Source organism: Dethiosulfovibrio russensis, assembly GCF_021568855.1.
GTDB lineage: Bacteria > Synergistota > Synergistia > Synergistales > Dethiosulfovibrionaceae > Dethiosulfovibrio > Dethiosulfovibrio russensis.
The window spans coordinates 1-114,058 of the sequence record NZ_JAKGUG010000001.1 but is presented as its reverse complement, the minus strand read 5'-3'; the positions used below and the strand labels follow the sequence as shown (position 1 = coordinate 114,058).

The window sequence follows — 114,058 nt, the reverse complement described above, 5'->3', positions numbered from 1 at the left end:
CTCAAGGCCCTGAACGACTCGATAACGGAACACGAAGAGAGAAAAGCCACGTACCGCAGAGAAAACGGCATGGCGGCCCCTCAGGAAAGGCTGAAGGCTCGGGTATACACGGTTGGAGAGATAATGAGCTTGGCGGAAAAGGAAACCGGACGATCGGGAGAGGACATAGTCTCTGATATAATTGCCGGCTGTCCGAAGAAAGACGACGAGAGAGCTAAAGGGCTGAAGGTAATATCCCAAGTGGTGGACGATCTGGGACTCAGAGGCCCTCTGGCGGTAGTGGGATTTCTTCCTCCCTGGTATCCTCACAGGGTGAACGAGGAAAGGCTGCCACAGGACGAACTTCCGAGAAAAGCGGCTAAGGAACTGGTACTGGAAAGCCTTCGACAGGGCGTTAAACTGGAGGTCCGTACGATGTTCGAGGGGGTCTCGGACCTGAGCTACTGCGGCTTCACAGGAGACCGTTCCGACGCCATAGCCTTCGATGAAAATATGCCGGGAGGGAAGACTCTTTACGACTTCCCCACGGAGGAGCTGCTGAAGCTATCCATACCGGTACTAAATTTCGGACCGGTAGGCAAGGACGCACACAAGGAGACAGAGAGGCTTCATCTGCCTTTCTACCTGGATTCCTACCCGAAGCTTTTACGCCATCTGATAGAGACTCTAGGAAAGTAAGATAAAAGGCACAGACGCATAAAATCAGGGCCCCGAGGAGATCTCGGGGCCCTGATTTTACGTCAATACTGCTCGTATACCCAAGAACGCCTCCTGGGGAAAAGCTCGTCTATAAACGTTCCGGTAAAATCTCCTAAACGGCCCGTCCTTGGACCGACGTTGGACAGAGATGGAAAGACGTCGGGTCTGTTGGCTCGAAGCTCCCGCCAGGTCCGATGCCCCAGACAGAGGGCCGGGAACAGCTCTTTATGGATGAAAAAATGGGCGTCGCATTCTCCGTCACCTCCGGCGCGAATATCCTCCAGCTTACCGTTGATCCAGACCAGATCCAAACTGTCATCGAAAAAATCGAGACGGACCCTTCCGGTATAGCCCTCGAAAACCCCGCAGGAAATCCTGTCTTCAAGGATTGGCACCATAGCGGTCAACAGCCTCTTTACGTCGGGAATGGAAACCTGCCAGGCATAGGTATCCTCCGAGGAGGCACCGGAAGCGATCGCCAGCCTAGATATGGGAGCTTCCGGATGGAGGTCCAGACGAACGTAGGGTTTTTCTCTTTTTCCGGCCAATCGAAGACAGTAGTTCATAAAACCTACCGCCATTTGGTGGGACATACGTTCTCCCACCTCGCTAACGATGAGCCCCTCGCCGAACCCCTGTCTGGAGATTCTGGCATAGGATCGCCTTCCGGTCGGAGCCTCTATTACGAGAAAATCCGAACCGTACTCGGTCGACTGCCCTTCGTTCAAGAGATACCGCCATACCTCGGGCCCTCTGAGGGCGGATACAAAATTAGAGGATCCGAAGAGCTCGTCCTCCTCCATCAGAAAGGGAATATCGTCCACCGTAGCGGAACGCACGGATACTCCCAAAGGGGGTTCCCCTGGAATCCCGTGTAACGGCAGATCGATGTGAGAACACAGAGGCAGGGCGAACCGGAACCCCAGACGGTCGTAAAATCCTGGGATACCCTGGATCACCACCAGATGGTAGGACTCTCTCCGTACCGTATCCATCAGCTCGGAGTGAAGACGACGCATCAATCCCCTATGTCGATGCGCCTCGCCGGTGCCGACGATACCCATCTCGGCTACCTTGAGCCGGATCTTCCCCATACGCCATCGCCATGGCAACAGAGCACAGGCCGCGGCTATATCGCCACTATCCCGTTCCTCCGCCACGAACCACAGGTCGCCGTTCATTCCGGGAAAATGGCGCATGAGATTTGACGCAAACTCGCCGACTTTTTCGGGCTCGAAAACACGGTTGAAAAAAACACGAAGATCGTCGATATCTTTACTAAAATCGGCTCTTCTTACAAAATATCGGTCCAATTTGACGTACTCCTTTTTCGATCGCTCATCCCCGACAAAGAGGATGTTCCAGAGAAAACACTTTGCCTCCGGCGATCGAAACGGCTACACAGAAAAAACTTAGAACAGACTGATCGGAGGCCGCTTCGATCGCGACCGCGACACAGTCCTCAGGTCCCCCAAGGGATTGAACAAACAGACACTTCCTTCTATCCAGAGATATGCCTCTTCAAAGAGAGACGTCTAATGGTAACACAAGGACTTATCCGATTCAATATTGACCCATGAGGCCACCCGCTGAAGGGGCTCACGAAGAAAAGGTATCAGAGCCGGGTTGTCAGGATCGAACCGGACACCCTGCGGGCTCTGTTGGAAATTCCCGATCATGTGGTTCCTGTACTTGTTCATCAGCGCCCGATGTCTCGGGGCGTCCTTGATCCTCTCTTCCAAGGTCATGACCGCGGATTCTTCCTCCATCCCAAATCCCCCTTCTTGCCTCAGTGATAGAAAAGTCAAGCCGCAATATACCGCACACCCAAATTACTCCTAGTGTTAAAATACACCCATTGAAGATGTGTTACAAAACGACACATGACATAAGGTACCCTCAAAGTGAATTCCTCGTATAATGAGCACGGAGAATTGAAATTCCAAACCACACGGGGCATAGTCCCCTTTCTGCGAGGTGCGTCTTGGCTAAACTGACATTGAACGAACTGGAATCGAAGCTCTGGGATGCGGCGGACATACTGCGCGGCGAACTCAACGCCGCCGAGTACAAGGACTACATCTTCGGTCTGCTCTTTTTGAAGCGGATGAACGACGAGTTCTCCGTGGAGCGGGCGGCCCTCGCGCAGGAGTACCGCGACCAGGGGCTTCCCAAGGAAGAGATAGGAGAGCTTCTGGAGGACCCCGACACGTACCGCTCTTTCTTCGTGCCCGGGCGGGCGCGCTGGGAATCGCTCCGGGGCCTGACTCTGGACATCGGCCCGGCGCTGGACAAGGCCTTCCGCGCCATCGAGGACACGCCCAGGAACAGCGAGCTTTCGGGCGTGCTGACCACGGCCAACTACAACGACAAGGAACGCGTCTCGGACAGAAAGCTCTCTCAGCTCCTGGTCCTATTCGACGGACTGAGCCTGGACCGGGCCCACCTGGAGAGCAAGGACATGCTCGGCGACGCCTACCAGTACCTGATCAAGGAGTTCGCCGACCAGGGAGGCTCCAAGGGCGGAGAGTTCTACACCCCCACCGAAGTGGTCAAGACCATGGTCCGCATCCTCAAGCCTCAGGAGGGCGACCGCATCTACGACCCCACCTGCGGCTCCGGCGGTATGCTGATCCAGAGCATCGAGTACATCCGCGAAGAGCACGGCAACGAGAAGAACGTCTCCCTCTTCGGGCAGGAGATCAACCTCTCCACCTGGGCCATCTGCAAGATGAACATGATCTTCCACAACGCCCTGGGTGCCGACATCCGCAAGGGTGACACGATCCGCGACCCACGCCACATCGAAGGCGGCACGATCATGACCTTCGACAAGGTGCTGGCCAATCCGCCCTTTTCCCTCAAGAACTGGGGACGGGAGGAAGCGGCCCACGACCCCTACGGACGCTTCGTCTACGGCATTCCTCCCAAGAGCTACGGCGACCTGGCCTTCGTCTCCCACATGGTGGCCTCGCTCAACGCCCGGGGACGGATGGTGACGGTCATCCCCCACGGCGTTCTCTTCCGGGGCGGCGCCGAGGGCAAAGTCCGGGAAGGCTTCATCAGGGACGACCTGGTCGAGGCCGTCATCGGCCTGGCCTCCAATATCTTCTACGGCGCCGCCATCCCTGCCGCCCTGCTGGTCATCAACAAGGCCAAGCCCGCCGAGCGCAAAGGCAAGATCCTCTTCATCGACGCCAGCGAAGACTACGTGAAAAACGGCAACAAGAACAAGCTCCGCGACGAGGACATCGCCCGCATCGTCGAGACCTTCGATGCCTTCGAGGACGTGGAGCGCTACGCCTCCGTCGTGGACCTGGAGACGGTCCGAAAAAACGACTGCAACCTCAATATCTCCCGCTACGTGGACACCTCCGAGCCCGAGGAGAAAATCGACATCCCCGCCGTCATCGCCGACATCTGGGAGATCAAGGGGAAGGCGGCAGTGACCGAGGCCAAACTGAACCGCTACCTGAGGGAGCTGGGTTTCGATGAGCTCTGAGCCCGGGACCATGACCGTCGAAAAGGGCTACAAGGTCACCGAGGTCGGTGTGATCCCCGAGGAGTGGGAAGCCTGCCAATTGAAAGACATCTCTGATTTCATAACCAAGGGGGCTACTCCCACCACCTACGGTTTTGACTGGCAGGATGAAGGGATCCTGTTCCTGAAGAGTGACTGCATTACACCAAGCGGCTTTTCCTACGGGCAGTGCAAGTTCATTTCTGCCGAGGCCCATAGGAGCATGAAACGTTCCGTCGTCAAAGCCGGAGACATCCTGATGTCCATCACCGGTTACATCGGAAAAGTCGCCGTTGTCCCAGAATACGTTGAAGAAGCGAACATCAATCAGCATATTGCGAGGATAAGAGTGACGAGCTCAAAGCATGATTCACGATTTACCTATTACTCCTTGCTGGCACCAGGCCAGACGAAGCTATTGGTCAAAGACTGTACGGGACAGGCCTATCCTCAGTTGAGTTTAGAGCAGGTGAGGAACGTCACGATATATGCCCCTCCCCTCCCCGAGCAGGAGAAGATCTCCGAGGTCCTGTCCACGGTGGACGAGCACATCGGCGAGACGGAGGACCTGATCGAGCAGACGGAAACGCTGAAGAAGGGCATGATGCAGCGGCTCCTGACCCAGGGCATCGGCCACACCAAGTTCAAGGACACCGAGATCGGCCGCATCCCGGCGGAGTGGGAAGTCTGCACGCTCACAAATATAGCCTCAGTTATCATGGGACAATCTCCAGCGTCTGAATCGTATAACGACAAGCAAAAAGGTTTGCCTTTTTACCAAGGAAACGCTGATTTTGGTGAGAAGTATCCAACAACTCGAGTATGGTGTTCTTCTCCATCAAAAATTGTTCCTGAAGGCAGTATCCTCATTTCGGTTCGGGCACCAGTTGGGGCAATCAATATATCAGACACTATTTCATGCATTGGACGAGGACTCGCAGGGATCAAAATTGAAAGCGACATAACCCAATCGTATATTTACTTTTACCTTCAGCAACATAGATCCCGGCTTGCAAAGGTGAGCCAGGGCAGTACGTTTTTGGCAATTGGAAGTACTGAACTCAAGGAATTCCTTTTGGCATTACCAACTTATTCCGAGCAGAGGGATATCGCCGATATCCTCACGGCCATCGACGACCGTATCGGGGAATATCGCGCCAAGCTCGAAGCGCTGACGCGGCTCAAGTCGGGCCTGATGCAGCAGCTTCTGACCGGCAAGACCCGCGTGAGGGTCTGATCTTTCCAGAAAGTGAGGTAACCCGGATGACCGTTTCCCTTGGCAACGAAGAGACGCTGGTGGAGATTCCTGCCGTCCAATTCCTGCGGGAGCTGCCCGATGGATATTCTTATATCCACGGATCGGAACTGGTCCCCGAGAGGGACGAGCGTGATTCCCTTTCTTCCGTGATCCTGGGGCGCCGCCTTCGGGAAAGCCTGAAGCGGCTTAACCCCTGGATGTCGGAGACGACCGTCAACAAGGCCGCCCTCCACCTGGAAAAGGCCGAACTGCTCGGCACGGACCTGCTTTCCATCAACGAGGCAGTCTACGATGCCATCGTCAGCCTCTCCACCTCATTGGAGGAGACGACCGAGGGCCGGAAGATCTTCCGCACCGTCCGTTACATCGACTTCAACGACCCGGCGAACAACGAATTCCTCGTCACCCGCCAGTTCAAGGTCCAGGGGCCCAACGAGACGATCATTCCCGACATCGTAATCTTCATCAACGGCATCCCCGTCGTCGTCCTGGAGTGCAAGTCGCCCTTCCTGGAGACCTCCGGCACGGAGAACGTGGGCAAGCAGCAGGCCTTCCAGCAGCTCCAGCGCTACATGGACAACCGGGGCGCCATGCCTCCCGAGGGCGCACAGAGGCTCTTCTACACCAACTTCTTCACGGGCATCCTCAACAAGTACCACGCCTACGTGGGGACGGTGAGCAGCAGCTACCAGAACTACCTGGAGTGGAAGGACCCTTATCCTTTCCCGGCCGACTCCGTCGACGGCGACTGTGCCCAGAACCTGATGCTTCTGGGCACTCTGACGAAGACGAATCTGCTGGACCTGATGGAGAACTTCATCCTCTTCGAGGGCGATCCCGCGACGGGCAGGAAGGTCAAAAAGATCGCACGGTACCAGCAGTACCGGGCCGTCAACAAGGCTCTGGAACGTCTCAGGACTGGCAAGACGAGGGAGACACGGGGCGGCGTCATATGGCACACCCAGGGCTCGGGCAAGTCGCTCACCATGGTGTTGCTGTCGCGAAAGATCCGTCGCACGCCCGAGTTGTCCGACGCCACCATCGTGGTCGTGACGGACCGCGTCGATCTGGACAGGCAGATCACGGGCACCTTCAACCGGACGCTGGAGAAGATCACCGCGCCGGTCCAGGCCGGTTCCGTGAAGGAACTTATGGCCCTGCTCACCCAGGCGTCGCTGCAGATCATCCTCACCACCATCCACAAGTTCGCTGGCGAGGAGGAGGCCGAGACGGCCATCACGGCCCGCTTCGGCGACGGGGAGACGTCGCTCCGCTACGTCAAAGAGTTCCCGGTACTGACGACGAAGAGCAACGTCATCGTCCTGGCCGACGAGGCGCACCGGAGCCAGTACAAGGATCTGGCCATGAACATGCGCAACGCCCTTCCCAACGCGGCCTTCATCGGCTTCACGGGCACGCCCATCGACCGGGAGGACAAGAGCACGCGGCGCACCTTCGGCGACTACATCGACCGCTACAGCATCCAGCAGTCCGTCGAGGACGGCGCCACCGTCATGATCGTCTACGAGGGACGCAAGCCCGAACTCCACATCACCGACGACACGCTGTCGGACCTCTTCGACCGGGAGTTTTCCGACCGCTCCGACGACGAGAGAGAGGCCATCAAGGCCAGATACGCCACTCGGCTCTCCATCGTCGAGGCTGACGGGCGGATCGATGACATCATGACCGACATCCTGCACCACTACAGCGAGGCCATCTATCCCAACGGTTTCAAGGCCCAGATCGTCTGCGTCTCCCGCGAGGCATGCGTGAAGTACAAGAACGCCTTCGACCGGCTGAAAACGAAGGTCCTAGGCGACGAGATCGGGAATCACGTCGAGGCGCGGATCATCTTCTCGGGCACGAACAACGACCCGCCGCGTCTGCGGGCCCACCACACGACCAAGTCCGAGAAGGACGTCCTCATCGACGGGTTCCGCAAGCCTCTGGACGAAAGCCCGCTCTGCTTCCTCATCGTCAAGGACATGCTCCTCACCGGCTTCGACGCCCCCGTGGAGCAGGTCATGTACCTAGACCGACCTCTGAAAGACCACAATCTTCTCCAGGCTATCGCCCGCGTCAACCGGACCTGCGGCGCGAAGAAGAAGTGTGGTTACATCGTGGACTACTTCGGCGTCTCGGACCGTCTCCAGGAGGCGCTGGCCATCTTCGACACGGCCGACATCGGCACGCCCATGACCTCCGTCTCCGAACTCTACCCGCAGATGGAGTCCTATCACCGGGCCGGAATGAGCCTTTTCAAGGGAGTCGATCCCACCGATCTGGATGCCCTGGTGGGGCGCCTGGAGCCGGAGAACCGCCGCGCCGAGTTCGAGACGGCCTACAAGCGCTTCGCCACGTCGGTGGAACGCATCCTGCCGCAGAAGATCGACGTCAAATACCTCAACGACCTCCGATGGCTCGCCTACGTCCGCATCGCCGCCAAAGCCCGCTACGAGGCGGACAAGCGCCTGGACATCTCGGACTGCGGCGAGAAGGTGAAGAAGCTCATCTCCGATCACATCGAGTCCGAGGGCATTCGGCAGTGGATCAATCCGGTGACCCTCTTCGACACCGACTTCAAGGACAAGCTCGACGCGCTGGGTTCGAAGAAAGCCGTGGCGTCGGCCATGGAGCACGCGGCGCGCAGGGCCATCACGGCCCGGTTCGACGAAAACCCCACTCACTACACGAACCTGCTGGAAAAGCTGAAGGAGATCCTGAAACAGACCGAAGGGGAATGGGAACGCCGAAGGGAACAGCTCGAAAAGCTGCACGAGGAAATCCGTTCCGGAGAACAGTCCGAGGCGGAAAAGCTCGGCTTCGACGTTCGCGAATACGCCCTCTACGCAGCCATCCGGGATCGGCTGGAAAAGGCAGCGGTCAGGGCTCAGGACCGGGGGCAGCGCGTCGCATCGCCATCGGGGTCCCGTGCCGAAGACATGGAGACGGTGGACTGTGACGGTCTAGCTCGTGAAATGACGCTGGAGGCTCAGCGGACTATCGAAAAAAATGCCGTCATCGACTGGACGGGCAACACAACCAAGGTCGGACTGGTGGAGCGAGCGCTCCTTCATCTGATGAATATACGTTACCACCGGATTCTCCCCTTGGGACAGCGCAAATCCCTGGCGGCCGAGCTACTGGACCTGGCCCGGAAGCATTTCCGGAAGTAGGGGAAGCGGTCGTGGCCCGCACTCTCTCCTTCCCCTATGGAGACACGGTGATCCGGTTCCACCCCGTCTATTCGGGACGTCGAAAAACCGTCGAGATCGCCGTCGAAGCTCCCGGCAGGGTCATCGTAACCGCACCGGAAGGCCGCTCCGACGGGGAACTGATCGCCCTGGTGTCCAAAAAGGCGGAGTGGATCACCCGCCAGCTCTACGACATGAAGGCCGTCCGCTTCCAGCCCGTCGCTCGGGAACTGGTCAGCGGCGAATCCCTGCTCTACCTGGGACGGAACTATCGCCTCGACATCGGGATCGACGAAACGTTCGCGAAACCCACCGTCAAGCTGGACCACGGCGTCTTTCGCATCCGCAGCCGTTCGGCCGATCCATCCCTCCTACGTGACTGCCTGATCGCCTGGTACCGGGAAAAGGCCGCGACGCAGACCACCGCGCGGGTACGCTACTTCTCGCCCAGGTTGAACGTTACACCGGCAGGGGTGCGCATCCGGGACCAGAAGAAACGTTGGGGCTCCTGCACTCCTGACGGGACCCTCCTGTTCAACTGGAGAAGCGTCATGGCCCCTTCGCCGGTCCTGGACTATATCGTGGCCCACGAGCTGTGTCATCTCCTCGAAACGCCCCACTCTACCCGCTTCTGGAATCTCCTCCGTGCCGTCATGCCTCAGTATGAATCGCGCAAGCAGTGGCTCAAGGAAAACGGTGTGAAACTGGATGTGTGAGACGGGGATGGGCGGTACTGTCCAGTATGTTTCGCACATTAATATTTGAGTCAGCAGACCCATATAGGGCCATGTTCGGTTTTTAAGGCTTTCTGTGTCAGCTTACGACAGCGTTATCTTGCTGCTCCAGTATCTGTTCTCTGAGATGCTCCATGTTCATGTAGGCTCTATTACCCCACTTGGTGGAAGCTACATGCCTGACTCTGGCTGATACCAGCATCAGGGCCGATTCCCCGTCGGGGAAGTTGCCTACGACCTTTGTCCTTCGACGGATCTCTCGGTTCAGTCGTTCCAGCGAATTGTTGGTTCTGAGCCGCTTCCAATGTTCCGAGGGAAAATGGAAGTAGCTCAGGGTCTCCTCGTAGCCTTCCTGGACAATCTTAAAATATCAGGCTTACTTCTCGTGCCTTCCCCTTCGGGACGGCACGAGAAGTGAACTATGCAACGTCTGTGCCCCGTAAGTGCTCGTTTTCTTTAGCAAGGTCAATAGGTAAACTTCCCCACTCGTCTCTTGCTTTTGGATCAGAACCTGCTTTAAGCAGTGCCGTTATCACTGCCCCAGGGCTGACGTCGACGTCTTGAGTAATGCCCTTACCTCCTCCATAATCACGATCCTTGCGGGGCCTTGGCTATCCAGCGTTATCAGGCACGAAAAGCCGAAAAAAGCCTTCTTGACCTTTCTTGACTCTGTGCTACGATAACTACATAGACTACAAGAAAAGGGGGTTGCTTTCATGCCTACACCGTTATCCATCCGTCTCGATGAAGAGACAGGGAAAAGACTTGACCGTCTCTCCAAGGCGACAGGGAGAACCAAAGCCTTCTATGTCCGAAAGTTGATAGAGGAGAACCTCGACGACATGGAGGACTATTACCTTGCGGTCGAAGCTATGGCCCTAAGCAGGAAAAAAGGGGCTAAGCCGCTAAGTTCAGAAGAAATGAGGCGTGAGCTTGGCCTGGACAATTGAGTACGACCTTGCCGCAGTAAAGGACCTGAAGCGTATCGACAAGAAGGAAGCTAAGAGAATTGTAGATTATATGGAGGAACGTATAGCCGTACAAGACAACCCCGGAACCTCAGGCAAGCCTCTTAAGGGACCTCTTGGAGCCTTTTGGCGTTACAGGGTCGGTGATTACCGTCTGATATGCTCGAACGAAGACAATAAAGTCACTATCCTGGTGGTCCGCATAGGCCACAGGGGAGACGTGTACAAAAAGTGATAGAGAGGCCTGGTGCGCAGGACTCCGGGCCTCCGCTATTTCAATAGGGCTCAGCCTACCTCTTCACACCCATCGCCAGGCCAGGAGACGCCCGGGAGAGGTAGGCCGCAAGGGAGGAACCATCTATATCCTTCCCTCGTGTAGGCATATCGATAACGTCCACCTGGTCGCCAAGGACGGCCACTGCTCCTTTTAGACCGGGATCTATGCCGACTACAGCCATGACGGCCTCTGCGCCCCTTCACACAGCCGCCGCCATACGCCAACAGCTCCGGGAGGTATAGTCCTTCATCCGCCACGTTCACCGCCACCAGTACCTTGGTCTCTCCGGATCTCACCGCATCGAGTATCCGAGGCCTATCGGCCTTTTTCGTCCTGCCGGATATGCCCAGGGCCCTTATCCCTGGTCCGTCCCACGGCGGGGGATTCTCTCCAAGGCGTTCTGCCAGTTCCGAAAGAGTGCCTTTATCACCGGTGGCGAAGTCATTGAAACAACGGCCTTCAAGACTCACGGAAAACGAAGGGTTCTTATCCTCTCGAAAAGGGGATCTCGTGATTCCGTCGTCGCCCTTCCATGTGATGCGGTGAGGAGGGAAAAAATAGTTACAATGAGGGTACGACAAAAGCCCCACCTTAACCCTGTGGCGACAGGGTTAAGATGGGGCTTATGTTGGACTTTTTGTCGATAAAAACCGACGGTATGTCACGCCCTATTTCGATGTTTCATTCTGTGACCATACACAAATAACTTTCAATCCGTTGTGTATAGTTTTTACAGATAACTCCCACATAGCTGTGAAGCCTTGGTATGGCTGTAATTGGTGCCGGAGGGGAGACTCGAACTCCCACAGGGTTGCCCCCGGCGGATTTTGAGTCCGCTGCGTCTACCATTCCGCCACTCCGGCACGCAGGCTTATTTTTTACCACAGAACTGCTAATCTGTCCAGCCCCAAGAGGGCTTACCCTCAAAAGTTAAGATAGAAAGATGGCAAAACCCTGGATCACGAAGGCATTTACTATATCGATAAAAAACGCTCCGACTATCGGTATCACGAAGAAAGCCCTCGGGGCGGGACCGTAGTTTGAGCAAAGCGCTTCCATGTTGGCTACGGCATTGGGAGTGGCCCCCATCCCAAAACCACAGTGTCCACCGGCCATGATGGCCGCTTCAAAATCCTTGCCCATGAGGCGAAATGTAATGAAGTACGAGAAAGAGGCCATAAGGAGCATCTCTCCCAGCAGAATAGCCACCATAGGACCGGCCAAGTCCATAAGCTGCCACAGCTTTAGGGACATCAAGGCCATGGCCAAAAACAGCGACAGGGCGACTGCCCCTATGTAATCGACGCACTTAAGGTGAACCTTGAACGTTCCCGAGAAATCGGATACATTTCGAATTATTATACCCACAAAAAGAGCACATAAATAGGTCGGAAGGGTTACCCCCATCCCCATCAACCTGGCATAAGCCAGAGAACCAAGGTACATAGCCACCGATATCTGAAGGATGGTAAGCAATACGTCGTTAACCGTAACCCCACTATGATCCCCGCTGGAATCAAGAGGTCCGCTCTCCCCATGAACACCGTCGCTTTCGTCGTCCATATGAGGCTTAAGGTCGTATTTTCTTATCAATCTTCTGGCTACCGGACCACCGATTATCGATCCCACGACCAAGCCGAAGGTCGCAGCTGCCATGGCGAGCTCCATAGCACCGACCAAACCATATTGGGTGGTAAAGGTCTTAGCGAAAGTAGCACCGGTTCCATGACCACCCGACATGGTGACAGAACCTGCCAATAACCCCAGCAACGGATGAAGTCCGGTAAACTTCGAGATTACGACCGCCACCAGATTTTGACAGAAGACGAGAACCGAGGCCAATCCTAAAAAGAGAAGTACCTGTGGGCCCCCCTTCTTGAGGAGCTTAAGACTGGCTCCTAGCCCCACCGTAGTAAAGAAAGCTATCATGAGAGGAGACTGAAGTGTCATATCGAAGGAAAAATCTATCTTCCCCATCAGGCCCCAACGAAGCAAAGCAAATATTATGCCTCCTATAACAGGAGCTGGAATATTGTATTCTCTAAGAACGTCTATTTTTCTACGCAGAAACAGGCCGCACCACAGCACGATGGAAGCCACCGCAACTGTCCCGATAAGATCCAACTCTAAAGTCATATTACAGAGCGCCCTTCCCGTCGAAGAATTTTTTCGCTCCATCGTGGAGAGGTATTAGGACCTCGTCGACGTTATCGGGGCTAAGTTTGACCGAGCCAGGAATATACGAAGAGATATCCTCGGCATTGTCGTACACTGTCTCGGCTACCCTGCTTATTAGATCATCGTCTAGATCCTCCCTGCAACAGAGGACAGTCCAGGCACCTACCGTCTTGATATCCTCGGCTTGACCATCAAAAGTCCCGGCAGGGACGACGAATTCCTTCCAGTAAGGGGCGGCATCCATGAGTTTTTTTCTCGTCTTATCGTCGAGACCTATTATTCTGGCGTCTTTCAAGGTTTCCTGCTCCATGGCAGATCCTCCACCGAGAGGACCGACGAAAATCACCGCATCCACCGAACCTTCCTGCAATGCCAAAAGCCCTTCTCCCATCCCCAGGTAGGCTGGCTCCAACTGATCTTGACGCAAGCCGGAGGCCATCAAAATCTGCTGAGCTGTAATGAGGACCCCTGAGCCCTTCTTGCCCAAGACCACCTTTTTACCCGCCAGATCGGACAGGGTCACGACGTCGGAATCCTCCGGGACCAAGATCCTGGCAACCTCCGGATAAAGCGGCACGACGCCTCTGAGGTAGGTCTGCGGAGCCTCGTAGTAGAGATCACGCCCCTGATAGGCCATAACGGCAAAGCTATCGATCAAGGCGAATTGGGCCAATCCCTTTTCCATAAGATCGACGTTTTCCGCAGATCCGCCGGAGGGTAGTACCGCCAACCTGACACCAGGAAGCTTCTCGTTCACGGTCTCGGCGAGAATCCCTCCTAAACTGTAATAGGTTCCACCCATGTTACCGCTGGCCATTACATAGACCGGCTGAAAAGCGAATGCAACCGCCGCCGTTCCTAAAGCAACAGAGACGAGAAACAAACACAACAGACCTCTTCTTCTACCCATAAAAAGTCCCCCTTAAATATAAAATGTGACGATAGATGAAATAAAGTACTATTCGATATTTTATCATCGATCTTATGCTGACAGAGATATTATGGCATATTCTACTATTTTGATTCTTCGGCATAACGAATAAGAATAGAAAACCCAGCCATTTCGAAACCTCCTAGGTTTCGTTCTATCTATTTTTCTGCTATAACAGTTGGTATCATAAAAGAAAGGTGGGCTTGTCTTATGTACAAGATGACCATAACCACTAAAGGTGGCGACAAGGGCAATACCAGCCTCTGCAACGGAGAGAGGGTCCCTAAGGACGACCCCAGGGTTGAGGCCTACGGAACCATCGATGAATGTCAGGCATCCATAGGCCTAGCCAGGTCTATGTGCTCCTTTGAACCCATAAACGAGAACTTAAAACGATTGGAGGACGAGCTTTACACCCTTATGGGATGTATGGCCCTATGCGAGGGGATGGAACCTCCCAGGACCGACTGGATGGAGGATATGATCAAAGAAGTCTCCTCGATGTTTACCGAAGGGGAATTTCAGTTTATAAGACCGGGAGAATGCTCTGTATGTGCGACACTCCATATGGCTCGAACCATAGCGAGAAGGGCTGAACGTCAAGCGGTAAAGATGATCCGTTCCGGCACGCTGCCTTTGGATATATTCGCCTACATAAACAGGCTTTCCGACGCCATATATGCCCTCATACTGTGGTATCAAAAAGAGTTCTTCCCCGTAGAAGGAAAATAAGACTTTCCCTTTTTTTCTGTTTTTTGTATAATGAACACCGCATCTGATATCTGGGGAGGAGTGTTCATGACCAGGGAGAATCCGTTGTTCCCGGCCAAAAACGTTGATCTAAGACAGATCGTGTATGAAAAGATAAAAGAAGCCATAGTGGAAGGCATCATAAAACCGGGAGAAAAACTCTCAGAGGTAGAACTTGCAAACAAGATGGCGGTATCAAGAACCCCGGTCAGAGAGGCTATTCGTCAGTTGGCAAAAACCGGACTGGTCTCACTGACTCCCAGAAAAGGGGCTTTCGTAACCGTTCCCACCCTGGAAGACGCATCGGCACTATACGAACTGAGGGCAAATCTAGAGATGTTTGCCGTCACTTTGATAGCCCAGTCGCCTCCCAAAAAGGACCTGGAAAAATTTAGGGATATATTTTTCAACATGGACAACGACACGGACCCAAAAGAATACCTCATACAGGACAGAAAATTTCATAATTTTCTCTATGAGGCCTCTGGAAATCGCTTCCTCAAGGGAGTCCTGTTGGATATTCTGGACATGATAAATCTCTATCGTCCCTACTCTCTGGCGGAAAGAAACTATCTGAAAGCCCTATCGGAGGGTCATATCGCCATCATCGATGCGATATTAGCAAAAGACGGAGTAAAAGCAAGAGAAGAGATGAAAGAGCATATAAACCTAACCAGAAGCGGAGTCGAAGAGTACCTCCAGAACCATCCAGGAGCTATACGTTCTTAAAATCATGTTCTTCGTCTATAAACTGCTGGGGGCCACAACTACCCCTTTGGTATTTTTATCCCTTGCGATACTCGTAGGGACCTTCTTTACGATTCACCACCGTAGAAGAAGGCCCCTTTTGTTCTTTGGCCCGTCCATTATAATCTTAAGCGTCGTGGTTTTGTTGTCCCTGTCCTTACCTGTAACCAGTCACCTGTTGTTGAGACAGGTAGAGATCGAGAGAAAAGAGCTTCCACAGAAGGGATCTACACCGGTGGTCATGATACTCAGTGGAGGCTTCACCAGAAAAAATTCCGGAGAATCCGAACCGGGACCTTTTACGACCCAGCGCCTGATAGAGGGAGCTTCGCTCGCAAGACAAAAAGGATATCCTATACTTCTCTCCGGAGGATTAAGCTACGACAGAGGCGAATCCATAGCACGTTCCATGGAACGTTCTATCAGAAGATGGGGCTATAAGGGCGAGATAATGCTGGAGGAAAACTCAAGAACCACATGGGAAAACATGACATATTCCGCCTCGATATTGAGACACAAAGGAGTCGATCGGATCGTACTGGTTACAAACTCCTTCCACATGAAAAGATCTCTATGGATGGCAAAAAAGGCAATGCCAGATATTGAAGTCTACCCGTATGCGATAGGGTCCTTGGCAGACGACATGAATTCAGATCCACTAAAATGGATACCCACGGCCGGAGCATTAAGAGACTCCACTCTGGCATGGAGAGAGATAGTCGGGCTCACGGTCTACCGAATACTGGAGTCTAGACTTCCTCGTCCCGACCATCCCTAAACCTACGCCAGTACCTTTTGAGTCTTTGAGCTATTCTCGCTTCGGACCCCATTTCCGAAGGTCGGTAAAATCTGCGAGGCTCCCTCAGATAGGACTGGGGAACCCAGTGTCTGGGGTCGTCGTGAGGATATCGATAATCGGGATTACCGTTTATGAGGTGATCGGGGACCCTTTGTATATCCCCCTTTCTGATGGAGGAGATAGCCTGATTTACGGCATCGTAAGCTCGATTGCTTTTAGGTGCCGCGGCCAGATAAATCGCGGCCTCCGATAGAATTATCCTAGCCTCGGGCATGCCGGTCATGTCCGAGGCCTTGGCAGCGGAAGTGGCCAATATCAGCGCCATAGGATCGGCCAAACCGATATCCTCCGCCGCGGATATCACCATCCTTCTAGCGATGAAACGGATATCCTCCCCTGCCTCTAGTAGCCTGGCAAGCCAGTATACCGCCGCATCGGGGTCGGACCCCCTTATGCTCTTTATGAAAGCCGATATTACCTCATAGTGATCGTCGCCGTCTTTATCGTGACGAACGAACGCCGCTGGCAGCTCTTTACGGACTCTCTCCTGTGAGAGGAGGGATCCACCGGATGCGGAAATAACCCTTACAAGATATTCCAACCTGGTCAAGGCCTGCCTGGCATCTCCGGATGCACTCGAGGCAAGCTCCTCCAAAACGCCGTCTTCCCATTTCATGCCGAGTTTTCCCAACCCTTTTTCCTTATCGGAAAGAGCATTATCCATTATCCTGACCAAATCGTCCCTCTCTAGAGGTTCCAAGGAAAAGACCAACAATCTGGACAGAAGGGTTTTATTGATCTCGAACCAGGGATTCTCCGTTGTAGTCCCGACCAAAACGACATCGCCCTTCTCCACCGAAGGCAAAAGAGCGTTCTGTTGTCCTTTATTGAAATGGTATATCTCATCGACGAAGGCCACGGCGGAACGACCGGAAAGAGCCTTAAAACGGGCGGCCTTCTCTATAAGATCCCTCAACTGAGACACCTTTGCGGAGACAGCGTTTATCTCGAAAAGCTCTCTATCGGTAACCGAGGCCATCAGACGCACCAACGCGGTTTTACCGACTCCAGGAGGCCCGTATAATATACAGGAAGGGACCACGCCTTTATCGAGCAAGACTCTGAGGGAGCCGGAGGGTCCCATTACGTCGAGATGTCCGATATATTGATCTAAGGATGACGGTCGCATCCTCTCCGCCAGAGGGGTCTCCCATTGAGTCAACTGAGATGTCTCTCCAAACCGTTAACAAGATCGCCTCCCAGGGAGGCTAATGGGAGACCTTCTTCGCATTCCTCCACGACAACCTTCGGGTATCGTTTTTTAAGGGCTCTTGCAAGCACGAAGGCTTTCGGACGCTCCAGATCTTTCGGCGAAAGCCATGACAGCCCCCTCCACTCATCGAAAGTCAAGGTCCCGGCTTTTACCGTAAAACGTCCTACTCCCAACTCGGCCAGGCTCATCAGACTATTTAGGATCGCCTCGTCCCATAATTCAGGTAGGGCAATCGAGACATTCCAGGCCGACGTCAACCACGACAGCCCCCTTTCTGAGACTAGACCATGGTATTCCCAGGGAACTATCGGATCTTCGTTTATCAATGCCGATAGAAAATCGGTCATACGGGGATAGAAGACGTCGGCCCAATGCCCCCAGTCCACAGAGGACCTTTCTACCAGGACCGCCCTCATCCCGGCCCTCCTCGCTCCCAAAAGATCGTACACAAAATCCCCCACGACGGTACATCCCGAGGAGGCGGATCCGATAGCCTCGGCAGCCATCCAAAGGGCTTCTGGCGAAGGCTTTATCGGGCCACTCTCTCTATGAAAGGTATGCACAGGAAGTTTAAAACCTATGGTACGGGCCGCAAGTTCTATCGATTCCGGGCAATTCCGAGAGACTACCGCCCAAGGTATTCCTGCCTTCGATACAAGATCGACCACTTCCCTAGATCCCGGAACCGGAACTGCCTTTTCCGCTCCGGCGAGCTCTATAGCCCTGATCTCTTCGGAAAGAGCCCTCCTTTTTTCCTCGTCCATGAGACTCATTTCCTCGAGTATGGCAGCTCTTTTACCGCCAAAATATCTTTCTCTGATACCGGAGAAATCCAATCGGGTCTCCGCCAAAACACCGTCCCAATCGAAGATCACCCCCGATCCTTTCAGAGGATTCCATAAAGGCGAACTGAACATGAACAGGCCTCCCCAGCAGATACGAAAAGGGCGCCGAGCACAGCTCAGCGCCGTATAAAGTTGGTAGCCCGCAGTGCCGTGTCATGATTGTCTTGACCCGATCCTACCTAGAAAGGGGCTTACCGAGCCTGGGCGTCTGAAGCGGAAAACCGCCTCATAGACCGGTTCGGACTCAGCCCTACATGGCTCGAGTGTTGGCTCAAGACGTAGGACATGATCACGCACACCGCAGGTTTCCTCGATTTCGGCAACATTATATCACAGCAGACCGAAGGAATGGTCCATGGTAGAGCTCGCACATTGTATAATAGCCTCAGGACATAAGACAACCCAATCCAAGGGAGGGAATACCAGTGATTAAAGCAGGGAAAAACATCTTAGCCATAGCGGTGACGTTTCTGATACTATCATCGTCCTGTCCCCTGTGGGCAGGGAAAACACCGGAACATCGCATAAACGAAGCTATAAAGACGATAGAGAACATGTCGGGACAGGACGACGCTCAAACGATGGGCGAGGTCATAGACAAGGGAGTGGCGGTCGCCATATTCCCCTCGGTGGTAAAGGCCGGTTTCGTCCTAGGGGGTCAGTACGGTGAGGGGCTTCTGCTTAAGCACGACAGAAAAACCGGAAAATGGTACGGACCGTCCTTTTTCAACATAGCGGGGGGCTCTTTCGGTCTTCAGATAGGAGTACAGTCTACGGCACTGGTGCTTGCAGTCGTAAACGAAGACGGTCTGAAGGCCTTCAGAGGAGATACCTTCACATTAGGAGGCGACGTAGCCGTAGCGGCGGGACCGGTAGGAAGGAGGACCTCTGCGGCAACGGACATAAACATGAACACCCCCATATACAGCTACTCCATGAGCAAAGGACTCTTCGCCGGGCTATCGCTGGAAGGAGCCACCATAAATCACGACCCTAGCGCAAACGAGCTCTACTGGGGCAAGAAAATATCCCCTGCGGATATACTCAACAAGCAGGCAAGCTCAAAAGAGATAAAGCCCTTGCTTAAGGAGATAGAAAAACTCATAAAGATAGGAAAATAAAAAAGCCGGAAGGGATCCTCCGGCTAAGGATGGTTGAACTCTGGAACCAACTTACGCAGGGTCGACAACGTGGAGTTGCCCCTGCAGGATAAACAGACATCCACCTCCGATATGATCGGATCGATAGGCAACTGTTTGTCCGAAAGATTGCTTCTGAAAATTTTAGGATGAGCGGTTCTGTCGACGAAGTCCGGATCGTAAAAAAGCTCCTCGAAGAGTTTCTCTCCCGGTCTGACCCCCGTAAAATCGACGGCTATGTCCGATCCCGGGGAATAACCATGAAGACGGATGAGCGTCTCGGCCAGATCCACTATTTTAACGGGATCCCCCATGTCCAGGACGAATATCTCTCCGCCCTTTCCAAGGGCACTGGCTTGCAATACCAATCCGGCGGCCTCCGGTATGATCATGAAATAGCGTTTCATATCAGGGTGAGTCACCGTAACAGGACCGCCGGATTCTATTTGCTTCTCAAACTTAGGGACAACGCTTCCCCTGCTGCCGAGAACGTTCCCGAAACGAACTGCCATGTATTTGGTCTCGGGGTAATTCAGCTGAGCCTGTTGCACCACGATCTCCGCGACTCTCTTGGTAGCTCCCATAACGCTCGTAGGATTTACGGCTTTATCGGTAGAGACCATGACCATACGCTCCACCCCGAACCGCCCGCAGAGGTCGGCCAAGACCCATGTCCCCTTTCCGTTAACCCGGAGAGCTTCTCTCGGATTAACCTCCATGAGAGGAACATGCTTATGGGCCCCAACGTGGAAGACTACCGAGGGCGACCATTTGGAGAAAACCGCCTCCATGGCGTCCGAATCGGCTACGTCCGCTATGATGGGTTCGTAGGGGACGGACACCCTTTTCTCCCTGAATTCCTCGCAAAGCCCGTATATAGAGTGCTCTCCATGACCCAGAAGGAGAACACGAGAAGGTCCATATGAACATATCTGTCTGGATATCTCGCTGCCGATAGACCCTCCCGCTCCGGTTATGAGGATCACCCTCTGGCGAACCACGTCAGCTATGACCTGGCTGTCCAGCTCGACCGGATCCCTCGCCAGCAGATCCTCTAGACGCACCTTTCGAAGCATGGTAGTGGTAACTACACCTCCGGCGATATCCCTGAGATTCGGCAAAACCCGGGTTTCCACGCCCAAGGAGGAAAGCCTCATCAGCATATCTCCTATGACCTTTCTGGATGCCGACGGTATGGCGACCAAAACGACGGAGATACGTTCATCCACTATTATATTTTCCAGGTCCGAAACTGGACCCAGGACAGGTAGACCTGCGATGACCTTGCCCTTTTTCTGATCGTCGTCGTCTACGAACCCCACCGGCAAAAGCTCGTCTCCGTTACGAAGCAAATCCCTGGCCAGAGAGGTCCCGGCATTTCCCGCTCCGACTATGACCGTTCTGATACAGGAATCCTGGCCGTGACGGGCTGCGACGAAGAAGCGCCAAGAGGCTCTATAGGCCGCCACCAGCACAAAACAGCTCAGAAGGGTTATCGCCAGAGAGGAGCGAGGGATAAACATGAACGGCAGGAGGAGATGACAGAGAACGAATATCAAAGAACCTACCAGAAAGCACCTCAAAAGCAAGGCGAATTCCTCGAGACTGGCCTGAGGCCAATAGATACGATATATCCCCCCCAAATAGAAGGACACTGAACAGACACCGGAGAAGATCAAACCGGAGACCACCATATCTCCATAAAAGTGGTCCATAAAAAACGAGAGTCTAAGGGCAAACCCTAGCCACGTAGCAAAGATACAAAAAAGGACGTCCAGAAAAAACATATACCTGTTCCTGACGCCGACCTCCAACCATTTGCCAAGCAACCGGACCGACCAGCTCTCCTTCATAGCCCTACAGGATCAGCTTGCTGCCTTTTTTATTGCCGCTCATCTGGTCCAGCTGCTTTAGCGCTGAGGAGGGGGCCACGTCTATACGGGGTTTTCTCTCCTCTTTGGCTATAGCCTGGCGCATTTTTTCCTCGTAGACCTTCATGCTCTCCTTTATAGCCTCCACATCTCCCTTGAGCCATTGAAGCATGCTATCTGCTATGGCCTGGACCATCTCTTCGTCCGGTTCTTCTTTTAACGCTCCTAACTCGACGAGAAGTCGGTGCTCATCCTTTATGGCGTCGATCACGTCCTGATCGGACAGCAACCCCTTGCGATATAGGACCCTCCCCATTATGTTGAACTTGCTCTTCAAATTTTCTTCCGAGGCCGCAAGACCGTCCATCCTGGACAGTACGGCCGATAGGATTTCATCCAAACTGATCTGCTGCATATCTACCATTCCCTTCTTTAAACGTTGAACCTGAACTCGACCACGTCTCCGTCCTGCATGACGTAGTCCTTACCCTCCATGCGAACCAGACCTCCAGCCTTGGCCTCGGCCAGGCTTCCGCATCGTATCAGTGCATCGTATGCCACCACCTGAGCCTTTATGAAACCTCTCTCGAAATCCGTATGTATCGTCCCTGCGGCTTGAGGGGCCCTATCGCCTCTCTTTATGGTCCATGCCCTGGACTCCTTTTCTCCGGCGGTGAGGAAAGATATCAACCCCAACAGGCGATAGCCAGCCTTGACCAGCCGATCCAGACCGGATTCCGCAAGTCCCAATTCGGCTAAAAACTCCCCTTTCTCCTCCTCCGGCAGCTCGGCCACCTCCGCCTCTATCCTGGCACATATAGTGACTACCTCGCAGTCGAACCTGTCGGCATACTCCTTTACGGATACAACGTGGGCGTTACCTTGCGAATCGGAGACATCGTCCTCCGAGACATTTGCCACATAGATAACCGGCTTATCCGTAAGGAGTCCAAGTCCTCTAAGTTCCTTCCTCTCGTCATCGGTAAGATCCATGGCTCGGACCATCTTGCCCGCCTCAAGCTTTTCCTGAACCTTGCCGACCAATTCCAGATATGGACGAAGGGATTTATCGTTCCTGGCGTTTCGCTCCGTCTTTGTCCGGTGTCGTTCTATCATCTCTAGATCGGAGAAAACCAGCTCCAACTCAATCGTCTCTATGTCCCTTATGGGATCGACCGAACCGTCCACGTGAACGATATTGTCGTCTTCGAAGCAACGAACGACGTGGACTATGGCGTTCACCTCTCTGATATGGGAGAGAAACGTATTGCCCAATCCCTCACCTTTACTGGCTCCGCGAACCAGACCGGCTATGTCGAAGAACTCCACTGTAGCAGGGGTTATCTTCGCCGAGTTGAACATCTTGGACAGCACGCTCAGCCTTTCGTCCGGAACGGAGACAACTCCCACGTTCGGTTCTATGGTGCAGAAAGGATAATTCGAGGCCTCCGCCCCTGCGGAGGTTATAGCGTTGAAAAGGGTGCTCTTGCCTACGTTGGGCAAGCCCACTATTCCGAGTTTCATAAAAGGTCCCTACTTTCTTGTTCTTTTTCTGGAGAAGTCGCTTGACCATTGTACCCGAGATCCTCCAAAATACCATAGTCTGATGTATGATCGGTTATATATGACCACGTGAAATCATCTATCCTGAGAGAAATATGAGATAATGACTTCCTGGTTGGATCAAAAGACAGAACGAGGGGATATGGATATGCGTATAACGGTAATCGTGGACAATCTATGCGGCTCGTCAAACCTATGGGGAGAACACGGGCTGAGTTTCTTTCTCGAGACCCCCAGAGGCTCTCTACTATGGGATACCGGACAGGGACATTCCCTGATGCACAACCTGTCGGAACTAGACGTATCTATAGACGCTATCGACGGACTGGCCCTGAGCCACGGTCACTACGACCACTGCGGCGGGGCCCCTCAGCTGCTATGGAGGCGCCCCGATCTTCCTATATGGGGAAGCTCGTCCATTATGGCTCCTCACTACAGAAAAACCTCTCGGGGAGAATGCTTCATCGGTCTCGATCTGGATCTTGAACGCAGAGATTTTCGACCGATAAAAAGACCGACGGAGATCCTTCCGAACCTGTGGGCATTCTCGGTACCGGCGGAAAAAAGAGATCCGAATCTAACCCTCAGGACCTCCAGGCTTGTCGTTCCACAAGGAGACTCCTGGATAGAGGACCCCTTTCACGACGACATGTCGCTACTTGCGTTCGGATCGCAAGGGCCTTCTATCGTGCTGGGATGCGCTCATTCCGGAGTACTTAATATCCTGCGCTACGCCATGGAGGAGTTCGATCTAACGTCTGTCGACACCGTCATAGGAGGGATGCACCTAGGAGGGATGACTTCCGATACATGGTCCGCCATGGCTCATTCCTTCGACAAAGCCCCCGTCGAGAGATGGCGTCCCTGTCATTGCACCGGATTTTACGCTGCCAGTCAAATGGCCAGCCGCTATACAGACGTGGTCTGGGCCTCCTCAGGCACCAAGATGGAGATATGATGTCATCCCAAGACAAGGCTAGACAAAAATCGGGTTCATGGTTGTCCATCCCGCCGATCCCGACCATGATGATAATCCTCGCTCTGCTTCCTTTCTCCGACCCCTCCAACAGGTTATATATGGGAGCTACTTTTTGGCTGTTCGTAGCCCTGATATATCTCTCGATATCGTCGGGTTACGCCATATGTCTCATGAGGAAGGTCACTCTAGGATTATTCCCACTACAGTTACTGGCTCAAGGGATAGCTCTGCTGGTTCTGCCCCTCGGAATGGGAGCCCCTTACGGTCTTTCCTGGGTAGGATTGGCCATGTCTTTTGCAGGAACGATATCGCTCCTGCAAAAAGTTATTTCAGCGCTAAACCCCAGTGATAAAGAGAGACCTCCAGCTGTGGAGAAAAAAAAAGGCATCTCGAGGGAGATCCCTTTGCCCTCCCTGGACATCGACCCAGATGGGAACATCCTCTCCATCAACGATGACATGGCACGACTGCTGGATGTAAACGAAGAACTTCTGCTGGGACAAAGCGCTGGAAATATATTCCCCGAGGATATGGATCGAGTGGATATAGGAGGCAAGGGCTGGCAAGTCCTGAGAAAGAATCTAGACGAGTCCCAACTTATATGTTTGGTAGAGGAAATAGAATCCCCCGAATCGAGCAAGGACACGAAGGACAACGACATGATACACAAACCCACAGGCCTCTACTCCCATACATACGCCGATATCATGGCCCCATCGGAGATAAAGAGATCCGTAAGATACAGAAGATGGCTTTCCATAGTGATGATCCGGTTATCCTTCCGTTACGATGGAGGAGAGTCAGCCGATAAAATATGGGAAGAACAAATCCTCAACGAGTATGGGGCATTCGTAAAAAGACACACAAGAGAGTGCGATCTCGGATTTTTTATAGGCAACGGATACTTTCTGATACTCTTGCCTGAAACCCCGAACGCCGGAGCAAAGGTGGCCGCATCCAAAATAAAAAAGTTACCGGACGACATCAGGGATGAGTTCGAGGAAAAGGGATCGGTCTCTGCCGTGATATTCACCAGCCTATACCACTGTAGCGGTAACGAAAAAGTAGACTACCACACTGTAATGAAACAGCTCGAGGAAAACCTGACAGAGGAGGAGGAATTCTCCCCCGTCGGAAACACAAACACGCCCAATCAAAAGACCGAGAGCCATCCTTAGAGGGAGGCTCTCGGTCGACCTCTCTAAATTAAAGGATCCCGTCCACCAAAGCCCCAAGGACTGCCTCGTCGGAAAAACTCTCGATAGTTCCGTCGTCTGCCATGGCGGCGAACCCATCGGTCACGGGAATTTTCGCTATCGTAGATATTCCGAAAGCCTTTTCTATCTCCTCGGAATGACTTGGACCGAATACATTGAGTATCTCACCGCATTTAGGACATTTGACGTAACTCATGTTCTCCACTATCCCCAATATCGGAACCTTCATCATCTCGGCAAGCCTGGCCTGTTTTCCCACTATTAAAGCGGAAAGTTCCTGAGGGGTCGTGACTATAACCATCCCATCGAGAGCGATAGTCTGCATCACCGTCAGAGGTGCGTCCGCCGTCCCGGGTGGGAGGTCTACCACCAACCAATCTAGCTTTCCCCACTCCACATCGTCCCAAAACTGCTTTACGACTCCTCCTATGAGAGGACCTCTCCATACGACCGGAGCCTTGGGATCGTCCAGCAATAGATTCATGGACATGATCGATATGCCCAGCTTCTCGGTTTTGGGAGGGATGATCTTTCCCGACTCGTCTCCCTTGGGACGTTCGGTGATACCGAACAGTTTAGGTATGGACGGACCCGTTATGTCCGCGTCGAGAACTCCTACGGAATCCCCTCTTTTTGCCAAAGCAACGGCAAGGAGGGCTGCAACGGAGCTTTTCCCAACCCCGCCCTTACCGCTACCCACCGCTATTACCTTGCAGACGTCTTTCTTGGTAGGTTTAGGGAAATCGGGACAGCTCTCCTTGCTGGAACAGCTATCGCAACTCCCGCTACACTGGTTTTCCTGATCCATTTTTCGTCCTCATCTCCTCGCAACGATATACTGAGTCCTGTTATAAGGTCCATCCGTCTCCTCGTCAAGAGTTGAGATAGATTTTCAATATCCCAAATCGCTTCTCTCCACCCCTACTATGCCAGACGATACCTTTATCTCTTTTGGCCTGACGCCCTTTTCCCTTACTACGTTGATAAGACCTCTTGCGGAAAGATGCCCCATATCGAAAGCCGGCCAGGGCAGATGAGGAACCATTAAAGGGGCCAAAATCGAACGATCCCCACACAGGAGGATCCCCTCAGCCAGGTTGTCTAGAGACGGAAGATCTCCATCCCATAGGACCATCCCATCTTCTCTTCCGATAGAGGATAGCCCTTCCAGAAAGGGGAAAAAAGGACGATCCCCGCCTCTATACGAGACGGGACGTCCACCGGCAAAGGAGAGGACATTTCGAGAGATCACCTCCTCGTCCAGAAGGACCCTCATGGAGGGATCGCCCTCCCCATTACCGACGATCACCGAAGGGATGCCATCCTCGCCGGAGGGGAAAGGCGCATCCGATGCCCAGATAACTCCATCCACCTTTCTATCCAACAACCGTTGATATGCGGACCTGGACGAGGCATCCAGATCGTTGGCCTCTTTTACCAACATCTCCATACGATGCCTGGCCAGAACCCTCTCCACTCCGGAGAGGAAGGATCCCACCCAGCTTTCCCCCAGATCGCGCAGGACCACCCCGACAACGTCGGTTCTCCGACTGGAAAGTCCTCTGGCGACAGTGTCTACCCGATAGCCGAGTTTCTTTGCAGCTTCCCAGACCTTTTCTCTTGTAGCTAGGGATATTCTGGGATCGCCTTTAAGCGCTCTGCTAACCGTCGCCTTGTTGACCTGCGTCTCTCTGGCGACATCGGCCATAGTAACCTTAGCCATAGGCTCACTCCCTCAGGGAACGATCAAGACCTTCTGTCCCGGTCTGACTACTTCCTTTATCCTCAACAGATCCTCGTTCTTCATCCTTATGCAACCGTGGCTGGCGTCGGTACCGATCTCCGACAGATGTCCTTCGTCGGTACCGTGGATACCTATGCCGCTCCATGGCGGAGTCTTGAGCCTTATAAACCAGGGCCCGTACCCTACTGTATCGCCGGTCTTTTTATCCCTGTAGGGCTGCCAGTAAGACGCATCGTGGACGCTCTGGACGGAAAAAAGACCTTCGGGAGTCCTCATATCCCCGACCTTACGCTTTTGACCGGTGTTTCTACCGGTAGCGACGGGCCAGCATCCGAAAAGAAGCCTGGCCTTCTCGTCCACTCCGAAAAGAAGATGGGCCCCTTTGTGGCAGATCCACATAACACTACCGGATGGAACGCAGTCCTCCGAGATAACGACCTCCGATGCCCAGGGGATATAAGCCGACAGAGACGGCTCGAGCCTCTTCCAATATGAGAGCCCATCGATATCGGAAGCCCATGACCGAGAGGAGAAGACGACCGTCAGGAGACAGATCAGGAGGCCAAAGGTTCGACCCATCCTCAGTCCTCGAAAAGACTGCCGCCGATAAACTCCCTTATGATGGATTCGTTGGGAACCGTATCGGACGGGAGAGGGGGGACGAATCGCAGCAGGGACAACAGCCTCCTGGCCTCGCCGAAAACGGGAGACCCCTCGGGAACCGTCTGTAAAAGCGGTTCCAGATAGCCTTTCAACACAGGCAGCTCGTAAAGAAGGGCGGAGTTGAACATAACATCCGAGTGTTTCTGATACGGAAAGATATACTTCTGAGCCCCTCTTATGACCGACGGCCACCTCTTGAGAGTGGCTTCCGGTCCGTGCCCTCTGGTCCTGTGATCCCTTATCATCCTTCGGAAAAGGCGGTTATCCGTCGTGCTAGTCCTGTTCTGTCTATCGAGGCTCACCCCTGTCAGAGGAGACACGAAGATACGGAACTTTTTGTCCTGAGGAACGGACTGGGTAACCTGGTCGTTCAATCCGTGGATGCCCTCTATTATAAGGATGTCGTCCTCATCCAATTTCAACCAACGACCTTCCTTACGGGTTCCGGTGCGAAAATCGAAACGAGGAAGCTGTACCGACTCCCCCTCTATCAGGGATTTCAGCTGCTGGTTCAACAATTCGAGGTCCAGAGCCTCTAAAGCCTCGAAATCGTAGTCGCCCTTCTCATCTCTAGGCGTCCTCTCCCTGTCCACGAAATAGTCGTCCAGCGACACCGTCACAGGTCTCTTTCCACAGACCTGAAGCTGTATCTTAAGCCTTTTAGACAGAGTGGTCTTGCCCGACGCGGAGGGACCGGCTATACAGACAACCCTTGCATTTCTTTTCACCACATCGTAGGCCAAATTGCTCAACCTCTGGGAGTGGAAGGCCTCGGATATCAGTATCAGTTCCTGCCCTCTTCCAGCGGCTATGGCGTCGTGAAGGTTGACCATGGTGCTTATTCCCATCGTCCTGAGCCAGTTAGCGTATTCGAGAAAAACACCGGACAGCTTCCTGGATGCCTGAAAGGGCGGCAAAGACGTAGGATAGGCGACCGTGGGAAACTGAAGCACCATTCCCGGCGCAAGAAGCTTAAGATCCCAATTCTTGAGATATCCCGTGGACGGGACCAGAGGGCAATAGAAAAAACCGTACATATCGAGACAACGATAGACCTCTATGGGATCCATGTAGACCCTGGAGAAAAGTCTCCCCTTCTCCGGGTTTCCCTGTCTCTCGAATATTCGACAGGCCTTATCGAGTGAGACGATCTCCCTGGTTATCGGAATATCCATATCGACCAGGTCCTTCATCGTCTCCGCTATAGACGCCAGATCCTCCTCGGTTATATCCTCGTCCTCCAGCTCCCAAAAGTGACCTTCCGAGATCGAATGACGGATAAAGATGGGTTTGCCCAGAGCCTTTCTCGAGGCCAGGACGAGCAGAAAACCCAGAGAACTCCTGTAGACCATGGTCCCCTCGAAGGAATAGGTATCGACGAATTCGACGTCTGCGTCTCCGTCGACGACCCACTCGAGGGGGCGAAGATAGTTATTTACCCGCCAGGCGACGATGTTCCTGTTTTTGTATAGTCCGGTGGAAGCCAACACTCCCTGCCCCGACAACGGCATCTCACAGTGTATATCGGAAAAACCCTTGATCCGAATGACGAACGACATATTCTGGATCTCCTCCTGACTGTAGAACGGTACGCCCGAGGTAGGACGAATCTCTTAAAGACAACTATATCCGAGACGATATTTTCCGATTATAACCTAAAGAGACGCCACGGCAGTACCGGACATCAGGACGAAAAGCTCCACGACCTCGCAGATACAGCCGTAGCTGTCTCCCGTTAGGCCCCCGAGAAAGGAGGAAATCCTATGTCCCACGGACCACATCGTCAATCCCGCACCACCCATGACGGCCAGCCCCATCCATCCCGTGATGGCGACAACCGGGACGAGAGCCAAAGACGAGGCAAACATCATCTCGGTAACCCCACAATAGGACTTGAAACGGCGTCCCAAACCGTTTTTACGGGCGGTAGAGAAACCTGCGACGGCCAGAACCATGGACCACCTGGATAGGACGGGAGCCACGAAGATCCATTCTGATAGCTCGGGCCCCATAGACGACAGAACGGCCAGCTTCAACGTAAGGAGACAGAATATCGCCACGGCACCGAAGGTTCCTATCCGACTGTCCTTCATGATCTCCAGTGCCCTCTCTTTAGTGACTCCGCCGCCTAGTCCGTCGAACGTATCGGCCAGGCCGTCCAGATGCAGCCCTCTGGTCAAGGCGGCCCACACCGCCAGGGTGGAGGCTCCTGCCACATAGGCACCCCATACGGATGAGGAGATACGGAAAACACACAATAGGATCAAGCCTATAACGGCGCCTACCAGAGGGAACCATCTCGTAGCGTGACCCAGATCCTCCTCAGTCATAGGCCTTTTCAACGAAACCGGGATGCATGTCAGAAAAGACAGGGCCAACAGAAACCTCATGACGTAGCCTCCTTGATGATCTGGGGGATACCGGCGGTTATAAGATAGACGCTATCGGCTTCCTTTGCGATCCTCTGATTAGCCCATCCCGCAATATCCCGGAAGATTCTCCCCAGAGGATAGGGAGGCACCAACCCCTGCCCCACCTCGTTCGAGACCAGAACGGCGGAAATATCCCGTCGTCTAAATACCTCCAACATACGGTCCACCTCTCCCAGCACGAACTGCTCTACCGACCTCTCGTCCTCCATAGAGAGACCGTCCCATTCTGTTCTACGAGAAAACATGAGGTTGGTAACCATCATTGTAACGCAGTCCAAAAGGACTATACTTTTCGAAGGAATTTCCTCAAGCGTTCCCACCACGTCGTTTTGGGCCTCCAAGGTCTTCCATCTATCCGGACGATCCGCCCTGTGACGGGCGACCCGACGAGCCATCTCATCGTCCTCTATCCCGGCGGTGGCTACATAAAAGACGGAAGTTCGAAGACAATGTCTTTCCTGGTCGGATATCAAGCTCTGGGCAAATCCGCTTTTACCGCTTCTAGCTCCTCCCAACACCAAAACTATATTTCCCATGTTCAGCTAAAAGCCTCCTCTCCGAGCAAAAAAGACGATATTTCCTTTAGAAGCAGATCGTCCATATCGACGTTTTTTATACCTATCCTGAAATAATTTTTCAGCCCGAAGGAACCGCAGTCCCTGAGCTGTATCCTCTTGTTCCACAGATACGTTTTGAGTTCGGACCAACGACGATGACGACAGAGCAGGAAGTTGCCCTCTCCGAAGATCACCGTTACGCCAATCCGTTTCAGACCGTCGGATAGCCTCTTCTTCTCTATTCTCAAAAGCTCCCACTGTCGTTCGTAATGCTCCCGGTTCTGCAGAAGAGCCACCCCCACAGCCTGGGCCTGGGCCCCCACGCTCCAGTCAGGCTGGACCTTCTCCATTGCCGATATGGAATCCGAGGAACCCAGGACATACCCCAGCCTGATGCCAGGTAAACCGTAGTCCTTAGTCATGGATCTCAGTATGAGGAGCCTGCCTGTGTCGAGAAGATCCTCCAAATCAGGAGGATCCTCCATGAAATTGCGATAGGCTTCGTCTAGGACTACCATGGTCGGACCGACCTTACATATATCCAGGATGGACTCGATCTGCGACCTTGAAAGGGCGTATCCCGTTGGGTTATTGGGAGAACAGATCCATAGCACCTCAGGAGGTTCAATTCGGATTCTGTCGTGAAGCGAACGGCTAAAACCAGAGGAATCGCCTGTCATAAAATCTCCGAAATCCCATAGGTAAACCGAGGCTCCCAGAGCGGAAGCCGCCTGAATATATTCGCCGTAGACCGGAACCACGACAGAGGTATTCCTGCCGGATCTCAAATATGCCATAGACACCAGCCATATCGCTTGGGAGGCTCCGTTGGTGACCAAAACCCTGGAACTGTCCACCCCGTGAAGATCGGATAGTCTTTCCCTCAACTCCCAGGCGGACCTGTCGGGATAGATATCCAACTCAGCGGAACGAGACGCCTTCAAAACATCCTCGTGAGGTGGCAGGGGATTGATCGAGACGCTGAAATCCAGGATATCATCGACACCCAACCCCATGGAGTCCAGCTTTCCACGGTTTATTCCGCCGTGAACCACCGGCCCCAATCCGTCGAGATCCGATACCGGTCTAGGGATCATAACGCACCTGCACATATCCACATAAAAAATAAGGCTAGAGCCAGACCTTGAGCTACCATGAGAATGGACATCGCCTCTCTAAGGTCCTTCGACACGGGCCTTCTTCCTGAAAGATTCAAACGATACACCCCTCTTTTATCCAAGACGACCGACAGAACTCCTGCCATGGCGGCCATAGGCCAACCGGCGTTAGGGCTACTGGTCCTACCGTGATCCCTTAAGGCCGAGATCGCGCCGCCCCTCCAGTTGGCTCCTACGATAGCGGCCCCAGCCAAAATCAGGAGAGAAGCCAGCCTGGAGGGAATCCAGTTCAAAAGGTCGTCCAGTCTAGCGGCGAACTTGCCCCCCGACTCGAAATCCCCTCCACGGTATCCCAACATCGAGTCGCAGGTATTTACGAAACGATATACTAAAGCCCCGGGAAGCCCGAAAAGAGCGAAGAAAAAGAGAGGGGCAACCAGGCCGTCGCCGAAGTTTTCCGCCAGCGATTCGATCGCGGCCCCTGCTACCTCGGAGGAAGAAAGTTTAGAGGTATCTCTGCTAACCAGATGATATCCCAGAAGGCGTCTGCCCCGGCTTAAATCGCCGGATTTCAGGGCCCGGTCGATAGATCCTCCCGCCTCCAGCAAACCACTAAGGGAGAAAGTCCCCTTCAGAAACCAGACGGAAATAGGCAAGGAAAACACGAGAGACAGACTATACACAGCCGACACCACAACCATGACCAAAGAAATACCGGACAAGACTATGAGACACCCATAAGGGAACAGACATCTTCCAGGTCTCTTTCTCCAGAGGAAATCGACGAAAGATCCCATCCAGCATACCGGATGAACGGCGTTTGAAGGCTCCCCCAGAGAAACATCCCACAGAACGGCCACGGCCAGCGATATGAGATCGAAGATCATCTAGCTACCCCCAACACATGAACTCCTCCGGGGACCATTTTGGCAAGCCGAGGAGTCCCAACCCCGTCGGGCCAGGGCAAATCAGCCCAAAGGGGATCCGCATCCGGAGGATACAGCACACCACAGATGGACCCGCTGTGGGCGACGGTCACACCTAAAGCTCCGTCGGACAAAGCCACGTCTATAAGCTCCTCCAGGCAGGGCTTGAACAAAACATCCTGATTCGCTCTGGCACTGGCGGTAACGGATCTGCCCAAAGCGATCCAGTCCTCTTTTATCAATGCACCTATCAGATCGTGAAGTATCCCATCGTAGTCGACTCCCTCTAAGGGATGGACCCGTCGGTTGAACTCCACCGTATCCACCTCTTCCTCCGGATCGAAGAGAACCACCTTCAAAGGGGGGACCTCCGAGATAACCGTATAATTCGATAATGAACGATGATCCAACAACACCAGTTCAGACCAGGCGATTCCATCGGAGGGTTCAATCGCCACGGCCATCTCAGTGACTTCCTCGGGAGATACGATCCTATCGATGCAGACAGCAAGACCGTACAGTGCCGATATCATGTCGGCGGTGCTACTGGCATATCCTCTGGATACCGGCAGTCTTCTAAAACTACGGACAGACACATCCAGATGTCGACATCGCCAAAGGTTTGAGGCCAGCCCAAGGACATCCCCGGTCTTATCCATTCCCTCCGGGACTGATATCTCGCCCGTTCCAGGGTTAACCTCCACCTCCATATAGGTGGTTCTGTCTATAGGACACGATATCAAACTGCAGATTCCTCCGGGCCATCCCTGATAGAGTTCTCCGCAGGTTCCGGGACAGGATACCAGAGCCCTCATAGCCCCACTATGCGCCTGAGTTCGCCCATATCCATGTGCTCTTCCATATGGTCGGCTAGACGATCAAAAGCCCTGTTCCTGTGCTGTTCAAGAGAAATCCCCTGGCCGGACTCCCTCCAACCGATTGATCTAAGCCACGATCGTCTGAAATCTGGCAAATCGAACACCCCGTGAAGATAGGTGCCCCAATGGAGCCCTTCGGGATCCGATGCACCGTCAAGGTCGCCGTTCTCCAGGAGAAACAGCCCGTCCTTCATAGGCGAATCGGTCCGTCCCATATGTATCTCGTATCCTTCCACATCGATCCCCTGAACTTCTCCAAAAAAACCCAGCTTCCCCTGGACCGTCCCTTTGGTCCGAACCGTCCTCTTTTCAGCCTTAAAGGACGTCACCGAGTCGAGAAGCCCCATGCCCCTTACACGTTCATCGGAGCTCTCCACTCGGTCTCCATCCAAAATGGTCCTTCCCATCATCTGAAAACCTCCGCATATCCCGACGACCGGCACGCCAGATCCCGCCAAGGCCAGGATCTCCGCCTCCAGACCGTTTTCCCTCATCCAAAGCAGATCGGACACGGTGCTCTTGCTACCCGGTAGTATTATCCCGTCAGGCCTACCCATATCGCAGGGGGAATCCACCAAGCGAACTCCGACATCGGGCTCCATGGCCAAAGCGTCCAGATCGTCGTAGTTGGAGGTCCTGGGATACCTTATTGCCACCAAGTCCAAGCTTCCTCGGGAAAGCCTGTCGTGCTCCTCCAGAAAAACAGAGTCCTCTTGAGCTACCCCGAGGTCGTTAAGATAGGGGATAACTCCTAAAGTAGGTTTCCCCGTCAGGTTCAGGAGCATGTCCAGACCTGATCCGACCAAGGAAAGATCGCCTCTGAATTTGTTTATGATAAATCCTCGGACCAGATCTCTCTCCTCTTCCTCAAGCAGTGCCAAAGTGCCGTAGAGGGAGGCGAAAACCCCTCCTCTGTCGATATCCCCCACGAGAAGAACCGGAGAGCCTAGATGTCTGGCCACCCTCATGTTGACTATGTCGTTGGCCTTGAGGTTGATCTCAGCCGGACTGCCAGCGCCCTCGATCACTATAAGATCGTGTCGTTCGCCAAGACGATCCAAAGAGTCGGTAACGGAACGCCAAAGCTCCACCTTTCTCGAGTGATAGTCCATGGCGGACAATGTCACCATCGGCCGTCCCATCACCACCACCTGAGACCTGGAATTGCCCTCCGGTTTTAGCAACACCGGGTTCATATCCACCGAGGGCTCCATTCCGGCAGCTCTGGCCTGGTCTACCTGGGCCCGCCCCATCTCTCCTCCCTCCATGGTCACGTAGGAATTCAAAGCCATATTCTGGGCCTTGAAGGGGACCACCGAATACCCCATCCTGTAAAAAATTCTACACAGCCCGGTGGCGAGAACGCTTTTACCTACATCGGAGGAGGTTCCCTGCAACATCAGGGTCTTGGCTTTCATAAAATCACCTCTGAAAGTAAAGTTTCACCTTTGTCCTTTTGTGGAGACATACTCATCCACTATTTTACCGTCGTGAATCAACCGGGCCCGATGGATCTGTCTACGGCTGGAAAGCCAGCGAAACCTCTCTCTGGCTTCGGTCTCGTCGCAAGAGTCCCGTCCCACCGCTCCCCACCATCTCTCGCCGCTGGGGTAGCTTCTCCACTCGGCCAACAACGGTTCCTGATAACAGACGGACCAACGATAATCCCCCCAGAGACCGGGAATACGGTATCTCTGACGACCTCTCCCGGGGACGACCAGAAGAACGCTGAGCTCGTCCTGAAAACGGGTCGCAGATCCGGAGAAAGGCAGTCCTTCGTGAACATCGTTGAATGAAAAACTATCGCCGTCTCTCCTGATGCCCATAGAGAGACACCAGCCTCTCATCCTCTCCAGAAGCCCCTCCAGGGAAAGACGGCCAGGCAGGGAGCCGAGCTCCTCCGCCGCCTTTACCCTATCCATAACGTAGTCTCCCCTTTTGTCTCGACGACACAGTCTGTGAAGTCCCGATAGATCCATGATCTCACCTCACGAGTTGCATATGAATTGCATAAAATCCCAAAACGATATATAATTAAACACGTTTCGACCTTCACCCTTATAGGCAATACACATGAGATTGTACATGAAAGGAAGGATGCCAACTGAAAAAAAGCCCCGACCATCTCGAAAACTTCTACTTATCCATGGATATAACCCGAAATTGCCTGGTGATGACCGATTACGACGGCACTCTAGCCCCTTTCGTATCCGACAGAGACAAGGCAGAACCCTGGCCGGGAGTGGTGGAGACTCTGGAGGCCCTTGCCTGTCCGGTAGTCGTAATCACCGGAAGGGACCCCGAAGAGGTGAAGAAACTCCTCTCCATACAACGTCCTATAGATATATACGGAGAGCACGGATCCGTCCATCTCTCATCAAACGGAGAGAGACGGACCTTGATATCCCCGGACTCGAAAACCCTGAACACACTGGAGAGATTGACTAAGGGGCTACCAGCGAAAGCCGTGGAGAAAAAAACCACGGCCATCGCCATCCACCTGCGAAATATCGACGAAAAATCGCGGGATAAAGCCATGGAAGTGGTTTCCCTGTGGAGAAAGGCTCTCCCCATCGATAGCTGGATCATAGACCGTTTCGACGGAGGCTTCGAAGCCAAGCAGAGAGGTAAGGATAAGGGAAACGCTGTGTCATCGATACTGAACAAATTTCCACACAGACCGGCGTGCTACTTGGGAGACGATAAAACCGACGAGGACGCTTTTCGCTCCCTGTCGGGGAGAGGACTTTCCATACTGGTCTCCGACAGAGAGAAAGACACAGAAGCGGCTATCCGACTCCATCCGCCGGAGGAAGTCCTGGCCTTTTTCAAGACTCTGGAGAAAAAGCTCAAAGGTTACAGGAGGTGACCTGTAATGGATATAGAGGGAAAAAATCGCCGATTGGTAGTAGTCTCCAACAGACTCCCGGTAAAGCTCAACCACTCCAAGGGAGTCTGGGAGGGCAAACCCGGTTCGGGAGGATTGGTTACCGCTCTGAGCCCGTTGCTGAGGCATCGTGGAGGGCTCTGGGTCGGATGGCCCGGAAACAGGGAACCGGCCCCTCTGGGAGCTATACGAAACCTTCTAGGCCCCCTATCCGAGGAATGGGGATTCCGTCTCACCCCGGTGATACTGTCCGAGAAAGACGTAGACAGCCACTATTACGGGTTTTCCAACGCCATATTATGGCCGCTGTTCCATGGGCTACAGAGTAGATGCTGCTTCGAGAACAGATTCTACCGATCCTTCATATCGGTAAACGATAAATTCGCCAAGGTCCTCGCCAAACACACCGCGCCTAACGACTTCATCTGGATCCACGACTATCAACTGATACCCCTCGGAGACAGACTATCCCGACTGGGACTTAACCGATCGACAGGATTTTTCCTCCACATACCCTTTCCCTCGCCGGATATATTCTTCAAACTTCCCTGGAGAGAGGAAATCCTCTCTGCCATGATGTCCTACAGATTGATAGGGTTCCAGACTCCCAGAGATAGAAGGCACTTCTCCGAATGTCTACGCCAGCTGGATCGCAGCACCAAACAGAGAGGACACGGTCGAATAGTGGAGCTCCACTCCATGGGTAAAAGAGTCCTGACAGGAGCCCTCCCGATCGGGATAGACTTCAGGGAGTTCTCCGATATGTCGAAAGGCCCCGAGTCAGTAGAGAGGATGGGACACCTCAAGAAAGAACTTGGGAACCGTTTTCTGTTTCTGGGGGTGGACAGACTCGACTACACCAAAGGTCTACCCAACAAACTCAGGGCTTTCGAGTTGATGTTGCGCAGGACCCCTTCCCTCAGGGAAAAAGTCGTTCTGTATCAGATAGTGATACCCAGCAGAGAGGAGATCTCCGAGTATAAAGAGCTCAAGACCGAGATAGAACTTCTGGTCAGCCGGATAAACGGAGAGTTCGCTACTCTCGACTGGACTCCCGTCGTATACCGCTATCGTCCTATGGAGAGAAACGACCTTGTCTCCCTCTACTCCGCCTCCGACGCCATCGTAGTGACCTCCGTCCAGGACGGCATGAACCTGGTGTGCAAGGAGTATTGCGCCTCCCACTGGGACAACCGGGGAACCGTGATCCTCAGCGAATTCGCAGGAGCCGCAAGACAGTTCAAGGACGGCGCCCTCTTGATAAATCCCTACAGTGACGAGCAGACCGCCGATGCCATGGAAAGGGCCTTTTCCATGGACGAAAACGAAAAGAGACACAGGATGTCCAAGCTCAGAAGGATCGTCAAGAGGCAGGACATATTCTGGTGGACCGATAAATTCCTAAAGGCATCCTACGGCACGGGGTTAAAAGACTGGCCCTACAGGGAACTTCCCTCTATCACCGGAATCCAGCAACGAAATTGACACAAAGCCGAGGAGGCAAAAAAAATGAAAATATATCCTAATTTACCATCCATAGAGGACTACGAACAGTACATCGGATCGGAGGCTACGGAACGTATAGCGGCGAAAGCGGAGAAACTTCGCGGAAGAAAAGTCGTTCACATAAACTCCACATACTATGGAGGAGGAGTGGCGGAGCTGCTGAACGCAATGACCGTCCTGATGAACAACGCCGGGATAGAGACGGGATGGCGAGTTATAGTAGGATCCCCGGACTTCTTCGGGGTAACCAAAAAGATGCATAATGCCCTTCAGGGTGCAGAGATCAACCTAAGCGACAGGAAAGACGAGATCTACGAGTCGGTCGTGGAGCAAAACTCGGTCCGAATGCACCTGGAACACGATTTCGTGGTAGTCCACGACCCTCAACCTCTACCTCTCATACACCATTACAGAAAGAGAGGTCCCTGGATATGGGTCTGCCATGTCGATCTGTCCCACCCCAACGGAGAACTGTGGAGATACCTCAGACCGACCATAGAGAAATACGACGGAGCGGTGGTATCCCTTCCCGAGTATCGACAGGAACTAGACACTCCTCTAAGGTTCATAAAGCCGGCCATAGATCCCTTTTCCATAAAAAACCGGGTTATGACGGAGGAGGAAATCGACGAAAGACTGGACCACTACGGAATACCTAGGGATCTCCCTATAGTGGCACAGGTATCCAGGTTCGATCGATGGAAGGATCCCCAAGGGGTCATAAAAGCCTTCGAGAAAGTACGAAAAGAGGAAGGAGCGACCCTGGTTCTTTTGGGAAATACCGCCACGGACGACCCTGAGGGTATGGAGCTCTACACCTCCCTTCTGGACCATAAAGACGACAGGATAGTCCTGCTGAGCGTCGAGGACACCGCACTAGTCAACGCCGTACAGAGCAAAGCGGCCGTCGTGGTCCAGAAATCCCTGAGGGAGGGATTCGGACTTACCGTCACCGAGGCCATGTGGAAGGGAACTCCCGTGATAGGCGGCAACGTAGGTGGCATAAGACACCAGATAGACGACGGAGTCAACGGCTATCTGGTAGACACGGTCGATCAGGCCTCCGACAGGATAATCAAGCTTCTGAGGGACGAAAAACTCAGAAATTCCATGGGCGAAAAGGGCAAAGAAAAGGTCAGAAAGAACTTCCTCATGACGAGATATCTAGAGGACTACCTGGACCTTTTCCTCTCGTTCCGATGCAAATACACTTTATCCGACTGAGAAGACGGGCAGCGAAAAACGCTGCCCGTCTTCCATATTAGGATATGTGGTCGTACCCCGAGGGGGTTGGGGTCAGGGTTTATCCAGGGCAAGCCAGCTGCGCCCAAGGGCATCGGCGGCTATCATGGCGTTGGCGACATCGGATGCGGTAACCTTGCAGGGTTGGTTGTGTATCGTCTCCCCTTCGGAAGTAGCCATCTCGGCAGCCGCCATTATCTTTTCGGGAGTGGGGTCCTTCAATCCAAGCTGGCCCAGAGTGATCGGGAGCCCTACGGAGGTGCAGAAATCCAGCACATCCTCCAGAATCTCTCTGGGGGAATCCTGAAGGACCAGCTGAGTAAGGGTTCCGAAGGCGACCTTCTCTCCGTGATACATCTGGTGCATCTCCTCTATCGCAGTCATTCCGTTATGGATAGCGTGAGCAGCCGCCAGCCCTCCACTCTCGAACCCCATACCGGAAAGCAGTGTATTGGCCTCGACGATTCGTTCCAAGGCTGGAGTCACGATATCGGCATCGCAAGCCAGCTTAGCCTCGTAGCCATACTCAAGCAACTGATCGTAACAGAGCCTAGCCAGGGCCATGGCCGCCTCCGTAGCGGCTCCTCCGGGCATATTGGAAGCTCTGGTCTTGTAACAGGCCTCGGCCTCGAACCACGTGGCCAGAGCATCTCCCATCCCGGAGACCAAAAGACGGGTCGGAGCCTTAGCCACTATCTCCGTATCGACTATGACCATATCGGGACTGGGTGGAAACTCATAACTCTCGAAGACACCTTCCTCGGAATATACCACGGATAGAGCGCTGCATGGAGCATCGGTAGCCGCTATGGTGGGAACCACAACCACCGGGATCCCCAGCTTGAAAGCGGCCATCTTACCCGTATCGTGGGCCTTGCCGCCTCCCACGCTGACGATGAAATCGGCACCTTTATCCTTGGCTACGGAAGCTACCCTGTCGATTTCCTTGAAACAACACTCTCCACCGAAGGACTCCTTGATGAAAGCCACTCCGTTGGCCTCGAAACTCTCCTTCATGGTCTTCTCGACTGCCCCTAGTCCTCTCTTGCCCCCTATGACCAAAGCCTTCTTTCCAAGCTTTGCCACCTGAGCACCGGACTGCGAGCAAGCGCCGGCTCCCTGGACGTACCTACCGGGAGCGATAAGTATTTTCTGCACTTAAATTACCTCCCCTCGTTATCTTTCGATCAATCTAATTATACAATATACTGTAGCCCGATATCCAGGGCTGTCAGACATCCTATCCTACGAAAGCTACCTCTCTATGGCCTTAACTATCGCCATAAACCTTACCTTATAGCGTCTTTCAACTGCCTGTCAGGGGCGCTTATGACGACCGCATCTACCAAGAGTCCTCTGTCCTCCACAACGGATCTGGCGGATTTCAAGGCGGAACGGACATCGGAAATCTCTCCTGAAAATGACAGAAAAGCCTTGGCTCCCATTCCCTGACCGATCCTTATCTCTATCAAGCTGACCTTGGACGCCTTGGCTGCGGCATCGGCGGCCTCTATCGCCGAAGTGGCGGACATGGTCTCCACCACGCCTAGATCTTTCATCGTATCCAACTCGGTAGAACACATAAGAGCTGGAAATACGGCAGGATGGACGTTCGGTATGGACGTGAAATCGGAAACTGCCTCGCCTCCGATCGACAGCCCCATCTCCAATGAACTCGAGACCGCCCCGACCTGCCCGGCGACTATGACGATAAACTTTCCCGGACATAATGTTCTGGCGGCCAGAAGCTTAACGTCCGCCGATTTGACCATACCGTCAGCTACCGAAAAGCCCTTCGCCACGCTTATCAATTCGATGGCCCCAATGGCACGGAAAACCAACCCCATCACCCCTTCCTGGCTTTTATGACCACCGAGCTATCGCTAACCGATTCCACAGATCCGTTAACCGACGAATGAACCGGCGCCCCTAACGCTCCTTCCGGCACGACGCCGATGGTCTGCCCCTCCGAGACCTCCTGTCCTACCTGGACGATCGGGATACAGGGAGCCCCTATATGCTGCCCCATCGCTATATCCACACGGAGAGGAACGTATTCGCCCATAAAGGGGCAATCTACATCCCATCCGGCAAGTCCTATACGCCTTACCAGCCGCTTGCTCGGTAGTAGTCGATACTGTCTGTTCTCGTCCGGTCCATCCAGGGTTTTGTCGAAGGAGAACTTGACCTTTTTCTCCCTGAAAGAGGCCTTCAGCAATTGATTGATCCTTCTGGGACTCAACTGCATAGGACAGCCATGGAGGCCGCTGCACAGATTGCAATCGGAACAAAGCATAGCCATTTTCAGTATCTCCGGGGTCCTCTGCTCCGGATAAGCCATAGCTCTCATCACCTTGTGAGGTTCCAGCTCGTAACCTATAAGGTGTCTGGAACAAACCATGGTACATTGGGTACATTGACAACAGGCGTACCGAGCCTGACGGACCATGGTCTCCACCGGCATGGTCTCGTAGCGAACCAATGCCGAGTCGGATGGGACGACCAGTATCCCGTTGGACCTCTTGCCCAGAGGGAATTTCGCCGACTTCCTGTAGGTTCCCGTCATAGGTCCCCCGTCCACGTAGACCGGATTCGAGATGGTCTCCCCACCGGCCAGGGCAACAAGCTCCGATGCTATAGTTCCTATCGGAACCGACCAGACCCCGGGATTGGCGACGGCACCTCCGACGGTAACCCAGGTCCTGGTGACAGGAGAGTCTTCCATGGCCCGCCCCAGGTTGTACAAGGTCTCCACGTTGTTGACCACCACTCCGACCTGAAGAGGAAGGCCTCCTTCTGGAACTGTCAATCCAGTGGCCTCCTGAATCATGATTATCTCGTCGCCTGCCGGATAATAATCGTCCATCTCGAAAACATCGGCCCCGGCCAGCCTGAGTTTGTCTATCTGGGAGACATGCTTTCTCTTCACGCAGAAGGTAACCCTTTCGACGCCAAGAATGGATCCGACCTTATGGGCGGTTTCGACGAGAAAAGGCGTTTTTTCGTCGAAGAGGGCCATGTTGTTTCTCAATAGCGGCTCGCATTCCGCTCCGTTTATCAGATACGTATGTACGCCGTCGGCTGAGAGCTTGACATGGGTGGGAAAACCGGCACCTCCGGCTCCCACGACCCCGGCAGCAAAGACCTTATTCAGTAGATCGGGGGCAGTCATTCGAGACACATCCGATCAGACGATCCTGAACGAACCGTGGAGGTTACACCTGCGCAGTCTACAGAACGAAAGGGGGGTGGTCGGTCCCTGACCGGTAGTGGTTGCTATGGTGAATGCAGTGGGACACTCGCCTCCGAACCCCAAGGTAGAGAAGGAAGGACCGTTCTTAGTGAACATGGTGGTCTCCATGACTTTGGCCATAACGCTCATGTGATCGACGTTGGTGCTGTGGATCAGGGCAGAATGCCTGAAACCGTGCTCCGTTTTTATGGCAGCCTCGAGAGCTGCATCGAAATCGGGAACTCTCACCATCCCAAGGACGGGCATCAGCATCTCGACCTGGATTATGGGGTCGTCCAGTTCGCATTCCACGAGGATGAGTCTGACGTTCCCAGGCGCCTTTATGCCGATTTTTTCCAAGATCCACACCGCGTCTTTGCCTACGAACTTTCTGTTGGGATCGGTCCTTTTTTCGTTGAGGGCCACCTCTTTAAGAGCCTCTATCTTCGCAGGATCCTTCAGCTCGAAGGCACCTTCCTCCAGCATCTTTCTCTTAAGCTGATCGGCGACGCAGTTGACCACTATCAGAGCCTTCTCGGATGTACAGGGAAGATTGTTGTCGAAGGAACACCCCGCCACTATATCCTTGGCAGCCTGTTCAACGTGAGCGGTCTCATCCACCACCACCGGAGGGTTCCCAGGACCGGCTCCTATGGCGGGCTTTCCGGAGGAAAGGGCTGCGTTGACGACTCCGGGACCCCCCGTAGCCGATACCAGACGAACCGCATGATGGGACATGAGGGCTCCGACGTTCTCCATACTGATGCGGGATAACACCGTGATTATGCCCTCGGGAGCGCCGTGGGAGATCAAGGAGTCGTGTACTCGCTGAACCATATCGATGCTGCTCTCGGCAGCTCCGGGATGCGGGGCGAACACGACGCTGTTCCCGGCGGAGAGCATACAGATAGTGTTATTTATGACCGAGGCGGTCGGATTGGTGGACGGAGTTATCGAAGCGATCACACCGAATGGAGCGTGCTCCTCCAGCACCAGACCTTCGTCCCCGGTGGTGCAGGAGGTACGGATGAACTCGGGGCCGGGGGTCTTCTCTATGGCGAGACGGTTCTTCATTATCTTGTCCTTCAGGTTCCCCATGCCCGTATCCTTCAAGGCCAGAGACGAAAAAGCCTCCACCTGAGGGAGAAGATCCGCTTTGAGAGAGTCTATGATGAATTTCTTCTTGTCCAGTGAATATTCGAACTGCCACTTTCTCTGCGCCTTCACGGAAATCTCGACGGCATCGTCTACTTTCTCGAAGGCCGGAGAGAATCCGCCGTCATTGACGACATCCTCGGAGGATATCCTTTTCACTACAGCAGAGACGAGTTCATGAAGCATCCTCTCATCCATCGGCTTCATCGAACCTCCTTTTCTTTCCAAAGGGACACCGCAGCCTCCGCTACCTCGATATCCTCTTCCACGGATCCACCGCTGACCCCTACGGCTCCGACGACCTTGCCCTCTTTATCGGTCAAAGGGATACCGCCGCCGAAACAACACAGATCGGGATCGGACTGTAGACCGTAAAGCGGAGCTCCCGGCTGGACCAGATCGTAGACCTCGGATGTGGTTTTACGGAGTCCCAGGGCAGTCTTGGCCTTTTTGCCGCTTAATCCCACGCTCACCGGCAAAACTCCGTCCATCCTATTGAAGACCAAAGGGCCCTTTTCGTCCGAAACGGTGATAGCCATAGGAACCGAAATCTGCGACGCCTTCTCCTCCGCGGCTGACACAAGATCGAGAGCCGTCTTTAGAGAGAGACGACCTTCGCCTTCTTTGCAGGACATCCTTATCAACTCCTTTATTACCTTTCGGGTGATCTCTTCGACCACGGATTCCTCGTCGCATGCCACGGCCAAAGCGAATATGTAATCAGACAGGCGGTTTATCAGCCTGTACGAGTCCTCGTCGATCAGGTGACGACGAAACAGCGGCAGGGCCTCTCTCTCCGCTCTTCTGGTTATGGTGCGGGCCAGATGAAGCGCTGCACCGGAAGGGGACTTTCCCGGCCGGACGAAAGATCTATCGTGAGGCCAAAGGCTCTCGAGTCCGTCTATTTTTTTCTCAAACAGATCGGCCGATGGCGACGGTATGTCCCTATCTCCTCGAGCCACGTAGGCCATCAGGAGGAAAAGGGTGTGTTCCAGCTCCTCCATATCGGATAAGAACCTCCCGGGAGCCATGCTCCTGGCCATTCCTATGGCTGCCTGAGCTTCATCGAGGGTTCCGTTGAGATCTATTCGGGGGTCGTCTTTTTGAACCCTGGTCCCGTCCAATAAGGACGTAGTGCCTCCGTCCCCTCCTCCAGTGTAGAGTCTGCCCATCTACCTAACCGACCTCTCTTGGGTCCACGTCGGCAGAATCGACGATACCGACTATAGCGCCGTCGATAGGGGCATCCGGAACGCCGGAGGATTTAGCGGCAGAGCTGCCGGAACAGACTATTACATCCTCTCCTATGCCAGCACCGACCATATCGACCGCGACCATAAAGTTTTCTCCCTTGACGGAAGGACCTAGATCGCCGTCCCCCTTGGGGGAGAGGAGACGAACTATCAGCAGTTTATGTCCGATAAGTCGATCGTCTTTTCTGGTAGCTACCACGTTGCCTACGACCCTGCCCAATTTCATTTCAGTCGTCCCCCTTCCTTCAGTCCGTCGAGGGACGCACGACACTCGGAGACCCCTCCGATAAGGGCGACGGTCTGTATGTGTTGCGGACAGTTACCCAAAATCTCCACCGCCTCTACTGGGGCCCTCTTGACCCCGTCGTCCACCGCAGCGACGAGCTCTGCGACCTGTCCCTGTAAAAGCAGTACAGCACCCCAGCGAGCCGCCTCTATCCTTTTCTTCTCGCTGGACGGGACCCGTCTTAACATCATCCTCTTGGCCGTATCTGACGGCTTGACTATAAGCTCGTAGCTCAACAACGTCGGCTCACCTCCAGGGTCACGCCTATGGCAGACAGCCTATCCTTGGCCTGATCGGTAAGTTTTACGCCACTCCCCAAATGCAAAACCGCTCCAGGCCTCACCGACGAAGCTATCTCGGACCAGCTGTACCAGCCGGGATCTGACAAGGCGACTCCCTCGTCCCTTTTATCCGTAAGACCGGAGTCTTTCACCGAGTCGGTTCCCCAGCCGACAAGAGAGCATCCCAAAAAAGTCAAATCTGACATGGCCCTCGCCAGCCTCTCTCCCATTGGGCCCTGCCAGGCGCTCCATCCCCTGAGAGAGGAGACGTCCAGCACCACCGGCAGATTTCTTCCCAGACATCCGGCTATGAGCCTCCCACCGGAGGTCTCGGGAAAGGTCACCAACTCCCTCAAAAGAGAGGGGGGAGCTGATAGGACCATTAGGCCGTCGAGGGAATACCCCTCGTTTTCCGGTCTGTCCATTGAATTCAGGTCGTACCAAGGATCGGCAGGACCCGGGCCTCCGTCGACATAATGGACCCAGTCCACAAAGCCACAATCGCCCTCCCAGCGGGATCTGGAATGCCACAGGACCCCTATTCTGGGAATCGACAGCTTCTTCAGTACCATGTCGACCGTTTTATTTAGATCCATAACGGTCCCTCCAAAGAGAACGAGCGATCCCCAGCGGCGTAACCAAAAGACTTTCGGGGGCCATGGATACGGGACGGCCTATTATCGGTTCCATCACGCCCTCCACTCCGACGATGTCGGCTCCCCCCCCTACCAGGACTACCGGAAGTCCGTCCGACTCGGGACATCTCTCCAGTTCGTCCCTGACTATGGTCGCCATCTTCTCGAGTACGGGTTTCAAAAGAGGGGCATATCTGTTCCTGTTTTTTCTCTTTTCCTCTTCTGCCCTGTCGAAATCGACACCCAAGGCTCCAGCCAGAACAAGTGTCATATGGGTACCCCCAGTAGGTTCGTCGGAGGAGAAGATCACTTTTTCATCCCTCACGACGGATATGCCTGTAGTCCCTCCGCCTATGTCGACGATCACACCGTCGGCCATGCCCAACGCCTCTGCCGCGGCGGAGGGCTCCTCGTACAGCCCTCCACACTCAAATCCCAAAGCTTCCACCACGTTGGCACAGACCTTGGCGGTTTTAGGGGATATCCCAGGAGGATAGGCGGCGGCTCCCACCGCAACGGATTCGTCGATGGGGATCCCCCTCGAAAGCCGGTCGAGACAGACCTTCATTCCTCTGATCGCCTCGAGATAATCGACCACGACTCCGTCTCTGACGGAGGCTTTAGAGGGCTCCATAACCGCTCCTATCGGAAAGCCTTCCTCGTCCAAGGCCACCAATACCATGTTGGTGGTCCCCAGATCGAAGCCGAGACAGATATTTCCGGGGTTTTCTCCTTCTGCCGTCCCTTCTCGAAAGACCTGTCCGCAAAGAGAGAGTTCGGGGGTAAGCCAAGAGGTCATGATCCGAGCACCCTGACCATATCGCCGGTGGAAAGACCGCAGGAATTAGCTTCGTCCACATCCACGTGAAACTCTACCTCCATAGAATCGCTGACCCTCACCCAGACGCGGTTGAAAACGATTCCTCTGTCTCCCGGCACCTCCACCGACACTTCCTGCCCATCCTTCAGGGATAGTTCCGCCGCTCTGAGAGGAGTGAGATGCAGATGTCTCCAGGCTATGCCCACCCCTCCTTCGACCGTAATGGAACCGGCGGGGCCAATTAGCGTTACGGGATCACAGGGAAGGTCGGCACCGCTTTTTACCAAGGGGGCCTTTATCCTGAGCCGTCTGGCATCGGACGCAGAGATCTCCACCTGGGTAGCCTTACGGTAGGGGCCAAGGACACGCACCGATTCCAAAACCCCTCCTGAAGTGCCCAGGGTAACCGTCTCCTTGCAGGCGAACTGTCCGGGCTGACGTAGATCCTTTATGGGCGTAAGCTCGTGGCCGGAACCGAAAAGTCTATCGCCGTCCTTCCGAGAAAGATGAACGTGGCGATTGCTGACCCCGGCCACTACGAGAGCCAGATCGTGCTCGACACGCGACTCGGGCAAGCTCTGGAGGATCTCGCTCACTATTTTGTCCACCAGATCTTTCGAAATCGCCATCGCACATCACCGCCTAGTCGTTCGATGCGGAGAGGGTATCTACTCCTCCGACTGGAAGGATCTTCTCCGTATCCATGTGGGGCCTAGGGATAACGTGAGTGGAGACGACCTCTCCGATTCTGCTCGCTGCAGCACATCCGGCATCCACCGCGGCTTTTACCGCTCCTACATCGCCTCGTACCATTACGGTCACCAATCCGGCTCCGCTGAGCCTCTGGCCTATTAGTGCGACGTTGGCTGCCTTGACCATCGCGTCCGCTCCCTCTATAGCTGCTACGAGCCCTCTAGTCTCGATCAATCCCAATGCTTCCTGTCCCATAACGATTCCTCCCGTTTTCAAACTTATCCTTCGACGGGCCCGGAGGCATCGTCGGAGGGTTTCTCCTGGATTTTCTCGCTCTCCGTTTTACGAGGCTTACCGACTTCCGTCTTGGATTTCTTCTCAGAATCAGAATTAGTCTTCATCTCTGGCGATCCCTCGACTTTTTTTATCTCGACCTTCTTTTCTTCCGTTCCATCTTCGATAGAATCGGGTACGTCGGTCTTCGCAGTCCCCTTGTTGGGAGAGGTTTTCCTGCGCCTTCTTCCGCCGGATTTACTCGATTGTTTTTCCTCGGATACTTCTTTGGACGAGCTCGACCTCTTACGGGTACTCGCCTTTCTGCGTCCTTTCGTCCTTCCTTGAGAGACGTTTTCCATGTCCGCCTCCCATCGGTCTTTTTTCCCTATAGAGGGAGTTCCCTCGACCGTCACGACCTTTCCGGTAGTTTCACCGGGAGCCGCCTCAAAGAGCCAGTCCGCCGCCGATTCGGTATCGTCGTTATAGGCCATCACCGGCCCGAACCCGACAGCGGGACGAGGGATCACCTGAGCGGACACCACAGTTCCGAAGGGCTTTACCGCAGCCTTCGCTGCCGATATGGCCGCCTTGACCGCTCCGACGTCTCCAGCGATCTTTACCGTGACCATACCGTCTCCTCTGGAATTCTCTCTGCCGATTAATTTCACATTGGCGCTCTTAAGGGCCCCGTCGGCCGCAGCGATGGCCGCAACGAGACCGACGGTCTCGATAAAACCCATGGCCGTTCTAGGTTCGTTCATCGGTGCATCGCCTCCGTCCTCTTAAGGCTCTTCAATACCTGAGCCACAATGGCTTCAATTCCATCCTCGCCGGATCGGTCCGATTCCTGGTTCGACCTGCATCTCCACTCCGGCAGAGGCTCTTTTTTCACGAATCTAGCCGCGGCCTGCCCAAGCCATCGAAGTAGCAGCGACCTATCGAACTCCTCGAAACTCTCCTCCAGATAAGCTCCCCGCTCTCTGTAGGTGGCGAAGGTCACCGCTATTCCCTGAGAATCCAGCCCCGCTCCTACCTGAAGGGGAGATGACAAACTGCCCTCTTTGGCTAGATCCGAGGCCGATCCTTTTCCGAATATCCAACGGAGGGGTATTCCCTCCTCTTCCGCTCCGGCCGCCACCAGAGAGACGGCAGAATCCTCCGTCTCGGGAGACACGTAAAGGTGGATCGCAGGCCTGTCGTCCTCGTCTATCCTCAAACAGGACGTCATGACGTACCTCCATATGAGAGAACCAGTCCGGTGGCGACGGCGTTTCTCGGACCTTCCGAACCTCGAACGTTACCTCTACCTGAGACCACTCCATATCGGGCCAGGGCATCGGTTATCATGGTGGGGATCTCGAAATCCTTGGCCGATCCACCCACCAGGACCACGTGATCTATCATCCTTACGTTCCCGGCGGGAGCCACATGCTCCAACGCCCTCAAGGCATTGGTCACGAAGACCTCTTTCTTGGCCTTTCTCCTGGCCATCCGCACCTTTTCCATGGAGACTCTGAGAGGAATGGGCTGTAGGATATCGTCCGATATAGCCAGAGCGACTCTCCCGAAAAGGTCAGGAGCAAGAGGTCTATCGAAAAAGCGGACCGTGCCGTCCTCCTGCCTGACGTGATAGGCGCTTTCCACCTTACACAGCGGATATCTCTTTATCGACTCGGCCAGCTCGGGATCTTCGATCCCCAACTCGCTGCATATGACGGTGTTGACCATGTTTCCCGCGCCTGCCAGATGGATCAGCTCGACCGATCCGTCGTACTTCATGAAAGAGGCGTCGGAACTGCCGGCTCCGAGATCGAGGATGGCGATAGGGCGATCGGTTCCGGGGGTCGTCAAGGCGCCTCTGATAGCCATGTCGGCCTCGACCCCGCCTATCTCGACCTTTATCCCTATGTCCTCCGATACGGCCTCTGCGACCGCCTGCATCGGAAGCTTGGCGGTCTTAACCATGACAGCCAGGGCCACCCCGTTCTCCTGAGAAAACTCTCCGGCCAGACCTCCTACGACCTTTTGAGGGACCATGGTATCGACGGCCAGGAGGTCCTGTATGTGGATCTCCGCTATCGACAGCCCGGTCAATTTCGCCATGGTGGTACGGACCCTCTCCATCATCCCTCCGACGTTGGTGCCGGGCTGACCGAAGATATCCGTAATAGGGTGACAGATCGAGAGGAGGTTCATTATGGCCTCAGCCCCGGCCTCGACGTCCACGTTTTTTCTGCCGTTAGGCGAGTCTATGGATATCTCTCCGGCAGGGATCGACCTCTCCTTCACCTCTCCCATGGGGGTCCTTATGACCACCGCGGATCGATTTCCCACCAAGGCTCTGGTCACAGGGACTATCTGTTTGGTCTCTTCGGGAGACAAACCGAAGATGGTGGCCACATCGTAGGGGTTGGCAAGCACCTCTATTACCCTCCCGGGACCGGCTACCTCCACGCAACTGTCCATACCGAGAGGGATCTTGTCTATCGCAGAGACCTCGTCCACTATAGGGAGAGGCTGGCTCAGCCTGTTGGATATCAGGACCCCGTCGTCGTTCTGACATATCAGAGCTTTTACATCCAAGCCTTTATCTACGGCCTCGTTTACGGTCTCCGATGCGGCCTCGAAATCGACCGAGCCCGGGATGACTACGACTACCGATTCACCGCTAGCTCGGTTCCTCAGGTCATCGTAGGCCACAGTCACCCCTACGCCTATTCCGAGACCTCCAGGAGTCGAGGGGTTATGACCTATCATGGTGGACTCGGTGATGACCGTCTCCGTGACCGTCTCCATGGCGACATCCCCTATGACCGGAGCCGCCTCGTTCAGCCGAATCAGGTCCACCTTGCCGAAATCCCCTCTATCCCAACCAACGGCTTCAATGGCCTTCTCCAGGGCCAATCTTATGCCTCTCAGGTTCTGGACCGTTCCCTTGAGTCCCGTAGTCGGATGCAGAGCGGAGGCTAAGAAGGTCTTACCGTCCCCCGAAACCTCCGCCAAGGCGACCTCGGTCGTGGAGTTCCCTATATCGATGCCAGCGACGATCGCCATGATCTACCTCTATTCGGTAGGCAGATCGCCTTTGAGAAGCTTTCTGCGTTCGTATACGTCGGCGGTCTCCCGAAGAAGCTCGGCACAGACCATGGCACCGTAGTTCTTCTCCAGCTCGTCGGCTATTCCCAAAAGATCGGACTTCGTGGATCTATGGGGTCTCATAGCGTTGTATATTTCCAACACCCTGGCATCTGGAACCTTGGTTAGCTCCGCGGCCCTGCGAAGATTGACGGCTATCTGATGGCATCCATCGTCCTCGGCTATCTGAGCCTGATATTCCAAGGCATCGGGGGTTATTTTGAAGTCCTCGAAGGCCACATTTCCACTCTCTATATTGGACAGGGTAAGCTCGTCGAACCCCTTGCCTCTGGGCCCGACCAAGAGCTCCGGCCTTTTAACCGCCAGAGGGTAATCGTCCTTGGACAGTGCCTTCCGGTCTTTTACGGAAGTTTCCTGAGGCGGATTAGACGCCCCGTCTTCCTGGCTTCCTCCACTCTGTAGGACCTGACGGACCATCTCGGCTATAAGCTTCTCGTTGATCTCCACTGTCATCCCTCCCTACCTGAACCGGACCTGAAGCTCCATGGGGGACTTGGAGCGATCCAGTGCCTTGACTTCCTTGTTGTGCAGCAACGCGGCTATTCCCTGGAATTTAGGCCTGGCCATAGGATCGTTTTTAGTGGCCACCGGCACCGGCTGCTCTCCCTTGGCATACATACCGGCGTTTCTGCCTATGGCTCTGAAGGTCTCCAGATCCAATAGGGGAGACTGAGGGAATAGCTCCAGGTTGTTGAGAGGGGCCAGGTCTCTCTGATGTATGACGGTCGTACCTCTGGATATGATCCCTATACCGACTCCCGACCCGGAGAGTTTCGCCGCCTGATGGGCGATGAACGCAACGTCCGCCGTGTGATAGACCCTGACGAGTCTCCAGGAAAGGCCCTGCTCCTCTATCCCGGCAAAGACCTGACGGAGCACGTCTGCCAGGGAGACATCCACGATGGTGGCGTCGAATTCGGTTCCGAATGCGGGAGGTATGGCCACTACAACCTCTCTGGCATCTGTGCCACGGGTAGCCCTCTCTTTTTCGGTCATCTCCATGGAGATTCCGGCCTTTACGGCGGGAGCGGATGGTCTTGCCGTGACGGAGGCAGACCCTACGTTCTCCGAGGCAGCGACCTCCTGCAGGACCTCGGCTATGACTTTACGGACCAGTTCTTCGTTTATCATTCCAAGTCCCTCCTTAAACGTCCTCGGCCCTTATGGCCCAAGGCACGTTCTTAAGCTGGTTCCAACGCTCCTCCGACATGGAATATCCCGTGCCGGGTCCCTGGTAGGAGTTCGGGTCGTTTACGGCACTCCAGACGCCGCCTTCCTTATCGACCCAGGCCGATGTCTGGAGATAATCTCCTGAGACGTGTTGTTTCATCATCCTGACCAAAGCCTCGGCTTCCTCTCGGAATCCTTTCTTGGAAAGGGCCTTTATGATGTCGATACCGTTGATCATCTCGGTCATGACCCTCTCGGCTGCCTTGAGGTCTTCGGGGATGTTTCTGGGGGGCATGTCCGAACTGGAGTGACCGTAGGTGGCCGCCTCAATCTCCTCGTCCGAGATCGCAGGGAATCCCAGCTCGTCGTAAACCGCCTGAAGGGCTCTGGCCGCCTTGTTACGGCAGGCCACGACCTCATCCTCCGCGACGGGGATGAGTCCTCCATCGACACGGAAGTCTCTCTGAAGGGTAAGATAGTCGTCGACGTCCTCTATGTCCCAATTGGAGCCGGCGAACATGTTGTCCTTGTTGGGAACGCCCGAATACCCGGAGAAGATGAAATCCGCACCGGAGAACATCTGAGGAATTGTCCTAGCGGTACGACGCATGTCCGAATGGGAGAAGGTCTGGTCGTTTCCGGAAGCGACCTCAAGACCGTATATCATGGTTATGAGGTTCTCTCCCGCTACGGCCCTAAGACCGCTGGGGACGGCTCCGGGAACTCCGATACAGGAGATCGATCCGTTCTGAAGTCCCTGAACGCCGGCACCCTTGGTGACCATGATGCACCGGGCCTCCAGATAAAGCATGCTCCGTCCCTCTGCCGCACCCATCTGAACCTCGCTACCGGTCCCGCTGGTGAATCGCATCTTTATTCCTCGACTGGCGTAGGCGGAGGCCAGGAAGGCCTTGGACCAGGGGGTGTCGTCTCCGTCCACGAAGACACTCTCCGTACCGTAGACCGAGACGGTCTCGGCATAGCTGGTCAGTCCCTGCATTCCGATCTGGAGCTCGAAGGCCTCTTCCAGAGCGTCCTGTGTTAGAACGCCGGGACGTCCTGTCTGAGATCCGACCAGAAGTGAAATGGCGTTGAGAGCCGCATAGCGTGCTACCGCCACTGTGGTCTCCTCCTCCATGAACCCTCTCAGGGCTCCCTCCGCCGCGTCGGCACAGAGCATGATGGGGTTGTCCGTGGCGCTGGTGATATGGGCCTGGTTGCCCGGAGTCTGACGAGCCCTCATCTTCTGCATTGCCATCATTATCTCGACGATGTTCATCTGACCGATAACGTCGGCCATCTTAGCAGGGGTAAGGCCGGAGAAAAGCCTGCGGACCTCCTTGGCAGGGACCGATATATCCACCAACATCCTGGCCAGTTCCAGAGAGGACTTGGACATGGCCTCCTGGGCGACGGACCGATCTATACAATAATCCGCCACGAACTGCTCTATCATGTCGAATTCCTTACGGGGACGTCCGTCCATTTCGACTATCAGACCGTCCCTTACCACCACCGAGGGCTTGGGGTCGTTGGGACTGTCCATGGCTATGAGGCCGACGTCTACCCACTCTCCGATGAATCCGTCCTGATGAACCGGGCGGTTCTCCAGGATCTCGAATCTTTTGCTTCTTTTATCTGCCATCGCTGTCACCTCCGTAGCTAAAGACCGACATTAAATGTAGGGAGTGGTGTCGGTCGCAGGTGCCTCTCCGAAAGCCCCGAGAAGTTTCTGTCCCATCTCTCTGGCAGCTATGATCGCCTGACGGACGGCACCGGAGTCCCCGGTGAATGCGATGATGCACTCGTTGGTCCAGCAGGTGCCCTGTCCGGGAGAACTGTAGGCCAGAAGCTCTACCTCGGCAGCCTTGAGAGCGGTGTCGCTCATCACGAAGCCGATTCCGGCAGGAGCTCCGACTATGAGGCCGAAGGCCCTTCCGACAGGGGCTCCGAACGCCTTGTTGAGAGCGTCGCTGGCCCTGGCGGTATACTGAAACTCGAGGTGACCGGCCGCACATCCATAGACGTCGCCGAAAGTGCGATCCAGGTCTTTCAGGGCGACCTCGACGGCCCTACGGGCGTCCGATACGTCCTCCGCCCCGAAAAGGATCAGGCATCCGTGTCCGGCCCCTCCCTCGGTGTCCCTGCATAGTTCGAGAGCGACGATCTCGGTGTTGGTGGCCTTTACGGCCTCGTCGGCCGCCATTATCTGAGGTCCGGCCCCGATGCGATCGGAGATGATTCCGATGGATCTATACTTGGGATCGATACCTAGCTTTTCATGAAGGGAGCTCTCGACATTTGCGATAACCAGACCGATGGTGTGTCCTCTGGCAAGACCGACGAACTCGGTGACCCCCACGGAGGGAGAGCAGAACGAACCGCAACTCTCCTCGACTACCTTGCTCTCCTGAGCGGGAGCGGCGGCAGGAGCGGCACCCTCTCCAAGCCTTTTCATAACCTCGTCCATAACCTTCTTCATTACGTCCTGTTCCATCCCTTTGCTCCTCCTATCAGTCAGTTATCGCTAGCCCTCTATCTTGGGCAGGATCCTCTCGGTATCCGAATGAGGCCTGGGAATCACGTGAATGGAGACGACCTCTCCGACCCGCTTGGCCGCCGCGGCTCCGGCGTCGACGGCAGCCTTGACGGCCCCGACGTCGCCTCTCACCATAACGGTCACGTAGCCCGACCCTATCTTTTCATATCCGGCGAGACGGACGTTAGCCGCCTTGACCATGGCATCGGCAGCTTCTATAACGCCTACCAATCCTCTGGTCTCGACCATGCCCAACGCTTCTGCATTCATTCCGATGACACCTCCTGTTTTAGCTTTCCGTCCTCATTAAGAGGTCGGTCGATACCTTTCCATCGTGGACTTCAAAAACTCCAACCCCTCCCCTGTGATGGAGGAAATGACACAGCTCTCCCTCACTCCGCTTCGACGAAGCGATTTCTTCGCCCTCTCGATCTGCTCCGAAGACGCCAGATCGGACTTGGTGACGACTCCCACGACCGGGGCGCATATCACGCTCGAAAACGTCGGAGGAGGCGGGCAATTTCTGGTAGGATCCACCAAAAGCAGCACGACCGATGCCTTGGAGGAGGTGGATATCAGGGAGTTGTAATGAAGAGGGATGTCCAGAAACTCCCCGGGCGTGTCGACAAAATCGCCGCAAAAATCGATGGACTCGGTCTTTACCGTCCTAACCGTCCTATCGGAAAGGACTCCCAAAAGGGTGGACTTGCCGGAATCGACGGAACCGATGACCATAACCCGCCATGGTCGACTCATGTCCTCGTGACCTCGGCGGGAGTAAATCCTAAGGCGTCCCTGAGGACCGACACGGCGCTGGATAGGGCGCTCTCGACCGCCGATATCTCACCGGATATCATCACGCAACCGGTGAACCTGTCCACGAACTCGACCTCGACGACCGCCGCTTTCGACGCGACATCTGCCGCTATGATGGATCCCTCCCCTGGAGTTATGGTCATCAATCCCAGGGCCCCTCCTCTGTCGACTCCTATGCGTTCGCAGAGATTGGATCTGGGATTCCTGACCACGTGAGCCAAAGTGATCTGTTTTCCCGGCACGAACTCCTGAATGGAACGGGGCAACTTGCCCGATTCGGACACTGGGCATCCTCCTTCCTGAACACTCGCTGGAACTACTGGAACTGATTGTCCATACGATGTTATAGGAGGTAGAAGTTGAAAGCATTCATAGAGAGGGCGGAGTTTTTGACCGATAGCGCCACGAGATGAAGCTGAAAGAGGGATGAGAAAACTTCGTCTCTCTGAAGCGACGACAAGTAATCAAAAAAACGAAAGCGCCGCCTCTGAGGGCGACGCTTTCACAGATCGTTTGCTCTTCAGTTTTTTTTCCTGTAATCGCTGGGGCTACACCCGGTCGACTGCTTAAAGATGGTGCTGAAATAGGCGATGTTGCCGTACCCCACCGAGATGGCCACGTCTCTGACGGAGACTCCGTCGGACAAGAGGACCTTGGCTCGATCCATCCTCACCGATTTCACCTTGTCGACGAAACGATCCCCAAGAACTCGTCTGAAGGTCCTGCTCAGATAACTGGGACTGACGTGTACTGCGTCGGCCACCCTCTCAAGGGTCACGTCGTCGTAGTTGGCCTCTATGTAGTGTAACGCCTGCTGAACCATTATGACCGTAGGATCGCTGGCGGATTCCCTCACTGTCCAGGCCTGATCGAAGGCCTCTGGAAGAACTTTGGTAAGAGCCATGGGAGTCTGTATCGATATGAGATTAAGCATCTGCCGCCTGCTCCATCCAGCCACCGCTCCGGCATCACATTTCAGCCGAAGCAAGACATGACATACCTGTCCTAAAAGACCTGTCACCATGAACTTGACCATGTTTAGATCCGAAGGGGACGAGTTGCTTATCAACACATCCAAGCTCTCCTTGACGGAAGAGAGAAGATCCGGTCTATTGTTCAGAAAAGCCTCCACAGACTGCTGCTGCACAGTCTCCAGATCGAAATCGTAATCCGGCGCAGGAGGGTCGTCCACGCTGTTCTCCACCATGACGGCCCTCCCCATCCCTTCCAGCAAACTCTCTTCGAGGGCCTCCTCCAGCCTGGTAACGGCGGAGGGGATCGATTCCAGTCGGTCTATAAGTCCTCCGTAAGCCACGTTCGCCATTGCGTCGTTTCGAAGTATGACCTCGAGGAAACGGGAAAGCCAACGGTCGACGTCCGACAACGCCTCCTCGAAAGTCACCAGAAAAAAGGACAGAGACCCGTCCCACGGGACCGTCACCACCTCGTCTCCCAGAGCCTTGTCGAAATCGTCCCACAGGAAGAGCGAGTCGGTTCCAAGCCCTCTCTCGCTCGCCACGGAGATCACCCCGAAAAGGTGACATGGTCTGGAAGGGGGCAATCCAAGGCTGGCCATGACGTCCATCATTCCCTCGCTTACCTGACCGGAACGAAGCAGATCCTGTATCATTCTAAGGGCCAACGAGCCTCTGTTGTTCTTTATGAAGGTCTTAAGCTGATCTATCTCCAGAGTTCTGAGCCGTCTTTCCCTGATGTCCCGCAAGACCCTGTCGAGCTCTTCCTGGAGACGCTCCCCCGTGACGGGTTTTACCAAAAAGGACTTGACCCCCAGCCCCATGGCGTTCTGGGCGTATTGAAACACGTCGTAAGCCGTTATCAACACGACGTCCCCTAGAAAACCGTCTTCCCTGAGCCTTTTGAGGGAGCTTAAACCGTCTCCTCCCGGTATGTGTATATCGAGAAGGACGACGTCGGGATCCCAGGTCCCGCAGAGTTCCTCGAACTCGGGGGCGGTTCCGATCGATTTTATCTCGAGGGGTTCCTTCATCCTCTCCAGAAGAATCGACAGAGCCTTCCGTTCAAGAGGCTCGTCCTCCACCACCAGGACCTTGAAGATATCTCCCGTCATCCCGTCACCTCCTCCCCTCGTCTTAAAGGCATGGTAACCTCAAATCTACTTCCATCGCCGGGACAGGAGGACCAACGGAGACAGCCCTCTTTTCCATAATGAAGATCCAGTCTTTCCATGACGTTAGATACCCCGACTCCGGGAGAGAAATTGGAACAATCGAATCCTACGCCGTCGTCGGAAACGGTGACCACAAGGGAACCTTCTTCTATGGAGGCGTCGACGGAAAGGTGGCATCGGTCAGTCGAGGGTTCCACTCCGTGGACTATGGCGTTCTCGACCAGAGGCTGCAATATCATGAAGGGTACCCTCACGTCCCTGGTTCCGGGATCGACGTGGAGATCGAAGTCGAACCGATCGCTGAACCTTATCTTGTTTATAGAGAGAAAATGTTCTACGCACTCCACCTCTCCGGCAAGGGGAACCAGCTCCTCTCTGGACTGTCTTCTCAAGACATATCTCAGATACTGGGAAAATCTGTAGGCCAAGGCCTCCGTCTCAGGCGCATCCTCGAACATGGCGAGGCGAACTATGGCGTTGAGGGTATTAAACATGAAGTGGGGGTTTAATTGATGTCTTAGAGCCTTTATCTGACTGATCTTCAGGTTTCTCTCGAGAGACTGCTTATCGCATTTCTCCCTCATGAGGACCAGGTCCTTGACGAGTAACTTCTTCTCCGCCAAACGGCGCTCGCATAGCTCCACGACGTGGGACGAGACCAGCTTTATAAGCTCTCCTCCCTGATCTATTACCTCCCTGGGAACGACCGGAGCCTCCATGAACAGGTCCAACAGTTCGTCCCGGTTGGAGAGATTCTGCCAACCGACTCCGGCAAGCTCCTCCACTTCCTGACGGGTATAGTGTCTAAGTTTTACCTGACCGCAAAGCACCACCCCGGCCAACCGACCCTCTATTACAACCGGGAGGGCCATATCTATCAATCCCGCATGACAGCGATATATTCTTACCTTTCCCTGCTCCAGCCCAGCTCTTCCACCGGCGGCGTCGCTCTCCCAACAGAGTCTCCGACCTTCCTCGGTAGACCGCATGAGACGACAAAACCTTGTAAAATTGCTGGGGGTGGTTATCGGAACTCCCAAGGCCGTAGTGAGAACCGTGCCACAGTTCAATATCTGGGCGAATCTGTCCAGGATCTCCTGTAGGACTCCTATATTGACGGTCTGATGCCACCACTCCAGAGAACCGTACTCCAATTCTTCCACGATAACATCACCTCCCCAAAGGGAGTGTAAACGAGGAGGAGAAAAAACGAAAGGAGCCATATGCCATGAAAAAAGGGTACCTATCGGTCAACACCGGCGACGGAAAGGGCAAGACTACCGCCGCCGTAGGACAGGCTCTAAGGGCCCTCGGAGCGGGATATTCCGTCTACGTCGGTCAATTTCTGAAGAGCGATCGCTCCGGCGAGATAAGGATCCTTCGAGAAATCTCGTCCAAGGTCGTCACCGAAACCTACGGCATAGAGAGAAATGTAGGGTCACCCATGACGGGGCGAGACAGGGAGGCGGCAAAAGAGGGGCTGACACGACTGAAAAAAGCTATCGACGACGGCTACGATCTGGTCATAGCCGACGAGATACTGGTGGCGATGTCTTCCGGCCTGCTAGAGGAGTCGGAGCTGCTGGACCTCATGAAGTCGAAACCGGAGTCGGTGGAACTCGTCATGACGGGAAGAGGAGCGACCCAGGCCATAATCGGCAGGGCCGACGTAGTAACCGAGATGGTGGAGATAAAACACCATTATCGCCTGGGAGTACAGGCAAGAGAGGGTATAGAGAGATGACAACCCCGAGGATAGTCATCGCCGGAACTCACAGCGGGACAGGCAAAACCACCATAGTCATGGGAATCGCCGCGGCCCTCAAGGTTAGGGAGATGTCGGTTCAGACCTTCAAGACCGGTCCGGATTATATCGACCCGGGATTCCACTCGGCAGCATCAGGAAGACCGTGCAGAAACCTGGACTCCATGCTTTTGGAGAAAGACCCTTTGCTGGAGCTTTTCCACCGTGGATCGGAGGGATCGGAGATATCCATCGTAGAGGGCGTGATGGGACTTTTCGACGGAGCAACGGGAGTGGACGACAGGGGAAGCGCAGCGAGTCTGGCCAGATTAAGCGAGACTCCCGTTGTCCTGGTTGTGGACGCCAGGTCCATGGCCAGAAGCGCAGCCGCGGTCGTTCGAGGCTTCGCGTCTTTCGACCCCTCTGTCTCAGTAGAGGGAGTCATTTTCAACAGAATAGGCAGTCCGAGACATTTCGAAATGGTAAAAGAGGCGGTAGAATCGACCACGGAGGTGAAGGTACTGGGATATCTCCCTAGAGACGAGGCTCTGGCTCTTCCGGAGAGACATCTGGGACTCATCCCAGCATGGGAGAGAGATGATTTTTCCTCCTATCTGGAGCATCTGGCAGGGCTGGTGGAGAATAACGTGGACTTAGACGCCCTGCTGTCTCTGGCCAGAAAAGCCCGTCCCTTCCCGTCCCACCGATCCGAACTGTTCCCCTACCCCTCCGTTCCCAAGAGGATCGATGTAGCCGTGGCCATGGACAAGGCCTTCCATTTCTACTATCAGGACAACCTGGATATACTGACTCACATGGGAGCAAATCTAGTGCCTTTCAGCCCGATAGACGATGAAAAGATACCTCCAGAAGCATCGGCTCTTTACATAGGGGGAGGCTTCCCGGAGCTCTTCGCTCCGGCTCTGGAGACGAACCTGTCCATGAGAGAGGACGTAAAGAAGAAGGCCGAGGAGGGAATGCCCATCCTCGCCGAGTGCGGAGGTCTGATGTATCTGGTGGAGGCCATAGAGACCCCTGAGGGCAAGGTCCACTCCATGGCGGGAGTCTTTCCCGGCCGAATGTCCATGGGGAAGAGGCTCAGGGCTCTGGGATACTGCGATGGTGAGACCCTGATGGACACATTGCTGGGTCCAAAGGGCAAAAGAATCCGCGGTCACGTGTTTCACTGGTCGTCCTACGATGGCCCCGACGACGCTCCCATAGCCCTGAGGCTTTCCAAGGGAGACAGGACGACAGAGGAGGGCTTGGCAAAAAACAACGTACTGGCGAGCTACCTCCACATCCATTTCGGAAGCGACAGGACGGTCCCGGAGAGTTTTCTTGAGACCGCTCTAAGATGGCAAGAAAAAAGGGCATAGGACATTTGACAAACCGGGCCGAAGCCCTATCATTTTCAGACAGACACTTAGACGTCTCTTTTCGGAAAGTCCGGTGAAAATCCGGCGCGGACCCGCCACTGTATCCCCCTGTCTCCGCAGGGGGGAGCCAGATCGCGAGAAGAAGACGAAGACAGAAAGCTCCGCGAGGTTCGGACCGGTAAAAGGCAGACCCTCGAGGGTCTGCCTTTATTAGATTAGGAGGAAAAACATGACTCAGAGATTCATGGCTCCCGCCGACATAGAGGCAAAGAGCTTCAGGATACTCCAGGAAAAAATGGGCCCGTTCCACGGAACGGAGGAGGAGCTGGCCATCGTCACCAGGGTGGCCCACGCCACGGCCGATGTGGATTTCGGCATGAGCCTGTACATACACGAAGGGGCGATAAAATCGGGGTTATCCGCCCTCCGGTCGGGAGCGCCGGTTATAACCGACGTCGAGATGGTTCGGGCCGGAATAAGAAAAGACGGCTTGGAGAGCATGGGAGGCAGGGTGCTGACCTTCCTGAACGATCCCGAAGTGGCCGAGATGGCCAGAAACACTGAAAACGCCACCAGGTCCCAGATGGCCATGAGAAAGGCGCTTCCCCGCATGGAAGGAGCCATCGTCGCCATAGGCAACGCCCCTACCGCCCTCTTCGAGATCATAGACAGGATAAAGGCGAAGGAGGCCAGCCCCGCTCTGGTAATCGGAATGCCCATAGGGTTCGTCGGAGCCGCCGAGTCCCATCAGGAACTGATAGAGCTCGATTATCCATCCATAACCGCCCCGGGGCCCAAGGGAGGAAGCCCCGTCGCAGCTGCGATAGTGAACGCCCTTATAAAACTGGCCCTCAGACCATGACGGCCCGATTCGAATCTCTGGGATCCGTCGGAGGGCTCAGAAGAGGGTTCACCTCTGGCACGTCGGTCCAAGCCGCGGCCAAGGCGGCCGCCTACATGGCCGTGACCGGAGAGACGACGGACACCGTGACGGTGGAACTGCCAAACGGGATGGAGTTGGAGGTACCGGTAGAGGACGCCGCGATAGGGAAAGGATGGGCCTCCTGCTGTGTGATCAAGAGGTCCGGAGACGACCCTGACGTTACGGACGGGCACAGGTTCTGCTGCACCGTGAGGAGATCGGACCTCCCGGGCGTGACGGTCATAGGGGGCAAGGGCGTCGGCAAAGTCACCAAGAAAGGCCTGCCTATTCCTCCTGGAGAACCCGCCATAAACCCCACTCCCAGGAAGATGATCCTACGGGACCTCTCCGCTCTGACACCTGACGGCAAGGGACTGGAAGTGGAGGTTTCCATCCCTGACGGCGAGGAGCTGGCGAAAAAGACCTGGAACCCCAGGCTGGGGATCGAGGGAGGAATCTCCGTTATAGGCACCACCGGCATAGTGGAACCCAAGTCGACCGCGGCCTGGGAGGCGTCGATCGACGTCTACGTCAGTGTGGCGGCCGAAGAGGTCGCAAAAGGCCCCCTGTTCCTTCCTCTCGGGTATATCGGAGAAAAGCTCCTAAAAGAGAGATTCGATATCCCGGCGGAGAAGATCGTCAAGACCGGAGACAAAGTTGGCTACACGCTTGAACGATGTATCGCCGAGGGAATAGAGAAGACCCTCATCGTGGGACATATCGGCAAGCTTACCAAGCTGGCCGCGGGTATATTCGACACCAACTACAGATCGGGAGACGGAAGACTGGAGACCGTGGCGGCATGGGCCGGGGCCTCTGGGGCATCTCAATCTGTAATTCGAGAGATATTGGACCTCAAACTGGCCGAGGCGGCGGTTCCCATAATAATCCGAGAGGGTCTTGAGGAAACATTTAGCCACATATCCAGACGATCTCAGGAACGGCTGACAGAGTTCCTCAAGGGAGAGATGGAGATAGCCACGGCCTTAACCGACCTGGAGGGAACGATCCTGTCCACCTGGCCTGAAGACGTCATGGAGGGGAAATCATGGAAAAAATTCACATCGTAGGGGTGGGGCCTGGATCCAGGGACTACCTCCTTCCTATAGCCCTAAAGGCAATAGAGGGATCCGACACCCTCCTGGGATCCCCGAGACTTCTGGAGATGTTCTCCTACATGGCGGACAAGAAAACGGTGACCCTGTCGGGATCTCCGTCGGAGGCGCTTGAAATCATCTCGAAGAGAGGTCGGAACGAGAGGATGGCCGTCCTGGTCTCCGGAGATCCCTGTTTCTTCAGTCTGGGCAGCTCCTTGGCGGCATCCCTTCCGGAAGATCAATACGAGATCATACCGGGACTGAGCTCGGTCTCCCTGGCCTTCTCCAGGCTGGGAATATCCTGGCAGGAAGGAACCTTCGTAAGCGTCCACGGAAGACCTCTGGATTCCTTGAACGGGCTGCAAAAAGAGACCGGCCCGATAGCTATCCTGACCGGCGGGCTCAACAACCCGATGGAGGTGGCCTCGAAACTTCTAAAAATAGGGGTATCGGATAGAAAGTGCTGGACCATGTCGAACCTGGGGACCGACGACGAGAAGGTCGAATCGACCGATCTATCCGATCTGTCCGAAGAGGATCGAGCTTCCTGGCCCTCTCTGACCCTGGTCCTTCTGGAGCCCCGGTCATGAGAGGCCCTCTTATGGACGACTCATTCATCAGAGAACCGTCGATACCTCTTACCAAAGCCCCGATAAGGGCGATCGTAACATCTCTGTTGCAGCCCCTCCACGGATCCGTCCTGGGAGAGGTGGGAACCGGGAGCGGAGGCATAACGGCGGAGCTGGCGAGACAGGTGGGACCGGGAAAGATCTTCTCTCTGGACCCATCGAAAGAAGCTCTCGATCTGGCGTCCAGGAACCTGTCTAAAATGGGTATGGCGGACAGAGTGACTTTGATCTGTGGAAAAGCGCCGGAGGATCTTACCTCCCTCCCCCCCTTGGACGGCCTGACGATAGGAGGACACGGAGGACGGCTTACTTCCATAATCCGAGCCGGTCTATCTAAACTCAAGGAGAACGGAAGAATAATCATCACTGCCAACATGCTCTCTACGGCGAACGAAGCCCTAACGGCCCTGGAGTCCCTGTCGATAGAGCCCTCCATGTGGCAACTGGCCCCTTCGGAGGGACGGAGGACCAAGGCGGGATGGATGCTTAAAGCCTGGAATCCCGCCTTCATAGTGTGGGGAGATCGGAAGGGGAACTGCTTATGATAGAGAAAGCCAAAACGGTGAACTTCGTCGGGGCCGGACCTGGCGCACCGGACCTAATAACGGTAAGGGGAAGCGAACTTCTAAAGACCGCGGATCTGGTCGTGTACGCCGGCAGCCTGGTGAACCCGGAGATACTGGAGATATGCAGGGACGACTGCATAATCATGGACTCTGCCTTCATGTCGTTGGAGGAACAGGTGTCAGCCATGGCCGTATCCGCAGAGACCGGATCTTCGGTGGTTCGACTCCATACCGGAGACCCCAGCCTTTACGGAGCTGTGGCGGAACAGAAAAGGCTGTTGGAGGAACGAGGGATCGAAGTTCGATTCGTACCTGGAGTAAGCAGCCTACAGGCGACTGCCGCCGCTTTGGGCATCCAGTACACCGTCCCGGGAGAGACCCAGACCCTGATATGCACCAGAAAAGGGGGAAGGACCCCCGTTCCAGAGAGAGAATCGCTGGACAAACTGGCGGATCACGGCTCGACCATAGTGCTCTTTCTCACGGCCGGGCAGGTGAAGGAAGCTACCGACGAACTTATAAAGGGGGGGCTTGATCCCAAGACCCCCGCCGCCTGCGTCTACCGAGCCTCCTGGGACGACGAGATCATCGTTCGCTCCGACCTCTCAGGGCTTGCCGAGGCTATGAGAGAGAGGGGAATAGACCATCAGGCTCTCATAGTTGTAGGTAAATGCCTAGACCCAGGAGAAGCCTCCAGCCTGCTCTACGACAGCGGCTTTTCTCACCGATTCAGGGAGGGTTCCCTTTGAATATAGCGGTCTTCGCGATCTCTGCCAGGGGGAAATCGGTAGGGAAAAGATGCGCCGAGGCTCTGAACGGTAAACTGATAACTCCCAGGAGAGACGAACTGAAAGCATCTCTGTCCGAAATATGGCATGGGTCGGACGCCGTAGTGATGATAGGATCCACCGGAGTGGCCGTCAGGGTTACCGCCCCGTTGCTCAGGGATAAAGAGACGGATCCGGCGGTGATAGTGGTCACGGAAGACGGGGAGCTGGTCCTGCCCCTCACGGGAGCCCACCTTGGAGGCGGGGCGGACCTGTCCCGAACCCTGGCGTCGAATCTGGGGGCCCATCTCGTATCCACGACCTCCACAGACAGAATGAACGTCGCCGCTCCGGATCTGCTCTGCTCTCGATGGGGATGGAAACTCGAAGGCAGAAAGGCCCTGGTCCAGACGAACGGAGCCCTTCTGGACGGGCGGAAACTGCTTTTCTGGGTCGACGAAAACGAGGAAACTCCTCCGTTCCCGGAGGGATACCTCCCCTGCGAAACCCCCGACGAGGCGGACGTAGTGGTGTCGCCCCGAGCTCTTTCCCTCGGATCCCACCAGGTACAGTTGGTACCTCCGTCGCTGGTGGCCGGTATGGGGTGTAGAAAGGGAGTGGACAGACAGATCCTGAAGGAGACTCTGCTGCGTCACTTCTCCGAACAGGGATATTCCATCTATTCATTAGGCGAGATAAGAACCTCGACGGTCAAATCGAAAGAAAAGGGGCTCCTCTCCTTGGCGGAGGAACTTGGAGTGCCTTTGACTAAGTTGGAGGACGAGGAGATAAGATCGATAGATGGTAATTTTTCCGCCTCCGCTGCCACAGCCTACTTCGATCTGCCCGGAGTCGCTGAACCCTGCGCCGCCTCGGCGGGAAGGCTTATAGGCCCGAGATCGGCCGAGCGAGGGACCACCGTGGCACTGGGGCACCGTCCGGCCAGGATCGAGGGGAAACTCTACGTCGTGGGGACCGGCCCGGGGGATCGGAAGTACATGACGTTTCAGGCTAAGGAAGCGATAGACGACTCGGACGCCGTGGTAGGCTACCGACTCTACGTCGACCAGCTACCGGAGGAATGGCTGAAGGGAAAGAAAGTGGAGAGATACGGAATGGGAGAGGAGGAGGCCAGAGTGGCGTCGGCCATGGCCCTGGCCAGGAAGGGATTTCGGGTATCCCTCGTATCTGGAGGGGATCCCATTCTTTTCGGCATGGCAGGATTGGCCAGAAACATGGCGGAAGATCTGCCGGTCGAGGTTGTACCGGGACTGTCCGCCGCCCAGCTCGCCGGAGCCTCCGCAGGAGCCCCCTACTCCAACGGACTTATAATGCTCTCCTTGTCCGACTATCTACAGCCCTGGGAGTCTATAGAAAGAGCCCTGTCGGGAGCGGCATCCACGGGGCTCACCGTTGCCCTGTACAACCCGGTCAGAAGGGATCTGGACGTAAAACTCGAGGGAGTAAAGAAAGCCTACTCGACCAAAACAGGGCAAACCGTATGGCTTATGAGGGACGTAGGACGGCCCGGAGAGTCCGTAAAAGTGATGGACCTATCCGAGCTGACTTCCTCCGATATAGACATGAGAACGCTGCTTCTTCTTCCCGGCGAGGCTACCGTCGCCAGGAAGGGCTATCTGGTGGACACGAGAGGATACCACTCTGAAAGGAAGAAAAGAACATGACAAGAACCCTTATTGGGATAGGAGTCGGACCGGGGGATCCCGATCTCGTGACCCTGGGAGCTATAAAGGCGATAGAAAAGGCGGACCTGGCCCTCCTTCCTCTATCGAAAGAGGGAGGAAACAGCGTAGCCGGCGGAATAGTGAAGGAACACGTGGACCGCGACTGGGTTTCTTTGGTCTTCCCCATGAAGGGACGAGAGGACGAAAGAGACGAGACCATACTGACTCAACTTGAGGAGATAAGGCCACTGTGGGAAAAAGCCGAGACCGTGATCCTTCCGGTTATAGGTGATTCGACCCTCTACGCGACCGTGGCTTGGCTGTACGAACAGTGGAAAAAGCTGGATCCCGACATGGAACTTAAGCTTATACCGGGAATATCCGCCCACGGTCTGGCGGCATCGAGGACAGGTCGTTTTCTCGCCATGGGAGAGGAAAGACTGTCGATACTTCCCGGAACGGCCTCATTCTCCGATCTCCAGGAAAGCCTCAGACATACCGACTGCGCAGCCATCTACAAACCTTCGGCGCTGGGAGAGGAACTACAACGACTGGTGGAATCCACCGGACCATGGGACGAGATGGTCCGAATAGTCAAGGCAGGGCTTCCTGAAGAGGAGATATCGATAGGACAGGACGCCCTGTCTCCATGCGAAAACTACCTGTCGATCCTTCTGCTGAGACGAAAGGGATCCGAGGCGACCTCTCTATGAGGCTTATCTGTATTTCCGTCAACTACGAAAACAGCAAATTGGCCGACAGAGCGGGACTCTGGGAGGACGAAAAGGAACTGCGCTTGATGTTGGACGGAGGCCCGCTCTCGGAGATAGTCCCTATCCACACCTGCAACAGGACCGAACTCTACGGGATTATACCGGAAGGCAGAGAGTTTCCTTCGGACTCCATTCCCTCCTGCGCCGATATATTGACGGGTAAGGACGTGGTGGAACATCTCCTGAGGGTCCTTCTCGGATTGGAGAGCATGGCATGCGGGGAGTCCTTCGTGGTATCCCAGGTCAAGAAGGAATACGATAGATATTCTCCCCTTTGCGGGAGGATACTGAACAGGCTATTTCAGAGATCCTTCAACTTGGCCGGGATACTCCGAACCGAGTATCATCCCGGAAGGGCTCCGTCCATACCCTGGCTTATGGCCCAAGCCATTAAGGACCATCCAGCCTGGCCCTCCCTCAGGATAGCCCTGATAGGAGCCGGCGACATGGGAACAGAGACGGCGAAGGTGCTAAAGGCGATGGGACTTTCCTTCTCCATATCGAACAGGACAGAAAAAACCGGAAAATCCCTGGCTGAGGAGACCGGAGCCGACTGGCTACCCTGGGAGAGATGGAAGGATCTGACAGAGACCTCGGACGTGTTGATATTCGCCACGTCCTCCCCCGAACCGCTGCTATCCGAGATAGATGGGGAAAACCGTCCCTGGATAATCGACATGGGAGCGATCCCTCAGGTAGAGGTTCCGGGACTCAAAAGGATCTCGGTGGACGAACTTAGAGACCGGACCCTGGAGATTCTGGACGACTACCGTCGAGATCTCGGCAAACTGGAGGAGGAGACGGAGGAGGCCGCTCAGGCTCTGTGGGCGGATCTGATAACCGTCAGAACCGATACCTACCGTCGGCTTGCCATGATGAGGGTGGGCCATATAGTCGATGAAAGGGCCGCTCGGACCGCTCAAAAAATCGGCGTCTCCGAGGAAATCCTAAGACAGATGGCCTGGAGCGTCGCTAAGGGCATCTTGTCCCCGGTCCTGGAGATGAACGGCCCTCATTCCTCCAGGATATGGAGAGCCCTCTCGGAGGAGGAAATATCGTGAACCGCAGATTTTCACTGATGGTATCGTTGGACTCCGGAGTGGGACCGATCCTGGTCGTAGGAGGCGGCTGCATCGGGGAGAGAAAGGTAAGAACCATACTGAGCGCCGACTTTCCTGTCACATTGATATCCCCGACCGCGACGTCCGGGCTTCAGATCCTGGCCTCCAAGGGACTGATAAAGTGGCACGCCCGGGAGGTAACGGCGAATGATTTTCTATCCCATCGGCTGGTGGTGATCGCCCTTGCCAGGGAGGACACGGAAAAGATCCTTCCCATGGCATCGAAGGCGCAATGTCTGGTCGACTGCTGCGGTGCTGGCGAACTGGGAGACTGGTCTCTGGCGTCTCAGTTCCGTACCGAGACCAATCTCGTAGGAGTAGGCAGTTTCGGCAAGTCGCCGTCGGCATCGGCGGATCTGCGGATGAACATACAGAGTTGGATGGAGTCCGACAGAGAGAGGCCTATACTTTTCAGCCGCAAGAGCGCCCTCGCCAGAGCTCAAACCATGGAGGCCGCCAGGGCCCTGGCTAAAAAGGGACTGCCGGTGGAGATAAAGACCATGTCGACCTGTGGCGACGAAAAACAGGACTGTCATCTATCCGCCTTCGGAGGAAACGGGGCGTTCGTCAAATGCCTGGAGGAAGCGATCATGGAGGGCAAGGGAGACGGAGCAATTCACAGCCTCAAGGACGTTCCCTCCGTTCTGCCCGACGGACTGGAACTGGTGGCGGTCCTTCCCAGAGCATCGACCTCGGACGTAATCGTCTCCAACCATAAAGGGGGTCTGGAGGGACTCCCGGCAGGGGCCGTGGTAGGGACCTCCAGTCTAAGGAGGAAAGCGCAGCTTGCGATCACCAGACCGGACCTCGACTACACCCTCATAAGGGGCAACGTCAACACCAGGCTGGCTAAACTCCAGGCGGGAGACGCTGACGCAATAGTCCTGGCCAAGGCAGGGCTCGACAGACTCGGGATATCGCCGGAGGGGGCGACGACCCTCCCGTTTCTCCCTGCCCCGTGTCAAGGTATAATCGCCGTCGAGGCGCGAAGCGGTTCGAGACTGGCCGAGGAGTTCCGGGCGATAAACCATCGTCCGACCTGGCTGATGGCTCTTGCAGAGAGAGAGCTGCTGGAATCCCTGCAGGTAGGCTGTCACGTTCCTTTCGCCGCTCTCTCCGAATGGGTCGACGGCGAATTGAGATTGAGAGCTCAGACCCTCTCTTACGACGGAAGACACATCGATTTCGAAGCCTCGCTGGCCGTGCGCTCCGACGACGACGCCCGAGACCTGGGCAGAGACGTTGCCCTATCCATAAAGGCATCCACCGAAGCCATTTCCATGTTGGAGGAAAAACCATGACCGTCTACCTGACCGGAGCGGGATGCGGTGGTCCTAGATGGATCACGGAAGAGGCCAAAGAGAGAATCTCCCTGGCGGAACACCTGGTCTACGACAGGCTGATACATCCCGACCTGCTCCAGCTTGCACCGAAGACATGTCGCTTCCACTACGTAGGGAAGAGAAAGGACAGTCACTCGACGTCTCAGGACGATATCTGTCGACTGCTGGTAGAGCTGGGACGAATCTCGGACAGAGTCGTAAGGCTCAAGGGAGGAGACCCCTTCGTATTCGGGAGAGGCGGAGAGGAGGCATTGGCCCTCCAGAAAGAGGGCATCCCCTGGAGCTACGTGCCGGGGGTCACAGCCGCAGTATCCGGCCTGGGGGCTGCGGGCGTTCCCTTGACCCACAGGGGGGTGGCGGAGACCGCGACCTTGGTCACCGGACACAGAGGGAAGGACCTTGCAGAAGAGGGCGACCGTCTCTGGCAAAGGATGGCCGAGGTGGGAGGAACCAGAGTCATATACATGGGAGCCTCCAGAGCGGACAGTATAGCCGAAAAGCTTATGGAAGAAGGAGAACCCGGCGAGAGAAGCTGTTCCGCCGTCCGCTGGGGAGGATGGGGACGCCAGGAGAGGTCCGATTTCCGATTGGACGACATGAGGAACATGGGGCTACGAAGTCCAACGGTCATAGCGGTAGGAGAATCTTCCGCTCTTGGACTGACCCCGGTTTCAGGACCGCTTAAGGGACTCCAGATAGGCATAGTACGCCCCGCACCGGAATCCTGGAAAACGGCCAGGATCCTGGAAAACCTCGGGGCGGACTGTTACAGTCTCCCTCTGGTGAATCTTAGAAAATTAGAAAAAAACTGGAATGAAGAAGCTATCGGGAACTCCGACTGGTTGGTCCTCACAAGCCCTCGAGGAGTTTCACTGCTTTCTGAGGTCACGGACCTCAGAAAAATAGGCGGCAGAATAATATCCATCGGGCCGGGGACCTCCAAGGCCCTTTACGACATCGGGATTCATCCGGACCTGGAGGCGGAGAGCCCTACCTCCGAGGGCTTGGCCGACACGGTAGAAAAACACGTCTCATACGGTCAGTCGATACTCTTCTTCCGAAACGAGAGGGCCTCCGATCTGCCGGTCCAGGCGGCTCGCAGGGTTGGGGCGACGGTGCTCATATCCTCGGCCTACAGGATGGAGAGGGCCGAGCTCCCGGGAGAGGATATCTATCCTCTTTGCTGGGACGAATCGGGGTTGGACTGCGTCGTATTCGGAAGCGCCGCCATGGTGGAGGCCTGGGCAGCCAGGTTCGGAAGATCTAGTGAGGGGATAATCCCTGTGGCCTGGGGGACGCACTGCGCCGAAGCAATCCGGGAGACCCTATCCATGGAACCGGAGGTCATGGGCGATCCCTCCATAGAGGGACTGATAGAATGCCTGACCTCCCTGCAAAGACGAAAGGAATGACTTGTGATGACCAACGAAGAGATGTTCAAAACCGCCTGCAAACACCTGGTCGGTGGGGTCAACAGCCCGGTCAGGGCCTGGAAAGCCGTCGGCGGGGAGCCTCTGTTTCTGGTCAGAGGCGAGGGATCGTCGGTCTATGACCTGGAGGGAAATCGCTACACCGATTACGTATGCAGCTGGGGACCTCTCATACTCGGCCACTCCCACCCCTCTGTGGTAGAGGCGGTAAAGAGCGCCGCAGAAAAATCCACCTCTTTCGGAGCCCCCTGCGTACAGGAGGTAATGCTGGCGATGGCGGTGAAATCGGTGTTCCCCTCCATGGAGAAAGTCCGTTTCGTAAGCTCCGGGACAGAGGCTACCATGTCGGCCCTTAGACTGGCCCGAGGATTCACCGGCAGGGACAGGATCGTTAAATTCGACGGGTGCTACCACGGCCACAGCGATTCTCTCCTGGTGGCGGCAGGCAGCGGGGCCTTGACCTTCGGCGTTCCGACCAGTCCGGGGATAACCGAGGGAACCGCAAAAGACACGTTGGTGCTTCCCTTCAACGACCTGGACAAGGCGAAGGCACTGTTCGAGTCGGAGGGATCCACCATAGCCGCCGTAATAGTGGAACCATGGGCGGGCAACATGGGGCTGGTCCCCCCTGCTCCCGGTTTCCTCGACGGCTTAAGGAAGCTCACAGAGACACACGGATCCCTTCTGATATTCGACGAGGTCATAACCGGATTCCGCAACTCCATGGGAGGGGCCCAACAGGTCGAAAAAATCGTCCCTGACCTCACATGTCTCGGAAAGGTGATAGGAGGAGGACTTCCGGTGGGAGCCTTCGGAGGCAGGTCCGATATAATGGATCGCCTCTCCCCTGTAGGAGATATCTACCAGGCGGGAACCCTGTCCGGCAACCCGCTGGCCATGGCGGCAGGCTTGGCGACGCTGGAGGAATTGTCCAGGGAGGGGACCTACGAGGCGCTTGAAAAAGCGGCGGAATCTCTCGAGATGGGACTTAGGGACGGAGGAAGAAAATGGGACTTCCCAATGAGCACCACCAGATTGGGAGGGCTGGTGGGCATGTTCTTCTCCGAGAACGTGCCTAAAAACCTGGATGAAGTCAAGTCCGGAAGGGTGGACCTTTACCCGGCGTTCTTCTCGGGAATGCTGAGCAGAGGGAATTCCTTCGCCCCCTCCGCCTACGAGACCATAATGGTATCCTCCTCCCACACGGAAGAGGACGTGACTTCCACGGTAAAAGCGGCGGAAGAGGTCTTCGCCGAGATGAAGAAAAGAGGACTGTAAATTGAAGGAGATCAGATGCGGCTACCCCCACAACAGGCTAAGAAGACTGAGAGGCAACGGGGCGCTTGCCGACTCCGTCCGCGAGACCATCCTGAGGCCTAAACACATGATGCTTCCACTCTTCGTCGTCGAGGGGAAGGGGGTAAAGACCTCCATATCGTCTCTCCACGGCGTCGACCATATCAGCGTCGACAGGCTCTGCGAGGTGGTGGAACCAGCGATGGAGGCGGGCATAAAGAGGTTCCTTCTCTTCGGGGTACCGGAAGAAAAGGACCCCAGGGGGACCTCAGCCAACGACGGGAAGGCTCCGGCCCAGAGGGCCGTCTCAGACATGAAGAAACGATACGGAGACTCCATCCTCGTCGCAACGGACGTATGTCTCTGCCAGTACACCGACCACGGCCACTGCGGCATATTGAGGGAAGATGGATCGGTGGACAACGACGCCACCCTCCGCAGGCTGGCCGAGACCGCCGTCAGTCACGCCAGAAGCGGAGCTCATATGGTAGCCCCGTCGGCCATGATGGACGGGCAGGTAGGAGCCATCAGAAACGCCCTGGACGAAACTGGTTTCACAGAAACATCCATAATGGGATACTCGGCCAAGTTCCACTCCGCCTTTTACGGCCCCTTCAGGGAGGCTGCACACAGCGCTCCCGGCAAAGGCGACCGCTCCAGCTATCAGATGGATCCCGCAAACGGCAGAGAGGCCATCAGAGAGGCCCTTCAGGACGAGGAGGAAGGGGCGGATATACTGATGGTAAAGCCCTCTCTGCTCTACATGGACGTGATATCCGAGATAAGAAAAAACTCTCTGCTCCCCATGGCTGCCTATATGGTCAGTGGAGAATACATGATGCTGCGACATGCCGCCGAGGCAGGGGCGCTGGACTGGAGGAAATCCATGCTGGAGGCCCACATGGCGCTTAGGCGGTCCGGAGCGGACATTGTAATAACCTACGGAGCGGTGGAGGTGGCACGATGGCTGAATCGATCCTGAGCTTTCTGAATCTAGGCGGACCGGTGGTCTGGTGCATAGCCGGACTTTCGGTGATAGGCTTAGCCGTGGTATTGGAAAGAACCTTCTTTTTCATAAAGTCCTGGGAGAATCCGGAAAAGGTCGAACAGGCCCTCTGCGAGCGACTTTACGAGGGAGATGCGGAGGGAGCCACATCGCTTCTCCGGGAAAAGGACACCTCTCTGAGACGGCTTTTCCTGGCCGGTGTCAACCATTGGAAGACCGACGGAGACTCGCTCAAGATGCTGCTGGACGGCCAGATAAGGAGAGAGGTCTTCAGATGGAGCAAGGGGCTGTCCATCCTCTCCGCCGTCGCCAGGATTGCTCCCCTACTCGGGCTCCTGGGGACGGTCCTAGGCATGGTGGATATCTTTCAATCCCTCCCCGAGACAGATCAGGCCCCTATGGTGGCCCTGGCCGGTGGAATATGGAAGGCCCTGCTGACCACGGTGGCCGGGCTGGCTGTGGCCGTTCCGGCGGTTCTATGCCACTCGCTCCTTAGCTCCAAGGTTGACGATATCGAGGAAACCCTCTCCAGAGGGGCGGACTTTATCCTCAGGGAAAAGATGATGAGACCGTGAGACGCCGTCCTCAGGCGGACGTGGAGCTAACCCCTCTTATAGACGTCCTCTTCATTCTCATCATATTTTTCGTTTTGACAGCGTCCTTCGTGCAGGGACAGATACCGGTGGACCTCCCGGACGGGAGGGGGAACCCGCCGGAGGAAAAAGGGATAACCGTCACCATCTCTCACGACGGAACCATCTACTGGGACGACAGTCCCGTCGAAAAAGACGAGCTGATCGTAATGGCCAAAGAAGCGATCGCCGCCGGGAAATCCCTGATACTCACCGCCGACCGTTCGATACCCTACGGAGACGTGGCGACCCTCCTCGACAGGATGAGGGAAAACGGCATAACCACCATAGGGCTCGGTCTCAAGGGAACCGAGCCGTGAAAAGATGGATCGTCACTATCGCGGCTAGTCTGATCCTCCATGCAGGGCTGCTATGTCTTCTGCCGTGGGCCCCTAAGAAAAGCGACTCCGTAGGAACCATATCGGTAAAATTGGTCAGGACACGGGCGAAAAACGAATCGGCCGTGGGACAAGACAGCGGGAGCGCTATGGCCGAGACTCCTCCGGAAAGACCCAAGGCGGAAAAAGCTGCCCCGTTAAAACCGACTACATCCAAGGAAGCGGAAAAACCCTCCACAAAAGAAGACTCAAAGATAAAGACTCCAGAAAAGCCTCAAAAAACCGTCGAGAAGACGAAACCGGTCGTACAAAAGACACCTGTAGCCAAACCACGAAGGAAAAAGACAGAAAAGCCGAAGGTAGAGGAAAAAAAAGACGGCCCCGAGAAGAAAGTCTCCCCCCCCTCCAAGAAAGAGGGCGCAAAAACTGAAAAAAACGAGGTGCGAGCTCCTCTTGGCAAGGGGCTGAAAGAAGGGACGTCTACGAAAGAAGGACCCCATAAAGGAGGGGGAGAAGCTAAAAAACCGACCGCTTCATCCAGAGGGGAGATACTGTCGGAACATGACGTGACCGTAGAACACAGGGAAATACCGGAATACCCCCTCATATCCAGAAAGAGAAAGGAACAGGGAACCGTCACGGTATTGCTTTCGGTAAAAAAAGGCAGGGTGATCGAGACCAGAATAGAGAAAAGCTCCGGATCTCCAAGGCTGGACAAGGCCGCTCTTAAAGCCCTGAGGGGATGGCGTTTTTCCTCCGACCTCTCCGCCGAGGTCAGGATTCCCGTTCTGTTCAAGCTCACGAAATGAGTAAAAGCGATCGGCCCGTGACAAAATCGTCCCGGGCCGATCGCTTTTACTACAGAATACCTCTAAAAACTCACGTCCGAGTTTCCTCGGAGAGGTCATTTCGGCTCCGCCCTGTCTCGCCCAAACGTATTCCCGACCTGCCTGTTTCGTACGGACCGCCTCGGAGGGCACGTCCTGTGCCCCCTCGACTTGGGGCGACGTCCTGTCGCCCCATCCGTACTACACGACGGCAGGTCGGAAATACGGGCTCGAATGGGCTCCGCCGAAACGACCTCTCCGAGGGACAGCGTTTTTAGAGATGCCCTAAAGGAGCTTCTCCGCCCCCGAGTAGACTTCCTCCACCTTCAAGGCCGCCGCGGCATGTCCCGGATGTTTTTCGGGGTTCCATGCCTTCATGTCGTCGAAGATAGGGCCGTTATCGTGATATTCGATCTTGCCCTTGACCTGAAAGGACTTGCCCGCCTTGGTTATAAAAAGCAAAGATCCTCTTCCGCCTTTGGAGATGTTCTTTCTGGTCTTGTCGAAATAGTTATCCGCGACGACCAGGGTCTCATCGTCGAAGCGGCTCACGCAGGTGGCGTAGATAGAGTTCGGAACTCCCTCTCCGTCTACGGTAGACAGGACGATTGCGCCGTCTCTGTCGTCCCAGGCCTCGCAAACGTTCTTCGGAAGTTTAGCCATAAAATCCTCTCCCTTTCTTAGAATGGACGAACTTTCACCGTGTCATTATCCACCCAGAGGAGTTTTAGTTCAAGACTTTCTGGCCTTTCCGGCCATACGATCTCCCAAGCCCTGACATATCTGGACCATGGCTATCAGTATGACCACCGTGGCGAACATTATATCCATCCGAAACCTCTGATATCCGTAGCGTATCGCCAGATCTCCCAGACCTCCGCCTCCTACCGCCCCAGCCATGGCCGAATAGCCGATCAGGTTTATAACCGCCAGGGTAAGTCCAGATATAATGGCCGGCAGAGCCTCTGGTAGAAGCACTTTGCCTATTATCTGACGGGGAGTGGCCCCCATCGACTGGGCAGCCTCCACCACTCCTCTGTCGACCTCCTTCAACGCCCCCTCCACTATCCGCCCCACGAAGGGGATAGCCGCCACCGCCAGGGGGACTACGGCGGCATTTATGCCTATGGATGTACCAACTATCATCCTGGTAACCGGTATGAGAAGTACCATCAATATGATGAACGGAGTGGACCTGGCTGCGTTCACCACAGCCGAAAGAACCCCATTGACCTTTGGTCGCTCCAGTATCTCACCCTTGGCGGTGACGTGGAGGAACACCCCCAACGGAATGCCGCAGATAAAGGAAATGGTCGAGGACATTCCCACCATATAGAGGGTCTCAAGAAAAGAGCTAAACAGCACTCGCGATAGCTGAGCCCACATGGCCGATCACCTCCACTTTGAGATCCATAGCATCAAGATAGCCCAGAGCGGCGTCTCTCTCCCGCTCCTCCCCCGATAGATGAAGCACCAGGGTTCCGTAAGGAACCGACTGTATATGGTCTATCCTGGCGACCAAGATATTCACGTCCACGTCGAAACGACGGAGCATCCCGGAGATGACCGGTTCCGCCGCGGATGAACCGAAGAATTGAAGCTGTACGACCGGTTCTCCCCCGACGGCATCGTCCTCCAGGAAGTCCAATCCGGCGAAACTCTCCGGAAGCTCCACCCCCACGACCTCTCGTAACATCTCCTTGGTGGCACCCTTCTTCGGAGAGGTAAATACATCGAGAACCGTTCCCCTCTCCACGATTCGTCCTCCCTCTATGACCGCAACGTGGGAGCAGACCTCCTTCACCACGTTCATCTCGTGGGTGATGAGGACTATGGTAAGACCGAGCTTTTCGTTGATCTCCCTGAGCAAGGCGAGCACCGACTTGGTCATCATGGGATCCAGGGCAGAAGTAGCCTCGTCGGACAGGAGCACATTGGGGCGGTTGGCCAGGGCCCTGGCTATACCGACCCTCTGTTTCTGCCCTCCTGACAGCTGAGAGGGATATTGATCTCTCTTGTCCACCAGTCCGACCAGATCAAGCAGCTCCTCCACTCTGACCTCTATATCGCCCTTACTCCATCCGTCTAACTCCAAAGGCAGAGCCACATTGCCGAATATGGTGCGGTTCGACAGGAGGTTGAAGGACTGAAAGATCATGCCTATCTTCTTTCTCGCCTCCCGAAGATCGCCTTCACCCAAGGAGGTCAATTCCACTCCTCCCACCGTCACCCTGCCTGACGTAGGGCGCTCCAGCAGATTTATGCAGCGAACCAGGGTACTCTTTCCTGCTCCGCTCTGGCCTATTATTCCGAAGATGGAGCCCCTGGGAACGTGAAGATCCACCCCGTCCAGAGCCTTCAGAGACGATCCGTCAGCTTCGAAGACCTTGCCGACCTTTTCCAGAAGTATGGTCATATCTCACGCCTCTACCAGGCCGGCACGAAGGAACCCTTGAATCGATCGAGAATGAACTTTCTGGTCTCATCGCTGTGATAGACCTCTGTCAAAAGTTCGATCCTCCGATCGTCCCTGTTATCCTCCCTGGCAGCGATGATGTTGGCGAAAGGAGAGGTCTCAGGATCCTCGAGAAGAATGGCATCCTCCAGGGGCGATAATCCCGCCTCCACTGCGTAATTGACGTTGACAGCTCCCATATCCACGTCGTCAAGAACCCTGGGAAGCTGAGGGGCCTCTATCTCTACGAATTTAATCCCCTTAGGATTTTCCACCACGTCCAGCACGGAAGCCCTGTAGCCCACTCCGTCGGCGAGCTTTATAAAACCCTTTTCCTCCAGCAAAGCCAAAGCTCTCCCTACGTTGGCCGGATCGTTGGGAACCGAGACCTTGGCCCCTTCCCTCAGATCATCCACGTCGTCTATCTTTTTGGAGTAGAATCCCATAGGACAGACTACCGTCTTTGCCACGGATACCAGACGGTACCCTCTGTCTTGGTTCTGGGTATTCATGAAAAGCCCGTGCTGATAGGAGTTGGCATCCAGGTCTCCCTGGTCCAGAGCAGCGTTGGGAGTTATATAATCGTTAAAGCTATAGACCTGGAGATCGATACCACGATCCTTCAAACGATCCTTCAGAAACTCCAGTATCTCGGCGTGAGGTCCGGCGGTGGCACCGACCTTCAGGACCGAGAGATCTTCGGCGTTGGAACCGGTCGCCACGGACAGAGAGAACAGAAAAACGAACAGATAAGCGATATATTTTTTCATCTCAGAACCTCCTGTGGATTTGTCTTGGTCTTTCCGAACCAAAAAACGATGAAACTCTCTACCCCCCCTTCAAGAATAAAAAAAACCGGGATCCCCCGTACGGAGATCCCGGTAAGAAAAAACGGCTACGATAGATTAGCCGCCGTATTCTCCATCAGGAGCCCCGCAGAGACAGCACATCATATCGCACATCATCATGTTGGAATCGCTGAGTCTCATAGGCGGGTTCTCCTCTCTAAAAAAATAGATGCCTCTTCCGGCTTAGAGGAAGAGGCATCCATAAAAAGCGATAAAAGCCTCGACCATCTGCCAGGAATTCCTGCTGGATTTGGCACCGTCTCGCTATTGCGAAGGTTGCCGCGGCTTCGTAGGGCCAGTCCCTCCGCCGCTCTGGATGGTTCGATCTATTTTTAGGTTAATGACGTGCATTATATACGCCGCCGGAGCACACGTCAACGGTGAAAAATCATTCCCTTCTTAGAGGACAACTTTCATGAAATGGGCAACCTCGGCATAGAAAGGTGACCCTATCGGTCCCCTCTCCGATGGGGACTACCCCAATCCAGGAATAGGACGGACTCAGCTGTCCGTCTGGAAGGACCGATATTCCCAGTTTATCCAGGGGCAATCCCTTGCCCAGATCCAGGTTCACCGAGAGGTCCATCCCCCCGGCGGATCCTGGAGTGTGAAAGGCTCCGACTGGGAGCCCTCTCCTCTGGCCCTCGGATCGGACTATCTCGAAAAAACGCTCCTGCCCCTTTCCCAACAAGGCTATCGTCATGGCCACGGAAAAAACACCCTCCTCTTCCGCTATCCTGGAAAGCCCCTCTCCGACCGTTCCACCTCCTACCATAAGCGACGATACACCGGGCCCCCATCCGCCCCGTTTTTCCACCGATTCCGGTAACATATAGGCCCAGGCCAGAACGGATTTGGCCAATCGGTAAAGTCTGTGAAGTCGGCCATCTATGTAATCCGGCTCCTCCAGGTTCCACCGATAAAGAGCATCCTCCACTTCGCTACGGGAAAGGACGGCATCTAATACCTCTATCGAGGACATCGCGGACTTTCCCTATCGCCGGACAAAGCGTCTATCACCGAGTCCAGCCCTCCATGCTCGGAGATCGTCCCTTCGTTATCGACACGAAACAGGATATCTCCGTCATCGACCGACACGTTAAGACGACGGCAGGAAGATCCCAAGGCGAAACCACCTCGTCTGAGTCCTCGGAGGACCCAACATGAGAGATGGTCCGGACAACTAAGCTCTACCGTTATGGAGGTATCGGGATAGTCGGGCTCCGGCCTTTCCAGAGGATCCCAGTCCCTAGGCTGACCGTATGCATCTCCGAAGGCTCCTCGCAAGACCAGATCCTCCGGAGATCCCACCGATATTACTCCGTCGACTATCAAGAGACATCTGTCCGACTGGGAAAGAGCCAGATCCAGGTCATGAAGCGAGAGCAACACGGAGATATCCCTCTCCGTGGCCAATCGTCTCAATCTCCTAAGTACCTCTACCCTTCTGGGCTGGTCCAAAAAAGACGTCGGCTCGTCCAATATCAGGAGTGACGGATCCTGAGCCAAAGCCCTGGCTACGTGGACCCTCTGAAGCTCCCCATCACTGAGCTCCGTCAGCTGTCTGCCCGCCAACTCCATGGCCCCCATATCCTCCATCGCCCTGACGCATCTGTCTTCGTCACGATCCCTGGAGAAACGCCCCTGTTCCACCAGCTCCAACGCGGTCATTCCCCAGGGCCTAGGCCTGTCGGAAAGGGCGGCCCCCACAATTCTGGCTCTCTTCAAAGGAGAATAGGACTCCAACGGAGCGCCGTCCAACAGGACGACACCGTCGAGAGATGGCTGAAGCCCCAGGAGAGTTCTCAGGGCCGTGGATTTGCCCGATCCGTTGGGTCCCAGCAGAGAGACGACCTCTCCTCGAAAGAGGGAAAAATCCATCCCAGATACTACTATTCTGTTCTTATATCCCACGGCCAACCCAATAGATTGAAGTATAGGGTCTTTCATCGGTCTCCACCCCGAAAGACCACCCAGGCCACTACAGGCGCACCTATCAGAGAGGTCACCGAGTTCAGAGGAAGAGACGACGCTCCGCCTGGAAGTCTTGACAGCAAATCGGCGGCGACCGCCAAGGAGGCACCACACAGGACGGTGACAGGAAGAAGCCGACCATGTCTGGCGCTACCGGAGATACCCCTGGCCATATGGGGAACGGCCACCCCCAGAAAGGCCACGGGGCCGCAAAACGCCGTGACCGTTCCGGCCAACAATGCCGATATCAGTATCATCCTTCTCCTTATCCTGGGGACGTCTGCCCCTACGGTGGCGGCACACGTCTCTCCCAGCAAGAAAGCATCCCAAAACCTGCGTCCCACGAAAGCCAAGGCCAGCCCCAGAAACACGGAGGAGGCCATCCAGGGAATACGATCCCAGCCTATGCCGGAGAATGTCCCGAAACTCCAGGAGACGAATCCGTGAACCCGCTCCGAAGGCGCCCACTGTATCAACACCGAAACCACCGCGTTAACAGTGTAGCCTATCATCAGCCCCAGTATGAGCAGGGTACCACCTCTTTTCACCCTCTCGCCTATCAAGGCGACAAGCATCATCGTGATGAAGGCTCCGGCAAATGAACAGCCGAGAAGACCCAAACGAGAGATCAGCCCGTCTCCGGGAGCGAGAAGCAAAGCCAGAGCGGCTCCCAGGCTGGCGCCGGAACTAACTCCGAGGACCGAGGGACCGGCGAGACCGTTTCCGAAAAGGGTCTGCATGATCAACCCGGAGGAAGACAGAGCTGCTCCTGCCAGGATGGCCGAGACAACCCTGGGCAACCTCAGATCCAAGACTATCGTCTTCCAGCTGCTGGAGACATCTCCGCCGGAGAAAATCGCCCAGATAGAGGAGACCGGAATTGATGCGGATCCCAGACAGAGACCAGCCAAAGCCACGATGACAAGTGCCATGGGAAGCAGTATCCACGGCAGCAAGGAACGGAGGGATCTACTTGAGCTTTCGGTAGTAGAACAGCTCATGATCCCTCATTTTTTCCGGATGGATTATGGAGATGAGATCCGCAAGTATCATATCCGGTCTTATTATTCCGGACTGATAGTAATCGTTACCTCCCTCAGAGGTAACCCTGCGATCGTTGTTGAAGATCTCCCCTTTTTCGAAGGGGGGGAAAGCCTCTATGGGAAGTCCCGATCTCTCTGCGTCCTCAAGGCTCCGCCAGGAACCGCAGTTCAACCAGATCTCGCTGGATTCCGCCCTCACCAGGACCGCCTCCAGATCCATCGGAGCGGTGCCGGTTCCCTCTAAATCGTTCCAGAGAGATTTCGCCCCGGCCGCCCGGAACATAATGGACGGCCAGCTACCCCTCCTGGGAACGTACCAAACCCCTCCAAAAGGAGCTCCCGAGAGGACCAACGGCCGGACTTGGGATTTCTCGACCATACTCGCCAGCTCTTCATATCTCCGGACCACTTTATCGAATATCTCTGTGGCCTGCTCTTCCCTGCCGACCAAAAGCCCGATAAACTTTATCCACTCCGCTCTGGCCAGAGGGGAGTCCTCCAGATACTCCGCCATGAACAGTACCGGCACGCCGCAATTCCTTAAGAAATCGACGTCCCGGCGTTCCTCGTCACCATACAGATAGGTGATGAACCCGTCGGGAGCCAACTCCAGCAGTCTTTCCCTGTCCAGGGATCTGGACATACCGCCATCGGAGGCAACCTCTGGAAGCCCCATCTTTCTGACCGAATCGGTGTAGACGTACTTGCCTCCCGCCAGACCTACAAGCAAATCCAAGGAATCCAGTGCATCAAGACACGCCACCGCCGGGGTAGTTCCCACGACGATACGATTAAGGGGAATATCTATCCTAGATATTCCGTCCATAGATACGGAAGGCTCCATGTCCTCCGGCACCAATAAAACGACCTCCGGTTCGGTCGCACCGTAATAAGGACGATCTACGGTCACCAGATAACATCCATCTACCTCGTCCACCTTAAGGTTGGTGGCGTAATCCACCGTCATTCCATAGGAGGAAGAAACACTCAGAAAAGACAAGAAACAAAAGACCAACATCGTACGGACAGATCGATTAAAAATAAAGATCAAAAACACCACCTTACTGAGTAAGTAATTCGACATAGGACGAGGAGGCGGCCTAAGGCCGCCTCCTGTCCTACACTAACCGCCTTGAAGACGGAGTATGGGGGCAAATAAAAAAAACGGCCTAAGGGCCGTCTAAATAGGGAGACAAAAATCTCCGCCCTCGAGGAGATCTAGTCATGGAACATTCCGTTCAGTATCCGGACTTGGATTCAACCTAGGAGACGCCTTCCCGACCGAAGTCAGTGGCGGTGTGTCTCCGTCGTCATCCTAACCGTAGCGGGGCTGTGCCGGATTCTCACCGGCTTCCTGAACGGACTTCCCTGCTATATTTCACGTTGCAATATACCCTAGGGGAACGTAAAATGCAAGCCGTATATCGAAAATAGGGGGGGTGATACTATGGCAGACGGAACCGAGAACTGGCGAAGCGAGGATTATTTCGACGGAGGAGACGATCCATTCCGTTTTCTGAGGGACGATGAGATCAACAAAAGATCGGGAATATCCAGAGACGAAAAAAGAGAGAAGGGAGCTCCCTCCTCTCGCAGAGATTAACAGCTGACTATGAAATCCGTAGGCGAGGCATATACCTCGAAATCGGAGAGATCCTTCTCCCTTACCAGGTTCTCCACTTCCTCCTCGGACTGAACGCTGTATATTTCAAGATCCTCACCGGACGCATCGACTACCAGGCACATGTACCCCTCAGACAATCCTTCGCGATACATATCGTAGAAGATCTGCATATCTATGAGATCGAGGAAAAACACGTCCCTATGGGGAATCTCTCCCTCCTCCAAGGCCATGGCTCTGACGTAGTCGTTGATCCTGGACTTAAGGACCTCTTCGTATCTCGGAAACACATCCAAAGATATAGGGCCTCCCTCAGGGTCTTCCTCTATTGTTCCAATTTCCCTTCCGTCCAGGTAAAGGCTCCCACTGTAAAGGACCTCCTCTCCTGGAAGGTCTTTCATGTCCCTGATCTCCACTCCGTTTATCTGTGCGTATCGAATATTATCCATCCGATTGACACTTCCTCTCTTAATCCCTATGTTCAGCGCAAAAAACGCACTCGAGTAATTTTACTCTAAACCTCTGCCGTGCGCTACAGGATAGGCTAAAAGCGACGAGGACCTTTTCCGCTTCGCCTGCCCTTGACGACGTCTAAAAATCTGGGATCCCTGACACAGCCCATCAACAACCAAACGGCGCCCCCTAACAGTAGCAGAGGCAAAAGCATACCCAGTACGGACAGAAGACAACTGACCAGGAAAAACAACGCCAGCCCCAAAAGAAGCCAATAAAGGGGAGTCGGCAGAGAATTTATGAAACGATTCATACGGTATCTACCCCACAGAGGCATCGTTATCATCTCCTACTCGGTCTTTTATTCTCTGGCCGTAGGATTTAAAACGCTTCCTGGTCTCTAAAATATCCGCTCTCGACAACAAAACGGGGTCTCCCGCTCCCTTGGCCAAGATAAACAGCCTCGCCACGTACTCGACATTGAGAGCTACGGCGAAAGCGGCTTTCATAGTCTTTCCCAGAGCGATCTGACCGTGGTTGGCCATCAAGGCCGCGTCGGAATCTCCGATAGAATTTACCACGTTCAGGGCCAAATCTGAGGTTCCGTAAACGGCAAAAGGAGTCAGAGGAACTTTATCCCCTGCTACCGCTATCATATAGTTTACGGGAGGCAGATCGATACCGAGGCAGGAGACCGCCGTAGCGTAATCGGAATGACAGTGCACGATGGCTCTAACGTCGGGCCGATGCCGATAAAGGGCTGAATGCAACTGCCATTCAGAGGAGGGTTCTCTGTGATCCTCCTCCGGAAAAACTCCGTCCAGGGACATTATCACGACGTCTTTTGGGACGATCTCCTCGTAGTCCACCCCAGAGGGACTTATCGCCATCAACCCCGACGAGGGATTCAAGACGCTGAGGTTTCCCCCTGTACCGGTCGTGAGTTTTTGCTCTTGAATCATCCTGCCGTATCGAACCACTAATTCTCTTTTTTCCTCTAACAACAAAAGGAGTACCTCCTAATAAAAATCTGGCTGGTTCCCAAAGCGTCAACCAGATACGCATTCCTCTCTTCCGGAAGAGATACCGACGGCTCTGAAAGGTCCATCTAGGATAAAAAACGACGACGCCGTCAAGAGTACAATACCGATAGGGACAAACGGAGATGAAAGTATCCCGGCGTCCCTTATGTATCCGGCCAAAATAGGCCCGCTCATCATACCCAGCCCGAAGGCTATATTGAAAACCCCCATGGCCCTCCCCGTCCCGAAATCACGGCCTCTTATAGCGGCCAGAGAGGTTATGGAAGGAGCTCCTGTGGCGGTCCCGATCCCGAAAGCCAAAGCGCCTAAAAGCAACGCAGGAAAGGTACGGAGCAACGGCATGGAAAACAACGTAACGGAGGACAGAACCCCCGCCACTAGAACAAGACGGTTTTTGGGAAAACGATCGGCCAAACCTCCTGTGTATTTCTGAAAGAGGGACGTGGCGATCGAGACCGTCGAGAGAATAATCCCTATCCTAACAAAGGACAGGTCCAATTCGGTGGCTATCAAAGGCAGAAACATCAACATTGAACCGCGACCGAGAGCGGTCGAAAACCTGTAGGCATAGACCCTTCTCAGGACAGGGTCCTTCAGGAGAGCCGAATAGACGGAGAGATCCCCCCCCGTTCCGGATGAACTGACAGGCAATCCCTTGGGAAGCCAAAGAGCTATGCCCGTAAGGGCCACCAATGTCATGGCGGTCATGACAAGGAAGGGCGCCTGCAATCCCAACCAATCTGTCAACAAACCGCTGATAAGGGGACCTGCGCCTATCCCAGCGAATAGGGCCATCTGAAGAGATCCAAAAAAGGCCCCTTCCTCCCCTTCCTCGCTCACGTCGGAACCGATAGACATGGCGACGGGAACCACGAACGCCGATCCAAGACCGTTGAAGAATCTTATAGCCACCAGATGCCAGGCGGATTCCACGAAAAGATAGGCTAAGGAGGAGATGGTGTAGATAGAGAGCCCGAAGAGAATCAGGGTCTTTCTCTCCAGCCTGTCGGCCATTGACCCGGAGACGAGGGAACAGAAAAGCCTCGACATGGAAAAGGCTCCGAACACCAGCCCCAACAGTGTACCGCTAGCTCCCATCTTGACGGCGTAAAGAGGCAGAATGGGACTTATAACCCCTACTCCCATCATGCAACAAAACAGTGAAAAGGAAAGCACCAGCAATACATGATTTTTGTTTTCCCCAGAATCCAAAGAAATACACCCCCTCGGTAAAACATACCCATTTTATTTTATCACGAGGGGGCTACCCCGTCCTCCGATAAAGTAACTAAAGGCAACCTTTAAACACCCAACAGGGAAATCCATAAGGTCAAGGACAATATAGAAAAGACCGTCGTGGTTATAATAACCTCACCGGCATAGGATCCGTCCATCCCCATCCCCTGGGCCAGGACGAAATTATTTACAGCTGCGGGCATGGCCGCCACCAGTACGGCGGTCTTAGTCAGCATCGGATCAACCTCCATAAAAGTCAAAGCCCCCCAGGTCATAAGAGGGGACAGAAACAGGCGGATCAGGATATCGTTCCAGACCCTCCTGACCGAGGATAAAATATGTTCTATCTGAAGAGAGGCCCCTAAGGCCATCAGAGCCACTCCGCTGCCTACGTTGCCCAGTATGCCGAGAGTCTGGTCCAACCATCCTGGCAGATTTCCCATCCCCAGGAAAGCGCCCGTCACACCTAGGACACAGGCTCCAAGCATGGGGTTTCCGGCCAGTTTACGGACCGTCTTAAAAAGAGATCTGATGGACAACTCGCCGGATAGAGCTAGTTGCCCCATGGCGATAGAGATCATCTGGTAGACCACCAGGGATAGGGCCAGATAAATCCCGTAGCTCACGAGCCCCGGTTCGCCAAGAGCAATGGTAACGGCAGGAAGCCCCATAAAAACGTTGTTGCCCCTTATCGAGACGAGAACCGATACGGCAAGTTTCTCTCTGGGAAGTCCTCTGATCCTGGCCAGAGCCCAAGATATAAAAGGCAAAACTACGAAAACCCCGTAGACGCCGCACATGAAGGGAAAGTTTGAGAAATGGGCGGGATCCACCTTTATGGTCGACCTGAACAGGATTGCTGGCATGGACACCCAATACAACATGCCGTTCATCTCAGCCACCCCTGTATCCGTCACGAGACCGATCCGTTTAACGATCCATCCGATAGCCATTATAAGTCCTAGAGGAAGAACTATAAGCAGAGCATGCAACATTAATACCCCTCCCAAGTGAAGCGAACTCCACCCGTGAAATAGAAAAATCAAAAGTCGACGCAAGACGTGAACCTAGATTATACTGTAACGGAAACGGAAACAACCGACAATCATATTTAAGGAGTGATCGGCAATGAACGTCCCCTCCAATATATTCAGAGAATACGATATAAGGGGAGAGGCTGAAACGGACCTATCTTCCCAGAACGTACTGGCCATAGCGAGATCGTACGGGACCTACCTAAGCCGTAAGGGCATAACCAAGGCATCCGTAGGAGGAGATGTCCGGATCTCCACCGAGAGGATCAGAAACGACGTTATACAGGGACTAATCGACACAGGCATAGACGTTATAGACGTAGGTACCGTGACGAGTCCTCTGCTGTACTGGAGCCTGTTCCACCACGATATCGATGGAGCGATAATGATAACCGGGAGCCATAATCCCAAGGATATGAACGGTCTCAAGATGGCCTTGGGAAAATCCACCATATACGGGGAAGAGATACAGAAAATCCGCGAGATGGTGGAAAAGGACGACTTCGAAATAGCCGACAAACCAGGAGATGTTTCGGAGGAAGACCTGTGGCCTGACTATCTGGAGATGTTGAAAAGCAAGATCCAACTGGGACCGAGAAAGCTCAAGGTCGTGGCGGACGCAGCCAATGGAACGGCCTCCCTTAGGATAGTGGAATTTCTGGAAAGCCTGGGCTGCGAGGTGATCCCTCTCTACTGTGAGCCGGACGGAACGTTCCCCAATCACCATCCGGACCCTCAGAAGAGGGCTAACATGCAGGATCTTATCGCCTCGGTAAGGGAAAACAAGGCGGACGTCGGTTTCGGCTTCGACGGAGATGCCGATAGGATAGGGGTCGTCGACGACTCGGGCGAAATCGTCTGGGGAGACGTCCTAATGGCGCTCTACTGGAGAGAGATCCTCCCGAAAAACCCAGGAGCGACCGCCATAATAGAGGTCAAATGCTCTCAGGCCCTGGAGGACGAGGTCAGACGACTCGGAGGAGTCCCCCATTATTACAAGGCAGGCCACTCGCTCATAAAGGCGGAGATGAAGAGAATCGGGGCTCTGTTCGCCGGAGAATATTCGGGACACATTTTTTTCGCCGACGAATACTACGGCTTCGACGACTCCTTCTACGCTGCGGGAAGGCTGCTGAGGATGCTTTCGGAAAGCGACCAGTCTCTATCGGAGATGCTCTCCGATATCCCCGTCTACTATCACACCGAAGAGGTAAGGGTCGAGTGTCCCGACGACAAGAAGTTCGAGGTTATGGGACGGATAACGTCCAAAGCCCTAGAAGAACACGAGGCCATAACGGTGGACGGACTGAGGATCGTATACCCCGACGGAAAAGGCTGGGGACTTATAAGGGCGTCCAACACCCAACCGGTGTTGGCTACCAGATGCGAGGGCAAAACCCCGGAAGATCTGGAATATATCGCTAAAGACGTGAAGAAAAGGATGCTCGACGCAGGACTGCCCGACTTCGAGTGGACCTACTGATCTACCCGTTGGAAGGGGATCCTATGCGGGATCCCCTTCCAACGGCAATTCATGAAAGAGCCGATCTGTACACCCTGGCGAAATTTCCACCCATAACCGACAAGACCTCTTCGTCCGAGTAGCCTCTGCTCAATAGCTCGGCGGAAAGCTCCATCACCTGGCCGTAACCGGATATGCAATCATAACTTTCACTCCCTGTGGACTGACGAAACATATCGCAGAAATCGAATCCGAACCCCACATGCTCTATACCTACGAGTTTTTTTACATAATCCACGTGGTCGGCCAGATGGGAAACCCCTACCGGTCCTACCTTCGATTCCTCGGCCACAAAGGTACTGCAACTGTTCATCCCCATAACCCCGCCTCTATCGGCAAGGGCTATTATCTGATCGTCCTCCAGATTTCTCATGGTCCCCATAAGAGAACGGCAGTTGGAATGAGAGGCGATGAACGGCCCTTCATAGAACTCCAGTACGTCCTGAAAGCCTTCGTCGTTCAGATGGCTAACGTCCAAAAACATACCGAGACGGGAAATCTCGTCCAAAAGTCTTACCCCGAAATCGGTAAGACCTCCTTTCCGTCCCTCCCGTCGTCGGGAGAAAAAGCAACCATCTCCGGCGTAATTCCTTCTGCTCCATACGAGCCCCACGCCACGTACGCCGAGCTCATAAAATATTCTAAGAAGCCCCATATCGTTCGAGATAGGCTCGACTCCCTCGAAAGATAGCAATATCGCCAACCGTCCCTTAGCCCTAGCGACCTCGACATCTTCCCAATTCAAACAGAGAGAAAAAGAATCCGAACACTCGTCCAACTCGCCGTGGAGAGCCCCTATCTGATCCAAAGCCCTTTTCAGAGCCATATCTGGGACATAGCGATCCTCTACAAAGATAGATGAAACCACCAAGTCGAGACCGGCTCTCCTCATAGCAGGAAGATGATCTTCCTCTATGACGTTTTTTCTTCCCTTATCCCTCTTGTCCAAGACATCCTTGAGAAGATCGAAGTGAGCGTCCACCACTAGACCGGTGCCATGCAGCTCTCTGGCTCTACCGATGCAACTCTCTCGTTTCATTCTATCCCTCCTTGTGGCCTGATCGAGGACCCTCTCGATCACACCCTCGAATTATAACACCACAAAAAAGGGAGGAGGGTCCGATTACGGACCCTCCTTGTAGGTATTATACAGGGAACCCTTCCCTAACGCTCTCACCGCCAGGCGACAGCGGTCTCGAGATTCTATGAGGTTGTAGGGTGTTCAATTCTTCGATGGACCTCACCCCCGATAGATGGACAATAACGGCCGGAGCATCGTCGTGAGTTTCTTCTGTCAATCGCATCAACCCTTACTGTACTCGATACTCATTCTGCTCGTTTTAAACGCCATAGGAGGCGTTCCTTACCGGACTTATGGAACCTTGTTTTTCTCGATTCTTATCCTTCAGCACATCGCAACCGACGATGCTCCGACCTGAAGGAGGAGTCTGAGATGCTGAAGGAACTAGCTCGCCCTCTCCTTCTGCTTTGATTTTACACCGACTCATCCTAATATAAAACTCCGAAAGATCGGGCTCTCGGGACTTCCAGGCTAAAGAGCCCTGATTTTAGTCATATTACTCTAAAAATCGAAGATAATCTATCTTGGGAAATATCTATACATGCATACGATAAAGACTCCCATCCCCTCTTGCCACGAACCGGGATATCCTATATGATTCCAGCCTAGTGTTCTAAAGTTGAAGAGATAGGTAAATATAAACAGGAGGTACTTTCATGAATCCTGCCATTCAGGTAAAGGGGCTCCACAAGTCTTTTGGGAGCCTTCAGGTACTTCGAGGCATCGATATCGACGTATCGGAAGGAGAGGTAGTATCGGTAATAGGCCCCAGCGGATCGGGCAAGAGCACATTGGCCCGTTGCATCTGTCGCCTAGAGGATATAAACAAAGGGGAGATCCGTCTCTACGGACGGAGAATCGATCATAAAGGTATATCCATAGAGGACCAATCAGAGCTTGTAGGCATGATCTTTCAGCAGTTCAATCTCTTTCCTCATCTATCCGTGCTCGATAACGTAATATTGTCTCCTACCAAGGTAAAAAAACTACCGACAGAAGAGGCGAGGGCAAAGGGCTTGGAGTTGCTCGACAGGGTCGGTTTGGCGGACAAACGGGACTCCAGACCGGGAGAGCTTTCCGGCGGCCAGCAGCAGAGGGTGGCCATAGCTAGAGCTTTGGCGATGGAGCCCAGGATCATGCTGTTCGACGAACCAACCAGCGCTCTCGATCCCGAGCTGGTAGGAGAGGTCTTGGACGTCATAGCTGGACTGGCAAAAAGCGGAATGACCATGATGATCATCACCCACGAGATGCTCTTTGCCAAAGAGGTCTCCGACAGGGTTATATTCATGGCTGACGGTGTAATCGTCGAAGAGGGTTCACCAGAGCTGGTCCTGGAAACTCCCGAGATGGATCGGACTAAGACCTTCCTTCACAGAATGCTGGCTCACCACGTAGCGGATTCGGATTGAGGAGGTAGTTTGCACATGAACCTGGATTTTTCCATACTGTCGCCCTATATCCCTATGCTTCTGGCTGGTGCCTGGTTTACGGTAAAAGCCTCTCTCTGCAGCGTCGTTCTGGGATCGGCCTTCGGTCTGATAGTCGGCGCCCTTAGGGTCGTCCCCTTCGCTCCGGTAAGAGGACTTGCCGCAACCTACATATACGTCATAAGAGGCACTCCTCTTCTGGTACAGCTTTTTCTCATATATTTCGGATTGCCGTCCCTCGGTATAAACCTGCCGGCTTTCGTAGCCGGGGTAATAGGCTTGGGGATAAATTCATCGGGATATGTAGGCGAAATAGTCCGTGGCGGAATAGAGGCCGTCCCTAAGGGACAATGGGAAGCATCCAAGATGCTCGGCCTTTCTTATTTGAGATCTATGAGATACATAATACTGCCGCAGGCGATAAGAAACATGCTCCCAGCAATAGGGAACGAGTTCGTCACTTTGATAAAGGAATCGTCGCTTCTCTCCACCTTAGCCATAACAGAGCTAACCATGGCGGGACAACAGGTCAGGAGCGTGACCTATGCGTCTTTCGAGACGTTTATCGCCGTAGGAATAGTATATCTGTGTCTGACCAGTTCTACCAGCTTTGCCCTTCAGCTTCTGGAAAAACGTTGGCATACCAGATAAAAAAAGGGAGAACGGGGGATTTTTCAACCCTTTCTCCCTTCAAACAACCTTAACCGTCTACCTTTATAGGTTCCTCCAGAGAGACAGGAAGCATGTAGCGTTCCATGTCCTCCGTGGCCTCCAGTGCATCCAGATATCCCCAGGAGAGAATCACTATTTCCTGGGGCCTCAGCCCCCTGCGATCCTTCATTTCCTCCCACATGTAGAAGGGGAAATACATCCAGACTGAGACAGGAATTTCCCCAAAGGGACGCTGCCCTTCGAAACGAACCAGATATCCTGAATCTCCTCGAAAGACTACGGAACCGCTTTTTTCTGCGTTCATCCTTTTAAGTTGATCGGGCTTGAAAAGGAGAGCCTCCAACTCGGCTATGCCCTTGTTTCCAGGCAAATCCCCGACGGAAACCCACATTTTCGGCAAAACAGGTTCTTCCCTGAAAACGTCGATTCCTCTCCTAGCCCATATCTTTATCCGGCCCACCATGGAATGGTCCCCAAGAGACAGGGCCTTACGGACTCCCCAGTAGAGCAACCGAAACTCTCCCATGCCGGACAGAGAGGAAAGCAAGAGATCCTCGTCGTCCCAGCTATCCTCTTCGTCGAAAAGGGAGGTTGCGCTGAGAAATCCCTTGAGAATCGACATCGTGTTTCCATGGTTGCCCGGAGGAGGAAGCTGCCTCAGCAATTCGGACCGTAATTTCGTGGAAACCTCTCCTCCTATGGTTATTATCGTATCTCCCGTGTCGAAACGACAGGGAACGTCGTCGTATAGGAAGCTCTCCCTCCAAGACGTATTATCTTCCCCCGGTTTACCCCAGAGCCACTTTTCGTAGGCTCCGCCCTGTCTGAAACCCACCAACGCTCTGTTGTAGGGCATCAGCAATATCACCAAGGGATCTCCTTCTTTCGGGATATCTCCAATGGATATCAGATCGGGCAGTCTGACGATATGCCCGTCGGTCATGAGCTCATAGACGATCATTCTGCCCACCTCCTCTTTCTGAGCATACCATCTAGGATAGCCCAGTTCAAATAGAGTTCTTTCCGGTTATATCGGTCTTCCACCTTCGGTGCATCCACAGCCATTCGCCTGGCACAGCACGAACCATATCCTCCAAGACCCCATTGACCTCGGCAGCCAGGGCAACGACTTTATCCTCTTTCCCCTTTACGGTTTCGGACGTAGAGAGAGGCCTATAAACCCTCACCTTGTGTCTAAAGGGGGCTACTCTCTCTATGGCAACCGGAATTATAGGGACCTTGGACATCACAGAGATGGCGGCAGGCCCTTTGGGCATGGTACATGGACGTCCTAAAAATTTTACCGGTATACCTGTAGGTCCTCCGTCCTGATCGGCGACCAAACCCACGAAATTCCCGATCATAGGTAGACGGACCATCTCTCGGAAGCCCTTTCGTTCCTTTCTCAGGGTCTTCAACCCCACTTTTTGTCTGTAGGACTCCATAAGATCGGCGAGATCCTCGGAATCGGGATCTCTGACGGCAGCGTAGAGAGGATAACCGCTCTGGCACAACCAGGCTGAAAGTAGTTCCCAGTTGCCTCCGTGGCTGGCCAATATGACGCAACCTTCCTTGGACGAGAGAAGATCGTCGAGGATGTCCTTGCCCTCGACCTTCTCTACCCACGTCAATGCCTTGGATGGATCATTCACGAGAGCCAGATACTCCACCACCATCCAGCTAAAGTGGTCGTAAACAACCTTCAGGTTCTCACGATACCACCTTTCGTCTCTATCGGGGAAAGCTTTCGCCATATTATCCAATGCTACCGTCTTTCTAGGTGAAATTAGTCCTAAAACACAGCGAAGAAAAAGATAGAGAGTCCAAGCCCGCCATCCCGGGCGAACCCAACTGGCCAACATATCTATACACCTGACTCTAATACTCAAAGGGCTCCCTCCGATAGAGCCTTGTACATATTCGTTATGGAGAGAGCCGAGGCCTCCGGAGTAAATTTAAGGATGATTCTATGCCTTGCTGCCACGGCAGCTGTCTTGCCCCTTTCGCCTATGAGTTCTTCGCCGGACGGTATAGGTACATCCTTTCTCAAGGCTATATACCCATCGATACCCAAAAGATCGTCCAATATAGGAGACCAAGGAGCAACGGTGGGGACCCCGTAAAGGGCGGCAAAACCGGCCAATATGGCCGACGATAGGTCTACTCCCGGCAGTATAAGCAGCCGTCCTCTTCCCGATAAAAACCTAACGGCATCTCCGTCATCTATAGCACCAGAAGCACCGGTAAAGGCACCTCCCTGATCCGTAAGTTTAGCTATAGGCAACCCTACACCACGTTGAAGAACCTCTATCGCCCTTCTGTCCGGCCTGGACATGGAGGAGGGAAAAACGACGAGAGCCATGGGGTCGCCGTGGCTATCCCCCGGCTGCCCCCACGATAGATCTCTCTCGAAAGCAGGCCTCCAAGAGTTCGGGTCGGCCTCAGCGGCTATACCGGAAAAGACGGAAGGATGACCACACCATCTCTGTTCGGGATCCTTGAAGGAATGGACCGTAAGAGCTCTGGTCGAGATAATCGGCCACCATCGGGGGGCACTCCCCCAAAGATGCCATGCATTGCCTCTAAAAAGCAACGTCAATCCCCTCGCTAAGGCGTCCTGACCATTCCAGGAGACCACCTCGACCAACGACCCCGGGAAAAAACCGGACTCGGATATAACGGTCAGCCTGGTACCCTCCAACCCCAGCTGTCTAGCTGTAAAGCCCAGCGACATAAGATCCCAAGGGCGTAATTTTCCGGATAAAAACCAAACCCAACCTTTTGATCTCATCAGGAAATGCCTCCCCCCTTAGCTCGCCGTCTTCAGAACGAAGAACTTCTTTTTACCGACCTTGAGAAAAAGATATCCATCTTGCAAGAGCCATGAACTATCGAGTTCCATCCGTTCATCCGATATCCTGTTTCCGTTGACGGATACTCCGCCTCCCTTTATGAGGCGTCTGGCCTCTCCCTTGCTGGACGAGACCTTCGCGTCCACCATGATATCGATCAAGGACCTCGAAATATCCTCTACCTCGGAATAGGGTACCTCGGTAGCCAGGACTTTCATCATATCCGACGACAATTCGACTGGATCGAACGCTCCACCGAACAGGATCTCGCTTGCCCTGCGAGCGGTCTCGGATCTATCCTTTCCATGGACCAAAGACGTCAACTCCATCGCCAAAGTTTTCTGAGCCTCTCTTCTCTCCGGCGAAGCGGAATGTTCCTTCATTATCTCCGATATTTCCTCGAGGGATAAGAAGGTGAAAAGCTTCAGAAGTTTTTCCACCTCCTCGTCCTCGCTGTTAACCCAGAACTGGTAGAAACGGTAAGGGGAGGTCTTCTCACGATCGAGCCACACCGCCCCTCCCTCGGTTTTCCCGAACTTGGTTCCCGACGAAGTGAGGAGGAGCGGATTGGTTCCACCGTATACCTGGGCACCGTCGGTCTTTCTTATCAGGTCGATGCCGGATACTATGTTACCCTGCTGGTCGTTACCTCCCATCTGGAGCTTGCAACCGTAGGTCCTGTATAGGTGTAAAAAGTCGTAGGCCTGGAGCAAAGTATAGGAGAACTCGGTGAAAGAGATGCTCTTTTCCTGATCTCCGAGCCTGGACTTGACGTGTTCCTTCGCTATCATGTAGTTGACTGTAAAATGCTTTCCCACGTCTCGAAGAAACTCAAGAAAGGTCATAGAGTTCAACCAATCGTAGTTATTGACCAAAAGAGCCGAGTTATCTCCGGAATCAAAACTGACGAAATGAGAGAGCTGTTTCTTTACCGCCTCTACGTTCTTCCTTATCTGCTCTATGGACAGAAGGTTCCGCTCTTTGCTTTTGCCGGAAGGATCTCCGATCATGCCGGTACCGCCTCCGGCAAGCACGACCGGACGATGGCCTAATTTCTGAAGCCAGGCCAACCCCATCAGAGGTATCAGATGTCCTACGTGAAGGCTGTCGGCGGTAGGATCGAAACCCACATATGCAGTAACTCTGCCCTCTCTGAAGAGCTCTTCAAGCTCTTCCGGGTGACTGCACCAATCTATATAACCTCTGTCCCTGAGAACCTTAAGCGCATCCAAAGCCATTTTCGCTTCCTCCAAGCATAACCTGATTTTTTTAAAAACACGTCCATCTCAGAACACCCTCGTCTATCTCAGTTACCACGAAGGATATATCGCAGAGAGGACGAAGATACCTAGTCAAATTAACGAGAGAATCCATACCGATGGAGCTCTCTGCCTCCTCGGTGAAAAGGATCCTTCCGGACTTTATCATACCCTCCATAAAGAGTGCGAAAGATGGGCCGTTCATATACCCCCATGCCACGCTGTTCCTCCATGGATCGACCAATCTGTCATCCATGTCAGAGGACTCGAAGGATCGAAGAGAATCCGGATCCAAAAGCCCAAGAGTTCCTCCTTTTCCTTCGTTAATTGCCACCACGGGAAAGGGAGACAGGGCGATGCCCCCACTTTCGACGGAGACATCCACAGACAAAAAGTCGGAAAGGACATCCGTCCACAGGGATCGAACGATCCCATTGACGGTGTCGTTTCCCAAAAAATGTACCACAAACCCCGGGAACGGAGCGGAAAGAAGGGTCGTCTCTCCTCCGGAAGACGCTATTACCGGCTCGGGCAAAATCGATCCGACCGCCATTCCCAACGGAAAAGGAAGATCCGGCAGATTCTCCCATTCGAATGGCTCCAAATCCGGAAGAATATCCTCGGCTCCTGCGATCCTCCATCTCAAGATCCCTCCGTCATCGTCGGATCTCCAGGAAAACATGACGGAGAGAGCTCTGCCTGACCAGAAAACCTGCTCCCCTCCGGATATTTCCAGATGACCGGGCCAGAAAGGCTCTACGTCCCAAGTCGAGTAAAAAGACTCCATCCTTCCGTCTATGGCCTCCAGCATGGATCTAAAACCTTTCCTCGAGGAGGATAAGATGAACAAGCCTTCGTAAAAGGAACAGAACAAGGGGTTATCAAGCTCCCCTCCTTCTAGAATCAAACCTCTATGATTCTCCTCCAAAAAAGGAGCTATCGACACGCCAACGAAAGATCGATCGACGATATCCGTCAATTTCCCTTCGTCAAAGTCCTTGCCGTAAAGCGGATCCAATCTGAAGGCAAAACAGCCGAAGGGCTCATCGCCGATCGGGGAGAGAACACAACAGGCCATTCTATCTGAGAATCGAAAAAGCTCGGAAAGATGGCCTATAGCCTCGGTCTCGTCTATCTTCAAAATAAAGTCAAGACCGAGTTTTCCTATCGAGCTGTCGTAAAAGAAATCGCCCTCTCCGGCAAAAACCATGTGGGGAATTCGATCCGAAACCCTGGGTATCGCCTCTATAGGGTGTATTGCACGAGAGGGGACGGCCCAAATAGCTCCAAACACCAAAAAGACAGTAAGCCCCGACAATGAAAGTCCGAAGAGAAACCAACGTCGTGTCCGATAGAAACGGTAAATACTGGACCTGAAACTCAGCACTTCGACTTATTCGAGACCGTTTCCAGCAGGATCTTGACGGACTTAAGCATTGGAAGGGTCTGGTCTATATCGTTGATCTTGGAGGCTGTCTCGGTCAGTCGACCGGTTATGGCAGCTATATCGTCCAAAGCTCTGGCCAACTCCACGTAGGAAGAGACGTCTCTCTGAGGGGTGGATAAAACTATCCTCTCCTCCCTTTCACGCTTGTTGGGGCTAAGTTCGAACTCTTGGTCAACCGATGGAACTATAGCCTGAAACCCCTTTTCCGTCAGTCCATCGGCGAGAGCGTTGGCCGATTTAGGTTCTCCATGGGTGACCAAAAAAGTGGGAGAGTTATCGGAGAAGTTATCCGCCCACTTAAGGAGATCCCTGCGATCTGCGTGAGCGGAGAAACCGTTTATGGTATGCAGCTGAGCCCTAACGGTAACGTCCTCTCCTGCGATACGGAGCTTTTTCTGCCCCTCCACCAGACGGCGTCCCAGGGTCCCCACCGCCTGATAGCCTACGAAAACCACGTGATTTTCAGGATTCCATATACCGTGTTTCAGATGATGAACTATTCTGCCACCGTTGCACATACCGCTTCCAGCAAGGACTATGGCGTGATCCACGTCGTTTATGGCCTGAGAGTCCTCGACGGAGGAGACGTAGGTCAACCTTTCCGGTGAAAAAGGATGGTTCCCCTTATGACGATATTCCTGTATCTCGCTGGAACAGAGATCGAGATGATCCTCGTATATCTTCGTGGCCTTTACTCCCATAGGTGAATCGAAGTATATGGGAATGTCCTTACCGAGCCCCTGATCCTGAATGAGCATCAGTTCGTAGGCCACCCTCTGCGCCCTGTCCACGACGAAGGTGGGAATAAAGACCTTCGCCTTCTTGGCGAGTATCTGTCTCATGAGAGTCTGGAACTCATCGCGGCTTTCCTCGTTAGTCTTATGCTCCCTGTCGCCGTAAGTGGACTCTATTACGACATAGTCGGCCCCGGTTATCACAGCTGGGGTCCTCTCCATCACGGTCTTCTGAGGGCCGAGATCACCGCTGAAGACTATTTTCACCGTCTCCTCTTTCTCGGTCACCCATATCTCGAGTATGGCACTTCCCATTATATGTCCTGCGTCTCTGAACCTGACGAACACCTCGGGGAACAGCTCTATTTTGTCGTCATATGTAACCGGCGCCAAAAGGCTCAACGCCTCGGAGACGTCCTCGTCCTCGAAAAGAGGCTCCACCGCGGGAAGTCCCTTGCGAGCGTTCTTCTTGGTCTTCCACTCGGCCTCTTCTTTCATGAGGCGGGCAGAATCCCGCCACAGGACCTCGGTAAGCTCCACTGTGGGCAAGGTTGACATGACCTTGCCGGAGAATCCCTGTTTGACCAAAAGAGGGACCCTTCCTGTATGGTCTATGTGAGCGTGGGTCAAAAGAACGACATCCAAGGACAGGGGGTCGAAGTGAAAGGGCTCTCTGTTTCTCTCTTCCTCGTTTCTGCCCTGATGAAGTCCACAGTCGATGAGAATCCTACGTTCGGCGACCTCCAGCATATAGCTGGACCCTGTAACCTCTTCGGCAGCTCCCAAGACTTTCAACCTCATAAGAACACCTCCTCAAAAGGATATATCGATTCAATATAAGTATAAACGACAAGATCCTATCACGTTCGACCGATTACAGGAACGGTGAAAAAAAGAGAACACCCTTCACCCGGCGAGGTCTCCGCTCTCATCGAACCACCTATCAACTCTATCCTTTCCCTCATATTCAACAAGCCTCGATGCCCAGTCGAACGAAGCAACTCAAAATCCTCCGGCCACTGAAACCCCGAACCATCGTCCTTTATTGAGAGATAGGTGTTTTCTTCGTCCCCTGATATCTCTATATCGACGTTCTTAGCCCCTCCATGTCTGGAAGAATTATGGATGGCCTCCTGTATGATCCTGAAAAAAGCCAGGATCACGTCGGGGTCTTCCTCGACGTCGTCGGATATGTCGAGCTGGACGAACAACCCCAGATGTCTCGAAAGCCTGTCGGACAATTCGTCTAACGCATGTTTCATACCGAGATCAAGCCATGGAGGGGATAGTTGATTGCACATCTCCCTAAGCTGTCTTATGGTTTCCTTACCGATGTCCTCGGCAAGACGAAGATGATCCTCTCTTTTCTCGACAGGATCGAGAGAGGCGAGCCTTATCCTCTGTATAAGGGCCGTGACCTCCTGAACTGGCCCATCGTGTATATCCCTGGCTATCCGAGATTTTTCGCTTTCCTGAACCCTCACGACATCCTGAAGATAACGATTCCAAAGCTCGACCCTTTCCCGGGCGGCTCTGGAAAGACGACAGAGTACCGTTCTGAGATGGCGAACCTCCCAGATTGTGCTTCGGCTGTCATCGGCGACAGGGACCTCGCATCCCCATTTGAGATCGGTAAGCTCGTCAGAAAGTCCCTTTATAGGGCCTATGGCCCACCGCCATAACATAACTCCGGATATCACCGACGCAACTATCACCGCCCCTATCAGGATGGACCAGAGCCTGGATGCCTGTACCATAGGCCCCATCAGCTGATTCCAGGCGACCGCCGCTACGACGAAGGTAGACGCGGCGGGATACACCGCCACTGTGTAGCGATCACCCCTATCGTCCATGAGCTCGACTGCTCTGCCTATTGGAACGTCCTTCCGCCAAAGCCGTTTGAAGGTGACCTCCGCTCCTGGAGAGGCCAACAGGATCTTGCCATCTCCGTCTACCACGACCACCCATCCCGGCAATGAAGGCCCCCAGGAAAAGACCTGAAGCTGCCGTAAAAGCTCTACCATCGGAGTGGGCAAAACCCACTTGGAATCTTCTAGATCAACTCTGGAAGCCACGTTATCGGCTAAATTCTCCACGTAAGAAGCCATAACCCTCTTCATCGCCCTATCGTGATGGACTATACCTATTCCGGCTGTGACCAATACAGCAGCTGTCGGAAGGAGCACTGCTATCAGAAATATAGCGGAAAGACTCCATCTTATAGGCATGCCCCTTCGGATCATTCTATCAACTCCTCCAAGGTCAAAAGGCCGTACTTCAAAGCTAATAACATGGCCTCCGTCTTATTGTGTGCCCCTAATTTATCGTAGATGGAGGCCAGATGAGTCTGTACGGTCCTCTCGCTTATGAAAAGCTGAGACGCTACCTCTTTGCTGGAAAGTCCTCTGGCAGCAAAGAGCAAAACCTCCCTCTCTCTCGGCGAAAGGTCCTCCATCTGAGGGACCTCTCCCATGGCGGAAGCGACCTCACTATCGAGATAAAGGCCACCGGATACCACCGTCTGAAGCGCCTTGGCCAATGCTTCCGGCGATGTTGTCTTCAGGAGAAAGCCCTTGGCTCCAGCCCTCAGGGATGCCAGAACATACTGCTGAGAATCGTAAGACGTCAGCATCACGGGAGCGACAGGAAGACCGGCATCCTTTATCTTTCTAGCCAAGGAGATTCCGTCCTCCACCGGCATACGGATATCCAACAAAGCCACTCTAGGACGAAGTTCCTCTATCATTTCCCAGGCCTCTTTGCCATCTGAAGCCTCTCCGACCAGCTCCACACCGCTCTCTCTGGCCAAATAGGCCTTCAATCCCTGCCTGGTCAAAGGATGATCGTCCGCCAGTACAACTGTGATCTTTTCCACGATATCAGCCTCCTCGCTAAGAAAGGAGGCCGAGCAAAGCCCAGCCTCTAGGGTATCTAGTATACCTCTCGATGAGAGAGAATCTCATCGGCATATATACATAAAACTCCTATAGATCACATTAAGAGGCGCCAAGCCCCAGATCTTTTTCTATAGGCCTCATGGCCTGTATAACCCCATCTATCAGGTCGGTCAGCTCGATTCCCATCATGGCGGCTCCTCTCTCTATGAGCTCTCTGTCCACCCCTGCGGCGAATCTCTTATCCTTCCATTTCTTCTTCACAGACTTCACTGAAAGATCCGAAAGAGATCGACTCGGTCTCACCAAAGCCGTGGTCATGACCAAACCGGTCAACTCGTCCACGGAGTAGAGAGTTTTTTCCATCTCGGACAGAGGCTCCACGTCGGAACAGATTCCCCAACCGTGAGCTTGAACAGCCCTGATCACCTCCTCAGAGTACCCCTTCTCCTCCAGAACAGCGGCGGCTAACTTGGTATGGTTTTCCGGCTCCTTTTCTGAAACCCTTTCCCAATCAAGGTCGTGAACGAGCCCGGCAAGCCCCCAGATATCCTCATCCTCTCCCGACTTAGAGGCAAAATATCTCATACAGGCCTCCACAGCCAGGGCATGTCTGAGATGTCCCTCGTCCTCGTTATACTCCTTCAAGAGCTCCCACGCATTTTCTCTGGTTACGGTCATACGAATCCCTCCTATTCGACGTCTTTTTTGAAGGACGGCTCCTTCATATCCTCTACAGCGACGGAAGAGATAGTACCGTCCGTATTCTGGAATACCACCCTCTCAATTCTGGCGTTTTTTATCATCCTGCGACACAACATACATGGTTCTCCATTGGCCAGCGTCCCATCGGAGGCGTTAACCCCCGCTATGTATATGGTTCCACCGACCATCTTCTCTGGATCTCCGTTTATTATAGCGTTTTGCTCCGCGTGAACTGCAACACAGAGCTCGTACCTCTCTCCTTTAGGGATTTTCAAAGCCTCTCTGCGACATATTCCAACATCGACGCAGTTAGGTTCTCCTCGACAGGCCCCGTTATAACCGGTGCTTATTATAACGTGATCCTTTACCAAGACGGCGCCGTAACGACGCCTGAGACAGGTAGATCTATCCGACACCACCTGAGCTATTTTGATAAAATAAGTGTCCCAGTCGGGACGTATGTGTTTCATCATGAAGACCCCTTCCTCGACATCTACGTGGTAGAACTCGGCACGGACGTACCATTCACGAAATAAAAATATCGTCTCACGGAGGACAGAATGAAAGAAAAAAAACGTTCCATCCTAGCATGGTGCCTTTACGACGTAGGCAATTCCGCATTCGCCACGACTATAATGGCAGTTATATACCCGATATACTTCCAACAGGTAGCGGCATCCACGCTATCTCCGTCGTCTGCCACAGCTTATTGGGGATATGCGTCCTCTCTAGGCCTCCTTATAGGGGCTTTTCTAGCCCCTTTTCTGGGAACCTTCGCCGATATCAGGTCCATAAGGAAGAAGATCGTCGCCATATTCACAGTGTTAGGAGCTCTCTCGGCATTAGCGATGGGGTCGGTAGGATCCGGAGATTGGAAGATAGCTCTTTTCCTCTTGGTCTTAGGCTCCGTAGGGTTTTCGGGTTCCGCCATATGTTACGATTCTCTTTTGCCCCACATAGCCCCCCTCGACAAAATGGACGAGATATCCACCAGAGGGTACGCTATGGGATACCTGGGAGGAGGAACCGTCCTAGCCCTCAATTTGGGCCTAATGGCTATCTTTCCCGGGGCACTGGGAGCAAGGCTTTCCTTCGTCTCCGTAGGTCTCTGGTGGACTGCCTTCACCATCCCTCTGATGGTGGCAGTTCCGGAACCTCGAAGGGCGTTCCCCGGTGGTTCGGAGAAAATGGGAACCTTCGCTTCCCTGGCTAAGACATTTCGGGAGATCAGAGAGTACAGGGACGCATTCGTTTTTCTGCTTGCCTTCTGGTTATACAACGACGGTATAGGGACGGTAATAAGGATGTCCGCCATATTCGGAGCCCAGGTAGGCATTGACCGAAAATCACTGGTCATGGCGCTGTTGACCACCCAGTTCATAGGCATTCCCTTCTCACTGCTCTTCGGAAGAATAGCAAAAAAGGTAGGCAGCAAGAAAAGCCTGTATGGAGCGTTATCGTGGTATCTGCTGATAGCAGTAGGAGCCTACTGGATGAAGACTTCCCTGCATTTCTGGATACTAGCCATATCGGTGGGAATGGTACAGGGTGGAGCCCAGGCCATCAGCAGAAGCATATATGCATCGATGCTACCTCCGGAAAGAAGCGCCGAGTTCTTCGGCTTTTACGACATATCGAGCAAATTCGCCGGCATCGCCGGTCCGGCAGCTTTCGGAATAATAACCCAGCTGACCGGATCCCCGAGGCTGGCGGTTTTAGCCATCGGAAGCACCTTCATAATCGGACTTTTCCTTCTATCCTTCGTCGACGTGGACAGGGGCAGACAAAAGGGTATAATGAGACGGCCTTATCAGTATTAATCCTGAACTCTGCGTTCTACTATCATCTTCACCAACAAAGATTCAGTCCAGCTTCGACCGGGATGGCTTAGGACGTCCACGACGAAAACCATCGTTAAAGCCAGGAATATAACGAAAAACAACATGGCAATTTGGTGTCCCCAATGAGTGCTCTTCCATACTCTTATCAGGTGTTTTTTCATAAAGACATCTCCTTGGCAAAGTACAAAACTATATCCCGAAAAAGCGGAGAGGAGGACTTCTACATGACGTCGGACAAAAAAAGCATATTCAAAAAGGTTTTGATAGTGGACGATGCCGCCTTCATAAGAGCTATGCTGAAAAGACTGATAGAGGATAACGGTTTTCTCGTGGCCGGGGAAGCGGAAAACGGCGAAGAGGCCATGAGGCTCTACAAAAGCATACATCCGGAACTCGTCATAATGGACATAACCATGCCTCTCATGGATGGCTTGGAAGCCACCAAGAGGATACGTCAAATCGATCCGGACGCAAAGATAGTGATCATCAGCGCCAGAGGCGAAAAGCCCATGGTGGTGAAAGCCATAGAGGCTGGCGCTCAGGACTTTATCGTAAAGCCCTTCGAGGTCCCAAGAGTGCTGAAAACCCTCAACAAGTTCCGTTAACGCTTAAAGCTGTAGTCCGATATCAGATTTTTCAGACTCATACAACGGAGGCCGTCTATAGCTTCCAATATACGATTAAAAAGTGACGCGCTATACCTGCAATCCTCTAAAGCTCTATGATGCCCTCCTCCGGAAAGTCCAAAGTGACGGGCCAGGGCAACTAAACTGTATCCTCTTATGCCGGGGAAAGCCTTCCGGGCCAACCCACAGGTGTCAAAAACCGGTGTGGTATTCCACGATCCCTTTATATCTATCATATTGGCGTCCAAAAAACTCAGGTCAAAGGACGGATTATGGAACACCATCGGCTCTTCTTCCTTCAGGAAGCTCGCCAAAGCTACTGAAGCCTCCGAAAGACTCGGAGCCCCCTCGACCATCTCGTCTGTTATCCCGTGTATCGCCACCGCCTCGAAAGGTATAGGTCTACCTGGAGACACGAAGGTCTGAAAGGACTCTGTCTCCGAGCCAGGGGTAAACCTGATCGCACCTATCTCCACTATTCTGTCCCATCTACTGGAAAGCCCTGTGGTCTCCACGTCTATCGCGACGAAACCGGAATCCCAAAGACTTTTATCCAACGATACCACCTACCTTTGGTCTTACCTCCTCAAAAAGAGCCTTCAACTCCATATCGTCCCTTATACCGAACCTGGTCAAAGCAAAATCGTACTTCACAGGATCTCCCGGGTCAATGAGTCCGAAGGCCTCGGTGACCTCGACGGCAGTCCTGAAATCACCGTTCTTTCTAGATGTAAAACCTAAAACGCGAGCTATCTTATGCATATGGGTATCGAGGGGAACTACCAGGTCCGATGGAGAAAGAGAGGACCAGCCTCCGGGGTCCACCTCATCTCTACGGACCATCCAACGAAAATACAGCATCAGCCTCTTACAGGCGCTCCCTCTCCCCGGTAAGGGAAGCAGAGAGTTCTTTTTCTCCTTCCCCACGAGCCATTCCGCAAATCTACCGTAACCCTGAAAGACCGAATCCGTCTCTATCAACGCCCGCTCCATCGTTCGATCCAGAGAACCGTAAAGGTCGATCGCTCTCCTTACTCCACAGAGAAGGCCTACCATATCGTCGCTTCCAGAAAAACGATGACGAAAATCGGAAAAACACCTCATCCATAAGGAGCGATCGCCGGAGACCACGAAATCGAAGGGAGAGCTACCCATGGCAGCAAGGACGCTAGAAACGCTCTTCAGTATCTGGGCGACCCGCCCGTAAGCCAGGGACGAGGCTATCAAGCCGACTATCTCGCGATCCTCTACCCTGGAATAATCATAGAGAAACTCCAGAGGATCGGGATGGATCAGGTCCTTTCGGTTGTACTTATCGTATATATCCTCCAGAAAGGGAGCCAGTCTCTCGACATTTACATCAGCGAGGGACTTCGTTGAACGCATGGGTCGGGGCATGAGCCGGCGACTTTCCTTTCTTGACCGTATGATACTGAGCGTAGGTAAGGGGGTCTCCGTCGCCTACCACGGTGGCTCCAACGATCTCTCCAACAAAAATCTTGTGGGTGTAGACCTCCGTAACGGAGATAACCCTCGCCTCCATGGTGGCCACTGCATAATCCAGCACCAGAGGAGCGCCGGTCGAACCGATCTTATAGCGACAATCTACGAATTTATCCACAGATCTGCCACACTTGAAACCGAAAGGACCTATGAAGATCATGGGAACGGTCTGATCGAGCACGGAAAGTGAAAAAACGCCACTGCGTTCAATATATTCTCCGGTCAGATTTTCTCTATGTATGGACACAGCGATGGTCGGAGGCTCCGCTGAAACCTGTATGGCCGAGTTAGCAATCTGACCGTTGAAACGACCGTCCTCGTTGACACTGCTAACTAAGTATACGCCGTAGGAAAGAGAGAACAGAGCTCTAGGATCTACTACGTTCATGATTCGAGACCTCCTCTATGTTTTTTACAACTATACCATCTAGACCTCGATATAAAGAGAAAAAGACGGAGACATAGCTCCGTCTTTCAATACAGATCAGAAATCAAGCATTGTAGCGGTGATGCTAACCTCTAGAACCGAACTCCTTGTCCAACATGTACATGCCTCTCTTGGAACCCTCGAGATGACGGATCTTGGCCAGGTTCGTAGAGGCGTTATCCTCTTCCTCCACCTGCTCCTCTACGAACCAGTTGAGCATTATCCTGCTGGCGTGATCCTTCTCCGATATGGCCATATCCATGAGATCGTCTATGCGCTTGGATATGTACTTTTCATGGTCCAAGGCATCGCTGAAAACGCTGACGGGAGAATCCCACTCGGACTGAGGGGCCTCTATGGCCTGTAACGTAACATTTCCGCCTCTCTCCATTACATAGCGGTAGAACTTGAAGGCGTGTTCCATCTCTTCCTTAGCCTGAACCTCCATCCAATGAGCCATACCGGGCATATCTGTCGACTCCAGCCAAGCGGCCATAGACTGATAGAGATATGCGGAAAACATCTCCGCGTTTATCTGATCGTTCATAGCTTTTTGCATCTTCTCTGTGAATGCCACCTAAATCCCTCCAATGATGTCCTATCCATACAAAACAGGAATAATTCCTACTTACTTGCTGGGGATAGCATATCATCGACGAGACGTTTCGTCAATGGGACTCTTTTTTCCTTATTCCTCTCTCCTCGTCGGTTCCGGGAATGACGTTATCCAAAACGCCTGCACATATCCCCGCGACCGCCATAGCGGTCTTACCTATAGCCCACAGCACCTGTCCGAAGATTCCCATGGAGAAGAACATCTCCTGCTGTCCCTCTACCCATCCTGGCAAACCAAGCGCCATAAGAAAAGAAAATCCCACTATCATAACGTTCCTCTGAGAGTTCATGTCAGCCCTGGACAATGCCTGTATACCCAAGGCTCCTATGATGCCGAACAGAGCGATATAACACCCTCCTATTATAGGTGTAGGTATGGTCGCGACCAGAGCGCCAAGCTTCCCGATGCAGCTCATGACGATCAGAAGCACAGCTCCGGTTCTAACGACCCACCTGGATCCGACTCCGGTCAGTCCTATAAGGCCGATGTTCTCCGTATAAGAGGTACAAGCTACGCCGCCGCAGAGGCCTCCGATAGCACATCCCAGCCCTTCGGCTCCGATTCCTTTATTTATGGTCTCCTCGCTGGGATCGTTCAGACCGCATGCGTGGCTTACGTTGTAATAGTCGCCGATGCTCTCTATAAAGACGGCGAAGAACCCGGCAACGATGGCTCCGAAGGCCACCAGACTGAACTTAGGGACGCCCCAAGGTGCAATGCCGGTAAACTGGAACCACTTGGCAGCGATAACGCTAGAAAGATCTATGTAGGCAGGATGATCGGGAGTAAAAATTCCGGAAGAACTCAGGACCAGACAAAGAAGGTAAACTATGACGACGCTGGATAGAATCGAAAATATATTGATGTAACGATTTTTCATGCCTAGACTGAAAAGGAAGATCAGGATGACGACAGAAAGAGAAACCGGCCAATAATTCGCCGCATTACCCCCTATGGCGACAGGAGCGAGGGAAAAACCTATGGCCATTATGGTAGGTCCCACCGTGACAGGGGTGATGAACCTTCTAACCTTTCCCACCAAACCTGTGTATCCGATCAACGCCATGAGAACACCGCCGAGTATCAAAGCTCCTCCAATATACTGAAGACACACGTTCGCCCCCTGAGCTCCATAAACCCCTATAATGGTCATTATAGGGGGGATGAAGCTAAAACTGGACCCCTGTACTATGGGCAGGCGGGACCCCATGGTACTGGTCTGAATCAGGGTAGCCACCCCCATAGACATATACACGCAGCTTATGAAAAAACCTATCTGGGTCGGAGTCATGTTCATGGCGGGACCGAAGATAAGAGGAACCAGGGTCGTCGCACCAAAAAGAGTCAGAACATGCTGAGCCCCGGCCAGAACCATTATGGGAAAACGCGGTTTGTCGTCCACTCCGTAAATCAGCTTCGACATAGTAAAACCTCCTCAGTGATTTCGTCACAGGGATTGTATCATCTAGCGTAACCGGTTGCATTAACAAAAAGGAGGAATTCCAATGAAAAACAACCACGAAACAATATTAAAATGCACATCGATGGTGAGGGAAGCCAAATCCATCGCCGTATTGAGCGGCGCGGGAGTCTCGACCAGTTCAGGCATCCCCGACTTCAGAGGGCCTAACGGCATATATAAAAGAAAATACGATGTCGATCCGGAAAGGATATTCGACATTGATTTCTTCTCCAGAGACCCAGCTTTTTTCTTCAAGTTTCACAGAGAATTTCTGAAGGCCCTGGAGGATGTATCCCCCAGCTATACCCATCGTTTTCTCACCGCTCTCGAAAGAGAAGGAAGCTTAAAAGGCATAGTGACCCAAAATATCGATGCACTCCATCATAAGGCCGGATCTAAAAACGTCTTGGAGATACACGGCGGAATCTGGAAAAGCACCTGTCTCTCCTGCGGAAAAAGCTACGACTACGAGACATCCTGGAAAAAGACCATGGAGGAGGATATCCCTCACTGCGAAAAATGCGGCGGAGTGATAAAACCGGACATAGTCTTCTTCGGAGAAAACGTAAAACATCTGGAGGAAAGTCGCTCCATAATCTCTCAGGCAGACCTGCTCTTCGTGTTGGGATCGTCCTTGACCGTGGTTCCCGCTGCTCTGCTACCCTCCTGTTGCACAGGCAGAATCGTCGTGGTAAACAAAGGAGAGGTTTCGGAAGCGTACCTCCCTCCCGAAAGGATCGATCTCAGAATAGAGGGAGATCTGGACGAATTCTTCGGAGATTTAAACGAAGAGCTGAATCTGACGATACAATAAGAAGACGTCCGTACCCAGGAAGAGAGGAAGTAAACCATGATCCTACATCGTTCCATAAAGCTGATTCTCTGCATCATCCTGTCTTATTCGACGCTCGCCCTAGCTCCTTCCGATGCCAGGGGGAACGTGCTGGATACTCCGGGAATCGAGATCGCCGTGCTTCCAGTGATAAACGATACCCCTATAGAGGTATGGGAAAGCAAATACTACCCGCTCGACGTCTTCGATCAAAAAATCACGGAGGAATTCGTCGCCCTATTGATGGAATATCCATATGCCAGGATCATAACTCTTACAAAAGAGGAAGAACCTTATTGGCTTAGAGGTGGTGCCCCTTATGCCGACATCGGCATAAGGCTCCATTTCTACAGGCTAAAGATGACCGACAGAAAACATCTGGGATCCGATAGGATGGCCTACGTCGCTCTCAGGATGGAGATATTCGACGGAGTTACCAGACAACTCTCCTACGCATCCTCCATCGCAGGCGAGGACAGACGTTTTACCTTCTCTCCTGGGGATGGTAGGATCTTCTATCTGACCCATCAACCGGAGAGCGGGAAACTGTTGTTCCTCCGCCCTCTGGATCTCCTACCGGTGAACAAGATGTTCCCAAGAGGACTGGACTTCTGGCAACTCTTTCCAGATCCTAAAGATGACGAACAACCGATGAGAAAACCTCTCTGGAAGTCCTTTAGGGGAACACCCTACTGGAACGCATTCAAAAAAGCCCTCCGAAAAAGCAGAGATGTCTTATTCGACGGTATATCCGGTTATAAGATGATAGGACGGATAATATCGCCTACGAAAGATGAACTAAAAAAACGTCCTCCCAAAAGGAGAAGATATATCATCAGCTTAGGGATGGTAGAGGGAGTCCGAGAGGGAGATCTCCTGAAGGTGATGAGAAGCGATAGATACGATACGGTAGACCCGGAAAGGCCGGTCGTAATCCTACCGACGGAAGGCGGAACCGTAAAGGTTCTCAAGGTACAGAGCCACGAAGCGATCGTAGAGGTAGTGAAAGAGGACAAGGACGAACCGATAAAGTTAAAGGATCTGGTAGTCATGCCTCTATACATAAAACACAAGTAGACAGGAGGATCTGACGTTGAACGGAATAACTCGAGTTTTTTATATCTTAATCTTGCTCTCGGCAACTACTACATCCTTACACGGAGCAGATAAAACGGACATAGTAATGGAGCAGGCCTGGCGGGGAGGACAACAGATGATAGAGGCTGGACTCTACCACAGAGGAGTCGATTACCTCCAGGCCTACCTGGAACAGCGTCCAGATTCGAGCGACGGCTGGTACTGGCTCGCCAAAGGCCTTCAAGGCATGGGTAAACTTCAGGAATCCCAAAGAGCCTTCACTAAAGTCCTGGAGATAGATCCCGAGTTCCCTCAGCTATCCAGGGTTCTCCAAAACAGGGAAAAAGGCGAAGCCATACCTCTATGGGATAGATCGAGGAAAGCATATAGACAGGCGCTTCCGGTTATAGCCCCCGGCAGGGATATATACAGAGACCACGTCGAAGCGAGACCAACCCCAATACCTCACCCTACCTCATCTGATCCTGGCCCCAACGACAATCTAATAAATACACAGAAAGAAACGATACAGACCGTTCCAGGATTCTCGGCAATGGGAGCGAGAAAAATCGTACTGCCTCCGCAGGGGACCTCTGACAGGACCCCGGTCAAGGTAGTTCCCATCCCTCCCGTAAAAGAACTGACAGGAGAACCGGAAGGGCCGGGCATCCCTACAGTGAAGATAGTGGAAATACCTCTTCAGGATAGCTCGAAAGACAAAGAACCCGTGTATGTACCGCCCAAGCCTCACCTCGACACATCGGAAGCCCCGTAAAAACCGCCTGATGGAGGAAACTTGGACGTGATTTTTATAGGTGACTATAAAGGGGTAGGCCCTATCCTAGGATAGGGCCTACCCCTTTATAGTTCTCCGTCAGAAAGCCTTCTTGAGGGATCCGAATCGATCCTCGCAGAAACGGCGCACATCCTTAGCCGTAGTCAATCCCCATATTTCCGACAGAGTATCCTCCATGTTTTTTTTGCCAAGCTGAGAAATTATCCATCGGGCCTTTAGAATGGAATCCACGTTCATGCTGAATCTCTCAAGCCCCATGCCCATAAGAACGGGGATCAAAAGAGAATCGCTTGCCATCTCTCCGCACAGACTCACCTTTACCCCGGCTTTTCTGCAGTTATCTATAGTCATCTTGACCAAACGAAGAACTGCAGGATGAAATGGGCTGAAGAGATGGGATAGGTTACGGTTGGTACGATCCACCGCTAAGGTATATTGGATGAGATCGTTGGTACCAATACTCATGAAATCCACTTCTTCGGCGATAAGGTCCGATACCACCGCTGCGGCAGGCACCTCTATCATAACGCCAACCTCTATTTCCGGATTGAAGGGAACTCCGTCCTTTCTCAGATCGTTTTTGACATCCTCAAGAACTCCCTTGGCCAATCTGAGCTCCTCAATACCGGAGATCATGGGAAACATTATCTTGGCCTTTCCAAAAGCGCTGGATCGGAGAAGCGCTTTAAGCTGGATTCTAAAGATATCTGCCCTGGCCAGGGATAATCTTATCGCTCTGTAACCTAACGCAGGATTATCCTCATCCGGAACGTTCAAATATCCAGGAATCTTATCACAGCCGATATCCAGGGTCCTGAATATAACAGTCTTGCCTCCCATTTCCTGGACGGCCTTTTTATAAAGACCGAACTGCTCCCCCTCGGTCGGCAATCTATCCCTGTCCATGTAGAGCCTCTCTGTCCTGAAAAGGCCTATTCCACTAACACCGTTTTTGAGAGCACCCTGCACATCCCTGCCCGTATCCGCGTTAGCGTACAACTTAATGGGGTAACCGTCCTCGCTTTCAGTGGACTTCCCGGCCATCTGGGAAAGCTTTTTCGAAAAATCGACAAACTCCCGCTGTTTTTCGCTGTAAATGTGAAGGGTATCCTCGTCGGGATTGAGTATTACCACTCCCTCGCTACCGTCGACCACTATCATGTCCCCGGTCTCCACTACGTCCAAGACATTGGAAACGTCTATAACAGCCGGTACCCCCCAACTTCGAGCCATGATGACCGCATGAGAGGTCAAAGTTCCCTCCTGAGAGACAACTCCCAGGACCTTATCCCTGTTCATCTGAACTATCTCGGACGCGGTGAAAGCCTTAGCTACCACGATGGACTTCTCCCTCAAATTGCTCAGATCGCTACCCTCTATGTGAAGTAAAAGACGACACATCCTTGTAGCTACATCCTTTACATCGTCGGCTTTGGCCTTGAGATAGTCGTCATCCATATCCTCAAAGACCTGAATGAACTTATCGGCTACAGAACGTACGGCCCATTCGGCGTTTACGTTTTCCGTTATTATCCGACCCTTTATCTGTCCGATAAACTCGGAATCCTCTATCATCATACCGTGAGTGGCGAACATCTCCACCTCGTCTCTACCCAAGCGGGAGGAGACATCGTCATAGAGATCCTTGATCTCCTGACCTGCAACCTCTATGGCCGCGTTAAGACGATCCAGCTCCACCTCGACATCGTCCACGTACTCTTTTTCGATCTCTACCTGTTCCTTCCAATCGACGAACACTCTGCCGATAGCTATACCGGAAGATACTCCTATACCTTTAATATAAATCCCCCCTGTAAGCCCCCATATACTATAAAAACTCATATCATCATACCACTAAGAGTCTCCGCCGTCTCAAGGGGAAACCTCATGCATCGAGAACAGATGTCTTTCAATAGACAAAACATCGACATTTGACAAACTTCCACACCTATACTAGTTTATGATTAAGTAGGCGGAAGTAAACTACATAAGGGGAAGAGTTGTTAATATCTATCGTGGAGGTGCTATTATGAGTAGTATAGGAAGTAAAAAATCTTCGTTACCGGAGATCGCGAGGTTTGTAATTCCGTCATTTTTGGGAATATTTTTATTAATGACCCCGTTGATAATTGACGAACGACAGACCGTATTAGTATCCATACTATCTAAAAAAGTAAATTCCATGATCAATGGAATGATACCGGTATCTTTGCTCGTGTTGATTTTTATAACCATCAGCACTATTACTACTGTGTTATTCAAACTATCGAGACCAAAGGCTATCGATAAAAACGACTACTGGAAAAAAATCTTCGACGTTTCATGGTTCTGGACATCCGCCAGAATATTGGGGATGATCATCGCCTACATGGTCTACTTCAACCTGGGCCCGGAGATAGTCTGGTCGGACTACACCGGAGGGCTTATCCTATTCGACCTCATCTGCGGCCTTTTTACCATATTCCTGATAGCCGGATTTATACTGCCGTTACTGACCGATTTCGGACTTCTCGAATATATAGGGGTATATCTGACCGCTTTTATGAGACCCTTATTCGGACTTCCCGGTCGTTCCGCCATAGATTGCATAGCCTCATGGGTAGGGGACGGCACCATCGGAGTAGCCCTTACGAACAAACAGTACACTGAAGGGTATTACACCGCAAAAGAAGCCGCGGTGATCGGGACGACCTTTTCCGCCGTCTCCATAACGTTCTGTCTAGTAGTGTTGGAGAACATCGGTATGTTGGATTACTTCGGACAATATTATCTGGCAGTGACCGTATCAGGAATAGCGGCAGCCCTGATAGTTCCCAGAATTCCTCCCCTTTCATTGAAAAAGGACGAATACCTCCACGGAGTAAAGAAAGAGACGGGGGATGTCATTCCCGAGGGGATGTCCAGAAATCAGTGGGGGCTCACTCTGGCGATGGAGAAAGCATCCAACAGCGGAAATGTGGGGAACCTCCTGAAAAACGGGGCAAAAACGGTCTTAGACCTATGGCTGGGAGTTCTACCCATAATAATGGCTTTCGGTACCCTCGCTTTGGTGATCTCTGAGTCCACCCCGTTATTCCAATGGCTGGGAATGCCCTTCATGCCGCTCCTTAACGCGCTCAATATTCCGGAGGCCGCAGCAGCCAGTCATACCCTTGTGGTAGGTTTTGCCGACATGGTGGTCCCCTCCTTGATGGCCCAAACAATAACATCTCCCATGACCAAGTTCATCATCGGAGCGGTATCGGTTACTCAGCTTATATATATGTCCGAGACGGGAGCTGTTATATTGGGATCCGACATACCGGTGGATCTGAAGGACCTGTTTATCATATTCATAGAGAGAACGATCATAACTCTCCCTATAGTGTGTATTTTCGCCCATATATTCTTCTAAAAAAATAGGAGCATAGAAAAAAATCTCCACCTTCTTAAGAAGGTGGAGATTTTATATCACATGGTGGGCCGAAGTGGACTCGAACCACTGACCTCTCGGTTATCAGCCGAGTGCTCTAGCCGCCTGAGCTACCGGCCCATGCATAAAAAGAGAAAAGACTCTTGGCAGCGACCTACTCTCCCACGAAGCGAATCGCAGTACCATCGGCGCTGGAGGGCTTAACTGCCGGGTTCGGCATGGGACCGGGTGTACCCCCTCCGCAAAAGC

General features: G+C 53.8%; 118 protein-coding genes, 2 tRNA genes, 1 rRNA gene, 1 other RNA gene, 1 pseudogene and 2 riboswitches (1 of these 125 cut by a window edge). Of the genes and pseudogenes, 43 read left to right on the top strand and 80 right to left on the bottom strand.

The window, feature by feature from the left end:
• Positions 1-678 carry the final stretch of a M20/M25/M40 family metallo-hydrolase gene (locus L2W48_RS00610; RefSeq protein WP_236097648.1) on the top strand. It extends 960 nt beyond the left edge of the window, so 678 of the gene's 1,638 nt are visible here — the last part of the coding sequence; its start codon lies off the left edge, out of view; its stop codon occupies positions 676-678.
• A 62-nt stretch (positions 679-740) separates the two neighbouring features.
• Here the strand turns inward: L2W48_RS00610 and L2W48_RS00605 are convergent, their stop codons facing one another.
• Positions 741-2,012, bottom strand: a complete 1,272-nt coding sequence (locus L2W48_RS00605) for a GNAT family N-acetyltransferase (RefSeq protein WP_236097647.1) — start codon at positions 2,010-2,012, stop codon at positions 741-743.
• 222 nt (positions 2,013-2,234) lie between these two features.
• Positions 2,235-2,468 carry a hypothetical protein gene (locus L2W48_RS00600; protein ID WP_236097646.1) on the bottom strand — a complete coding sequence of 78 codons (234 nt, stop codon included), beginning with the start codon at positions 2,466-2,468 and terminating at the stop codon, positions 2,235-2,237.
• A gap of 230 nt (positions 2,469-2,698) precedes the next feature.
• On the opposite strand from L2W48_RS00600, the gene L2W48_RS00595 reads away from it, so the two are divergent.
• Genes L2W48_RS00595 through L2W48_RS00580 form a run of 4 tightly spaced genes read left to right on the top strand, consistent with a single transcriptional unit; the run spans position 2,699 to position 9,390 of the window.
• Positions 2,699-4,201, top strand: a complete 1,503-nt coding sequence (locus L2W48_RS00595; RefSeq protein ID WP_236116486.1) for a type I restriction-modification system subunit M — start codon at positions 2,699-2,701, stop codon at positions 4,199-4,201.
• Positions 4,202-4,211: 10 nt separating this feature from the next.
• A complete protein-coding gene (locus tag L2W48_RS00590; RefSeq protein ID WP_236097644.1) occupies positions 4,212-5,456 on the top strand; it encodes a restriction endonuclease subunit S in 1,245 nt (414 codons plus the stop codon).
• A gap of 26 nt (positions 5,457-5,482) precedes the next feature.
• Positions 5,483-8,656 (top strand): type I restriction endonuclease subunit R, encoded by a 3,174-nt coding sequence (locus tag L2W48_RS00585; protein WP_236097643.1) that lies wholly within the window; start codon positions 5,483-5,485, stop codon positions 8,654-8,656.
• An 11-nt stretch (positions 8,657-8,667) separates the two neighbouring features.
• Positions 8,668-9,390 carry a M48 family metallopeptidase gene (locus L2W48_RS00580; protein ID WP_236097642.1) on the top strand — a complete coding sequence of 241 codons (723 nt, stop codon included), beginning with the start codon at positions 8,668-8,670 and terminating at the stop codon, positions 9,388-9,390.
• A 97-nt stretch (positions 9,391-9,487) separates the two neighbouring features.
• On the opposite strand, the pseudogene L2W48_RS00575 reads toward L2W48_RS00580, so the two are convergent.
• Positions 9,488-9,772, bottom strand: a pseudogene (locus L2W48_RS00575) (transposase); the annotation flags it as partial.
• Positions 9,773-10,124: 352 nt separating this feature from the next.
• Between L2W48_RS00575 and relB the strand changes: the two are divergent.
• On the top strand, positions 10,125-10,358 hold the full coding sequence (gene relB, locus L2W48_RS00570) for a type II toxin-antitoxin system RelB family antitoxin (RefSeq protein ID WP_236097641.1): 234 nt from the start codon (positions 10,125-10,127) through the stop codon (positions 10,356-10,358).
• A complete protein-coding gene (locus L2W48_RS00565; protein ID WP_236097640.1) occupies positions 10,342-10,611 on the top strand; it encodes a type II toxin-antitoxin system RelE family toxin in 270 nt (89 codons plus the stop codon). Before relB ends, L2W48_RS00565 begins: the two co-directional genes overlap by 17 nt.
• 50 nt (positions 10,612-10,661) lie before the next feature.
• Here the strand turns inward: L2W48_RS00565 and L2W48_RS00560 are convergent, their stop codons facing one another.
• From L2W48_RS00560 to L2W48_RS00545, 4 genes are all read right to left on the bottom strand, one after another.
• On the bottom strand, positions 10,662-11,123 hold the full coding sequence (locus L2W48_RS00560) for a helicase-related protein (protein ID WP_236097639.1): 462 nt from the start codon (positions 11,121-11,123) through the stop codon (positions 10,662-10,664).
• Positions 11,124-11,430: 307 nt separating this feature from the next.
• Positions 11,431-11,516, bottom strand: a tRNA-Leu gene (locus L2W48_RS00555).
• A gap of 67 nt (positions 11,517-11,583) precedes the next feature.
• Positions 11,584-12,789, bottom strand: coding sequence for a sodium/glutamate symporter (gene gltS, locus L2W48_RS00550; protein ID WP_236097638.1), 1,206 nt, complete (start codon positions 12,787-12,789; stop codon positions 11,584-11,586).
• A gap of 1 nt (position 12,790) precedes the next feature.
• Entirely contained in the window at positions 12,791-13,741 is a 951-nt protein-coding gene (locus tag L2W48_RS00545) for a TAXI family TRAP transporter solute-binding subunit (RefSeq protein ID WP_236097637.1), read from the bottom strand.
• Between the two features lie 240 nt (positions 13,742-13,981).
• Here L2W48_RS00545 and L2W48_RS00540 point away from each other — a divergent pair, with 240 nt between their 5' ends.
• The 3 genes from L2W48_RS00540 to L2W48_RS00530 all read left to right on the top strand — a co-directional run bounded on the left by L2W48_RS00540 (position 13,982) and on the right by L2W48_RS00530 (position 16,037).
• The gene (locus L2W48_RS00540; protein WP_329606897.1) at positions 13,982-14,494 is read left to right on the top strand and encodes a cob(I)yrinic acid a,c-diamide adenosyltransferase; all 513 of its coding nucleotides are present in this window, start codon (positions 13,982-13,984) and stop codon (positions 14,492-14,494) included.
• 66 nt (positions 14,495-14,560) lie between these two features.
• Positions 14,561-15,241, top strand: coding sequence for a GntR family transcriptional regulator (locus L2W48_RS00535; RefSeq protein ID WP_236097635.1), 681 nt, complete (start codon positions 14,561-14,563; stop codon positions 15,239-15,241).
• Between the two features lie 4 nt (positions 15,242-15,245).
• Complete coding sequence (locus tag L2W48_RS00530) at positions 15,246-16,037, top strand: YdcF family protein (RefSeq protein WP_236097634.1); 792 nt, start codon at positions 15,246-15,248, stop codon at positions 16,035-16,037.
• On the opposite strand, the gene L2W48_RS00525 is transcribed toward L2W48_RS00530, so the two are convergent.
• From L2W48_RS00525 to ssrS, 3 genes are all read right to left on the bottom strand, one after another.
• Positions 16,009-17,280, bottom strand: a complete 1,272-nt coding sequence (locus L2W48_RS00525) for a replication-associated recombination protein A (RefSeq protein ID WP_236097633.1) — start codon at positions 17,278-17,280, stop codon at positions 16,009-16,011. The two genes, L2W48_RS00530 and L2W48_RS00525, sit on opposite strands and share 29 nt — an antisense overlap.
• A complete protein-coding gene (locus L2W48_RS00520) occupies positions 17,277-18,248 on the bottom strand; it encodes an HAD family hydrolase (RefSeq protein WP_236097632.1) in 972 nt (323 codons plus the stop codon). Before L2W48_RS00520 ends, L2W48_RS00525 begins: the two co-directional genes overlap by 4 nt.
• 61 nt (positions 18,249-18,309) lie before the next feature.
• Positions 18,310-18,486, bottom strand: a non-coding RNA gene (gene ssrS, locus L2W48_RS13190) — 6S RNA.
• Positions 18,487-18,601: 115 nt separating this feature from the next.
• Between ssrS and L2W48_RS00515 the strand changes: the two genes are divergently transcribed.
• Entirely contained in the window at positions 18,602-19,297 is a 696-nt protein-coding gene (locus tag L2W48_RS00515; RefSeq protein ID WP_236097631.1) for a lipid-binding SYLF domain-containing protein, read from the top strand.
• Positions 19,298-19,320: 23 nt separating this feature from the next.
• On the opposite strand, the gene L2W48_RS00510 is transcribed toward L2W48_RS00515, so the two are convergent.
• Genes L2W48_RS00510 through ychF form a run of 3 tightly spaced genes read right to left on the bottom strand, consistent with a single transcriptional unit; the run spans position 19,321 to position 22,710 of the window.
• Positions 19,321-21,168, bottom strand: coding sequence for a polysaccharide biosynthesis protein (locus tag L2W48_RS00510; RefSeq protein ID WP_236097630.1), 1,848 nt, complete (start codon positions 21,166-21,168; stop codon positions 19,321-19,323).
• A gap of 4 nt (positions 21,169-21,172) precedes the next feature.
• Positions 21,173-21,601 carry a hypothetical protein gene (locus L2W48_RS00505; protein ID WP_236097629.1) on the bottom strand — a complete coding sequence of 143 codons (429 nt, stop codon included), beginning with the start codon at positions 21,599-21,601 and terminating at the stop codon, positions 21,173-21,175.
• Between the two features lie 17 nt (positions 21,602-21,618).
• Positions 21,619-22,710 carry a redox-regulated ATPase YchF gene (gene ychF / locus L2W48_RS00500; RefSeq protein ID WP_236097628.1) on the bottom strand — a complete coding sequence of 364 codons (1,092 nt, stop codon included), beginning with the start codon at positions 22,708-22,710 and terminating at the stop codon, positions 21,619-21,621.
• 187 nt (positions 22,711-22,897) lie between these two features.
• Between ychF and L2W48_RS00495 the strand changes: the two genes are divergently transcribed.
• Both L2W48_RS00495 and L2W48_RS00490 read left to right on the top strand, forming a co-directional pair.
• On the top strand, positions 22,898-23,707 hold the full coding sequence (locus L2W48_RS00495) for an MBL fold metallo-hydrolase (protein ID WP_236097627.1): 810 nt from the start codon (positions 22,898-22,900) through the stop codon (positions 23,705-23,707).
• Complete coding sequence (locus L2W48_RS00490) at positions 23,704-24,906, top strand: hypothetical protein (protein WP_236097626.1); 1,203 nt, start codon at positions 23,704-23,706, stop codon at positions 24,904-24,906. Before L2W48_RS00495 ends, L2W48_RS00490 begins: the two co-directional genes overlap by 4 nt.
• Positions 24,907-24,934: 28 nt before the next feature.
• Here the strand turns inward: L2W48_RS00490 and L2W48_RS00485 are convergent, their stop codons facing one another.
• The 11 genes from L2W48_RS00485 to L2W48_RS00435 form a co-directional block, all read right to left on the bottom strand.
• Entirely contained in the window at positions 24,935-25,753 is an 819-nt protein-coding gene (locus L2W48_RS00485) for a P-loop NTPase (RefSeq protein WP_236097625.1), read from the bottom strand.
• A gap of 84 nt (positions 25,754-25,837) precedes the next feature.
• Positions 25,838-26,668 carry a LacI family DNA-binding transcriptional regulator gene (locus L2W48_RS00480; protein WP_236097624.1) on the bottom strand — a complete coding sequence of 277 codons (831 nt, stop codon included), beginning with the start codon at positions 26,666-26,668 and terminating at the stop codon, positions 25,838-25,840.
• A 12-nt stretch (positions 26,669-26,680) separates the two neighbouring features.
• Positions 26,681-27,268: a L,D-transpeptidase gene (locus L2W48_RS00475; RefSeq protein WP_236097623.1), complete on the bottom strand. Its 588-nt coding sequence runs from the start codon at positions 27,266-27,268 to the stop codon at positions 26,681-26,683.
• A 2-nt stretch (positions 27,269-27,270) separates the two neighbouring features.
• Positions 27,271-28,911 carry a nucleoside kinase gene (locus L2W48_RS00470; protein ID WP_236097622.1) on the bottom strand — a complete coding sequence of 547 codons (1,641 nt, stop codon included), beginning with the start codon at positions 28,909-28,911 and terminating at the stop codon, positions 27,271-27,273.
• A gap of 96 nt (positions 28,912-29,007) precedes the next feature.
• Positions 29,008-29,742, bottom strand: a complete 735-nt coding sequence (gene cobS, locus L2W48_RS00465) for an adenosylcobinamide-GDP ribazoletransferase (RefSeq protein WP_236097621.1) — start codon at positions 29,740-29,742, stop codon at positions 29,008-29,010.
• A complete protein-coding gene (cobU, locus tag L2W48_RS00460) occupies positions 29,739-30,320 on the bottom strand; it encodes a bifunctional adenosylcobinamide kinase/adenosylcobinamide-phosphate guanylyltransferase (RefSeq protein ID WP_236097620.1) in 582 nt (193 codons plus the stop codon). Before cobU ends, cobS begins: the two co-directional genes overlap by 4 nt.
• A 2-nt stretch (positions 30,321-30,322) precedes the next feature.
• Complete coding sequence (locus tag L2W48_RS00455) at positions 30,323-31,438, bottom strand: pyridoxal phosphate-dependent aminotransferase (protein WP_236097619.1); 1,116 nt, start codon at positions 31,436-31,438, stop codon at positions 30,323-30,325.
• Positions 31,435-32,346 (bottom strand): adenosylcobinamide-phosphate synthase CbiB, encoded by a 912-nt coding sequence (gene cbiB, locus L2W48_RS00450; RefSeq protein WP_236097618.1) that lies wholly within the window; start codon positions 32,344-32,346, stop codon positions 31,435-31,437. Before cbiB ends, L2W48_RS00455 begins: the two co-directional genes overlap by 4 nt.
• Positions 32,343-33,200 (bottom strand): GHMP family kinase ATP-binding protein, encoded by an 858-nt coding sequence (locus L2W48_RS00445; protein WP_236097617.1) that lies wholly within the window; start codon positions 33,198-33,200, stop codon positions 32,343-32,345. Before L2W48_RS00445 ends, cbiB begins: the two co-directional genes overlap by 4 nt.
• Entirely contained in the window at positions 33,197-34,681 is a 1,485-nt protein-coding gene (locus tag L2W48_RS00440; RefSeq protein ID WP_236097616.1) for a cobyric acid synthase, read from the bottom strand. The genes L2W48_RS00445 and L2W48_RS00440 overlap by 4 nt, the downstream gene beginning before the upstream one ends.
• Positions 34,682-34,705: 24 nt before the next feature.
• On the bottom strand, positions 34,706-35,242 hold the full coding sequence (locus L2W48_RS00435; RefSeq protein ID WP_236097615.1) for a hypothetical protein: 537 nt from the start codon (positions 35,240-35,242) through the stop codon (positions 34,706-34,708).
• A 167-nt stretch (positions 35,243-35,409) separates the two neighbouring features.
• Here L2W48_RS00435 and otsB point away from each other — a divergent pair, with 167 nt between their 5' ends.
• From otsB to L2W48_RS00420, 3 genes are read left to right on the top strand one after another with little or no spacing between them, the layout of a single operon-like run.
• On the top strand, positions 35,410-36,132 hold the full coding sequence (otsB, locus tag L2W48_RS00430) for a trehalose-phosphatase (protein WP_236097614.1): 723 nt from the start codon (positions 35,410-35,412) through the stop codon (positions 36,130-36,132).
• Between the two features lie 6 nt (positions 36,133-36,138).
• Positions 36,139-37,635 carry an alpha,alpha-trehalose-phosphate synthase (UDP-forming) gene (locus L2W48_RS00425; protein WP_236097613.1) on the top strand — a complete coding sequence of 499 codons (1,497 nt, stop codon included), beginning with the start codon at positions 36,139-36,141 and terminating at the stop codon, positions 37,633-37,635.
• A gap of 24 nt (positions 37,636-37,659) precedes the next feature.
• Positions 37,660-38,880, top strand: a complete 1,221-nt coding sequence (locus L2W48_RS00420) for a glycosyltransferase (RefSeq protein WP_236097612.1) — start codon at positions 37,660-37,662, stop codon at positions 38,878-38,880.
• A 72-nt stretch (positions 38,881-38,952) separates the two neighbouring features.
• Here the strand turns inward: L2W48_RS00420 and L2W48_RS00415 are convergent, their stop codons facing one another.
• From L2W48_RS00415 to L2W48_RS00305, 23 genes are all read right to left on the bottom strand, one after another.
• Positions 38,953-40,056: a glycerol dehydrogenase gene (locus L2W48_RS00415; RefSeq protein ID WP_236097611.1), complete on the bottom strand. Its 1,104-nt coding sequence runs from the start codon at positions 40,054-40,056 to the stop codon at positions 38,953-38,955.
• Between the two features lie 131 nt (positions 40,057-40,187).
• Positions 40,188-40,745 (bottom strand): BMC domain-containing protein, encoded by a 558-nt coding sequence (locus L2W48_RS00410; RefSeq protein ID WP_236097610.1) that lies wholly within the window; start codon positions 40,743-40,745, stop codon positions 40,188-40,190.
• The gene (locus L2W48_RS00405) at positions 40,745-42,070 is read right to left on the bottom strand and encodes a 4Fe-4S dicluster domain-containing protein (RefSeq protein WP_236097609.1); all 1,326 of its coding nucleotides are present in this window, start codon (positions 42,068-42,070) and stop codon (positions 40,745-40,747) included. The genes L2W48_RS00410 and L2W48_RS00405 overlap by 1 nt, the downstream gene beginning before the upstream one ends.
• A gap of 15 nt (positions 42,071-42,085) precedes the next feature.
• Entirely contained in the window at positions 42,086-43,492 is a 1,407-nt protein-coding gene (locus L2W48_RS00400) for an aldehyde dehydrogenase family protein (protein ID WP_236097608.1), read from the bottom strand.
• On the bottom strand, positions 43,489-44,457 hold the full coding sequence (locus L2W48_RS00395) for a cob(I)yrinic acid a,c-diamide adenosyltransferase (protein WP_236097607.1): 969 nt from the start codon (positions 44,455-44,457) through the stop codon (positions 43,489-43,491). The genes L2W48_RS00400 and L2W48_RS00395 overlap by 4 nt, the downstream gene beginning before the upstream one ends.
• A gap of 4 nt (positions 44,458-44,461) precedes the next feature.
• The gene (locus L2W48_RS00390; protein WP_236097606.1) at positions 44,462-44,764 is read right to left on the bottom strand and encodes a EutN/CcmL family microcompartment protein; all 303 of its coding nucleotides are present in this window, start codon (positions 44,762-44,764) and stop codon (positions 44,462-44,464) included.
• The gene (locus L2W48_RS00385) at positions 44,761-45,063 is read right to left on the bottom strand and encodes a hypothetical protein (protein WP_236114894.1); all 303 of its coding nucleotides are present in this window, start codon (positions 45,061-45,063) and stop codon (positions 44,761-44,763) included. The genes L2W48_RS00390 and L2W48_RS00385 overlap by 4 nt, the downstream gene beginning before the upstream one ends.
• Complete coding sequence (locus L2W48_RS00380; RefSeq protein WP_236097604.1) at positions 45,057-45,701, bottom strand: hypothetical protein; 645 nt, start codon at positions 45,699-45,701, stop codon at positions 45,057-45,059. The genes L2W48_RS00385 and L2W48_RS00380 overlap by 7 nt, the downstream gene beginning before the upstream one ends.
• The gene (gene eutJ, locus L2W48_RS00375; protein WP_236097603.1) at positions 45,688-46,539 is read right to left on the bottom strand and encodes an ethanolamine utilization protein EutJ; all 852 of its coding nucleotides are present in this window, start codon (positions 46,537-46,539) and stop codon (positions 45,688-45,690) included. Before eutJ ends, L2W48_RS00380 begins: the two co-directional genes overlap by 14 nt.
• Complete coding sequence (locus L2W48_RS00370; RefSeq protein WP_236097602.1) at positions 46,536-47,189, bottom strand: PduL/EutD family phosphate acyltransferase; 654 nt, start codon at positions 47,187-47,189, stop codon at positions 46,536-46,538. The genes eutJ and L2W48_RS00370 overlap by 4 nt, the downstream gene beginning before the upstream one ends.
• 13 nt (positions 47,190-47,202) lie before the next feature.
• A complete protein-coding gene (locus tag L2W48_RS00365; protein ID WP_236097601.1) occupies positions 47,203-47,508 on the bottom strand; it encodes a BMC domain-containing protein in 306 nt (101 codons plus the stop codon).
• Between the two features lie 23 nt (positions 47,509-47,531).
• Positions 47,532-48,290 (bottom strand): BMC domain-containing protein, encoded by a 759-nt coding sequence (locus L2W48_RS13065; protein ID WP_329604256.1) that lies wholly within the window; start codon positions 48,288-48,290, stop codon positions 47,532-47,534.
• Positions 48,287-48,757: a glycerol dehydratase reactivase beta/small subunit family protein gene (locus L2W48_RS00355; RefSeq protein ID WP_236097600.1), complete on the bottom strand. Its 471-nt coding sequence runs from the start codon at positions 48,755-48,757 to the stop codon at positions 48,287-48,289. Before L2W48_RS00355 ends, L2W48_RS13065 begins: the two co-directional genes overlap by 4 nt.
• Positions 48,754-50,583, bottom strand: coding sequence for a diol dehydratase reactivase subunit alpha (locus tag L2W48_RS00350; protein ID WP_236097599.1), 1,830 nt, complete (start codon positions 50,581-50,583; stop codon positions 48,754-48,756). Before L2W48_RS00350 ends, L2W48_RS00355 begins: the two co-directional genes overlap by 4 nt.
• A 9-nt stretch (positions 50,584-50,592) precedes the next feature.
• Positions 50,593-51,138, bottom strand: a complete 546-nt coding sequence (locus L2W48_RS00345; protein WP_236097598.1) for a diol dehydratase small subunit — start codon at positions 51,136-51,138, stop codon at positions 50,593-50,595.
• 6 nt (positions 51,139-51,144) lie between these two features.
• The gene (locus L2W48_RS00340) at positions 51,145-51,816 is read right to left on the bottom strand and encodes a propanediol/glycerol family dehydratase medium subunit (RefSeq protein ID WP_236097597.1); all 672 of its coding nucleotides are present in this window, start codon (positions 51,814-51,816) and stop codon (positions 51,145-51,147) included.
• Positions 51,817-51,829: 13 nt separating this feature from the next.
• A complete protein-coding gene (locus L2W48_RS00335; RefSeq protein WP_236097596.1) occupies positions 51,830-53,500 on the bottom strand; it encodes a propanediol/glycerol family dehydratase large subunit in 1,671 nt (556 codons plus the stop codon).
• Between the two features lie 30 nt (positions 53,501-53,530).
• A complete protein-coding gene (gene pduB / locus L2W48_RS00330; RefSeq protein ID WP_236097595.1) occupies positions 53,531-54,352 on the bottom strand; it encodes a propanediol utilization microcompartment protein PduB in 822 nt (273 codons plus the stop codon).
• A 30-nt stretch (positions 54,353-54,382) separates the two neighbouring features.
• Positions 54,383-54,664 carry a BMC domain-containing protein gene (locus L2W48_RS00325; RefSeq protein ID WP_005661359.1) on the bottom strand — a complete coding sequence of 94 codons (282 nt, stop codon included), beginning with the start codon at positions 54,662-54,664 and terminating at the stop codon, positions 54,383-54,385.
• A 36-nt stretch (positions 54,665-54,700) separates the two neighbouring features.
• Positions 54,701-55,150 (bottom strand): EutP/PduV family microcompartment system protein, encoded by a 450-nt coding sequence (locus L2W48_RS00320; RefSeq protein ID WP_236097594.1) that lies wholly within the window; start codon positions 55,148-55,150, stop codon positions 54,701-54,703.
• Positions 55,147-55,494, bottom strand: a complete 348-nt coding sequence (locus L2W48_RS00315; protein WP_005661357.1) for a BMC domain-containing protein — start codon at positions 55,492-55,494, stop codon at positions 55,147-55,149. Before L2W48_RS00315 ends, L2W48_RS00320 begins: the two co-directional genes overlap by 4 nt.
• Before the next feature lie 236 nt (positions 55,495-55,730).
• Positions 55,731-57,299: a helix-turn-helix domain-containing protein gene (locus tag L2W48_RS00310; RefSeq protein WP_236097593.1), complete on the bottom strand. Its 1,569-nt coding sequence runs from the start codon at positions 57,297-57,299 to the stop codon at positions 55,731-55,733.
• On the bottom strand, positions 57,296-58,522 hold the full coding sequence (locus tag L2W48_RS00305; RefSeq protein WP_236097592.1) for a PocR ligand-binding domain-containing protein: 1,227 nt from the start codon (positions 58,520-58,522) through the stop codon (positions 57,296-57,298). The genes L2W48_RS00310 and L2W48_RS00305 overlap by 4 nt, the downstream gene beginning before the upstream one ends.
• A 65-nt stretch (positions 58,523-58,587) precedes the next feature.
• Here L2W48_RS00305 and L2W48_RS00300 point away from each other — a divergent pair, with 65 nt between their 5' ends.
• From L2W48_RS00300 to L2W48_RS00220, 17 genes are all read left to right on the top strand, one after another.
• Positions 58,588-59,103 carry a cob(I)yrinic acid a,c-diamide adenosyltransferase gene (locus L2W48_RS00300; protein ID WP_236097591.1) on the top strand — a complete coding sequence of 172 codons (516 nt, stop codon included), beginning with the start codon at positions 58,588-58,590 and terminating at the stop codon, positions 59,101-59,103.
• Positions 59,100-60,482: a cobyrinic acid a,c-diamide synthase CobB gene (locus L2W48_RS00295; RefSeq protein WP_236097590.1), complete on the top strand. Its 1,383-nt coding sequence runs from the start codon at positions 59,100-59,102 to the stop codon at positions 60,480-60,482. Before L2W48_RS00300 ends, L2W48_RS00295 begins: the two co-directional genes overlap by 4 nt.
• 229 nt (positions 60,483-60,711) lie before the next feature.
• Complete coding sequence (locus L2W48_RS00290; protein ID WP_236097589.1) at positions 60,712-61,344, top strand: precorrin-8X methylmutase; 633 nt, start codon at positions 60,712-60,714, stop codon at positions 61,342-61,344.
• Positions 61,341-62,474 (top strand): cobalt-precorrin-5B (C(1))-methyltransferase CbiD, encoded by a 1,134-nt coding sequence (gene cbiD, locus L2W48_RS00285; RefSeq protein WP_236097588.1) that lies wholly within the window; start codon positions 61,341-61,343, stop codon positions 62,472-62,474. Before L2W48_RS00290 ends, cbiD begins: the two co-directional genes overlap by 4 nt.
• Positions 62,453-63,091: a precorrin-6y C5,15-methyltransferase (decarboxylating) subunit CbiE gene (cbiE, locus tag L2W48_RS00280; RefSeq protein ID WP_236097587.1), complete on the top strand. Its 639-nt coding sequence runs from the start codon at positions 62,453-62,455 to the stop codon at positions 63,089-63,091. Before cbiD ends, cbiE begins: the two co-directional genes overlap by 22 nt.
• Positions 63,088-63,675: a bifunctional cobalt-precorrin-7 (C(5))-methyltransferase/cobalt-precorrin-6B (C(15))-methyltransferase gene (locus L2W48_RS00275; RefSeq protein ID WP_236097586.1), complete on the top strand. Its 588-nt coding sequence runs from the start codon at positions 63,088-63,090 to the stop codon at positions 63,673-63,675. The genes cbiE and L2W48_RS00275 overlap by 4 nt, the downstream gene beginning before the upstream one ends.
• Positions 63,672-64,445, top strand: a complete 774-nt coding sequence (cobM, locus tag L2W48_RS00270; RefSeq protein ID WP_236097585.1) for a precorrin-4 C(11)-methyltransferase — start codon at positions 63,672-63,674, stop codon at positions 64,443-64,445. Before L2W48_RS00275 ends, cobM begins: the two co-directional genes overlap by 4 nt.
• Positions 64,442-66,148, top strand: coding sequence for a cobalamin biosynthesis protein (locus L2W48_RS00265; protein WP_236097584.1), 1,707 nt, complete (start codon positions 64,442-64,444; stop codon positions 66,146-66,148). Before cobM ends, L2W48_RS00265 begins: the two co-directional genes overlap by 4 nt.
• Positions 66,145-66,861 carry a precorrin-2 C(20)-methyltransferase gene (locus L2W48_RS00260; RefSeq protein ID WP_236097583.1) on the top strand — a complete coding sequence of 239 codons (717 nt, stop codon included), beginning with the start codon at positions 66,145-66,147 and terminating at the stop codon, positions 66,859-66,861. Before L2W48_RS00265 ends, L2W48_RS00260 begins: the two co-directional genes overlap by 4 nt.
• A complete protein-coding gene (locus L2W48_RS00255) occupies positions 66,858-67,982 on the top strand; it encodes an NAD(P)-binding domain-containing protein (RefSeq protein WP_236097582.1) in 1,125 nt (374 codons plus the stop codon). Before L2W48_RS00260 ends, L2W48_RS00255 begins: the two co-directional genes overlap by 4 nt.
• Positions 67,979-69,343 (top strand): hydroxymethylbilane synthase, encoded by a 1,365-nt coding sequence (gene hemC, locus L2W48_RS00250; protein ID WP_236097581.1) that lies wholly within the window; start codon positions 67,979-67,981, stop codon positions 69,341-69,343. Before L2W48_RS00255 ends, hemC begins: the two co-directional genes overlap by 4 nt.
• Complete coding sequence (gene cobA / locus L2W48_RS00245; RefSeq protein WP_236097580.1) at positions 69,340-70,797, top strand: uroporphyrinogen-III C-methyltransferase; 1,458 nt, start codon at positions 69,340-69,342, stop codon at positions 70,795-70,797. Before hemC ends, cobA begins: the two co-directional genes overlap by 4 nt.
• Before the next feature lie 6 nt (positions 70,798-70,803).
• Positions 70,804-72,093 (top strand): glutamate-1-semialdehyde 2,1-aminomutase, encoded by a 1,290-nt coding sequence (gene hemL / locus L2W48_RS00240; protein WP_236097579.1) that lies wholly within the window; start codon positions 70,804-70,806, stop codon positions 72,091-72,093.
• 1 nt (position 72,094) lies between these two features.
• Complete coding sequence (gene hemB / locus L2W48_RS00235) at positions 72,095-73,093, top strand: porphobilinogen synthase (protein WP_236097578.1); 999 nt, start codon at positions 72,095-72,097, stop codon at positions 73,091-73,093.
• The gene (locus L2W48_RS00230) at positions 73,075-73,692 is read left to right on the top strand and encodes a MotA/TolQ/ExbB proton channel family protein (protein WP_236097577.1); all 618 of its coding nucleotides are present in this window, start codon (positions 73,075-73,077) and stop codon (positions 73,690-73,692) included. Before hemB ends, L2W48_RS00230 begins: the two co-directional genes overlap by 19 nt.
• Positions 73,689-74,069 (top strand): ExbD/TolR family protein, encoded by a 381-nt coding sequence (locus L2W48_RS00225; protein ID WP_236097576.1) that lies wholly within the window; start codon positions 73,689-73,691, stop codon positions 74,067-74,069. Before L2W48_RS00230 ends, L2W48_RS00225 begins: the two co-directional genes overlap by 4 nt.
• Positions 74,066-74,896: an energy transducer TonB gene (locus L2W48_RS00220; protein ID WP_236097575.1), complete on the top strand. Its 831-nt coding sequence runs from the start codon at positions 74,066-74,068 to the stop codon at positions 74,894-74,896. Before L2W48_RS00225 ends, L2W48_RS00220 begins: the two co-directional genes overlap by 4 nt.
• 303 nt (positions 74,897-75,199) lie before the next feature.
• Here the strand turns inward: L2W48_RS00220 and L2W48_RS00215 are convergent, their stop codons facing one another.
• From L2W48_RS00215 to L2W48_RS00180, 8 genes are all read right to left on the bottom strand, one after another.
• Positions 75,200-75,577: a pyridoxamine 5'-phosphate oxidase family protein gene (locus L2W48_RS00215; RefSeq protein WP_236097574.1), complete on the bottom strand. Its 378-nt coding sequence runs from the start codon at positions 75,575-75,577 to the stop codon at positions 75,200-75,202.
• A 69-nt stretch (positions 75,578-75,646) separates the two neighbouring features.
• Positions 75,647-76,300, bottom strand: coding sequence for a methionine ABC transporter permease (locus L2W48_RS00210; RefSeq protein ID WP_236097573.1), 654 nt, complete (start codon positions 76,298-76,300; stop codon positions 75,647-75,649).
• A complete protein-coding gene (locus L2W48_RS00205) occupies positions 76,269-77,330 on the bottom strand; it encodes a methionine ABC transporter ATP-binding protein (protein WP_236097572.1) in 1,062 nt (353 codons plus the stop codon). The genes L2W48_RS00210 and L2W48_RS00205 overlap by 32 nt, the downstream gene beginning before the upstream one ends.
• Positions 77,331-77,341: 11 nt before the next feature.
• Positions 77,342-78,139: a MetQ/NlpA family ABC transporter substrate-binding protein gene (locus L2W48_RS00200; RefSeq protein WP_236097571.1), complete on the bottom strand. Its 798-nt coding sequence runs from the start codon at positions 78,137-78,139 to the stop codon at positions 77,342-77,344.
• Positions 78,140-78,438: 299 nt separating this feature from the next.
• Positions 78,439-78,540: riboswitch (SAM riboswitch) on the bottom strand.
• Between the two features lie 65 nt (positions 78,541-78,605).
• Positions 78,606-79,154, bottom strand: coding sequence for a hypothetical protein (locus L2W48_RS00195; protein ID WP_236116485.1), 549 nt, complete (start codon positions 79,152-79,154; stop codon positions 78,606-78,608).
• Between the two features lie 32 nt (positions 79,155-79,186).
• On the bottom strand, positions 79,187-80,167 hold the full coding sequence (locus L2W48_RS00190; RefSeq protein ID WP_236097569.1) for an ABC transporter ATP-binding protein: 981 nt from the start codon (positions 80,165-80,167) through the stop codon (positions 79,187-79,189).
• Positions 80,164-81,192 carry a FecCD family ABC transporter permease gene (locus L2W48_RS00185; protein ID WP_236097568.1) on the bottom strand — a complete coding sequence of 343 codons (1,029 nt, stop codon included), beginning with the start codon at positions 81,190-81,192 and terminating at the stop codon, positions 80,164-80,166. The genes L2W48_RS00190 and L2W48_RS00185 overlap by 4 nt, the downstream gene beginning before the upstream one ends.
• Positions 81,161-82,234 carry an ABC transporter substrate-binding protein gene (locus tag L2W48_RS00180; protein WP_236097567.1) on the bottom strand — a complete coding sequence of 358 codons (1,074 nt, stop codon included), beginning with the start codon at positions 82,232-82,234 and terminating at the stop codon, positions 81,161-81,163. The genes L2W48_RS00185 and L2W48_RS00180 overlap by 32 nt, the downstream gene beginning before the upstream one ends.
• Before the next feature lie 219 nt (positions 82,235-82,453).
• A riboswitch (cobalamin riboswitch) is annotated at positions 82,454-82,657 on the bottom strand.
• A gap of 24 nt (positions 82,658-82,681) precedes the next feature.
• On the opposite strand from L2W48_RS00180, the gene L2W48_RS00175 reads away from it, so the two are divergent.
• A complete protein-coding gene (locus tag L2W48_RS00175) occupies positions 82,682-82,837 on the top strand; it encodes a hypothetical protein (protein ID WP_236097566.1) in 156 nt (51 codons plus the stop codon).
• On the opposite strand, the gene L2W48_RS00170 is transcribed toward L2W48_RS00175, so the two are convergent.
• From L2W48_RS00170 to L2W48_RS00150, 5 genes are all read right to left on the bottom strand, one after another.
• The gene (locus L2W48_RS00170; RefSeq protein WP_236097565.1) at positions 82,834-83,304 is read right to left on the bottom strand and encodes a hypothetical protein; all 471 of its coding nucleotides are present in this window, start codon (positions 83,302-83,304) and stop codon (positions 82,834-82,836) included. The two genes, L2W48_RS00175 and L2W48_RS00170, sit on opposite strands and share 4 nt — an antisense overlap.
• A gap of 95 nt (positions 83,305-83,399) precedes the next feature.
• Positions 83,400-83,621, bottom strand: coding sequence for a hypothetical protein (locus L2W48_RS00165; protein ID WP_236097564.1), 222 nt, complete (start codon positions 83,619-83,621; stop codon positions 83,400-83,402).
• Positions 83,622-83,628: 7 nt separating this feature from the next.
• Positions 83,629-84,315 (bottom strand): class II aldolase/adducin family protein, encoded by a 687-nt coding sequence (locus L2W48_RS00160; protein ID WP_236097563.1) that lies wholly within the window; start codon positions 84,313-84,315, stop codon positions 83,629-83,631.
• Between the two features lie 42 nt (positions 84,316-84,357).
• Positions 84,358-85,563: an MFS transporter gene (locus tag L2W48_RS00155; RefSeq protein ID WP_236097562.1), complete on the bottom strand. Its 1,206-nt coding sequence runs from the start codon at positions 85,561-85,563 to the stop codon at positions 84,358-84,360.
• Positions 85,564-85,652: 89 nt separating this feature from the next.
• Positions 85,653-86,582 carry an AEC family transporter gene (locus tag L2W48_RS00150; protein ID WP_236097561.1) on the bottom strand — a complete coding sequence of 310 codons (930 nt, stop codon included), beginning with the start codon at positions 86,580-86,582 and terminating at the stop codon, positions 85,653-85,655.
• Between the two features lie 133 nt (positions 86,583-86,715).
• Between L2W48_RS00150 and L2W48_RS00145 the strand changes: the two genes are divergently transcribed.
• On the top strand, positions 86,716-88,104 hold the full coding sequence (locus L2W48_RS00145; RefSeq protein ID WP_236097560.1) for a phosphomannomutase/phosphoglucomutase: 1,389 nt from the start codon (positions 86,716-86,718) through the stop codon (positions 88,102-88,104).
• 49 nt (positions 88,105-88,153) lie between these two features.
• Here the strand turns inward: L2W48_RS00145 and L2W48_RS00140 are convergent, their stop codons facing one another.
• Positions 88,154-89,182, bottom strand: a complete 1,029-nt coding sequence (locus tag L2W48_RS00140) for a dipeptidase (protein ID WP_236097559.1) — start codon at positions 89,180-89,182, stop codon at positions 88,154-88,156.
• 698 nt (positions 89,183-89,880) lie between these two features.
• Between L2W48_RS00140 and L2W48_RS00135 the strand changes: the two genes are divergently transcribed.
• Complete coding sequence (locus L2W48_RS00135; protein ID WP_236097558.1) at positions 89,881-90,636, top strand: amino acid ABC transporter ATP-binding protein; 756 nt, start codon at positions 89,881-89,883, stop codon at positions 90,634-90,636.
• Positions 90,637-90,651: 15 nt separating this feature from the next.
• The gene (locus L2W48_RS00130) at positions 90,652-91,305 is read left to right on the top strand and encodes an amino acid ABC transporter permease (RefSeq protein ID WP_236097557.1); all 654 of its coding nucleotides are present in this window, start codon (positions 90,652-90,654) and stop codon (positions 91,303-91,305) included.
• A 49-nt stretch (positions 91,306-91,354) separates the two neighbouring features.
• Here L2W48_RS00130 and L2W48_RS00125 read toward each other — a convergent pair whose 3' ends face one another.
• The 10 genes from L2W48_RS00125 to L2W48_RS00080 form a co-directional block, all read right to left on the bottom strand.
• On the bottom strand, positions 91,355-92,287 hold the full coding sequence (locus L2W48_RS00125) for a hypothetical protein (RefSeq protein ID WP_236097556.1): 933 nt from the start codon (positions 92,285-92,287) through the stop codon (positions 91,355-91,357).
• A gap of 46 nt (positions 92,288-92,333) precedes the next feature.
• A complete protein-coding gene (locus L2W48_RS00120; protein ID WP_236114892.1) occupies positions 92,334-93,215 on the bottom strand; it encodes a lysophospholipid acyltransferase family protein in 882 nt (293 codons plus the stop codon).
• Complete coding sequence (locus tag L2W48_RS00115) at positions 93,212-94,117, bottom strand: hypothetical protein (protein WP_236097554.1); 906 nt, start codon at positions 94,115-94,117, stop codon at positions 93,212-93,214. Before L2W48_RS00115 ends, L2W48_RS00120 begins: the two co-directional genes overlap by 4 nt.
• 18 nt (positions 94,118-94,135) lie before the next feature.
• Positions 94,136-95,416, bottom strand: a complete 1,281-nt coding sequence (gene tyrS / locus L2W48_RS00110; protein WP_236097553.1) for a tyrosine--tRNA ligase — start codon at positions 95,414-95,416, stop codon at positions 94,136-94,138.
• A gap of 31 nt (positions 95,417-95,447) precedes the next feature.
• Complete coding sequence (locus tag L2W48_RS00105; protein WP_236097552.1) at positions 95,448-96,647, bottom strand: hypothetical protein; 1,200 nt, start codon at positions 96,645-96,647, stop codon at positions 95,448-95,450.
• 170 nt (positions 96,648-96,817) lie between these two features.
• The gene (locus L2W48_RS00100) at positions 96,818-98,419 is read right to left on the bottom strand and encodes an MBL fold metallo-hydrolase RNA specificity domain-containing protein (RefSeq protein WP_236097551.1); all 1,602 of its coding nucleotides are present in this window, start codon (positions 98,417-98,419) and stop codon (positions 96,818-96,820) included.
• Positions 98,420-98,478: 59 nt separating this feature from the next.
• On the bottom strand, positions 98,479-99,861 hold the full coding sequence (locus L2W48_RS00095; protein WP_236097550.1) for a sensor histidine kinase: 1,383 nt from the start codon (positions 99,859-99,861) through the stop codon (positions 98,479-98,481).
• Complete coding sequence (locus L2W48_RS00090) at positions 99,858-100,493, bottom strand: response regulator transcription factor (RefSeq protein ID WP_236097549.1); 636 nt, start codon at positions 100,491-100,493, stop codon at positions 99,858-99,860. The genes L2W48_RS00095 and L2W48_RS00090 overlap by 4 nt, the downstream gene beginning before the upstream one ends.
• Positions 100,494-100,614: 121 nt before the next feature.
• Positions 100,615-101,193 (bottom strand): HDIG domain-containing metalloprotein, encoded by a 579-nt coding sequence (locus tag L2W48_RS00085; RefSeq protein ID WP_236097548.1) that lies wholly within the window; start codon positions 101,191-101,193, stop codon positions 100,615-100,617.
• An 11-nt stretch (positions 101,194-101,204) separates the two neighbouring features.
• A complete protein-coding gene (locus tag L2W48_RS00080; protein WP_236097547.1) occupies positions 101,205-101,690 on the bottom strand; it encodes a deoxycytidylate deaminase in 486 nt (161 codons plus the stop codon).
• An 87-nt stretch (positions 101,691-101,777) separates the two neighbouring features.
• Between L2W48_RS00080 and L2W48_RS00075 the strand changes: the two genes are divergently transcribed.
• Positions 101,778-103,037 carry an MFS transporter gene (locus tag L2W48_RS00075; RefSeq protein WP_236097546.1) on the top strand — a complete coding sequence of 420 codons (1,260 nt, stop codon included), beginning with the start codon at positions 101,778-101,780 and terminating at the stop codon, positions 103,035-103,037.
• Here the strand turns inward: L2W48_RS00075 and L2W48_RS00070 are convergent.
• Positions 103,034-103,219: a hypothetical protein gene (locus L2W48_RS00070; RefSeq protein ID WP_236097545.1), complete on the bottom strand. Its 186-nt coding sequence runs from the start codon at positions 103,217-103,219 to the stop codon at positions 103,034-103,036. The two genes, L2W48_RS00075 and L2W48_RS00070, sit on opposite strands and share 4 nt — an antisense overlap.
• Before the next feature lie 63 nt (positions 103,220-103,282).
• Between L2W48_RS00070 and L2W48_RS00065 the strand changes: the two genes are divergently transcribed.
• Positions 103,283-103,663 carry a response regulator gene (locus L2W48_RS00065; RefSeq protein WP_268906525.1) on the top strand — a complete coding sequence of 127 codons (381 nt, stop codon included), beginning with the start codon at positions 103,283-103,285 and terminating at the stop codon, positions 103,661-103,663.
• Here the strand turns inward: L2W48_RS00065 and L2W48_RS00060 are convergent.
• The 5 genes from L2W48_RS00060 to L2W48_RS00040 form a co-directional block, all read right to left on the bottom strand.
• Entirely contained in the window at positions 103,660-104,241 is a 582-nt protein-coding gene (locus L2W48_RS00060) for a 3'-5' exonuclease (RefSeq protein WP_236097544.1), read from the bottom strand. The two genes, L2W48_RS00065 and L2W48_RS00060, sit on opposite strands and share 4 nt — an antisense overlap.
• Positions 104,234-105,070: a TIGR02757 family protein gene (locus L2W48_RS00055; RefSeq protein ID WP_236097543.1), complete on the bottom strand. Its 837-nt coding sequence runs from the start codon at positions 105,068-105,070 to the stop codon at positions 104,234-104,236. Before L2W48_RS00055 ends, L2W48_RS00060 begins: the two co-directional genes overlap by 8 nt.
• Entirely contained in the window at positions 105,045-105,575 is a 531-nt protein-coding gene (locus L2W48_RS00050) for a flavin reductase family protein (RefSeq protein ID WP_236097542.1), read from the bottom strand. Before L2W48_RS00050 ends, L2W48_RS00055 begins: the two co-directional genes overlap by 26 nt.
• 124 nt (positions 105,576-105,699) lie before the next feature.
• Entirely contained in the window at positions 105,700-106,191 is a 492-nt protein-coding gene (locus tag L2W48_RS00045; protein WP_236097541.1) for a ferritin, read from the bottom strand.
• Positions 106,192-106,282: 91 nt separating this feature from the next.
• Positions 106,283-107,653, bottom strand: coding sequence for a uracil-xanthine permease family protein (locus L2W48_RS00040; RefSeq protein WP_236097540.1), 1,371 nt, complete (start codon positions 107,651-107,653; stop codon positions 106,283-106,285).
• Positions 107,654-107,735: 82 nt separating this feature from the next.
• Between L2W48_RS00040 and L2W48_RS00035 the strand changes: the two genes are divergently transcribed.
• The 3 genes from L2W48_RS00035 to L2W48_RS00025 all read left to right on the top strand — a co-directional run bounded on the left by L2W48_RS00035 (position 107,736) and on the right by L2W48_RS00025 (position 110,376).
• Entirely contained in the window at positions 107,736-108,506 is a 771-nt protein-coding gene (locus L2W48_RS00035; RefSeq protein WP_236097539.1) for an SIR2 family NAD-dependent protein deacylase, read from the top strand.
• 36 nt (positions 108,507-108,542) lie between these two features.
• Positions 108,543-109,601 carry a FlgT C-terminal domain-containing protein gene (locus L2W48_RS00030; protein ID WP_236097538.1) on the top strand — a complete coding sequence of 353 codons (1,059 nt, stop codon included), beginning with the start codon at positions 108,543-108,545 and terminating at the stop codon, positions 109,599-109,601.
• A 136-nt stretch (positions 109,602-109,737) separates the two neighbouring features.
• Entirely contained in the window at positions 109,738-110,376 is a 639-nt protein-coding gene (locus L2W48_RS00025) for a tetratricopeptide repeat protein (RefSeq protein ID WP_236097537.1), read from the top strand.
• Between the two features lie 99 nt (positions 110,377-110,475).
• Here the strand turns inward: L2W48_RS00025 and ptsP are convergent, their stop codons facing one another.
• Positions 110,476-112,239 (bottom strand): phosphoenolpyruvate--protein phosphotransferase, encoded by a 1,764-nt coding sequence (gene ptsP, locus L2W48_RS00020; protein ID WP_236114888.1) that lies wholly within the window; start codon positions 112,237-112,239, stop codon positions 110,476-110,478.
• A gap of 373 nt (positions 112,240-112,612) precedes the next feature.
• On the opposite strand from ptsP, the gene L2W48_RS00015 reads away from it, so the two are divergent.
• A complete protein-coding gene (locus L2W48_RS00015; RefSeq protein WP_236116484.1) occupies positions 112,613-113,791 on the top strand; it encodes a YjiH family protein in 1,179 nt (392 codons plus the stop codon).
• Positions 113,792-113,852: 61 nt separating this feature from the next.
• Here L2W48_RS00015 and L2W48_RS00010 read toward each other — a convergent pair.
• Together L2W48_RS00010 and rrf are read right to left on the bottom strand one after the other, a co-directional pair.
• Positions 113,853-113,929, bottom strand: a tRNA-Ile gene (locus L2W48_RS00010).
• Between the two features lie 21 nt (positions 113,930-113,950).
• Positions 113,951-114,058, bottom strand: a 5S ribosomal RNA gene (rrf, locus tag L2W48_RS00005); the annotation flags it as partial.

Coding starts and splice junctions, on each gene's coding strand:
- cbiD (WP_236097588.1), top strand. CDS start 61,341: ATGACGGCCCGATTCGAATCTCTGGGATCCGTCGGAGGGCTCAGAAGA.
- L2W48_RS00370 (WP_236097602.1), bottom strand. CDS start 47,189: ATGGCGATTTCGAAAGATCTGGTGGACAAAATAGTGAGCGAGATCCTC.
- L2W48_RS00395 (WP_236097607.1), bottom strand. CDS start 44,457: ATGGGCAGACTCTACACTGGAGGAGGGGACGGAGGCACTACGTCCTTA.
- L2W48_RS00125 (WP_236097556.1), bottom strand. CDS start 92,287: ATGATCGTCTATGAGCTCATGACCGACGGGCATATCGTCAGACTGCCC.
- L2W48_RS00445 (WP_236097617.1), bottom strand. CDS start 33,200: ATGAGGGCTCTGGTATCCTGTCCCGGAACCTGCGGAGAACTCTATCAG.
- L2W48_RS00380 (WP_236097604.1), bottom strand. CDS start 45,701: ATGGATCTAAATAAAACGGTCGACATGGTACTGAAGAAGCTGTCGATT.
- L2W48_RS00300 (WP_236097591.1), top strand. CDS start 58,588: ATGAAAAAAGGGTACCTATCGGTCAACACCGGCGACGGAAAGGGCAAG.
- L2W48_RS00145 (WP_236097560.1), top strand. CDS start 86,716: ATGAACGTCCCCTCCAATATATTCAGAGAATACGATATAAGGGGAGAG.
- L2W48_RS00230 (WP_236097577.1), top strand. CDS start 73,075: ATGGCTGAATCGATCCTGAGCTTTCTGAATCTAGGCGGACCGGTGGTC.
- otsB (WP_236097614.1), top strand. CDS start 35,410: ATGGATATAACCCGAAATTGCCTGGTGATGACCGATTACGACGGCACT.
- L2W48_RS00435 (WP_236097615.1), bottom strand. CDS start 35,242: ATGGATCTATCGGGACTTCACAGACTGTGTCGTCGAGACAAAAGGGGA.
- gltS (WP_236097638.1), bottom strand. CDS start 12,789: ATGACTTTAGAGTTGGATCTTATCGGGACAGTTGCGGTGGCTTCCATC.
- L2W48_RS00520 (WP_236097632.1), bottom strand. CDS start 18,248: ATGTTCAGTTCGCCTTTATGGAATCCTCTGAAAGGATCGGGGGTGATC.
- tyrS (WP_236097553.1), bottom strand. CDS start 95,416: ATGGCTTTGGATGCGCTTAAGGTTCTCAGGGACAGAGGTTATATAGAT.
- L2W48_RS00585 (WP_236097643.1), top strand. CDS start 5,483: ATGACCGTTTCCCTTGGCAACGAAGAGACGCTGGTGGAGATTCCTGCC.
- L2W48_RS00030 (WP_236097538.1), top strand. CDS start 108,543: ATGATCCTACATCGTTCCATAAAGCTGATTCTCTGCATCATCCTGTCT.
- L2W48_RS00490 (WP_236097626.1), top strand. CDS start 23,704: ATGATGTCATCCCAAGACAAGGCTAGACAAAAATCGGGTTCATGGTTG.
- L2W48_RS00365 (WP_236097601.1), bottom strand. CDS start 47,508: ATGGGACAGGAAGCATTGGGATTGATCGAGACTAGAGGGCTCGTAGCA.
- L2W48_RS00545 (WP_236097637.1), bottom strand. CDS start 13,741: ATGGGTAGAAGAAGAGGTCTGTTGTGTTTGTTTCTCGTCTCTGTTGCT.
- L2W48_RS00485 (WP_236097625.1), bottom strand. CDS start 25,753: ATGGATCAGGAAAACCAGTGTAGCGGGAGTTGCGATAGCTGTTCCAGC.
- eutJ (WP_236097603.1), bottom strand. CDS start 46,539: ATGACCTCTTGGCTTACCCCCGAACTCTCTCTTTGCGGACAGGTCTTT.
- L2W48_RS00325 (WP_005661359.1), bottom strand. CDS start 54,664: ATGAATGCAGAAGCGTTGGGCATGGTCGAGACCAGAGGATTGGTAGGC.
- L2W48_RS00260 (WP_236097583.1), top strand. CDS start 66,145: ATGACAAGAACCCTTATTGGGATAGGAGTCGGACCGGGGGATCCCGAT.
- L2W48_RS00505 (WP_236097629.1), bottom strand. CDS start 21,601: ATGCAGCAGATCAGTTTGGATGAAATCCTATCGGCCGTACTGTCCAGG.
- hemL (WP_236097579.1), top strand. CDS start 70,804: ATGACCAACGAAGAGATGTTCAAAACCGCCTGCAAACACCTGGTCGGT.
- L2W48_RS00495 (WP_236097627.1), top strand. CDS start 22,898: ATGCGTATAACGGTAATCGTGGACAATCTATGCGGCTCGTCAAACCTA.
- ychF (WP_236097628.1), bottom strand. CDS start 22,710: ATGAAACTCGGAATAGTGGGCTTGCCCAACGTAGGCAAGAGCACCCTT.
- relB (WP_236097641.1), top strand. CDS start 10,125: ATGCCTACACCGTTATCCATCCGTCTCGATGAAGAGACAGGGAAAAGA.
- L2W48_RS00470 (WP_236097622.1), bottom strand. CDS start 28,911: ATGTCGTTCGTCATTCGGATCAAGGGTTTTTCCGATATACACTGTGAG.
- L2W48_RS00065 (WP_268906525.1), top strand. CDS start 103,283: ATGACGTCGGACAAAAAAAGCATATTCAAAAAGGTTTTGATAGTGGAC.
- L2W48_RS00190 (WP_236097569.1), bottom strand. CDS start 80,167: ATGAAAGACCCTATACTTCAATCTATTGGGTTGGCCGTGGGATATAAG.
- L2W48_RS00535 (WP_236097635.1), top strand. CDS start 14,561: ATGACCAGGGAGAATCCGTTGTTCCCGGCCAAAAACGTTGATCTAAGA.
- L2W48_RS00335 (WP_236097596.1), bottom strand. CDS start 53,500: ATGGCAGATAAAAGAAGCAAAAGATTCGAGATCCTGGAGAACCGCCCG.
- L2W48_RS00255 (WP_236097582.1), top strand. CDS start 66,858: ATGAGGCTTATCTGTATTTCCGTCAACTACGAAAACAGCAAATTGGCC.
- L2W48_RS00185 (WP_236097568.1), bottom strand. CDS start 81,192: ATGAGCTGTTCTACTACCGAAAGCTCAAGTAGATCCCTCCGTTCCTTG.
- L2W48_RS00150 (WP_236097561.1), bottom strand. CDS start 86,582: ATGTTGCATGCTCTGCTTATAGTTCTTCCTCTAGGACTTATAATGGCT.
- L2W48_RS00405 (WP_236097609.1), bottom strand. CDS start 42,070: ATGACTGCCCCCGATCTACTGAATAAGGTCTTTGCTGCCGGGGTCGTG.
- L2W48_RS00095 (WP_236097550.1), bottom strand. CDS start 99,861: ATGATCCGAAGGGGCATGCCTATAAGATGGAGTCTTTCCGCTATATTT.
- L2W48_RS00440 (WP_236097616.1), bottom strand. CDS start 34,681: ATGAAAGCCAAGACCCTGATGTTGCAGGGAACCTCCTCCGATGTAGGT.
- L2W48_RS00540 (WP_329606897.1), top strand. CDS start 13,982: ATGACCATAACCACTAAAGGTGGCGACAAGGGCAATACCAGCCTCTGC.
- L2W48_RS00455 (WP_236097619.1), bottom strand. CDS start 31,438: ATGATCCCTAGACCGGTATCGGATCTCGACGGATTGGGGCCGGTGGTT.
- L2W48_RS00350 (WP_236097599.1), bottom strand. CDS start 50,583: ATGGCGATCGTCGCTGGCATCGATATAGGGAACTCCACGACCGAGGTC.
- cobU (WP_236097620.1), bottom strand. CDS start 30,320: ATGGGAAATATAGTTTTGGTGTTGGGAGGAGCTAGAAGCGGTAAAAGC.
- L2W48_RS00310 (WP_236097593.1), bottom strand. CDS start 57,299: ATGACGGGAGATATCTTCAAGGTCCTGGTGGTGGAGGACGAGCCTCTT.
- L2W48_RS00135 (WP_236097558.1), top strand. CDS start 89,881: ATGAATCCTGCCATTCAGGTAAAGGGGCTCCACAAGTCTTTTGGGAGC.
- L2W48_RS00590 (WP_236097644.1), top strand. CDS start 4,212: ATGACCGTCGAAAAGGGCTACAAGGTCACCGAGGTCGGTGTGATCCCC.
- pduB (WP_236097595.1), bottom strand. CDS start 54,352: ATGGAACAGGACGTAATGAAGAAGGTTATGGACGAGGTTATGAAAAGG.
- cobS (WP_236097621.1), bottom strand. CDS start 29,742: ATGAGGTTTCTGTTGGCCCTGTCTTTTCTGACATGCATCCCGGTTTCG.
- cbiB (WP_236097618.1), bottom strand. CDS start 32,346: ATGATCTTCGATCTCATATCGCTGGCCGTGGCCGTTCTGTGGGATGTT.
- L2W48_RS13065 (WP_329604256.1), bottom strand. CDS start 48,290: ATGAACGAACCTAGAACGGCCATGGGTTTTATCGAGACCGTCGGTCTC.
- L2W48_RS00040 (WP_236097540.1), bottom strand. CDS start 107,653: ATGTCGAAGCTGATTTACGGAGTGGACGACAAACCGCGTTTTCCCATA.
- cobM (WP_236097585.1), top strand. CDS start 63,672: ATGATAGAGAAAGCCAAAACGGTGAACTTCGTCGGGGCCGGACCTGGC.
- L2W48_RS00100 (WP_236097551.1), bottom strand. CDS start 98,419: ATGAGGTTGAAAGTCTTGGGAGCTGCCGAAGAGGTTACAGGGTCCAGC.
- L2W48_RS00410 (WP_236097610.1), bottom strand. CDS start 40,745: ATGGGGTTGGTTTTCCGTGCCATTGGGGCCATCGAATTGATAAGCGTG.
- L2W48_RS00355 (WP_236097600.1), bottom strand. CDS start 48,757: ATGACGTCCTGTTTGAGGATAGACGAGGACGACAGGCCTGCGATCCAC.
- L2W48_RS00105 (WP_236097552.1), bottom strand. CDS start 96,647: ATGGTTTTTGCCGGAGAGGGCGATTTCTTTTACGACAGCTCGATAGGA.
- L2W48_RS00480 (WP_236097624.1), bottom strand. CDS start 26,668: ATGGCTAAGGTTACTATGGCCGATGTCGCCAGAGAGACGCAGGTCAAC.
- L2W48_RS00205 (WP_236097572.1), bottom strand. CDS start 77,330: ATGACCATACTTCTGGAAAAGGTCGGCAAGGTCTTCGAAGCTGACGGA.
- L2W48_RS00140 (WP_236097559.1), bottom strand. CDS start 89,182: ATGAAACGAGAGAGTTGCATCGGTAGAGCCAGAGAGCTGCATGGCACC.
- L2W48_RS00175 (WP_236097566.1), top strand. CDS start 82,682: ATGGCAGACGGAACCGAGAACTGGCGAAGCGAGGATTATTTCGACGGA.
- L2W48_RS00320 (WP_236097594.1), bottom strand. CDS start 55,150: ATGAGTCGACCATGGCGGGTTATGGTCATCGGTTCCGTCGATTCCGGC.
- L2W48_RS00420 (WP_236097612.1), top strand. CDS start 37,660: ATGAAAATATATCCTAATTTACCATCCATAGAGGACTACGAACAGTAC.
- L2W48_RS00130 (WP_236097557.1), top strand. CDS start 90,652: ATGAACCTGGATTTTTCCATACTGTCGCCCTATATCCCTATGCTTCTG.
- L2W48_RS00080 (WP_236097547.1), bottom strand. CDS start 101,690: ATGATGAAACACATACGTCCCGACTGGGACACTTATTTTATCAAAATA.
- L2W48_RS00055 (WP_236097543.1), bottom strand. CDS start 105,070: ATGCGTTCAACGAAGTCCCTCGCTGATGTAAATGTCGAGAGACTGGCT.
- cbiE (WP_236097587.1), top strand. CDS start 62,453: ATGGAAAAAATTCACATCGTAGGGGTGGGGCCTGGATCCAGGGACTAC.
- L2W48_RS00425 (WP_236097613.1), top strand. CDS start 36,139: ATGGATATAGAGGGAAAAAATCGCCGATTGGTAGTAGTCTCCAACAGA.
- L2W48_RS00085 (WP_236097548.1), bottom strand. CDS start 101,193: ATGACCGTAACCAGAGAAAATGCGTGGGAGCTCTTGAAGGAGTATAAC.
- L2W48_RS00170 (WP_236097565.1), bottom strand. CDS start 83,304: ATGGATAATATTCGATACGCACAGATAAACGGAGTGGAGATCAGGGAC.
- L2W48_RS00115 (WP_236097554.1), bottom strand. CDS start 94,117: ATGAGATCAAAAGGTTGGGTTTGGTTTTTATCCGGAAAATTACGCCCT.
- L2W48_RS00165 (WP_236097564.1), bottom strand. CDS start 83,621: ATGAATCGTTTCATAAATTCTCTGCCGACTCCCCTTTATTGGCTTCTT.
- L2W48_RS00390 (WP_236097606.1), bottom strand. CDS start 44,764: ATGAAATTGGGCAGGGTCGTAGGCAACGTGGTAGCTACCAGAAAAGAC.
- L2W48_RS00070 (WP_236097545.1), bottom strand. CDS start 103,219: ATGAAAAAACACCTGATAAGAGTATGGAAGAGCACTCATTGGGGACAC.
- L2W48_RS00075 (WP_236097546.1), top strand. CDS start 101,778: ATGAAAGAAAAAAAACGTTCCATCCTAGCATGGTGCCTTTACGACGTA.
- L2W48_RS00530 (WP_236097634.1), top strand. CDS start 15,246: ATGTTCTTCGTCTATAAACTGCTGGGGGCCACAACTACCCCTTTGGTA.
- L2W48_RS00050 (WP_236097542.1), bottom strand. CDS start 105,575: ATGAACGTAGTAGATCCTAGAGCTCTGTTCTCTCTTTCCTACGGCGTA.
- ptsP (WP_236114888.1), bottom strand. CDS start 112,239: ATGAGTTTTTATAGTATATGGGGGCTTACAGGGGGGATTTATATTAAA.
- L2W48_RS00025 (WP_236097537.1), top strand. CDS start 109,738: ATGATAGAGGCTGGACTCTACCACAGAGGAGTCGATTACCTCCAGGCC.
- L2W48_RS00475 (WP_236097623.1), bottom strand. CDS start 27,268: ATGGGTCGAACCTTTGGCCTCCTGATCTGTCTCCTGACGGTCGTCTTC.
- L2W48_RS00275 (WP_236097586.1), top strand. CDS start 63,088: ATGAGAGGCCCTCTTATGGACGACTCATTCATCAGAGAACCGTCGATA.
- L2W48_RS00210 (WP_236097573.1), bottom strand. CDS start 76,300: ATGTGGGCTCAGCTATCGCGAGTGCTGTTTAGCTCTTTTCTTGAGACC.
- L2W48_RS00200 (WP_236097571.1), bottom strand. CDS start 78,139: ATGAAAAAATATATCGCTTATCTGTTCGTTTTTCTGTTCTCTCTGTCC.
- L2W48_RS00345 (WP_236097598.1), bottom strand. CDS start 51,138: ATGACAGTGGAGATCAACGAGAAGCTTATAGCCGAGATGGTCCGTCAG.
- L2W48_RS00400 (WP_236097608.1), bottom strand. CDS start 43,492: ATGAAGCCGATGGATGAGAGGATGCTTCATGAACTCGTCTCTGCTGTA.
- L2W48_RS00215 (WP_236097574.1), bottom strand. CDS start 75,577: ATGGCTAAACTTCCGAAGAACGTTTGCGAGGCCTGGGACGACAGAGAC.
- L2W48_RS00295 (WP_236097590.1), top strand. CDS start 59,100: ATGACAACCCCGAGGATAGTCATCGCCGGAACTCACAGCGGGACAGGC.
- L2W48_RS00340 (WP_236097597.1), bottom strand. CDS start 51,816: ATGATAAACGAAGAACTGGTCCGTAAAGTCATAGCCGAGGTCCTGCAG.
- L2W48_RS00600 (WP_236097646.1), bottom strand. CDS start 2,468: ATGGAGGAAGAATCCGCGGTCATGACCTTGGAAGAGAGGATCAAGGAC.
- L2W48_RS00510 (WP_236097630.1), bottom strand. CDS start 21,168: ATGAAGGAGAGCTGGTCGGTCCGGTTGCTTGGCAAATGGTTGGAGGTC.
- L2W48_RS00035 (WP_236097539.1), top strand. CDS start 107,736: ATGAAAAACAACCACGAAACAATATTAAAATGCACATCGATGGTGAGG.
- cobA (WP_236097580.1), top strand. CDS start 69,340: ATGACCGTCTACCTGACCGGAGCGGGATGCGGTGGTCCTAGATGGATC.
- L2W48_RS00290 (WP_236097589.1), top strand. CDS start 60,712: ATGACTCAGAGATTCATGGCTCCCGCCGACATAGAGGCAAAGAGCTTC.